Origin of the sequence: Trinickia sp. (assembly GCF_035492435.1) — a bacterium.
Classification (GTDB): Bacteria; Pseudomonadota; Gammaproteobacteria; order Burkholderiales; family Burkholderiaceae; genus Trinickia.
In genome coordinates this window covers 1-95,664 of record NZ_DATJJF010000094.1, presented here as the reverse complement: position 1 = coordinate 95,664, position 95,664 = coordinate 1, and the positions used below count along the sequence as shown (strand labels likewise).

The 95,664-nt window shown below is 62.6% G+C and carries 80 protein-coding genes; 44 read left to right on the top strand and 36 right to left on the bottom strand.

The genetic code is table 11. The features are described from left to right. The 5 genes from recG to ubiA all read left to right on the top strand — a co-directional run. Positions 1–2,031 (top strand): ATP-dependent DNA helicase RecG (recG, locus tag VL598_RS07080; RefSeq protein ID WP_325325986.1); only part of this gene is annotated, 2,031 nt, incomplete at its 5' end. Between the two features lie 211 nt (positions 2,032–2,242). Continuing rightward, a complete protein-coding gene (locus VL598_RS07075; RefSeq protein WP_325325985.1) occupies positions 2,243–3,202 on the top strand; it encodes a LysR substrate-binding domain-containing protein in 960 nt (319 codons plus the stop codon). A 424-nt stretch (positions 3,203–3,626) separates the two neighbouring features. Beyond that, positions 3,627–5,084, top strand: coding sequence for a catalase (locus VL598_RS07070; RefSeq protein WP_325325984.1), 1,458 nt, complete (start codon positions 3,627–3,629; stop codon positions 5,082–5,084). Positions 5,085–5,467: 383 nt separating this feature from the next. Next, on the top strand, positions 5,468–5,956 hold the full coding sequence (locus VL598_RS07065) for a Dps family protein (RefSeq protein WP_325325983.1): 489 nt from the start codon (positions 5,468–5,470) through the stop codon (positions 5,954–5,956). Positions 5,957–6,206: 250 nt separating this feature from the next. After that, on the top strand, positions 6,207–7,070 hold the full coding sequence (gene ubiA / locus VL598_RS07060; protein WP_325325991.1) for a 4-hydroxybenzoate octaprenyltransferase: 864 nt from the start codon (positions 6,207–6,209) through the stop codon (positions 7,068–7,070). Between the two features lie 259 nt (positions 7,071–7,329). Here ubiA and proC read toward each other — a convergent pair whose 3' ends face one another. The 5 genes from proC to VL598_RS07035 all read right to left on the bottom strand — a co-directional run bounded on the left by proC (position 7,330) and on the right by VL598_RS07035 (position 13,353). After that, on the bottom strand, positions 7,330–8,142 hold the full coding sequence (gene proC, locus VL598_RS07055) for a pyrroline-5-carboxylate reductase (RefSeq protein WP_325325982.1): 813 nt from the start codon (positions 8,140–8,142) through the stop codon (positions 7,330–7,332). 196 nt (positions 8,143–8,338) lie between these two features. Beyond that, complete coding sequence (locus VL598_RS07050; RefSeq protein ID WP_325325981.1) at positions 8,339–9,037, bottom strand: YggS family pyridoxal phosphate-dependent enzyme; 699 nt, start codon at positions 9,035–9,037, stop codon at positions 8,339–8,341. Between the two features lie 214 nt (positions 9,038–9,251). Next, positions 9,252–10,487 (bottom strand): glycolate oxidase subunit GlcF, encoded by a 1,236-nt coding sequence (glcF, locus tag VL598_RS07045; RefSeq protein ID WP_325325980.1) that lies wholly within the window; start codon positions 10,485–10,487, stop codon positions 9,252–9,254. Positions 10,488–10,510: 23 nt separating this feature from the next. Next, positions 10,511–11,599: a glycolate oxidase subunit GlcE gene (gene glcE, locus VL598_RS07040; protein WP_325325990.1), complete on the bottom strand. Its 1,089-nt coding sequence runs from the start codon at positions 11,597–11,599 to the stop codon at positions 10,511–10,513. A 236-nt stretch (positions 11,600–11,835) separates the two neighbouring features. Continuing rightward, on the bottom strand, positions 11,836–13,353 hold the full coding sequence (locus VL598_RS07035) for an FAD-linked oxidase C-terminal domain-containing protein (protein WP_325325979.1): 1,518 nt from the start codon (positions 13,351–13,353) through the stop codon (positions 11,836–11,838). Between the two features lie 522 nt (positions 13,354–13,875). Here VL598_RS07035 and VL598_RS07030 point away from each other — a divergent pair. Both VL598_RS07030 and VL598_RS07025 read left to right on the top strand, forming a co-directional pair. Then, complete coding sequence (locus VL598_RS07030) at positions 13,876–14,427, top strand: cob(I)yrinic acid a,c-diamide adenosyltransferase (protein WP_325325978.1); 552 nt, start codon at positions 13,876–13,878, stop codon at positions 14,425–14,427. A gap of 152 nt (positions 14,428–14,579) precedes the next feature. Continuing rightward, positions 14,580–14,870, top strand: a complete 291-nt coding sequence (locus tag VL598_RS07025) for a nucleotidyltransferase family protein (protein ID WP_325325977.1) — start codon at positions 14,580–14,582, stop codon at positions 14,868–14,870. A 118-nt stretch (positions 14,871–14,988) separates the two neighbouring features. Here VL598_RS07025 and aroG read toward each other — a convergent pair whose 3' ends face one another. After that, positions 14,989–16,062: a 3-deoxy-7-phosphoheptulonate synthase AroG gene (gene aroG / locus VL598_RS07020; RefSeq protein ID WP_325325976.1), complete on the bottom strand. Its 1,074-nt coding sequence runs from the start codon at positions 16,060–16,062 to the stop codon at positions 14,989–14,991. On the opposite strand from aroG, the gene VL598_RS07015 reads away from it, so the two are divergent. After that, entirely contained in the window at positions 16,061–16,507 is a 447-nt protein-coding gene (locus tag VL598_RS07015; protein ID WP_325325975.1) for a hypothetical protein, read from the top strand. The genes aroG and VL598_RS07015 overlap by 2 nt on opposite strands. Here the strand turns inward: VL598_RS07015 and tldD are convergent. The 3 genes from tldD to VL598_RS07000 form a co-directional block, all read right to left on the bottom strand. After that, positions 16,459–17,925, bottom strand: a complete 1,467-nt coding sequence (tldD, locus tag VL598_RS07010) for a metalloprotease TldD (RefSeq protein ID WP_325325974.1) — start codon at positions 17,923–17,925, stop codon at positions 16,459–16,461. The genes VL598_RS07015 and tldD overlap by 49 nt on opposite strands. Positions 17,926–18,031: 106 nt before the next feature. After that, entirely contained in the window at positions 18,032–18,883 is an 852-nt protein-coding gene (locus VL598_RS07005) for a carbon-nitrogen hydrolase family protein (RefSeq protein ID WP_325325973.1), read from the bottom strand. Between the two features lie 152 nt (positions 18,884–19,035). Next, positions 19,036–23,262 carry a YhdP family protein gene (locus tag VL598_RS07000; RefSeq protein ID WP_325325972.1) on the bottom strand — a complete coding sequence of 1,409 codons (4,227 nt, stop codon included), beginning with the start codon at positions 23,260–23,262 and terminating at the stop codon, positions 19,036–19,038. A gap of 199 nt (positions 23,263–23,461) precedes the next feature. On the opposite strand from VL598_RS07000, the gene glnE reads away from it, so the two are divergent. Then, on the top strand, positions 23,462–26,245 hold the full coding sequence (gene glnE, locus VL598_RS06995) for a bifunctional [glutamate--ammonia ligase]-adenylyl-L-tyrosine phosphorylase/[glutamate--ammonia-ligase] adenylyltransferase (RefSeq protein WP_325325971.1): 2,784 nt from the start codon (positions 23,462–23,464) through the stop codon (positions 26,243–26,245). Between the two features lie 119 nt (positions 26,246–26,364). Here glnE and VL598_RS06990 read toward each other — a convergent pair whose 3' ends face one another. The 5 genes from VL598_RS06990 to VL598_RS06970 all read right to left on the bottom strand — a co-directional run bounded on the left by VL598_RS06990 (position 26,365) and on the right by VL598_RS06970 (position 33,591). Further along, entirely contained in the window at positions 26,365–28,605 is a 2,241-nt protein-coding gene (locus tag VL598_RS06990) for a xanthine dehydrogenase family protein molybdopterin-binding subunit (RefSeq protein WP_325325970.1), read from the bottom strand. A gap of 26 nt (positions 28,606–28,631) precedes the next feature. After that, positions 28,632–29,636 (bottom strand): xanthine dehydrogenase family protein subunit M, encoded by a 1,005-nt coding sequence (locus VL598_RS06985; protein ID WP_325325969.1) that lies wholly within the window; start codon positions 29,634–29,636, stop codon positions 28,632–28,634. Between the two features lie 13 nt (positions 29,637–29,649). Next, positions 29,650–30,315 carry a 2Fe-2S iron-sulfur cluster-binding protein gene (locus VL598_RS06980; RefSeq protein WP_325325968.1) on the bottom strand — a complete coding sequence of 222 codons (666 nt, stop codon included), beginning with the start codon at positions 30,313–30,315 and terminating at the stop codon, positions 29,650–29,652. Between the two features lie 572 nt (positions 30,316–30,887). Next, positions 30,888–32,558: a DNA repair protein RecN gene (gene recN / locus VL598_RS06975; protein WP_325325967.1), complete on the bottom strand. Its 1,671-nt coding sequence runs from the start codon at positions 32,556–32,558 to the stop codon at positions 30,888–30,890. A gap of 112 nt (positions 32,559–32,670) precedes the next feature. After that, complete coding sequence (locus VL598_RS06970; RefSeq protein ID WP_325325966.1) at positions 32,671–33,591, bottom strand: NAD kinase; 921 nt, start codon at positions 33,589–33,591, stop codon at positions 32,671–32,673. Positions 33,592–33,865: 274 nt separating this feature from the next. On the opposite strand from VL598_RS06970, the gene hrcA reads away from it, so the two are divergent. From hrcA to VL598_RS06935, 7 genes are all read left to right on the top strand, one after another. Next, positions 33,866–34,885, top strand: a complete 1,020-nt coding sequence (hrcA, locus tag VL598_RS06965) for a heat-inducible transcriptional repressor HrcA (RefSeq protein ID WP_325325965.1) — start codon at positions 33,866–33,868, stop codon at positions 34,883–34,885. A 174-nt stretch (positions 34,886–35,059) separates the two neighbouring features. Continuing rightward, positions 35,060–36,127, top strand: a complete 1,068-nt coding sequence (hemH, locus tag VL598_RS06960; protein WP_325325964.1) for a ferrochelatase — start codon at positions 35,060–35,062, stop codon at positions 36,125–36,127. Between the two features lie 64 nt (positions 36,128–36,191). Continuing rightward, positions 36,192–36,602 carry an RNA-binding S4 domain-containing protein gene (locus tag VL598_RS06955; RefSeq protein WP_325325963.1) on the top strand — a complete coding sequence of 137 codons (411 nt, stop codon included), beginning with the start codon at positions 36,192–36,194 and terminating at the stop codon, positions 36,600–36,602. Positions 36,603–37,074: 472 nt separating this feature from the next. Further along, positions 37,075–37,659 (top strand): nucleotide exchange factor GrpE, encoded by a 585-nt coding sequence (grpE, locus tag VL598_RS06950; protein WP_325325962.1) that lies wholly within the window; start codon positions 37,075–37,077, stop codon positions 37,657–37,659. 601 nt (positions 37,660–38,260) lie between these two features. Beyond that, positions 38,261–40,219, top strand: a complete 1,959-nt coding sequence (gene dnaK, locus VL598_RS06945; RefSeq protein WP_325325961.1) for a molecular chaperone DnaK — start codon at positions 38,261–38,263, stop codon at positions 40,217–40,219. A 236-nt stretch (positions 40,220–40,455) separates the two neighbouring features. Further along, positions 40,456–41,586, top strand: coding sequence for a molecular chaperone DnaJ (gene dnaJ / locus VL598_RS06940; RefSeq protein ID WP_325325960.1), 1,131 nt, complete (start codon positions 40,456–40,458; stop codon positions 41,584–41,586). A gap of 171 nt (positions 41,587–41,757) precedes the next feature. Further along, entirely contained in the window at positions 41,758–43,818 is a 2,061-nt protein-coding gene (locus VL598_RS06935; RefSeq protein ID WP_325325959.1) for a bifunctional anthranilate synthase component I family protein/class IV aminotransferase, read from the top strand. A 174-nt stretch (positions 43,819–43,992) separates the two neighbouring features. On the opposite strand, the gene panB is transcribed toward VL598_RS06935, so the two are convergent. From panB to VL598_RS06900, 7 genes are all read right to left on the bottom strand, one after another. Next, positions 43,993–44,808, bottom strand: coding sequence for a 3-methyl-2-oxobutanoate hydroxymethyltransferase (gene panB, locus VL598_RS06930; protein ID WP_325325958.1), 816 nt, complete (start codon positions 44,806–44,808; stop codon positions 43,993–43,995). Positions 44,809–44,895: 87 nt separating this feature from the next. Beyond that, positions 44,896–45,528, bottom strand: coding sequence for a deoxynucleoside kinase (locus VL598_RS06925; RefSeq protein ID WP_325325957.1), 633 nt, complete (start codon positions 45,526–45,528; stop codon positions 44,896–44,898). A gap of 15 nt (positions 45,529–45,543) precedes the next feature. Beyond that, a complete protein-coding gene (gene folK / locus VL598_RS06920; RefSeq protein WP_414718668.1) occupies positions 45,544–46,200 on the bottom strand; it encodes a 2-amino-4-hydroxy-6-hydroxymethyldihydropteridine diphosphokinase in 657 nt (218 codons plus the stop codon). 62 nt (positions 46,201–46,262) lie between these two features. Then, on the bottom strand, positions 46,263–47,861 hold the full coding sequence (gene pcnB / locus VL598_RS06915) for a polynucleotide adenylyltransferase PcnB (protein ID WP_325325956.1): 1,599 nt from the start codon (positions 47,859–47,861) through the stop codon (positions 46,263–46,265). Next, on the bottom strand, positions 47,858–48,544 hold the full coding sequence (locus tag VL598_RS06910; protein ID WP_325325955.1) for an HAD family hydrolase: 687 nt from the start codon (positions 48,542–48,544) through the stop codon (positions 47,858–47,860). The genes pcnB and VL598_RS06910 overlap by 4 nt, the downstream gene beginning before the upstream one ends. 11 nt (positions 48,545–48,555) lie before the next feature. Beyond that, positions 48,556–49,299, bottom strand: coding sequence for a DnaA regulatory inactivator Hda (gene hda / locus VL598_RS06905; RefSeq protein ID WP_325325989.1), 744 nt, complete (start codon positions 49,297–49,299; stop codon positions 48,556–48,558). Between the two features lie 17 nt (positions 49,300–49,316). Continuing rightward, on the bottom strand, positions 49,317–50,390 hold the full coding sequence (locus VL598_RS06900) for an AI-2E family transporter (RefSeq protein WP_325325954.1): 1,074 nt from the start codon (positions 50,388–50,390) through the stop codon (positions 49,317–49,319). 92 nt (positions 50,391–50,482) lie between these two features. Here VL598_RS06900 and purM point away from each other — a divergent pair, with 92 nt between their 5' ends. Beyond that, positions 50,483–51,559, top strand: a complete 1,077-nt coding sequence (gene purM / locus VL598_RS06895; RefSeq protein ID WP_325325953.1) for a phosphoribosylformylglycinamidine cyclo-ligase — start codon at positions 50,483–50,485, stop codon at positions 51,557–51,559. 219 nt (positions 51,560–51,778) lie between these two features. On the opposite strand, the gene VL598_RS06890 is transcribed toward purM, so the two are convergent. From VL598_RS06890 to mutL, 4 genes are all read right to left on the bottom strand, one after another. Beyond that, entirely contained in the window at positions 51,779–52,042 is a 264-nt protein-coding gene (locus tag VL598_RS06890) for a Txe/YoeB family addiction module toxin (protein WP_325325952.1), read from the bottom strand. Continuing rightward, complete coding sequence (locus VL598_RS06885) at positions 52,039–52,299, bottom strand: type II toxin-antitoxin system prevent-host-death family antitoxin (RefSeq protein WP_325325951.1); 261 nt, start codon at positions 52,297–52,299, stop codon at positions 52,039–52,041. The genes VL598_RS06890 and VL598_RS06885 overlap by 4 nt, the downstream gene beginning before the upstream one ends. A 287-nt stretch (positions 52,300–52,586) precedes the next feature. Then, positions 52,587–53,552 carry a tRNA (adenosine(37)-N6)-dimethylallyltransferase MiaA gene (miaA, locus tag VL598_RS06880; RefSeq protein WP_325325950.1) on the bottom strand — a complete coding sequence of 322 codons (966 nt, stop codon included), beginning with the start codon at positions 53,550–53,552 and terminating at the stop codon, positions 52,587–52,589. Between the two features lie 10 nt (positions 53,553–53,562). Then, complete coding sequence (gene mutL / locus VL598_RS06875; protein ID WP_325325988.1) at positions 53,563–55,689, bottom strand: DNA mismatch repair endonuclease MutL; 2,127 nt, start codon at positions 55,687–55,689, stop codon at positions 53,563–53,565. 224 nt (positions 55,690–55,913) lie between these two features. On the opposite strand from mutL, the gene VL598_RS06870 reads away from it, so the two are divergent. The 4 genes from VL598_RS06870 to VL598_RS06855 all read left to right on the top strand — a co-directional run bounded on the left by VL598_RS06870 (position 55,914) and on the right by VL598_RS06855 (position 58,578). Further along, positions 55,914–56,600 carry a DedA family protein gene (locus tag VL598_RS06870; protein ID WP_325325949.1) on the top strand — a complete coding sequence of 229 codons (687 nt, stop codon included), beginning with the start codon at positions 55,914–55,916 and terminating at the stop codon, positions 56,598–56,600. Positions 56,601–56,682: 82 nt separating this feature from the next. Further along, a complete protein-coding gene (locus VL598_RS06865) occupies positions 56,683–57,267 on the top strand; it encodes a thiamine phosphate synthase (protein ID WP_325325948.1) in 585 nt (194 codons plus the stop codon). A gap of 168 nt (positions 57,268–57,435) precedes the next feature. Continuing rightward, positions 57,436–57,930: a ferritin-like domain-containing protein gene (locus VL598_RS06860; RefSeq protein ID WP_325325947.1), complete on the top strand. Its 495-nt coding sequence runs from the start codon at positions 57,436–57,438 to the stop codon at positions 57,928–57,930. A 222-nt stretch (positions 57,931–58,152) separates the two neighbouring features. Further along, a complete protein-coding gene (locus VL598_RS06855) occupies positions 58,153–58,578 on the top strand; it encodes a phasin family protein (protein ID WP_325325946.1) in 426 nt (141 codons plus the stop codon). A gap of 15 nt (positions 58,579–58,593) precedes the next feature. Here the strand turns inward: VL598_RS06855 and VL598_RS06850 are convergent, their stop codons facing one another. Then, positions 58,594–59,199, bottom strand: a complete 606-nt coding sequence (locus VL598_RS06850; RefSeq protein WP_325325945.1) for a GNAT family N-acetyltransferase — start codon at positions 59,197–59,199, stop codon at positions 58,594–58,596. A gap of 166 nt (positions 59,200–59,365) precedes the next feature. On the opposite strand from VL598_RS06850, the gene VL598_RS06845 reads away from it, so the two are divergent. From VL598_RS06845 to VL598_RS06835, 3 genes are all read left to right on the top strand, one after another. After that, positions 59,366–60,226, top strand: a complete 861-nt coding sequence (locus VL598_RS06845; protein ID WP_325325944.1) for an MBL fold metallo-hydrolase — start codon at positions 59,366–59,368, stop codon at positions 60,224–60,226. Positions 60,227–60,404: 178 nt separating this feature from the next. Further along, positions 60,405–61,085 carry a heavy metal response regulator transcription factor gene (locus VL598_RS06840; RefSeq protein ID WP_325325943.1) on the top strand — a complete coding sequence of 227 codons (681 nt, stop codon included), beginning with the start codon at positions 60,405–60,407 and terminating at the stop codon, positions 61,083–61,085. Next, positions 61,085–62,506, top strand: a complete 1,422-nt coding sequence (locus tag VL598_RS06835; protein ID WP_325325942.1) for a heavy metal sensor histidine kinase — start codon at positions 61,085–61,087, stop codon at positions 62,504–62,506. Before VL598_RS06840 ends, VL598_RS06835 begins: the two co-directional genes overlap by 1 nt. Before the next feature lie 34 nt (positions 62,507–62,540). Here the strand turns inward: VL598_RS06835 and VL598_RS06830 are convergent, their stop codons facing one another. The 3 genes from VL598_RS06830 to VL598_RS06820 all read right to left on the bottom strand — a co-directional run bounded on the left by VL598_RS06830 (position 62,541) and on the right by VL598_RS06820 (position 68,554). After that, positions 62,541–64,034 carry an efflux transporter outer membrane subunit gene (locus VL598_RS06830; protein WP_325325941.1) on the bottom strand — a complete coding sequence of 498 codons (1,494 nt, stop codon included), beginning with the start codon at positions 64,032–64,034 and terminating at the stop codon, positions 62,541–62,543. Between the two features lie 23 nt (positions 64,035–64,057). Then, entirely contained in the window at positions 64,058–65,215 is a 1,158-nt protein-coding gene (locus VL598_RS06825) for an efflux RND transporter periplasmic adaptor subunit (RefSeq protein ID WP_414718670.1), read from the bottom strand. 147 nt (positions 65,216–65,362) lie between these two features. Beyond that, entirely contained in the window at positions 65,363–68,554 is a 3,192-nt protein-coding gene (locus tag VL598_RS06820; RefSeq protein WP_325325939.1) for an efflux RND transporter permease subunit, read from the bottom strand. Positions 68,555–68,882: 328 nt separating this feature from the next. On the opposite strand from VL598_RS06820, the gene VL598_RS06815 reads away from it, so the two are divergent. Next, a complete protein-coding gene (locus VL598_RS06815; protein ID WP_325325938.1) occupies positions 68,883–69,248 on the top strand; it encodes a DUF4148 domain-containing protein in 366 nt (121 codons plus the stop codon). Between the two features lie 48 nt (positions 69,249–69,296). Here VL598_RS06815 and VL598_RS06810 read toward each other — a convergent pair whose 3' ends face one another. Together VL598_RS06810 and VL598_RS06805 are read right to left on the bottom strand one after the other, a co-directional pair. Continuing rightward, positions 69,297–69,899, bottom strand: coding sequence for an ANTAR domain-containing response regulator (locus VL598_RS06810; protein ID WP_325325937.1), 603 nt, complete (start codon positions 69,897–69,899; stop codon positions 69,297–69,299). Then, on the bottom strand, positions 69,896–71,083 hold the full coding sequence (locus tag VL598_RS06805) for a transporter substrate-binding domain-containing protein (RefSeq protein WP_325325936.1): 1,188 nt from the start codon (positions 71,081–71,083) through the stop codon (positions 69,896–69,898). The genes VL598_RS06810 and VL598_RS06805 overlap by 4 nt, the downstream gene beginning before the upstream one ends. A gap of 154 nt (positions 71,084–71,237) precedes the next feature. On the opposite strand from VL598_RS06805, the gene VL598_RS06800 reads away from it, so the two are divergent. The 15 genes from VL598_RS06800 (at position 71,238) to VL598_RS06730 (ending at position 86,556) form a co-directional block, all read left to right on the top strand. Further along, positions 71,238–71,498: a hypothetical protein gene (locus VL598_RS06800; RefSeq protein WP_325325935.1), complete on the top strand. Its 261-nt coding sequence runs from the start codon at positions 71,238–71,240 to the stop codon at positions 71,496–71,498. After that, complete coding sequence (locus tag VL598_RS06795) at positions 71,498–72,745, top strand: urea ABC transporter substrate-binding protein (RefSeq protein ID WP_325325934.1); 1,248 nt, start codon at positions 71,498–71,500, stop codon at positions 72,743–72,745. The genes VL598_RS06800 and VL598_RS06795 overlap by 1 nt, the downstream gene beginning before the upstream one ends. A gap of 159 nt (positions 72,746–72,904) precedes the next feature. After that, on the top strand, positions 72,905–74,596 hold the full coding sequence (gene urtB, locus VL598_RS06790) for an urea ABC transporter permease subunit UrtB (protein WP_325325933.1): 1,692 nt from the start codon (positions 72,905–72,907) through the stop codon (positions 74,594–74,596). Then, the gene (urtC, locus tag VL598_RS06785; protein ID WP_325325932.1) at positions 74,593–75,753 is read left to right on the top strand and encodes an urea ABC transporter permease subunit UrtC; all 1,161 of its coding nucleotides are present in this window, start codon (positions 74,593–74,595) and stop codon (positions 75,751–75,753) included. The genes urtB and urtC overlap by 4 nt, the downstream gene beginning before the upstream one ends. Continuing rightward, entirely contained in the window at positions 75,750–76,571 is an 822-nt protein-coding gene (urtD, locus tag VL598_RS06780; protein WP_325325931.1) for an urea ABC transporter ATP-binding protein UrtD, read from the top strand. Before urtC ends, urtD begins: the two co-directional genes overlap by 4 nt. Positions 76,572–76,576: 5 nt before the next feature. Further along, positions 76,577–77,281: an urea ABC transporter ATP-binding subunit UrtE gene (gene urtE, locus VL598_RS06775; RefSeq protein WP_325325930.1), complete on the top strand. Its 705-nt coding sequence runs from the start codon at positions 76,577–76,579 to the stop codon at positions 77,279–77,281. 57 nt (positions 77,282–77,338) lie between these two features. Further along, complete coding sequence (locus tag VL598_RS06770) at positions 77,339–78,337, top strand: acetamidase/formamidase family protein (protein ID WP_325325929.1); 999 nt, start codon at positions 77,339–77,341, stop codon at positions 78,335–78,337. A gap of 73 nt (positions 78,338–78,410) precedes the next feature. Continuing rightward, positions 78,411–79,172: an SDR family NAD(P)-dependent oxidoreductase gene (locus tag VL598_RS06765; protein ID WP_325325928.1), complete on the top strand. Its 762-nt coding sequence runs from the start codon at positions 78,411–78,413 to the stop codon at positions 79,170–79,172. A 117-nt stretch (positions 79,173–79,289) separates the two neighbouring features. Continuing rightward, a complete protein-coding gene (locus VL598_RS06760) occupies positions 79,290–80,498 on the top strand; it encodes a substrate-binding protein (protein WP_325325927.1) in 1,209 nt (402 codons plus the stop codon). 83 nt (positions 80,499–80,581) lie between these two features. Beyond that, a complete protein-coding gene (locus tag VL598_RS06755) occupies positions 80,582–81,415 on the top strand; it encodes a branched-chain amino acid ABC transporter permease (RefSeq protein WP_325325987.1) in 834 nt (277 codons plus the stop codon). A gap of 13 nt (positions 81,416–81,428) precedes the next feature. Continuing rightward, positions 81,429–83,240 carry an ABC transporter permease subunit gene (locus VL598_RS06750; protein WP_414718669.1) on the top strand — a complete coding sequence of 604 codons (1,812 nt, stop codon included), beginning with the start codon at positions 81,429–81,431 and terminating at the stop codon, positions 83,238–83,240. Further along, a complete protein-coding gene (locus VL598_RS06745) occupies positions 83,237–83,947 on the top strand; it encodes an ABC transporter ATP-binding protein (RefSeq protein ID WP_325325925.1) in 711 nt (236 codons plus the stop codon). Before VL598_RS06750 ends, VL598_RS06745 begins: the two co-directional genes overlap by 4 nt. A 46-nt stretch (positions 83,948–83,993) precedes the next feature. Beyond that, positions 83,994–84,272, top strand: a complete 279-nt coding sequence (locus VL598_RS06740; RefSeq protein WP_325325924.1) for a hypothetical protein — start codon at positions 83,994–83,996, stop codon at positions 84,270–84,272. After that, positions 84,269–85,684 (top strand): amidase, encoded by a 1,416-nt coding sequence (locus VL598_RS06735; RefSeq protein ID WP_325325923.1) that lies wholly within the window; start codon positions 84,269–84,271, stop codon positions 85,682–85,684. The genes VL598_RS06740 and VL598_RS06735 overlap by 4 nt, the downstream gene beginning before the upstream one ends. Before the next feature lie 14 nt (positions 85,685–85,698). Continuing rightward, positions 85,699–86,556, top strand: coding sequence for a nitrilase family protein (locus VL598_RS06730; protein WP_325325922.1), 858 nt, complete (start codon positions 85,699–85,701; stop codon positions 86,554–86,556). A gap of 196 nt (positions 86,557–86,752) precedes the next feature. Here the strand turns inward: VL598_RS06730 and VL598_RS06725 are convergent, their stop codons facing one another. Continuing rightward, a complete protein-coding gene (locus tag VL598_RS06725) occupies positions 86,753–86,887 on the bottom strand; it encodes a hypothetical protein (RefSeq protein ID WP_325325921.1) in 135 nt (44 codons plus the stop codon). 117 nt (positions 86,888–87,004) lie between these two features. Continuing rightward, positions 87,005–87,406, bottom strand: a complete 402-nt coding sequence (locus VL598_RS06720) for a helix-turn-helix domain-containing protein (RefSeq protein WP_325325920.1) — start codon at positions 87,404–87,406, stop codon at positions 87,005–87,007. A 152-nt stretch (positions 87,407–87,558) separates the two neighbouring features. Between VL598_RS06720 and VL598_RS06715 the strand changes: the two genes are divergently transcribed. Genes VL598_RS06715 through VL598_RS06705 form a run of 3 tightly spaced genes read left to right on the top strand, consistent with a single transcriptional unit; the run spans position 87,559 to position 91,347 of the window. Beyond that, positions 87,559–88,554 (top strand): aldo/keto reductase, encoded by a 996-nt coding sequence (locus tag VL598_RS06715; RefSeq protein ID WP_325325919.1) that lies wholly within the window; start codon positions 87,559–87,561, stop codon positions 88,552–88,554. 52 nt (positions 88,555–88,606) lie between these two features. Beyond that, positions 88,607–89,059 (top strand): (2Fe-2S)-binding protein, encoded by a 453-nt coding sequence (locus tag VL598_RS06710; protein WP_325325918.1) that lies wholly within the window; start codon positions 88,607–88,609, stop codon positions 89,057–89,059. Further along, positions 89,056–91,347, top strand: coding sequence for a xanthine dehydrogenase family protein molybdopterin-binding subunit (locus tag VL598_RS06705; protein ID WP_325325917.1), 2,292 nt, complete (start codon positions 89,056–89,058; stop codon positions 91,345–91,347). The genes VL598_RS06710 and VL598_RS06705 overlap by 4 nt, the downstream gene beginning before the upstream one ends. Positions 91,348–91,456: 109 nt before the next feature. Here VL598_RS06705 and VL598_RS06700 read toward each other — a convergent pair whose 3' ends face one another. Further along, positions 91,457–92,389, bottom strand: coding sequence for a LysR family transcriptional regulator (locus tag VL598_RS06700; protein ID WP_325325916.1), 933 nt, complete (start codon positions 92,387–92,389; stop codon positions 91,457–91,459). A 186-nt stretch (positions 92,390–92,575) separates the two neighbouring features. Here VL598_RS06700 and VL598_RS06695 point away from each other — a divergent pair, with 186 nt between their 5' ends. After that, positions 92,576–93,778 (top strand): MFS transporter, encoded by a 1,203-nt coding sequence (locus VL598_RS06695; RefSeq protein ID WP_325325915.1) that lies wholly within the window; start codon positions 92,576–92,578, stop codon positions 93,776–93,778. 132 nt (positions 93,779–93,910) lie between these two features. Here the strand turns inward: VL598_RS06695 and VL598_RS06690 are convergent, their stop codons facing one another. Further along, positions 93,911–94,963, bottom strand: a complete 1,053-nt coding sequence (locus tag VL598_RS06690; protein WP_325325914.1) for an NADP(H)-dependent aldo-keto reductase — start codon at positions 94,961–94,963, stop codon at positions 93,911–93,913. 103 nt (positions 94,964–95,066) lie between these two features. Then, positions 95,067–95,664, bottom strand: a 598-nt coding sequence (gene wrbA / locus VL598_RS06685; RefSeq protein WP_325325913.1) for an NAD(P)H:quinone oxidoreductase, incomplete at its 5' end; no start/stop codon positions are given.

The window sequence follows — 95,664 nt, the reverse complement described above, 5'->3', positions numbered from 1 at the left end:
GTCCTGCATCTGCCGATGCGCTACGAGGACGAAACCACGCTTACACCGATCGGCGAACTGCTGCCGGGCGAGACGGCGCAGACAGAGGGCGTGGTCGTCGACAACGAGATTGCCTACCGGCCGCGCCGCCAACTCGTGGTGAAGCTGCGTGACGGCACTAGTGACGAACTGGCGTTACGGTTTCTCAACTTCTACGGGTCCCAGGTGAAGCAGATGGCGCTCGGGCAGCGCCTGCGCGTACGCGGCGATGTGCGCGGCGGTTTCTTCGGCCTCGAGATGGTCCATCCGACGGTGCGTGCGGTGGACGAAGACGCCCCCTTGCCGCAGGCGCTCACGCCGGTCTACCCGAGCACGGCGGGCGTCTCGCAGGCTTACCTGCGCAAGGCGATCGACAATGCGCTCGCGCGCACCGCGCTGCCCGAGTTGCTGCCCGCGTCGATTGCCGAGCGCTATTGCCAGCCGCTCGCCTTGCCGCCGCTTGCCGAGGCGGTGCGAACGCTGCATCACCCAGGCGCTGACGCAGACGAAGCGGCGCTCATCGACGGCAGTCATCCTGCCTGGGCTCGCATCAAGTTCGACGAGTTGCTCGCGCAGCAGCTCTCGCTCAAACGTGCGCACGAGGAGCGCCGTCGCCGTACGGCGCCCGCCATGCCGCGCCGAACGGCAAGCGACGCGGAAACGCTTGCCGCGCGCCTCATGCATGCGCTGCCGTTTGCATTGACACAGGCGCAAGGGCGCGTGGTGGCCGAAATTTCGGCCGATCTGGCCGCACCGCACCCGATGCAGCGTCTGCTGCAGGGCGATGTCGGCAGTGGCAAGACCGTAGTGGCGGCACTTGCCGCCGCGCAGGCTATCGACGCCGGTTACCAGGCGGCGATGATGGCGCCGACAGAAATTCTCGCCGAGCAGCACGCCCGCAAGCTGCGCGGCTGGCTCGAGCCGCTCGGCGTGACGGTCGCCTGGCTCGCGGGCAGCCTGAAAGCGAAGGAGAAGCGCTCGGCGCTCGAGGCCGCTGCCTCGGGAGCGGCCTCGCTCGTCATCGGCACCCACGCGATCATTCAGGAGGCGGTGGAGTTCGCGCGGCTGGGGCTTGTCATCGTCGACGAGCAGCACCGCTTCGGTGTGGCGCAGCGGCTAGCATTGCGCGCCAAAGCACGCAATCCGGCACCTGCCGACGGGAGCGACCCAGCCGACGATGCGCGTGAGTTCCAGCCCCACCAACTGATGATGTCAGCCACGCCGATCCCGCGCACGCTTGCCATGAGCTACTACGCGGATCTCGACGTCTCGACGATCGACGAGCTGCCTCCCGGCCGCACGCCGATCGTGACGAAGCTCGTCTCGGATGGGCGCCGTGACGAGGTGGTCGCGCGCGTGCGCGAGGCGGCGCTCACCGGCCGACAGGTGTATTGGGTCTGTCCGCTGATCGAAGAAAGCGAGACGCTGCAACTGCAAACGGCGGTCGAAACGTATGAGACGCTTGTTGCCGCGTTGCCCGAGTTGCGCGTCGGCCTCGTGCACGGGCGGCTTGCACCCGCTGAGAAGGCCGCCGTCATGGACGCCTTCTCGCACAATGAGATTCAGCTGCTTGTGGCGACGACGGTGATCGAAGTCGGCGTTGACGTGCCCAATGCCTCGTTAATGGTGATCGAGCACGCGGAGCGCTTCGGGCTTGCACAGCTGCACCAGTTGCGTGGTCGTGTCGGTCGCGGCAGCACGGCGTCGGTGTGCGTGCTGCTGTATGGCGGCCCGCTCTCGCTGACCGCACGCGCGCGCCTGAAAACGATGCGTGAGACGACGGACGGCTTCGAGATCGCGCGGCGCGACCTCGAGATTCGCGGCCCGGGCGAATTTCTCGGCGCGCGGCAATCGGGCGCCGCGATGCTGCGTTTTGCGGATCTGAACCACGACGCGTGGCTGATCGAACCGGCGCGCGAGGTCGCCGCACATCTGATTGGGGAGCATCCGGAAGTCGTCGGGCGGTATCTTGCGCGCTGGCTGGGTGGACGCGAGCAGTTTCTGAAGGCCTAGCGCTCGCACCCCAAGAGCGCGCATGACTCGGGGTTGCCGCTCAGACGGCTAGGGGCACGGGTACCGCGCTTCACTACGCCACCGCGGCCCGTAAGCTGCAAAATAGGGTACGAGTTACCAGGCGTGCAGTGCGATGCGAGGTTGTTGGCGAAAATGTCACGTTAGGTGTATAAGATAAACCTATCGACGGTATTAATTTGATTGATCTGTAATGACGCTTACTGAACTGAAATACATCGTGGCGGTCGCGCGCGAGCGCCATTTTGGTCGCGCGGCTGAGGCTTGCTTCGTGAGCCAGCCGACGTTGTCCGTCGCGATCAAGAAGCTCGAGGACGAACTCAACGTGCAGATTTTCGAGCGCGGCACGAGCGAAGTCAGCGTGACGCCGATCGGCGACCAGATCGTCACGCAAGCGCAGCGCGTACTCGAGCAGACGCTCGCGATCAAGGAAATCGCCAAGCAGGGCAAGGATCCCCTCGTGGGACCGCTGCGCCTGGGCGTCATCTACACGATCGGGCCGTATCTGCTGCCGACGCTCGTGAAGCGCATGATCAAAATTGTGCCGCAGATGCCGTTGATGTTGCAGGAGAACTACACGCTGAAGTTGATCGAGTTGCTCAAACAGGGCGAGATCGACGTGGCCATCATGGCGCTGCCGTTTCCCGAAACGGGGCTCATGGTGCGCCCGCTCTATGACGAGCCGTTCGTTGTGGCATTGCCGGCCGGCCATGTCTGGGAATCGCGCGAAGTGATCGATCCCGACGACCTCAAGCAGGAAACGATGCTGCTGCTCGGCAACGGACATTGCTTCCGCGATCACGTCCTGGGCGTCTGCCCGGAGCTGATGCGCTTTTCGCAGACGGCCGACGGCATCCAGAAGACGTTTGAGGGCTCTTCGCTCGAGACGATCCGGCACATGGTCGCGAGCGGCGTTGGTATCACCGTACTGCCGCGCATGTCGGTGCCCGACGTCAGGCCGCACGGAGGCGGCCCGGACGCAGGCCTGCTCAGCTACGTGCCATTCGGTGAGCCCGTGCCTGACCGCCGGGTTGTGATCGCCTGGCGCAAGAGCTTCACGCGCGTGCCGGCCATCGACGCGATCTGCGAAGCGGTGGCGTCTTGCAATCTGCCCGGCGTCAAGAAGCTCGAGCTACCCGCCGCAGTGAATTGATGCGGCAGCGCCGGGGCCCGGCACTCCGGCACCCCCATCGGCTATCGAATAAATATGAACTATCAATAACACATATTCGATAGCTGAAATATACTTCCCTCCATGGTGATCGGATTGATCGCACTTGCGGAGGGAAGCCATATGGAAACATCTCCATTGCTAGATGCTTGGATTGCGCGTCCGTCCGCAAGCCGGCATGCGGATTCCCGGTGCTGCGTCGCTCGAACGCCGCCGCGTTTTTTCGGGTTGTCGAAACGCACAGTTGCACCGGCTATCGAGTTAATTGGCAAGTTCAATGCACGTATAGAGCGTTACGCTTATTCTGCATTGTCGCCGTTGGTGCACTGATCACCTTCGTTGACTTTTCGTTTTTTGGTTGTTTTCGCATCGTTAGACTGTACGTGATTCTCGTAGGAGATAAGTAATGTCAGACCGCAGTGATCGCAATCTCACCCAAGCCTCCGGCGCCCCTGTCGCCGATAATCAAAATTCAATGACTGCGGGTGCTCGCGGCCCAGTCATGCTTCAAGACGTTTGGCTCCTCGAGAAGCTTGCGCATTTCGATCGCGAAGTGATCCCCGAGCGGCGAGTGCACGCCAAAGGTTCCGGCGCATTTGGCACGCTCCGTGTGACGCATGACATCTCGCGGTACACGAAAGCGAAACTCTTCTCGCAAGTCGGCAAAGAGACACCGCTTTTCATGCGTTTTTCGACGGTGGCGGGCGAGCGCGGTGCCGCCGATGCCGAGCGCGACGTCCGCGGATTCTCCATCAAGTTTTATACGGAGGAGGGCAATTGGGATGTCGTTGGCAATAACACGCCGGTGTTCTTCATCCGCGATCCGCTGAAGTTCCCTGATTTCATTCACACGCAAAAACGCGATCCGTACACCAACCTTCGCAGCAATGTCGCCGCGTGGGATTTCTGGTCGCGTCATCCCGAATCGTTGCATCAAGTCACGATTTTGATGAGCGATCGCGGAATTCCCAAGAATTACCGCCAAATGCACGGCTTCGGCTCGCATACTTACTCGTTTATCAATGCGAACAACGAGCGTTTCTGGGTGAAGTTCCATTTCAAGTCTGCGCAGGGCATCGAGAACTACACCGACGAAGAGGCGGCACAGGTCGTCGCGGCGGATCGTGAAAGCGCGCAGCGCGATTTGATCGAGAGCATCGATGGCGGCAAGTTTCCGAAATGGCATTTCCGGATTCAGGTCATGCCCGAGGCGGACGCGGCCAAGGTGCCGTACAACCCGTTCGACATCACGAAGGTTTGGCCGCATAACGACTATCCACTCATCGATGTCGGTGTGGTCGAGTTGAACCGCAATGCGGCGAATTACTTTGCCGATGTCGAGCAGGCCGCATTTACGCCGGCTAACGTTGTGCCGGGTATCGGCTTTTCGCCTGACCGTCTGCTCCAAGGGCGGCTGTTTTCGTACGGCGATACGCAGCGTTATCGTCTCGGGGTCAATCATCACCAAATTCCGGTCAACGCACCGAAGTGCCCGTTCCATCACAGCTTCCATCGTGACGGCGCCATGCGTACGGACGGCAACCTGGGTGGCACGGTGAACTACGAGCCGAATCGCCACGGTGATTTCGCGCAGGACCGCAATGCGGCAGAGCCGCCGCTCGCAGCAGGCACGATCGACCGTTACGATCACCGCGAGGACGCCGACTACTACAGTCAGCCGGGCGCGCTGTTCCGTCTTTTCGGTGAAGGTGAGCAGCAGCGGCTCTTCGAGAACATCGCCGGACATATCGATGGCGTGCCCGCCGAGATCGTCGCGCGTCAGCTCGAGCATTTCCGTCGCGCAGACCCGGCCTATGCCGAGGGCGTCGCGGCGGCGATCGAGAAGCGCAAAGCCGCACGCTAAGCAGCGAAACGAAACACGAAGTTGTCGTCTCCCCCGCGAGAAAGGCGGGGGCCTTAGTTTGCTGAAATGTCAGTTGTAATCTGATCAACCGCTTCAGAGGGTTGCTGCTTCACAGCGCTGCTTTCGCCCCGGTGCTGACGGTGCGCAAGGGCCGCACATCGGGTCGCGGCCCATCGTGAGGTTCGTGAGGCAGTAACCTACGCGATGCGTTGACGGCGATAGGGCGTTGCAGCGCCGCGATGCGCGATAGCGCCGCAACGTCCGCCTGGGCTACACTGGCGCTCGCCCGACGCATCGCGCGCTGCCACGCGCGGATTCGTGTGGCAGCGCTTACGGTACCTCGCCGTCTGGAGCCGTTCGCATCTCACTTGCAAGGAACAGCCATGGCAAAAAAGAACGCCGCTACTCAAATCGATATCGGTATCAGCGACAAAGACCGCAAAAAGATCGCAGAAGGACTGTCGCGGTTGCTCGCCGATACCTATACGCTTTACCTCAAGACGCACAATTTCCACTGGAACGTCACCGGGCCGATGTTCAACACGCTGCATACGATGTTCGAGCAGCAATACAGCGAGCTGTCGCTTGCAGTTGATGCCATCGCCGAGCGCATTCGAGCGCTGGGCGTGCCGGCGCCGGGCAGCTACAAGGAGTTCGCCAAGCTTTCTTCGATCCCCGAAGCCGACGGCGTCCCGAGTGCCGAGGAGATGATCCGCCAGCTCGTGGAAGGGCAGGAAGCGGTCGTTCGCACGGCGCGCGCGATTTTCCCGACCACGGATGCAGCGAACGACGAGCCGACCGCCGATCTGCTGACCCAACGCATGCAGACGCACGAAAAGACGGCGTGGATGTTGCGCGCAATGCTCGCGTAAAGTCCGCTAAGGGGTCGTTCAAGGCTAGTTGCGGCTGCGGCTCGCTCGAAGCGGTCGCACATGGCGCTTCGTGCGCCGGATGGCTGCCCCAGCCCTTTTGCAAGTCAGGCGTCCAGCCTGGAAGGCCGCTTCGCCATTGCATCGTTCAAAGGCGGGCGGCCGTGCACGGAGCGCGCCACTCGGATAGCGCAGACCGTTTCGGCTCTACAATACGGCGTCCGGTTTTGCCTGCTGCCCGATGTCGACCCTCATATTCGCTCGTCTCCCGCTTTACCTGCGCTTGATCCGTATGGACAAGCCGATCGGCAGCCTTTTGCTGCTGTGGCCGACGCTCAATGCGTTGTGGATCGCATCGAGTGGCCATCCGTCGCTGTCGTTGCTCGTCATTTTTACGCTGGGCACCGTACTGATGCGCTCGGCGGGATGCGCGATCAATGATTACGCCGACCGAGATTTCGATCGCCACGTCAAGCGCACGGCTGATCGGCCGTTGACGTCGGGAAAGATTCACGCGTGGGAGGCGCTCGCGATTGCGGCGGTGCTGTCGCTCTTCGCGTTTTTGCTGATCCTGCCGCTCAATGGGCTCACCAAGGCGCTGTCGGTGGTCGCGCTTTTCGTGGCCGGCAGCTACCCGTTTTTCAAGCGTTTTTTCGCGATACCGCAAGCGTATCTCGGCATCGCCTTCGGCTTTGGCATTCCCATGGCATTTGCCGCCATAGAGGGACGCGTGCCGATGATCGCCTGGGTCATGCTTGCCTCCAACGTGTTCTGGGCGATTGCCTACGACACTGAATACGCGATGGTCGATCGCGATGACGACCTGAAGATCGGCATTCGCACGTCGGCGATCACGTTTGGTCGCTTCGACGTCGCCGCGATCATGCTCTGCTATGCGGTGACGTTCGCGGTTTATGCGTGGGTTGGCGCCGTGTTGCGCTTTGGCTGGCCGTACTGGCTCGGATGGGCCGTGGCAATCGGCTGCGCGCTTTACCACTACACGTTGATTCGCAACCGCGAGCGCATGTCGTGCTTCGCGGCCTTCCGGCACAACAATTGGCTCGGCGGTGCACTGTTCGCAGGCATTGCCGCGCATTATGTGGTTGGGGGCTTTTGATCGGCGGTGGTCACGGCCTCATCGGCGGCCCTAGGCCTAGGCCATAAGGCCGGCGAGGCGAACAACACGCGTGCCGCAGTGGCTCACTCCATCCCAAGTGACGACGCAATGGCCGCGAGGCAATAGCCGACGCGCTGGTTCCAACAGCTTGCGCGGCGTCGAGTTGCCTCGCACGCGCACGCCATTTTCACGCACGCCATTGCCCGTCTGGAAAGAGTGTCGGTAACCCTTGTATCGACGGGGCATGGCATGCGTGCGCTCACAGCTTTCCGAGTTCGTCGCCCATTTCCTTTGCCCGGGCGTCCGCGGCGAGCACGCCTGCGACAATCGCGTCCTTGATCTTCTCTTTGTCGAACGAGGCGAGCGCAGCGGCGGTCGTGCCGCCTTTCGAGGTAACGCGCTCGCGCAGCACGCTTGCCGGCTCGTCGGATTGCGTGGCCAGCTGCGCTGCGCCCGCGAAAGTTGCCAGAGCGAGCGCGCGGCCCTGATCGTCCGAAAGTCCGAGGCGGCGCGCGGCTTCCTGCAGCGCCTCGATGAAATAAAACACATACGCTGGGCCGCTGCCGGAAATGGCGGTGACTGCGTCGATCTTCGTCTCGTCGTCGAACCAAACGGTTTCGCCGACGGCTCCCAGAACACCAGTGGCCAACGCGCGGCCGGCCTCATCGACGCCCTGCAGTGCGACAAGGCCTGTCACACCCATGCCGATCAGCGCGGGGGTATTCGGCATGGCACGCACGATGCGCGTATAGCCGCCCAGCCAGCGCGCGATGTCGGTGCCGCGAATTCCTGCGGCGATGCTGACGACGAGTTGAGTCGACAGGTGCGCAGCAAGCCCGGTGGCGACTTCCTTCATCACTTGTGGCTTGACGGCGATGACGATGGCGTCATAGGCACGCAGTGTGTCGTCAACCGATGCGGCGGTTTTGATGTTGAACTGCGTTTCGAGTCGTTCGCGGGCTTGGGCGTCGACGTCGATGGCGTAAAGGTCAGCGGCAGCGGTGCCGCGCTTGACGAGGCCGCCAATCAATGCGGCGGCCATGTTGCCGCCGCCGATGAATGCGATTTTCATCAGATTTTGCTCCGGGTGACCTTGGGTGCCCCCCAATCCCCCAAGGGGACTTCCTGCGGGGCAGGGGACTTCCTTCGGGGCGTTGGCCGAGGAAACGTCAAGGTCGTGATTGAAGAAAAAGCAAAACGGATCGAGTTAAGCGAATCCGGGCGGCGCGAGCCTCATATGGCCGTGAGTTGAGCGCGCCGATCCGCGATCAGCCACTGTAGTCGCGATTGCCGAAAATTGCCGTACCGATTCGTACCATCGTGGAGCCTTCGAGCACAGCCGCTTCGAGGTCGGCAGACATGCCCATCGAAAGCGTATCGAGCGCGATGCCCTCGCCACGCAGGTCATCGAATAGGGTGCGCAGCGTGCGATGGGCGGCACGCTGCGCGTCGACGTCTTCGCTGGGTTCGGGGATCGACATCAACCCACGCAGCGCGAGCCGCGGCAATGCAGCGATCTCGCGGGCGAGCGCCGGTGCATCAGCGGCCGCAACACCGCTTTTCGAGGCCTCGCCGCTCACGTTGACTTGCAGGCAGACATTGAGCGGCGGCAAGTTTACTGGCCGTTGCTCGGACAGGCGCTGCGCAATTTTCAAGCGATCGACGGAATGTACCCAGTCGAAATGCTCTGCAACGGGACGCGTCTTGTTCGATTGCAGCGGGCCGATGAAATGCCATTCGACGCGCTCGCGCAGATCAGCAAGCGCTTCGACTTTGGCGAGCGCTTCTTGCACATAGTTCTCACCGAAGGCGGACTGGTTCGCGCCCAATGCCGCACGCACGTCTTCAGCGGGGAATGTCTTCGAGACGGCAAGCAAACGGATCGATGCGGGATCACGTCCCGCGGCCTGCGCGGCGCGGATGATGCGGTTTCGGACTGCTTCGAGGTTGTGAGCAATGTCGGACATGGAGATGCGAGATGCAAGAGGCCAGAGCGATAGAGCGATTCGGCACCATGCGCATTATAAGGACGCATCGGGGCGGCCGGGCTTGAGCCGACTACTGACGGTGGCTCAAGCGGAACAAGTGAGGCACGCCGACAGACAGCCATTGAAGCGGGCGCGATGGGTAGCGAACCATGCCATGTCGTTAGCCGGCTCTCGTTTGAAAGTCCGTGACTCGTCAATTGCAGATCATGCGCTCGACGAGCTCGACCCAATGCGCGACCGGAGTAGCCGTGCCGCTTTGCAGGTGCGTGATGCAGCCGACGTTGGCCGACACGATCATCTGCGGCTCGAGGTCTTTCAAGCTCTCGAGTTTGCGATCGCGCAGCTCATAGGCGAGCGCCGGCTGCAAGATCGAGTAGGTCCCCGCCGAGCCGCAGCACAGATGGCTGTTCACGGGCAGCCGCACGTCGATCCCAAGCTTCGTCAGCACACGCTCGACTTGCCCCCGAATCTGCTGCCCATGCTGCAGCGTGCAAGGCGAATGGAATGCGACCGTATGCACGCCACGGCGCCGCGCCAGTGCGCCCAACTCGGCTTCAAGGTCGCCGATCACCTCGACGATGTCTCGTGCAAGCTCGGAGACACGCCGCGCCTTGCCTGCATAAGCCGTATCGCCGCGCAGCAAATGACCGTATTCTTTTACCGTCGCGCCGCAGCCCGAAGCGTTCGATACGATGGCGTCGACGCCTGCTTCGATGTGCGGCCACCACGCGTCGATATTGCGGCGCGCATCGTCAAGCGATGCGTCGCGATAGCCGAGATGCAGCCGGATCGCGCCGCAACAGCCCGCCTCGCGGGCGATCACCGTCTCCACGCCCAGCGCGTCCAGCACGCGCGCGGTGGCGACGTTGATGTTCGGCAGCATCGCGGGCTGCACGCACCCGCCGAGCAGCAATACCTTGCGCGGGTGCGCAGTCACTGGCGTGCTTGGCCATGGCAGCGGTTGCTGCCGCGGCGGCACCTTGTCGCGCAGCGCACGCGGCAGAATAGGCCGCACCGTCTGACCGAAGCGCATCGCTGGCGCAAAGAGGGCGCTGTTGGGCACGATGCGCGCGAGCAGCGTGCGCATGAGCCGTTGCCTGAGCGGCCGCTGCACTGCCGTGTCGACGTGCTCGCGCCCAATCTCGACGAGGCGTCCATATTGAACACCGGACGGGCACGTCGTCTCGCAACTGCGGCAGGTCAGGCAGCGATCGAGGTGTAACTGCGTGCTGCGCGTGACGGGTGCGCCCTCGAACATCTGCTTCATCAGGTAAATGCGCCCGCGCGGGCCATCGAGTTCGTCGCCCAGCAGCTGATAGGTCGGGCAGGTGGCCGTGCAAAAGCCGCAATGCACGCATTTGCGCAAGATCGCGTCGGCTTCTTCGCCGTCCGCTGTCATGCGTATGAATTCCGCGAGATGGGTTTGCATTGCAAACGCTCGGCCTCGGTCGGTCAAAGGTCCGGGTAAAGGCGGCCGCGATTGAAGATCCGGGCCGGATCGAACGCTGCCTTCAGTCCCCGGTGAATTTTCATGAGTGGCGCCGGCAATGGTGTGAAAACGCCCGCGGTTCGCTCGAAGCTTGGTCCAGAGCGGAACATCGTCGCGTGGCCGCCCGCTTGTTTTGCGCTGATGCGTACCGTCTGAGCATCCGTGTCGGTGATCCACCAACGCTGGGCGCCGTTCCATTCCATCAGCTGTGCGCCTGGCAGCTGCAAGGGCTCGGTGATCGACGGTAGTGCGAGCCGCCAGAGCGCCGCTTTCGGGGGGATCGTCGAGAAAAACGGATCGGTCTGCTCACGCAAGCCTTCCCAGAATCGCTCGGCTTCGACCGCATCGACGACTTCGCCACCGAGCATATAGCGCGCCGTTTTCACGGCCGTATCGGCGCCCGAGAGCCGCACGGCAAGCGTGCCGTTGCGCCAGGCACTCGCCGAAATCGGCAGCGGACGGCCGCACCATTCGTTGAGCTTGCGCACGGCATCGCTGCCATGCATCGAGAACTTCAGCGTGGCCTCTGCCGCCGGACGCGGTAGCACCTTCACCGAAAGCTCGAGTATGAGCCCGAGCGTGCCGAGCGAGCCCGCCATGAGCCGTGCGACATCATAGCCCGCGACGTTTTTCACCACTTGGCCGCCGAAGTGCAGGATTTGACCACGACTATTCATCAGGGTCGCACCAAGCACGAAGTCGCGCGCAGCGCCGGCCGATGCGCGGCGCGGCCCGGCGATGCCGGCCGCGATAGAGCCGCCGAACGTCGCTCCACGGCCGAAGTGGGGCGGCTCGAAGGCGAGCATCTGATTGTGCTCGGCGAGCACCGCCTCGAGCTCGGTGAGCGGCGTGCCGCAGCGGGCGGTTACCACGAGTTCGGCGGGGTCGTAAGACACGATGCCGCTATAGGCGCGCGTATCGAATATGTCCCCCCCAAGGGTTTGGCCGTACCAGTCTTTGGTTCCGCCGCCGCGCAATTGAAGCGGGCGATTGTCGGCCGCAGCCGCACGAACGCGCTCTGCCCACTGCGCGACGATGTCGTCATCTTGCATGGCTTCCCGCTTCGTCTGTCCTTGATCCGGTCGCACCGGCGTATCGTCCAAGTTCTGCGATGTCGCCCCAGGGCCATTGTACGGGCGCATGCCGGCGCGACAACTCGCGATCGACCCGGTTCGGGTTAGCCCCATACTCTTATGGTGAACCGTCGGCAGCACCGCCAAAGACCCCACTAAAGTGCAAAAAACAGGCCGACATCGGGCCGTAGCCGTCGAACCGAGCGCCGGCTCGGCTAAAAGCGCGGCAAGTCCGCATGCGGCAACAGTCCGCCGCGCACATGCATCTTGCCGTACTCGGCGCAGCGGGCGCGTGCGGGGATGCCTTTGCCCGGATTGAGCAGTTCAGCCGGATCGAAAGCGCGCTTGACAGCAAAAAACGCGTCGCGTTCGGCCTGTGAAAACTGCACACACATCGAGTTGAGCTTTTCGATGCCGACCCCATGCTCACCCGTTACCGTGCCGCCGAACTCCACGCAGGTTTCGAGGATTTCTGCGCCAAACGCCTCGGCGCGATGGAGTTGGTCCGGATCGTTGCCGTCGAAGAGGATCAGCGGGTGCATGTTGCCGTCGCCCGCGTGAAAGACGTTGATGCAACGCAGCCCGTATTTGCTTTCCATCGACTCGACACGCGCGAGCAGCGGCCCAATGCTACGCCGTGGCACCGTGCCATCCATGCAGTAGTAGTCGGGCGCGAGCCGACCGGCGGCCGGGAACGCGTTCTTGCGCCCTGACCAGAACTTGAGGCGCTCCGTTTCTGAGCGAGAAACCTGGACGCGCGTCGCGCCGTGCTCGCGCAGCACCGCCGTCATCCGGGCGACTTCCTCGGTTACCTCTTCGGGCGTGCCGTCGGATTCACAAAGCAGGATTGCGGCGGCTTCAAGATCGTACCCCGCGCCGACGAAATCCTCAACGGCATGCGTTGCCGGCTTGTCCATCATCTCAAGGCCGGCGGGGATGATGCCGGACGCAATGATGGCGGCCACCGCGTCGCCGCCTTTGACGACATCGTCAAAGCTCGCCACGATGACTTGCGCGGCCGGAGGTTTGGGAATCAGCTTGACGGTGACCTCCGTCACGATTGCGAACATGCCTTCACTGCCGATCATGACCGCGAGCAAATCGAGCCCCGGCGCATCCGGTGCGAGCGAGCCGAACTCCACGATCTCACCGTCCATCGTCACGGCGCGCACGCGCAGCACGTTGTGTACGGTCAGGCCGTACTTCAGGCAGTGCACGCCGCCTGAGTTCTCGGAGACGTTGCCGCCGATCGTGCACGCAATCTGCGAGGACGGGTCGGGGGCATAGTAGAGCCCGTAGGGCGCGGCGGCTTCGGACACCGCCAGGTTGCGCACGCCGGGTTGGACGGTCGCTGTGCGGGCGTAGGGATCGACCTCGACGATTCGGGTGAAGCGTGCGAGCGACAGCACGATGCCGCATCCGATCGGTGTCGCGCCGCCTGACAGGCCCGTGCCCGCACCGCGCGGCACGATGGGCACGCCCAGGCGCCGGCAGATCTGTACGATCCGCTGCACTTGCGATTCCGTCTCAGGCAGCGCGACGGCGAGGGGCAGTTGCCGGTAGGCGCTCATGCCGTCGCATTCGTAGGGCGCGGTGTCTTCGTCGCGATGAAGCAGACACTGGGCGGGCAGTGTCGCCATCAGCGCCTGTACGACTTCGCGCTGGCGATCGGCGCGAAGCCGGGCGCGCGTTGCTTGGTCAGTCGCTTCGTTGTCTTGGGCAACGGCTTGCATCGCTGTCTCCTCAGGTGCCCGTCATGCGTCGATGATGCTTGCTTGGCGCAGTATAGGAAAAGATCGCGCCCGGAGTCGGGTTGCGCTACCGAGCGCAGCGTCCTACTCGCGCATTCCGTCGACGGCTTTAGCGCCAAGCGCGTGTGGGCGACGAGGACAGCGCGTGCGGATGATCGGGTTCGGTGAGCAATATGCCGGGCCGATGGCCTCATGCCATTGAGAAGCAGCTTTATTCTAGCGCTGATATCCGACGCCGCGAACGGGCGCAAAGCCCGGCGCAAAGGATCAGCGCAAAGCGTCGGCGGGCCTGCGGCTTTCGTCTATCGGTGGCTCGATCGGCGGTGGCCGCTGGCGGGCGAGGGGGCTTCTATAATTTCAGAGTGCTGCGGTGCGGTGCATTGCATTGCAGTTGAGCCGGAACGCCGATCCTTCGGCTAGCGTCGGTAAACCGGCGAGCTTTTGAGCCTTTGATCTTTCGAGCCAACTGCCGCACAGCCGGATGAACGAAATGAGGACAACACAATGGGCCACCGCTTGAGCAAAATCGCAACGCGTACCGGCGATGAGGGCACGACCGGCCTCGGTGACGGCAGCCGCGTGCGCAAGGACGATGTGCGAATCGCCGCGATAGGTGAGGTTGACGAACTGAACTCGCAGATTGGCTTACTGCTGTGCGAAAGCCTGCCCGACGATGTCAGCGAGGCCCTTACCGTCGTGCAGCACGATCTGTTCGATCTTGGCAGCGAGCTTTGCATGCCGGGCCGAACGATGATCGGCGACGCACATCTCGCGCGAATCGACGAGTGGCTCGCCCATTACAACGCCGATTTGCCCCCACTTGCGGAATTCATCCTGCCGGGCGGCACCCGTGCGGCGGCGTTGGCCCATGTCTGCCGCACCGTGTGCCGCCGCGCCGAACGGTCCATCGTGGCATTGGGGCACCAACAAGCGCTCGAGGCCACGCCGCGCCAATACGTCAACCGCCTGTCCGACTTGCTTTTTGTCCTCGCGCGCGTGCTCAATCGCGCAGGGGGCGGGGCCGACGTGCTCTGGCAGCGCGGGCGACGGCTTTGATCGGATGCCAGATACGCATGGGATCAGCGGGCGTTGCTGGGCCTCGCTCGTGCTTCGATTCGTCCGGCTGATTGAGAAAAAACGCCGTTGTAAAACGTGCTTGACATGGTGCACAGGGCGTACCGAAATAGAGCCAAATTCAGGCGAAGTCCGTGAAGCCATCCGAAGTGTTAAGTCGCCACCGCGCAGAGATTCGCAGGATCGTTGCTTCCAACAGGGCGACGAACCCGCGTGTCTTTGGCTCAGTTACGCGAGGTGAGGATCGGGATGGCAGCGACCTAGACACTCTTGTCGATCCGACCCTTGACACCTCCTTGCTCGATACCGGCATCATTCAAGCCGCCTTGGCGCGTCTTCTCGGTATTAATGTGGACGTTTTGACGCCGAAGGCGTTGCCCGTCTCTTGCCGGGCGACAGTAATTAATGAGGCGGTGTCGGTATGAGTCGGGACAAACTGCACCCGCCCGCGAAATCGCAAAGCAGTACCGCAACAACAAGAAAGGCCCGGAATAGCCATCAATACGCCAGCGCCGGGCCAACTCCAGTTCGATGCGCTACCTGTTAATTGCCACTACCCCGCGCGACACGACGCTGTTTCACGCTTTGCGCGAGACCCTCAAGCAGGCCAATACTGTCATCCCAGCCGATGCAGGCGTCGGTAATGCTTTGCCCGTAGTTCAGCGCGCAGCCTTCCTGCAAGTCCTGGCGTCCCGCGTTCAGATGCGACTCCACCATGACGCCCACGATGCGCTCGTCGCCGCCGGCGATTTGCCGCCCGATATCGGCACACACCGGAATCTGGTTCTCATGCTTCTTGGAGCTGTTCGCATGGCTCGCGTCGATCATGAGCCGCGCGGCGAGTCCTGCCTTGCCCACGGCGGAACACGCCGCATTGACGCTTTCGGCATCGTAGTTCGGCTGCGTACCGCCGCGCAGAATCACGTGGCAGTCTTCGTTGCCGGCGGTTGAGACGATCGCCGAATGTCCGCCCTTGGTCACCGAAAGGAAATGATGCGGCTGCGACGCGGCCTTGATGGCATCGACGGCGATCTTGACGTTGCCGTCCGTCCCGTTCTTGAAGCCCACCGGGCACGACAAGCCTGACGCGAGCTCGCGGTGCACTTGCGATTCGGTTGTCCGCGCGCCGATGGCGCCCCACGAGACGAGATCGGCGATGTACTGCGGGCTGATCATGTCGAGGAACTCAGTGCCGGCCGGCAGACCGAGCTCGTTGATGCCGACGAGCAGTTCGCGCGCCGCGCGCAGGCCGTCGTTGATCTTGAAGCTGTTGTCGAGATGAGGATCGTTGATGAGTCCCTTCCAGCCGACGGTCGTCCGCGGTTTTTCGAAGTAGACCCGCATCACGATCTCGAGCTCGCCCGCGAAGCGCTTTCGCTGCTCGACGAGCCGGCCCGCATACTCGAGCGCCGCCTTGGGATCGTGGATCGAGCAGGGGCCGATGATGACGATGAGCCGGTCTTCCATGCCATGCAGAATCCGGTGCAGCGACTGGCGTGCGTTGAAGATAAGGTCCGACATCGCTTCCGTGCACGGAAACTCGCGGATCAGATGGGCGGGTGGAATCAGCTCTTTCAATTCGCGGATGCGGACATCGTCCGTATTGTGCGGGGGCATGCTGCGTTTCTCCATATCGATTCAGTACGGCTTCGTGGCATGGGCCGCGTTGGCCACTGAGGGCATTGTCGACAGCCGCAGGCGAAAAAAAACCGCCGGGCTTTGCCGGCGGTTTCTTCGGAATTCGGGTTCGCTCAACGCGCTAACACCCCTCTCGATCCGCCGGCGGACTGAGATGCCAAAAGAAGTAAAAATAAAACTTCGTGGACATGGCAGTGGTGATTCGCATCAGGAAATGGTATATCGCTTTATACCTCGATCAGGCACGACTGACAAGTCGCCCATCCAAAAAATGCGAAATGGCCGCACAAAAACATCGAATGATGCGGATGTCTTGCGTGACGCGCCCTCGTCCCTCGTGCAGATTTCGGGCGCCTCCGCGCGTGCGGCCCAGCGTTACACCGTGCCGCCCACCGTCATCTTTTCGATCCTCAGCGTCGGTTGACCGACGCCGACCGGCACACTCTGGCCCTCTTTGCCGCAGACGCCGACGCCCGTATCGAGTGACATGTCATTGCCGATCATCGTCACGTATTTGAGCGACTCGGGGCCGCTGCCGATGAGCGTCGCGCCCTTGACGGGGTAGGTCACCTTGCCGTTTTCGATCATGTAGGCCTCGGAGGCCGAGAACACGAACTTGCCGTTCGGGATGTCGACCTGCCCACCGCCGAAATTGACCGCATAAAGGCCGTTCTTCACCGAGGCGATGATCTCGGCCGGATCCTTGTCACCGTTGAGCATGTAGGTGTTCGTCATGCGGGGCATCGGCAGCGCGGCATACGATTCGCGGCGGGCATTGCCCGTCACCGGCATCTTCATGAGGCGCGCGTTGAGCGAATCCTGCAGGTATCCCTTCAGCACGCCGTCCTCGATCAGCGTCGTGCATTGCGTCGGATTGCCTTCGTCGTCGATGTTGAGCGAGCCGCGCCGGTTCGGCAACGTGCCGTCGTCAACGACCGTCACGCCCTTGGCCGCGACGCGCTCGCCGATGCGTCCGGCGAATGCCGAGGATCCCTTGCGGTTGAAATCGCCTTCGAGGCCGTGGCCGATGGCTTCGTGCAGCAACACGCCGGGCCAGCCCGGCCCGAGCACGACCGTCATCGTACCGGCCGGCGCGGGCCGCGAATCGAGGTTGACGAGCGCCGCTTTCACGGCGTCGTCGACATAGCGCGCGAGCACTTCGTCGGTGAAGTAGCCATAGTCGAAGCGGCCGCCGCCGCCGCCCGAGCCGATCTCGCGCCGCCCGTTTTGCTCGGCGATGACCGTCACCGAGACGCGCACGAGCGGCCGTACATCGGCGGCAAGCGCACCGTCGCTGCGCGCGACGAGCACGATGTCGTACTCGCCGGCCAAGCCCGCCATGACCTGCGTGATGCGCGGATCGCGGCCGCGCGCCATTTGCTCGACCCGCTCGAGCAGCTTCACTTTCGCTGTTGCGTCGAGCGAAGCGAGCGGGTCAGCCGGCAGATAAAGATCGCGTCCGCCCACGCCCTTGAGCACGCTCGCCACTTTGATCTTTTGCTTGCCGCCGCCCGCCTTGGCGATCGAGCGCGTGGCCTCCGCCGCCTGGCGCAGCGCCTCGGGGGAAAGATCGTCGGAGTAGGCAAACGCCGTCCGGTCACCCGCGACGGCGCGCACCCCGACACCTTGGTCGATGCTGAAGCTGCCTGATTTGACGATGCCTTCCTCGAGGCTCCACGCTTCGCTGCGCGTTGCCTGGAAGTACAGGTCCGCGTAGTCGACGCGGTGCGTGAAGATGTCGGCGAGCGTGCGGGCAAGTAGCGCTTCGTCAAGGCCGTAGGGGGTGAGCAGTGCGTCTTTTGCCGTGACGAGATTGCGGATGCCGGGTTCGATGATGTTCATGCGGATCGATCGGTAGAAACTGAATGCGGTGAGTGAAAAGCGACGTACGCCTTCGACGTTTTCATGGAATGGGTCGTGTGGGCATGAGCGATAGCCGACGAGCTCCTCAAGACAGCACGCGATGCCGCCACGCTGGCAGGCTACGGCGCACTTCTTCGATGCGCTTGCGGTCGATGTCGCCTGTGACGACACCCGAGCCGTCAGCCGTGCGTTGCGCCACGATCTCGCCCCAGGGGTCGATCAGCATGCTGTGTCCCCAGGTGCGACGGCCGTTTTCATGCGTGCCGCCTTGCGCTGCGGCGAGCACGTAGCACTGGTTTTCGACGGCGCGGGCGCGCAGGAGCATCTCCCAATGCGCACGCCCCGTCGTGTATGTGAAGGCCGACGGCACGACGATCAGCGCAACATCGCCCATGCGTCGGTACAGCTCGGGAAAGCGAAGATCGTAGCAGACCGACAGGCCCACGCGTCCGAAAGGTGCCTCGAACGTGCGCACGTCGCCACCGGGCCGGATCGTGCGCGCTTCGTCGAACGATTCGCTGCCTTTCTCGAAGTTGAAGAGGTGAATCTTGTCGTACCTTGCCGCCTCTTGACCTTGCGGGTCGAAGACAAGCGTCGTGTTGAGGACGCGCTCGGGGTCGGGCGAGGGGCCGTCGACGGCGAGCGGCAGGGTGCCGCCGATCAACCACACGCCGTGGCGTCGCGCCGCATCGGCCAAAAAGCGCTGGATCGGGCCGTCGCCATACGGCTCGCGCACGCTGAGCTTGTCGGTCTCTTTGAACCCCATGAAGCAGAAATACTCGGGCAACAGCACGAGTTCTGCGCCATCGCTCGCGGCCTCGGCGATGAGGCGCGCGGCATCCTCGAGGTTGCGCTCGCGTGAGGGCGCGCTCACCATCTGCAGTGCGGCCACGCGAAAGGGCATTGCTGACGCGGGTGTGATGTGTCGATCGCTCATGGATATCCGTGTGCGAGCTGTGCATGGACCGGAGCGGGCATAGCGCCCACTCCGGTCGGCAAATGAACCATGTGACCGATGGACCGGTGACGACCGCCGGGAGGGACGAGCCCGGCGCGGCGGTGCCACAGGCCGGCCGACTTTCATTCGTATCAGTGGCCGGTGCCCTCGGTCGGAACACTCATCTTACCCTGATCGGCTGAGAGTCGCTCGATACGCGGACGCGACCACGACCCAGTGATCGCGTACTGCGTCGCGAACGCGTGCGAGATCGACTGAGAAAGGGCCAGGTTCGCCACGAACGCGCCGAGGCCGAGCAGGGGATTGACGATCGTCGCGGCAATCACGGCCGAGCCGGCACTGATCGTCGGCGTAATGACGACCTGCATATCCTGGGTTTCGGCCGCGAGATCGACTGTGCCAGACAGATCGGCGCGCGCTGGCGCTGTCACGATCTGGAAGTTGTCGGTGCGACCGACGCCGTCCTTGATTTGCCCTGTGCCCGTCGTCCGTTCGAACGGCAAGCCCTCGCCGATCACATCCTTGAAGTTCAGCGTGACGACGCGTGAGAGACTTTGCAGGCTCAGCACGCCGAGCAGCTTTGCGACGCCGGGGTCGACCCTGAGGAACTGCCCGTGCCGCAGATCGAGTGCCATATGGCCCCACAGCGTCGGGTAGTCAATCGCGGTGGGCTCGCCGCGCCAGCCTATGCGTCCGCTGAGGGAGCCAGCGCCGCCTTTCACGGTGCGCGGCAGGCCGAACTGTTCGAGCACCGCGCCCGCGTCCGAGATATCGAGCTTGAAGTCGATCGCCGTGCGCCGTGGCGTGTCCGCTGGCACGTCCGTTCCGAAACGGGGCGCTGTGCGCCAGTTCGCCGTCGCAAGGAGGTGCGCGGCAGGGTTGGTGACTTCGAACTTGTCGACCTGCCAGACTGGCACACCGTTCTCGTCGACATTGTGCGCGGCCACGGCCAGTCGGCCAAGGCTGCGTCCGCGCACGATGAAATCGTCGATGGCGAGATCGATGGCCGGCATATGCCGCGTCGTGGGCGAGGACAATTGGCCGACCAGCGCATGTCCGACCGTCACTGGAACCTCGGCTTTGGAGAACCGGGCTGTGAGCTGTCCTCCCGCGTTGCCCGCAGCGCCCGGCTGCCACGACAAGCTGCCCGTCAACTGGTCGGCAGCGATGTGCGCCTCCCAGTCGCCGTTTGTGCGTTGTGCGTCGATGCCGACGTGGGTCCAGTTGCGCTCGAGCAGTTTGAGCGTGTCGAAGTGCAGGCCGTAGCTGCTCGGCACGAATTGACTGAGCGTGCCGGCCGTCTCGGTGTGCTCGCCGGTGCTCACCTCCGGCGCATGGGCGGCGAGTGGGTCGCGCAGCTCGGCCACGAGGGTTCGCCACGCGTCGACGTCGAACGATTCCAGCGCACCGGTGGCGGTGACGCCTGCGGCTGGCAGCTGCGGCGCCTGGTCCACTGCGATTGCGCCCTTTACCACGTGGAAGGGGGGCGCAGACGTCGCCGCATCAGGACCTGCGACCTCGCGGCGCAGCAGATAGGAGGCGGCAATGGGGCCGAACTGCAGGTTCGCACGAGCTGTCTGCGCTCCCAGCGCTCCCTCGGCGGTCTCACCTTTGAGCGGCTCAACCGTCAGCGAGAAGGGCATCGGCGTGCCGCTCGATTTGCCGAGGGGGGCCGGCAAATCGAGCGCGAGACCTGTCAGGTCGGAGCGGGCAGCGATCTGCGGCACGCCGCTCTTGTTTCCACGAATGTCGAGCGAGAAGGGCGCCTCGCCGGACAGGTGTCCAAGCAGTCTGCCGGCGACGCTGTTCTGATCGAGCTCACGCGCACGCGCCGCCGATAATTGGCCTGAAACGCCGAGCGCATAACTGCCATTGGCCGCGAGCTTACCGTCGGCACGTACCTTGCCGCCGAGCCAGCGCCCCGCTGCGTCTTCGAGCGCGAGGGTGTGCTCGGTAAAGTTGAGGCGCCCCGTGAGGTCTTCGATGGGCGGCCACCCTGCGTGGCCCAGCGTGTTGCCTTGGAAGCCTACAGTGCCTGCCACGCCCGTGTGCGATCCCTGCCTGCGCGGCACCGTGAGCGTGAGATCGAGCGTCGCCGGCCCGCTCGCGCGGAGCTTTTCGGTAACGTGATCGGTCATGCTGCCTGCTGCGCTCTCGTTCACGTAATCGAGCAGATCGGCCAGCGGGCCGTGTGCTTGGCCAGCAATGATGAGGCTCGATGCGTGATTGCCGAGATCGGCGATGTGCCCGCTGACGTGCTTAAGCGCGACGCGCTTGTAGCGCGCCCGGTCGATGTCGAAGCGCAGGACGTTTTCCTTGAGCTTGAAAACCCCATCGATATCGACGAGTGGCGGCCAGACATCCGGCTCGCCGTTTCTGAGCTTCTTGGGCGGATAGGGCGACGGATCGTACTTGCCACCTGAAAACGGCGCGACGATGCGAAAAACGCCCGCGTGGGGATCTTGCGAGTAGGGAAATGTCTCCAGGTCGCCATGGACCTCGATGGTGGCATTACGCGTGATACCGCCCTGCAGGCCGTAGCCCAGGTAGTGGCGCAGATGCTCGTCGATGCTCGTCGGAAAGTAGCGCGTCAGCGTCGCCACCTTCGCCCGCGGTAACGTGGCATTCAAATCGAGTGTCCCGCGGCCATGGCCCGGGTTCGTGTACCGAGCGACGACGCTGCCGGCCAAATCGCCATTTTCGATATGAAGCTCGGGCACGGTGACGGCAAATGCCTTGTGTGGCTGCCCGGGTGCGGGCGTGACCGACCATTGCGCGCGTCCGGCGAGCCGGTCGAACGCCAGCCGCGGGTCGTCGAACTCGCCGGGAAACGTGAGCGCCGCGTTGGCGGTATCGATCGTTACAGCACCGCCCGTCTCGTTGGCGTCGACCGTTCCCCAAAGGTTTTCGAAGCCGGGCAGCCCGGCGCGCGGGTGGCCCAGGCGTGAAAGCCCCGGCGGCGGCTCCTGCGCGGCAAGGCTGATGCCCTCGAGGTCGCCTTTGAAGCGGTAGCGCACGATGGGCGCCGTACCCAAGACGCGCTGCTCGCGCGCTGCGGGCTCCGTCTCGGGCCGCGCACGCTCGACTTCGATCGTGTAGTCGGCCATGAGGCCGCGCGGGTCAAAGCGCACCAGCTCGTCGAGGAATTCCTCGGGCAAGGGCAGCGCGCGGCTGAACTCGGCCAGTACGCCGAGATCCACACGGTCGCCCGACACACTGATTAACTGTCCGTTTTCAACGCTCGGCGGCCGATAGCGGCCCGAAAGCGTCGAGAACGCCAGCGTCCGCGTCACGGGCGTGCCGTCGGCGAGCGGCGGCTGGCCCATCTCGGCAAGCAGGTTCGAGAGCGTGATCCGATAGTCGCGCTGCGGCTCGATCTGCGCAGCCCAGCCAAAGCGCGCGATCTTCAAGTCGAGCCTCGGCTGCGTTGTACGCACGCGCAGCGACACATCGTTTCCGTCCAGCTCGCCGTGCGCCGAGCGGATGTAGCCGTCGGAGAAGTTGACCCAGATCGCGTTATCGATGCGTCCTGCGTAAAGCTTCATCGGCACAGCGACATACCGGCCGAGCGTCGACAGATCGACGGGGCCCGTCGAGACATACGCCTCGCCGCTCCAGTTTTCCGGCTTGCCCAGCTCGGCGAGCAACGTATGCCGGAAGCGCGCGCGAAAGTCCAGCGGGCCTTTGAGCAACGTGCCCTCGGCAGGCGCTTGCAGTGCGACACGGTGCTCGAAGCCGCGATTGAAGATTGCGGCGTGGATGTTGTGCAACGTCAGCTCGGGCGCTTGGCGCAAACCGTCGCGCCAGCGCAATGTGGCCCCGCGCAGCACGATCGCCTGCTGCGAGAGCAGCCAGTCGGAAAATGTCGCGTCGCCGCCTCGGTGCACGGTCGGCACGGGCACGCCGGCGACTGTCAGCGAGCCATCCGGCGCGCGTGTTGCGAGTACCTGCGGCTCATCGACAATCAGGCTTGCCAGCACGGGCTTGCCGAGCGCGAGCGAGCGCCACGACACGGTGGCGGTTGCGTGGGGTACGGACAGCGCGAGTTGGCCATCGCGGTCACGAATCGTGAGACCGCTCACGTCGATGCCTGGCTCGAGCCTCGACCAATGCGGTGCCAGCTTTGCGATGCGAAGGTCGGCATGAATCGTCTGCGAGACGGCCGCTTCGATGCGGGGACGGAACTCGTCGATGCGGGGCAGCAGCACGTAGCGCAAGCCGAGCAACGCGGCCGCGGCCACGAAGTACGCCCCAATGGCAAACGCCAGCACGATCCTGAACGTGCGGCGAAGCAGTAGGGAGGCGTGGCGCGTGGGTCCGGCAACGGCTTCTTCGACGGATTCCTTGCTGTCGGACATGCTGCGGAGAAAGGGCGTGAACCGGTGTGCAGTGCCGGGTGTGGTAGTTTGGCGTCTTGACGACGAATGTATCACAGGCGCGGGGCCTCGACGGCGATCCGCCGACATTTCCGCGGCGCTTGCACCTGTGCTCGCGCATCCCGCGTGGTGAGACGATTTTTGCCCGCCTTCGGGCGATCATGCCGAACACGATCTGTTCATGACTGCACCGCTCCTGCTGAGTTCCGATTACTCCTCTTATGTCGCGCGCGCAATCGCCGCACGGCCTGGTCTGGCCGAACGCATCGCCGAATGGGCTGAGGTGCCCGTCACGCGCGAGGGCATAGGTGCGCGCTTCGATGTGCTTGCAAATGAAGCGCGTGCGGCGGACGGGCTGCCCCCCGCAGCCATGCTTGGCGAAACGTCACTGCGCCGTGTGCTACGGCATTTGCGCACGGAAGTGTTTTGCACGGTCATGGAGCGCGATCTAGCCGGGCACGCCGATCTGACCGAAGTGACGTCGGCGATGACCGATCTTGCAGAAGTCGCCATCCAGCAGGCACTCGCGGTGCTTTCGGCGGAGCTCGAAGCGGCTTTCGGCGAGCCGCGCGGCCCGGGTGGCGAGCGGCTGACGCTTGGCGTGGTCGGCATGGGCAAGCTGGGTGGGCGCGAGCTCAACGTCTCGTCCGACATCGACTTGATTTTCGTGTACGAGGACGACGGCGAAACGGCGGGCGGCACCCGTTCGCCGATTGCTACGCAGGAGTTCTTCGCACGTCTCGGGCGCAGGCTCATCGGCGCGCTCGCGGAGCCGACCGCCGACGGGTATGTCTTTCGCGTCGACATGCGTTTGCGGCCCAACGGCGACGCAGGCCCGCTTGCTTGCAGCCTAGGCATGCTCGAAGAGTATTTTTATGTGCAGGGGCGTGAATGGGAGCGCTATGCCTGGATCAAGGGCCGGCTCGTCTCCGAGGGTGAAAGCCCGGCGGCCGTGCGCTTGGCCGATCAGCTCGAAGCGCTCGTGAAGCCGTTCGTGTACCGGCGCTATCTCGATTTCGGCGTGATCGGCGCGATTCGATCGCTGCATCGGCAGATCGGCGAGGAGGGGCGGCGGCGCGCTACGATGCGCCCGGAGAAGGCCGACGACATCAAGCTCGGCCGCGGAGGCATCCGGGAGATCGAGTTCTCCGCGCAAGTGTTCCAGCTGATTCGCGGCGGTCAGGACGCCGACTTTCGCATCCGGCCGACGCTTAGCGTGCTGCGGCATGCGGCGACGCGCGGCCTCATCGCGCCCTCCCTGTGCGACCAGCTCGGAGAAGCCTACCGCTTTTTGCGCGTGCTGGAGCACCGCCTTCAATATCGGCAAGATGCGCAAACGCATGCCGTGCCCGTCGATGCCGATGAGCGTGCACGGCTAGCCGCGTCGCTCGGGTTTGTCGACTACGCCGCGCTTGCTGCCAGGCTCGATGCCCATCGCGATTTTGTCCAGGCGCAGTTCGACGAAATCTTTGCCGACAAGGCGCGGGAGGACGGCTCGGCGGCCGAGGTTTGGAGCCCCGAGCTGGAGGACGAAACGGCGAGCGCCTCGCTGGCCGCCCGGCTTACCGGGCACGGCTTCGGCGAGGAGGCGCGTGAAGTCGTCGAACGCCTGGTCGCCGTGCGTCGCTCGACGCGCTATCAGGGCTTGCCCGAACGCAGCCGCGAGCGGTTCGACACAATCGCGCGGCGCGCGCTCGATGCCGCAGCAACGCTTGAGCCGCCGACCAAGCGCGCTCCGACGCTCGCCCGGCTGTTCGATCTGCTCGAGGCGGTAAGCCGGCGCAGCGCTTATCTGGCGTTGCTCGACGAGTTCCCGGCGGCGCTCGAGCGCGTGATGGGGGTGCTGGCTGCGTCGCGCTGGGCGGCCGGCTACTTGACGCGTCACCCGCAACTGCTCGACGAGTTGCTTGACGACGATGCAATCGCTACCCCGTTCGACTGGCCCGGGTTCAAGACGGCGTTGCGCACGCGGCTTGCGGCCGCGGATGGGGTGGAACAGCAGATGGACCTGCTGCGGCACGCGCACCACGCCGAGGTGTTCCGTATCCTGCTGCTCGACCTCGCCGGCAAGCTGAAGGTCGAGCAGGTGAGCGACCGCCTCTCCGAGCTCGCCGACTCGGTGCTCGAGGTGACGATGGAAGCCGTCTGGCAGCAAGTGGCGAAGCGCCATCGGGATAGGCCGAGCTTTGCCATCATCGCGTACGGCAAACTCGGCGGCAAGGAGCTCGGCTACGCGTCGGATCTCGATCTGATTTTCCTTTACGACGATCCCGACCCGATGGCGGCCGAAGTGTATGCGACGTTCGCGCGGCGCCTCGTCACCTGGCTCACGACGGCGACGGCCGCCGGTACGCTTTTCGATGTCGACCTGCGTTTGCGGCCGAACGGGGAGTCGGGGTTGCTCATCACCGATCTCGACGCCTTTCGCCGCTACCAGTTGCGCAAAGGCGACGCCGCCAATACGGCGTGGGTCTGGGAGCATCAGGCACTGACGCGTGCACGCTTTTGCGCAGGCGATGCCGCGATCGGCACTCAGTTCGAGTCGATCCGCAATGAGGTGCTGACCACGCAGCGCGAGGCGGCAACGCTCGCCGCCGAGATCGTGGCGATGCGCGAGCGCGCTGCCTCGGGGCATCGCAATCCCACGCAGCTGTTCGATCTCAAGCACGACCGCGGCGGTATGGTCGACATCGAGTTCCTCGTTCAGTATTGGGTTTTGCTGCATGCGGCCCGGCATCCGGAGCTCATCCGCAATACGGGCAACATTGCGTTGTTGCGGGAGGTGTCGCGCTTCGGGCTCATGAGCGCGGACGAGGCGGAGACTGTGGGCGGCGCCTATCGGACTTTCCGCAAGCTGCAGCATCGACTGCGGCTCGACGGTGTGGAGACGGCGCGCGTGCTGCCCGAAAACATCGCCGCAGAACGCGAGGTTGTCACGACGCTGTGGCGGCGTATTTTCGGCTGACGCGATGGGGCGAAGGGGAGGCGGCCGAAATTCGGCCGCAGTAAGAACTCGGCGTCGGCGCCGAAGCGCACGACTGGACACCTCCCAGCCGTGCTCTCTTCAACAAGTCGCCGGGGATACTAAGCAGACACCTGAGACGTCAGAAGGTCTTCAAGCCGAACGGGTAGATTGCGTACGCGCACGCCCGTCGCGTGATACACGGCGTTTGTAATGGCAGGCGCAACACCGGCCATCCCAATCTCGCCAACCCCGCGCGCGCCGAGCGGATTCAACGCGTAATCCGGATAGTCGAGGAACGTCACGTCGATCTTTGGCGAATCGGCATGCGTCGTCATCACATAGTCCGCGAGACTGCGGTTGATCGGTGCACCGGAACGGCTGTCGTAGTGCGTTTCCTCGAACAGCGCCATACCGAGGCCCATCACAACGGCACCTTCGATCTGGTTCTGAGCCGTGCGCGCATTGATGATCTGACCGCCATCGATCACGCTAACCACGCGGCTGACTCTCAACCGTGCTGTCTCCGGCTGCCACGTGACCTCGACGAAATGGGCACCGTATGAGTGAATCGACACCTGCTTGGCGTCAGGATCGTCCTGACTCGCACCGGACCGCCCCCTTCCGACCACCATGTTGATGTCTGCCGGTCCGAGGATCCGCTGGAACGGCACGCCCGCGCCGGGCGACGTGCTCTTTCGATAGACCATCCCATTATCGAAGCCAAGCGCATCCATCGCTTGCCCGTTAAAGGGCGAAGCACCCGCCTGAGACGCTATCGCCAATAGCTCCTGCACCGCCGCCTGTGCTGCCTGCCTCACGGCCGGAACCAACGATGCGGTAGCCATCGAGCCGCCGGACATCGGCCCCGGCGGCAAGCGCGTATCGCCGATCACCACCGAGATCTTGTCGAGTGCGATGCCGGTCACATCGGCCACCAATTGCGCCAATACCGTGTACGTACCCGTTCCAATGTCCTGGGTCGCCGTCAATACGCGTGCGGTCCCGTTACTGTGCAATTCGACGATTGCCTCTGTCGCCAATCGCCGCGCGGCCCATGAGCCGGCTGCGACACCCCAGCCAATCACCAGACCGTCGCGACGCATGGAGCCAACCGCTTTCGTGCGTTTCTCCCAGCCGAATTTCTCCGCACCGATCGTGAGGCACTCCTTCAAATGCCGCGAAGAAAACGGCACGTTCAGGCTTTCGTCGATCTTGGGCTCATTGATCAAGCGCAATTGGACGGGGTCGACGTTCAGCTTGATGGCGAGTTCGTCGACGGCCGACTCGATGGCAAACAAGCCAGGAACGGCACCGGGGCCACGCATCGAAGTACTGGGCGCGATGTCCCGGCGGGCATACGCCGAAGTCGAGCGCAGGTTAGGGGTGCTGTAGAGATAGCCCGTTGTCTCGCTGCAGTTTTCCTTGCGCGTTTCCTGGCTGGACGTCTGGTACACGTAGTCGTGCTGGAGCGACGTCAGACGCCCCTCGGCCGTTGCCGACAAGCGCATGCGCTGCTGCGTGTTGGTACGGTGACCGACGTTGTGGAACATCATCTCGCGGGTGAGTACCAGCTTGATGGGGCGCCGGAGATTGCGGGCCGCAGCGGCGGCGAGCAACGAGTGTGACCACGGAAACAGCTTGCCGCCGAACCCGGAGCCCAGGTATTTCATAATGACGCGCACCCGGTCTTCCGACACGCCGAGCATCAGCGCAATGACGTGGCGATGGTTGATGACCGCCTGCGACGTTTCGTACAACGTATAGTTCATGCCATCGAATGCGGCCAACGTCGCATGCAATTCGATCGGGTTGTGCGTTTCGATCGGCGTCGTGTAGGTCTGGTCCACCGTCAACGCCTCGGGCGAAGCCGCGAATGCGGCAGCCGCGTCGCCGCGCTGGGTTTCGACCGACGGCGTCACCTCAGCCGACATGGCCGTGCGTACGTCCGGTCGGCTCGACGTATACGTCACATTCACGGCTTGAGACGCTGCAGTTGCCTCTTCGAACGTATCGGCAACCACTAACCCGATATATTGGCCGTAGTAGTAAATGTTGTCGTCTTCGAACGGTGGACGTTTTTCGTCGATTCGCGCGTCCATCGAAAAGCCGGCGCGATAGAACTTTCCAAAGTTCTCGCGCGTGAAGACTGCCCGGACACCGGGCATTTTCAACGCGGCGGCGGTATCCAAACGCGTGATGCGCCCCTTGGCGACCGTCGCGCAAACCGGCACGGCGTAAAGCTGACCGGGCAAGTTGAAATCCGAGGTGTACTTCGCTGTGCCACTGACTTTGAACGGCCCGTCAATTCGGGTGAATTCGCCGCCGATGAACTGTTGTGTTTTCTTCGTAGCTGATTGCATATTTCCTCCGCGTCACGACCGCTGCGTCACGCGTTCTGTGTGGCAAGCTTGAGTGCGTGCTGGATGCAGCGTTTCGCGAGTTCGACCTTGTAGCCGTTCTGGCTTTGCGGACGCGCTGACTGGAGCGCCGCCTCGGCCGCTGCTTGGAACGCTGCGGCGTCAGGCGTGCGGCCTTGCAACACGGCTTCTGCCTCTTTCGCGCGCCACGGTTTGACACCGACGCCGCCCATCGCGATGCGGATGTAATCGATCCTGCCCGCGCTCACCGCCACGACAACCGCGGCTGAAGCCAACGCAAATTCGTACGACGCGCGGTCGCGGAGTTTCAGATAGGTGCTACGAGCGCGGGGGACAGGCGCGGGGAGCGTCACGTGAGTGATCAATTCACCAGGGTTGAGCGTGGTTTCACGTTCAGGCGTGCTTCCCGGCAAAAGGAAAAAGTCATCGATTGCAATGCTTCGCGTTCCCTGCTCACCGACGGTATGAATCGTGGCCTCGAGCGCAGTCATCGCAACGCTCATGTCGGAAGGATTGGTGGCGATGCAGTGGTCGCTGGTTCCGAGAATGGCGAGGTTTCGATTGAACCCGTCGATCGCTGAACAACCGCTGCCGGGCTCACGCTTGTTGCATGGCGTTTCGGGATCGCGAAAGTACACGCAGCGGGTACGCTGCAAGAGGTTGCCGCCTGTCGTCGCCATGTTTCGCAACTGGGCCGATGCGCCGGAAAGCAATGCCTCGCTCAGAACGGGGTAGTGCGTCTTGATCAGCGGATGATTCGCCAGGTCCGAATTCCGTACGGTAGCGCCGATCTTGACACCGCCCGTGGCGATTTTCTCGACCTCGGCGAGCGGCAGGCGATGGATGTCGATCACCTGCGCCGGCTGCTCTACGCCAAGCTTCATTAAGTCGAGCAGCGTCGTGCCGCCCGCCAGGAAACGTACCGACGAGCCATTTTGCCCGCCGGCGGCAGTCTTCGCGAGATCGAGAGCCTGATTGACGTCAGAGGCGCGCTTGAGTTGAAAGGTTTCCATTCGTACGCTCCGCTTAGTCTTTCCGACGAACTTGCTGGATCGCGGAGACGATGTTCGAGTACGCACCGCAACGGCAGATATTGCCGCTCATGGCTTCCTTGACTTCCTCGTCGCTATGACCGTAGGGCTCGTTGAGCAGTGCAACGGCAGACATGATTTGGCCCGACGTGCAGTATCCGCACTGAAAACCGTCATGTTCGAGGAAGGCTGCCTGCATCGGATGCAGGGCGCCCGGTTGCCCGATGCCTTCGATTGTCGTGATCGCTTCGCCCTCATGGGTGGCGGCAAGACTCAGGCACGAATTCACGCGTTTTCCGTCGACATGAACGGTACAAGCGCCGCACTGACCGTGGTCGCAGCCTTTCTTCGTGCCCGTCAGCTGCAAATGCTCGCGCAGGCAATCGAGCAACGTCGTGCGAGGATCGATATCCAGCTCGTAATTCGTCTTGTTGACGTTCAATCGGACGTGCACCTTGGCACCATCCGTAGCGACGTCGGTAGGCGTATCGCCTTGGTTCGTGTTGTCGGACTCTGCGTGCGCGAGAGAAGGAAGTTGTCCTGCTCCGATCGCGACACCTGTCGCACCGACGCGCGACAGGAACGATCGACGTGTCAGCCCTTCGAGCGCCGGCACAGCGTCATCTTCGCTTCTGTCCGACTTCTGGTGCTTGTTGTTCATGAATCAAGTTCTCCACAGAAGAGGTGCCACCATGGGCGTGCCACGCTAAAACAAGTTGGTCTATTCAATTAATTTTTTTTTAACCTTTCAAGAGTCCTATAGATTTTTTTCATGATTGGTTTCGCCGTCAACAACCTCGCGGTCGCAGAGAGTTGTTCGGTCCCGAATGCTGTCCAGGTTAAGCGGATGCCCAAGCGCTAATGAAATTGAAGAAATGCCCGGTGACCGGTCGCGTCAAGGCGGCTTGGGAACTGTGCCGAAACGCGCGCGACGTTGTGCGTGGTGAAGGGGCGAGTGCTGCGAGATAGGGCAGGCCATAGCGGCGCTCGAGCGCCCTATCTGGCTTGCTCATGGAGGTGTGCGAAAGGAGTCACCGGCCGGTGCCGCCGGTGAGCACGAAGATGTGCTGTCGGATTGCCAGCCGGGTTGATGGCAACCGGAAGCGTACCCTTTTGCGTTTCGCGGAAAGAGGCCTTGATCGTTCTTGCGAGCTTAGCCGGGAACGCTAGTGTTTATGGGCCGGATTTTGGGCTGATCCGGGCTCCGCTAGGACTGATCAGTCCTAGCGTCCGCTATGCGGCCAGCATCTCCTTCGCATGGCGGCGCGTGGTGGCCGTAATCTCGAGCCCGCCGAGCATGCGCGCCACCTCCTCCACGCGGTTCACTTGATTGAGCGCGGTGACAGCGGACAGCGTGCTGCCGTCGGCTGCGCTCGTCTTCGCCACCTGGAAGTGGTGATCGCCGCGCGCGGCAACCTGGGGCAGGTGCGTGACGCAGAGCACCTGCCGGTCGCGCCCGAGCTGATGCAACAGCCGGCCGACGACCTCGGCGACGCCCCCGCCAATCCCCGTGTCGACCTCGTCGAAGATCAGTGTCGGGGTCAGGCTGGCTGTGCTCGCGATAACGGCGAGCGCCAAGCTGATTCGCGCGAGCTCACCCCCCGAGGCTACTTTGGCGAGCGGCTTTGTCGGTACGCCGGCGTGCCCGGCGACGCGGAACTCGACCTGTTCGAGCCCGTGCGCACCGCCTTCGGCAAGCGGCACGAGCGCCACCTCGAAGCTGCCGCCCGCCATCGACAACTCTTGCATGCCGGCCGTGACGGCGGTGCCGAGCGCCTTGGCCGCCTTCGCGCGTCCTTTTGAGAGCTGTTTCGCCTCGAGTAGATAGGCTTCGTGGGCGGCACTGACTGTGGCGGCCAGCTTGTCGAGGTCGGCCGCGGCGTCGAGCGCAGCGAGCTGCGTGCGCCGCGCTTCGTGCTCAGCCGGCAGCGTTTCGGGTTGCAGCCGGAACTTGCGGGCCAGCGAATGCAGGGCGTCCAGGCGCGTTTCGACTTCGCTCAAGCGATCCGGGTCGAGTTCAAGCCGTTGCGCATAATGCGTCAGCGAGTAGGCCGCCTCGCGCAACTGGATTTCGGCCGGTTCGATCGAAGCCAGCGCGTCGCCGAGCGCCGGGTCGATCTCTGCGAGGTCGCGAACCTTGGATGCGATCGCGCCCAACTGGCCGAGGATCGCATCGTCGGCTTCGGCGAGCGCGTCGAGCGCACCGCGTACGCCTTCGATCAGATTGGCTGAATGCGCGAGCCGACGGTGCTCGGTGCTGACTTCTTCCCATTCGCCAGGCTGCGGCGCAAGCTTGTCCAGCTCGGCGAGCTGCCAGACAAGGCGTTCCCGTTCGAGCTGGATTTCGCGATCGCGCGCTTTGGCAAGCTCGAGCGCCTGGGTGGCATCACGCCAAGTGCGGTGCGCACGCGCGACGTTGGCCGCAGCGGCCACGAGGCCCGCGTGGGCGTCAAAGAGCGCACGTTGGGCATCGGGTCGCATCAGCAACTGGTGCGCGTGCTGGCCGTGAATGTCGACGAGCATTTCGCCGACTTCGCGCAGCTGAGCGAGCGTCGCCGCGGTCCCGTTGATGAACGCGCGCGAGCGGCCGCCTGCATCGACGACGCGGCGAAGCAGCACGGTACTCGCTTCGCCGCCGTCTGGCTCGCCGGTTGTCAGCGCTTGCTCGTCGAGCCAGCGCGCGAGCTCAGCGCTCACCGAAAATTCGGCCGTAATGTCGGCGCGGCTCGCGCCCGTGCGCACGACGTCGGCATCGGCGCGTGCACCGAGCGTGAGCGCCAGGGCGTCGATCAGGATCGACTTGCCGGCGCCGGTTTCACCCGAGAAAACCGTGAAGCCGCGATCGAATTCGAGGTCGAGCGCGGCGACGATGACGAAGTCGCGTATCGAAAGGTGGCGGAGCATGGGAGCGTTTTAACGTCAGGTTCTAGGGGCGGCCATGCAAGGCCGGCTGACTGGACAGAAGCGGTTTTGCGCGGGCAAGCCGCACGCCCGAGCCGGGCGGCAGCTCGTCAGGCTACAGCGATTCGTCATCGCCATCTTCATCTTGGCCGACGTTTGCCGGGTGCTCGTTCCAATGAAGCTTTTGCCGCAGGGTGGCGTAATAGCTATAGCCGATCGGATGCAGAAACGGCACGGTATGGCGTGAGCGGCGCACCTCGATCGTATCGTTGAGCTGAAGCGCGGTGAACGACTGCATGTCGAAGTTCACGTTGATCATGCGCCCGCCGATGATCTGAATGCTGACGTTGCGATCATCCGGCAGCACGATGGGACGGTTCGAGAGCGCATGCGGCGCGATCGGCACGAGCACAATGCCCTGCAATTGCGGATGCAGGATGGGGCCCTGGGAGGACAGCGCGTAGGCCGTCGAGCCCGTCGGCGTGGCAACGATGAGACCGTCGGAGCGCTGGTTGTACATGAAGCGCCCGTCAACGCAGACGCGCAGCTCGGCCATTCCCGAATAGCCGCTGCGATTCACGACGACATCGTTGAACGCAAGTGCGTGGTAAATCGGCTCGCCATCGCGGACGATGCGCGACTCGAGCAGCATGCGCTCCTCGCGCTCATAGCTGCCCGCCAGCATTTCGGGTATCCGCTGCTGCATCTCCGCGATCGGAATGTCGGTGATGAAGCCAAGCCGCCCCTGGTTCACGCCGATGAGCGGCGTACGGTACGGTGCGAGCTGCCGGCCGATGCCGAGCATCGTGCCGTCGCCGCCGAGCACGACCGCGACATCGGCGCGTGCGCCGATGTCGGAGGGCGTCATCGCAGGATAGTCCGTGACGCCGATCTCGCGCGCCGTTTGCGCCTCGAAGATAACCTCGAAGCCGCGCTTGGCAATGCACGAGGCGAGCGCCGTCAGCGGCTCACCGATGCCGGGGGTGTTGTTGCGCCCGATGAGCGCAACCGTCTTGAATTGGCTGCCAATTTCCATGCCGGCATTACACCATAGGTGCGGTTCGAAAAGAACCGTGACTCGACGCCTACCCGGGCTCCCACGCGAGCCGCCCACGAGCGGCTCTTTACAAGCTGGCCCGCCCGGGCTGATTTGTCGCTAGAATGACGACGTGCCGATGACGAGTCGTCCTCCGGCGTAGAGCCGCGGTGCACGACGCCGATCGCGGCGGCTCACCGCCGGAACGGATGCAGCCGGTGCGCGCGGGAGTGCTGCCGCGGGGCTATCGGCGTTCGGCTAAAATTTCTGCGTCATGTTAGAACAACGCGCACAGACTCTTCTGAAAACTCTGATCGAGCGATACATCGCGGAAGGTCAGCCGGTCGGCTCGCGCACGCTGTCGCGGTATTCGGGCCTCGAGCTGAGCCCGGCCACGATTCGCAACGTGATGTCGGACCTCGAAGAGCTCGGACTGGTGGCGAGCCCGCATACTTCGGCGGGCAGGGTGCCGACGCCGCGCGGCTACCGCCTTTTCGTGGATACGTTGCTGAGTGTCGAATCCGTCGCCGACGAAGAGGCCGTCACCCGTGCCGTGGAGCGGACGCTTCAGCCCGGTGAGCCACAAAAGCTGGTTGCCGCGGCGGCAGGCGTGCTTTCGAGCCTGTCCCAGTTCGCGGGCGTGGTGCTGACGCCGCGCCGCAGCCACATCTTCAAGCAGATCGAGTTCATGCGCTTGTCCGCCAAGCGCATTTTGCTCATCATCGTGACGCCCGAAGGCGACGTGCAAAATCGCATCATGGCGACGCAGCGCGACTACACTCCGTCGCAGCTCATCGAGGCGTCTAACTACATCAATGCGCATTTCGGTGGACTTTCCTTCGACGATGTTCGCCGTCGGTTGCGCGACGAAATCGACCAGCTGCGCGGCGACATGACCGCGCTGATGCAGGCGGCGGTGGCGGCGAGCACTGACGAAACCGAAATGGGCGAGACGGTGCTGATTTCGGGCGAGCGCAACTTGCTTGAGGTGGCGGATCTGTCGTCCGATATGGCCCGGCTGCGCAGGCTTTTCGACGTATTCGACCAAAAGACTAGCCTCCTGCAATTGCTGGATGTCTCAAGCCACGCTCAAGGCGTGCAAATCTTCATTGGCGGCGAATCGCATCTGGTGCCGATCGAGCAGATGAGCGTGGTCACGGCCCCCTATGAAGTCAACGGCACGATCGTCGGCACACTCGGGGTGATCGGTCCCACACGCATGGCCTATAGCCGCGTCATTCCGATCGTCGATATCACCGCGCGTCTCTTGTCCACCGCGCTCAGTCAGCAATAACCAGGCGTGCTGCCGCAACGTTCGTGCAAGGCGCGATGCAGCCGTTCGCATGATGCCTGCCGCTGCGAGGCATTGCCATTGGCTGAATGGCCAACGCCCCGATTCGGCCGCGTCGCTATAATGGCTTTCACTTGAACTGAGGCCGATCGGCACTTCCGGCCCTAATCATCGCTCATGCGTTTTGATCTCGAACCGCCGTCGCAGCCTGCCGTCTCGCACCGCATCGCAGTGCTGTTGATCAACCTAGGCACACCCGATTCACCCACGCCGCGTGCGGTGCGCCGTTATCTCGCGGAATTCCTGTCCGATCCGCGTGTCGTCGAAATTCCGGCGCTCGTCTGGCAGCCCATTTTGCAGGGGCTGATTCTTCCGACGCGCAGCCGCGAATCGGCGAAAAAGTACGCGTCCATCTGGATGCCGGAAGGCTCGCCGCTGCGCGTTCACACAGAGAAACAGACGGAAGCCCTGCGTGCCATGCTGCATGAGAACGGTTATCCGCTCATTGTCGAGTACGCGATGCGCTATGGCACGCCGAGCATCGGCGCGATGTTGAGCCAGTTGAAGCTTGCGGGCGCCGAGCGCATCTTGCTGATGCCGATGTACCCGCAATACTCTTCCTCGACGACGGCCACGGCCTTCGATGCTGCGTTTGTCGCCCTTGGCCGGATGCGAAACCAGCCGGAAGTCCGCACTGTGCGGCACTACGCAGACCATCCGTTGTATATCCGCGCACTGGCCGAGCAGGTACGGCAGCATTGGGCGGCGCACGGCCGCCCCGATTTCGGCGGCGGCGACAAGCTCGTCTTGAGCTTCCACGGCGTACCGAAGCGCACGCTGGATCTCGGTGATCCTTACCACGATCAGTGCCGGCAGACCGCCGCGCTGCTGATGGCCGAGCTCGCGCTTGGCCCGGCGCAGTGCCTGGTGACATTTCAGTCGCGGTTCGGGCGGGCTGAGTGGCTGCAGCCGTACACGGCGCCGACCTTGCGCGAGCTCGGTGCGGCTGGCGTGCGTCGCGCGGATGTATTCTGTCCGGGCTTCACAGCCGATTGCATCGAGACGATTGAAGAGATCGGCCTCGAAGTACGCGATGAGTTTCTGCATGCGGGCGGTAAGGAGTTTCAACGCATTGCGTGTTTGAACGCATCGCCGGCATGGATCGCCGCCTTGGCTGAAATTGTCATGCAGCATTTGCAGGGATGGCCCGCACACAAGCATACAGCGCCCGGTGTGGCGGTATGAGCGTCGGAGGCTGGGGGCGGCCCGAAGGAAGTCCCCGGGGTTTTGAACCGGAATCCGTTTTACGATGAACTACAAGATTTCGACCGAACCCGGTGCGCGCTTGCGCATCGACAAATGGCTCTGGGCTGCTCGTTTTTTCAAGACTCGCTCGCTTGCCGCTGATGCGGTGGAAAAAGGCCGCGTGCGAATCGACAAAGCAACCGTCAAGCCAGCGAAGGAGGTGCGCGTGGGCGATCTCGTCGAAATTGAGATCGACCGCATGTACTGGGAAGTCAGGGTGTTGGGCACGTGCGACGTGCGCGGCCCGGCCGCCGTTGCGCAGACGCTTTACGCCGAGACGCCCGAAAGCCAAGCTAGGCGGGCCGTCGAAGCAGAGCGGCGCAAGACGTTCCGGGAGCCTGCGGCTACGCTGCAGGGCAGGCCGACCAAGCGCGACAGGCGCGTCATTGACAAATTTTCAGGCGGTGGGGAGTAGACAACTGCAACTGCTCGAATGTGGCGCGCACGACGCCATATTCGGTAGTCGTATCACTCACAGCGCCAGATAGGCAGATGGTCGTGGTCCCCGCGACGAGTACCAGCGCGACCACCGCGATTGCAAAGGTGAGTTTCACTGTACTCCCCTACGGAGGACGGCGATACGGACAAGCACGACGCGAAAACGGCGGTTGCCGCGTTCTTGGCTACTGTCAACGTATCGGGCCGAATGTTGCTGAGCCGGTGAGCCCAGTTTAGGGCAAGCGATAATAGCGCTCAATGCCAATCGGGTACCTTCACCGTAACCCGTGTTACCGTTCGTTTCCCATGCCCGCAGTCGGTGCAAAAAACGCGGGATAGGCCCCCTTGAAACCGTCATGGGTGACCCCATTTGGCCGTGACGTGCGACGGCAAGTTGCGTTGATGCAACACTCGCCGTGGCGATTTCACTTTTTGGACGATTCAGCGACATGGAACATACGCAAGACAACCCGGCCAGCCAGACCCCACCGTCTGCCGGAGACACCGCGCAACCCATTGCCGAGAACGTCGCGGAGCAGGTCGCGGCTGCTGCCACTGAGCCCCAATCGCAGCAGGAACCGTCGGCGCAAGCGGAGCTCGCCGAAGCTCAGGCGAAAGTAGTCGAGCTCAGCGAAAGCTTTTTGCGCGCCAAGGCGGAAACCGAAAACGTGCGTCGGCGTGCGCAAGAGGATGTACTCAAGGCGCGCAAATTCGCCATCGAAAGCTTCGCCGAGCATCTGCTGCCAGTGATCGACAGCCTCGAGGCGGCGCTAGCCGATTCGTCGGGCGACGTTGCGAAGCTGCGTGAAGGTGTCGAGCTGACGCTGCGTCAGCTATCGAATGCGCTCGACAAAGGCAAAGTCGTGGCGATCAACCCGGTCGGCCAAAAGTTCGACCCGCATCAGCACCAAGCGATCTCGATGGTGCCGGCTGATCAGGAGCCCAATACCGTAGTGTCAGTGCTGCAAAAGGGCTATGTGATTGCCGAGCGCGTATTGCGGCCCGCGCTCGTCACCGTTGCGCAGCCGAAGTAAGTTGGCCATTGCGCTCGCCCGTGGCCCGCGTGGCCGGTGCGAGCCAAGCGTGAACACGCATAGGTCGACGCCACCCTCTCTTTTTTTGAGATGAAGAAGAGACGAGCGTGAAGCCGTGAGCTTTGATGCGGCGCTTGCGTCCACCGGCGATGAGCTCGCCTTGCTCCTTCTGGGGAGCGTGCGCTGCTTCAAATGCGAGGTCGCGAAGACGGCGATGTGTGTGCTGGCCCGGTGATTCGCTCGTTGGGGGCTGGCTGTTCCACGCAAACGTCTGCGAGTGCCGGTAAGGAGCGTGCCGCTTTTTACCTCATAGGCGCTGGCCGCGTGCCTTCTGGGGCAAGCGGCTCGGACGCGCAACGGGTGGCGCGGCATGGCTTCCCCCAGCTGTAGTCGACGTCGCCTGCGTGAAGGCTCGGGCGGCCGGTGACGGCGAGCGGGGTGCCGATTGGGCCCATTAAAGAAAATTGGCGAGCGCATCGGCCCGAGGGCTTGAAAACGGCGCGAAGGCACTCATGTTGGGTGCAGGTTTGAATTGATGGGCGGTCAGCGCTGGACCAGCGCCGGCGCCCAGACGGGATCAAAAGTCAGGAGATTAGGAAAAATGGGCAAAATCATCGGCATTGACCTCGGCACCACGAATTCGTGCGTGGCGCTGATGGAAGGCAACCAAGTCAAAGTGATCGAGAACTCGGAAGGCGCCCGTACGACGCCTTCGATCATCGCCTACATGGACGACAACGAGATTCTCGTCGGCGCGCCGGCCAAGCGTCAGTCGGTGACGAACCCGACCAACACGCTGTTCGCGGTCAAGCGTCTCATCGGTCGCCGCTTCGAAGAAAAGGAAGTGCAAAAAGATATCGGTCTCATGCCTTACAAGATTGTAAAGGCCGATAATGGCGACGCCTGGGTCGAAGCACGCGACAAGAAGCTCGCTCCGCCGCAGGTTTCGGCGGAAGTGCTGCGCAAGATGAAGAAGACGGCCGAGGACTATCTCGGCGAGCCCGTCACGGAAGCCGTGATTACGGTGCCCGCCTACTTCAACGACAGCCAGCGCCAGGCAACGAAGGATGCCGGCCGCATTGCGGGCCTCGAAGTCAAGCGGATCATCAACGAGCCGACGGCGGCCGCGCTTGCGTTCGGCCTCGACAAGGCTGAAAAGGGCGACCGCAAGATTGCCGTCTATGACTTGGGCGGCGGCACGTTCGACGTCTCGATCATCGAAATCGCCGACGTTGACGGCGAGATGCAGTTCGAAGTGCTGTCGACGAACGGCGACACGTTCCTTGGCGGTGAGGATTTCGACCAGCGCATCATCGATTACATCATCGGCGAGTTCAAGAAGGAGCAGGGCGTCGACCTCTCGAAGGACGTGCTCGCGCTGCAGCGCCTGAAGGAAGCGGCCGAGAAGGCGAAGATCGAGCTTTCGTCGAGCCAGCAGACCGAGATCAACCTGCCGTACATCACGGCCGACGCGACAGGTCCCAAGCACCTGAACTTGAAGCTCACGCGCGCAAAGCTCGAAGCGCTCGTTGAAGATCTGATCCAACGCACCGTTGAGCCGTGCCGCATCGCGATGAAGGATGCGGGCGTGAAGGGCACCGACATCGACGACGTGATCCTCGTCGGCGGCATGACGCGCATGCCGAAGGTGCAGGACACGGTGAAGGAGTTCTTCGGCAAGGAGCCGCGGCGCGATGTGAACCCGGACGAAGCGGTTGCCGTGGGCGCCGCGATCCAGGGCCAGGTGCTCTCGGGCGACCGCAAGGACGTGCTGCTGCTCGACGTGACGCCGCTCTCGCTCGGCATCGAGACGCTCGGCGGCGTGATGACGAAGATGATCAACAAGAACACCACGATCCCGACGAAGCACGCCCAGACGTTCTCGACGGCAGACGACAATCAAGGCGCCGTGACGATCAAGGTGTATCAGGGCGAGCGCGAAATGGCGACGGGCAACAAGCTGCTCGGCGAGTTCAACCTCGAGGGCATCCCGCCCGCACCGCGCGGTGTTCCGCAGATCGAAGTGGCGTTCGACATCGACGCGAACGGTATCCTGCACGTGCACGCGAAGGACAAGGGAACGGGCAAGGAAAACAAGATCGTGATCAAGGCGAACTCGGGCTTGTCCGAAGCCGAGATCGAGAAGATGGTCAAGGACGCGGAGCTGAATGCGGCTGAGGACCATCGCCTGCGTGAGCTCGCTGATGCGCGCAATCAGGGCGATGCGCTCGTGCACAGCACGAAGAAGGCGCTCACCGAATATGGTGATAAGGTTGATGCAAGCGAAAAAGAGACGATCGAATCGGCGCTGAAGGCGCTCGAGGAGACGCTCAAGAGCGGCGCGAGCGACAAGGCGGAAATTGAGGCCAAGATCGAAGCAGTCGCGACGGCTTCGCAAAAGCTCGGTGAAAAGATGTACGCCGACATGCAGGCCCAGAATGCGGCTGGTGCGGCCGGCGGTGCGGGTGCAACGGCTGGCGGCGCAAGCGCGGGTGCAAGCGCGAGCAAGCCTGAGGACGACGTCGTCGATGCCGATTTCAAGGAAGTGAAGAGGGACTGAGCTTCGCGAAAGCGGGGCTTCGGCTCGAGCGCAATGATGGTCGGCCCTCCCTCATGGGCGGCCGGCCGGTACTACGCCTGGCGGACTTTCGGGTTCTCCGGGCACATTTGCTTTTTGGGCGGCATGCCCGTTCGGGTCATTTTTGAAGACTGGGACGGGGCATGCCGAACGAGTCGCGAGACTTTACAGCATGCGAAAGGAGCGGCGGCGCATGAGGCGCGGCCGGCGGTGAACCGATGGCAAAACGGGATTACTACGAGGTTCTGGGCGTCGCGAAAAACGCGGGCGATGACGAGATAAAGAAGGCGTATCGCAAGCTCGCGATGAAGTACCACCCCGACCGCAATCCGGACAATAAGAACGCGGAAGAGCATTTCAAGGAGGCCAAAGAGGCCTATGAGATGCTGTCGGAACCGCAAAAGCGCGCGGCCTACGACCAATACGGGCACGCGGGTGTGGACCCGAGCATGGCAGGCGCGGGGGCGCAAGGCTTCGGTGGATTTGCCGATGCATTCGGCGACATCTTCGGCGATATTTTCGGCCAGGCGGCGGGCGGCGGTGGCCGCCGTGCGGGACCGCAGGTTTTCCGCGGTGCCGATTTGCGCTACAGCATGGAAATTACGCTGGAGCAGGCGGCACACGGTTGCGAGACGCAGATCCGGGTGCCGAGCTGGGTCTCGTGCGACATCTGTCACGGCTCAGGCGCCAAGCCTGGCACGAAGGCCGAGAGCTGCCCGACCTGCCACGGCTCCGGTGCCGTGCGCATGTCGCAGGGATTTTTCAGCATTCAGCAAACCTGCCCGAAGTGCCATGGTAGCGGCACGTATATTCCTGATCCGTGTTTGCACTGCCACGGCGCAGGCAAGGTCAAGGAAACCAAGACGCTCGAAGTGAAGATTCCCGCGGGCATCGACGACGGCATGCGCATCCGTTCGTCGGGCAACGGCGAGCCGGGTGTCAACGGCGGGCCGCCGGGCGATCTGTACGTCGAAATCCATATCAAGCCGCACACGGTCTTCGAGCGCGACGGTGACGATCTGCATTGCCAGATGCCGATTCCGTTTACGACGGCGGCGCTCGGTGGTGAGATCGAAGTGCCGACACTGGCGGGCCGCGCGAGCTTCACGGTGCCGGAGGGTACGCAGTCGGGCAAGACGTTCCGTTTGCGCAGCAAGGGCATCAAGGGCCTGCGCTCGAGCGTTGCTGGCGATCTCTACGTGCATGTGCAAGTCGAGACGCCCGTGAAGCTGACCGATACGCAACGCGATTTGCTCAAGCAATTCGAAAAGTCGTTGGTGGAGGGGGGGCCGCGTCATAGCCCCCAGAGCAAAAGCTGGTTCGACAGGGTGAAGAGCTTTTTCGATTAAGGCAACGGACGCGCGGACCCATCCGAGCTCGCTTGCAAGGAACAAGGGGCAATGAGCAAAGGGGGGCGCGCGTGTCATGCGCAGCCGGCAGCGTTCGAAGTCCACACCGGCAAGTTCGAAGTGAACGAGCGGGTCAGCGGTCGATCTGGTCAATCCGCGGGCATAGAGTGAATGAAGCCTGATGTTTCCAATGCGGTGTTTGCGTTGCTCGACGATTGCGACGCAAACACCGCACACCGCACGAGCCGCTTGTATACCGAGTTGGTACGCGCCTACGCGGCAACCGAAGGCACGCAACTCGACGAGGTCTGCGAAGCGGCCGCTGCCGACGTTGCGGCGGGGCTCCACGCCGTGGTGCTCGGCGACTATGAGTTTGGCCGCAATCTCCATTTAAAAGGCGTTGGCGCAAAAGAGCGCGGGCAGCATGGCGCCGGCTCGTTGCGCTTTTTGTTGTTTGCGCGCTGCGAAAAGCTCACCCGTCAGGAGGTCGACGCGTGGCTCTCCGATCGGGAGGGCGGCGCAAACTTACCGTCAGTTGCCGGTGCGGCGAACATCGTCGAGAGCGTAACGCCGGACGAGTTCGATGCAGCCATTTCAGCCGTGCACGAAGCGCTCGTCGCAGGCGAGTCATATCAGATCAACTACACCTACCGGCTGGCGTTCGAGGCGTTCGGCTCGCCCATCGGCCTCTATCGGAGGCTTCGCGCACGACAACCGGTGCAGTACGGCGCATTGATCGCGTTGTCGCACGACGAGTGGATCGTGTCGTGCTCGCCCGAGCTTTTCGTCGAAAAGAGCGGAGAACACCTGCGCACGCGGCCGATGAAGGGCACGACAGCCCGCGGTCGTACCCCAGAGGAAGATGCGTGCGCCGAGGCTTTCCTGCGCAACGATCCGAAAAATCGCGCAGAGAATCTGATGATCGTCGATCTGCTGCGCAACGACGTCGCGCGGGTCGCCAAGACGGGCTCTGTGCGCGTGCCGGCGTTGTTCTCGGTGGAGGCTTATCCGTCCATCTGGGCCATGACGTCGACGATCGAGGCCGAGGCGGTGCCAGGTGTCTCGTTCGCAGACTTGTTGCGGGCGCTTTTCCCCTGCGGCTCGATTACGGGCGCACCGAAGCATCGCACGATGCAGCTCATCGACGATATCGAGACGACACCACGCGGGCTCTACACGGGCACGATCGGCTGGTATGACGCTGCGCCGGGAGGCAATCGGCTCGAAGCCGGGCAGGGCGATCATGCGAACCGAGCGCCCTGCGGCGACTTTTGTCTCTCCGTCGCCATCCGCACGCTGACGCTCTCGGCACGCGATTCGGCAACCGGGCTGCGACGCGGCATGATGGGCGTCGGTGGCGGGATCGTGCTCGACAGCATCGCCGCTGACGAGTATGCGGAATGCCGCTTGAAGGCGAAGTTCTTGACGGGAGCTGATCCCGGCTTCCAGCTTTTCGAGACGATGCGGGCGTGCCGCGCAGCGGGGGGGGCTCACGTGGAGCGACACCTCACGCGTCTCCAACGCAGCGCCGCACAGCTGGGGTTCCTCTTTGACGAAGCAGCAGTGCGTGCGCGCATCGCTGAGCAGTGCGCGCAGTTGCCGGAAACGGGCGATCATCGGGTCCGGCTCGCGCTCGCGAAAGACGGCGCGCTCGAGATTTCGACGGGGCCGCTAGGACCGGTCAAGACGCTCATCGATGCGGCAGCGCAAGTGGATCGAGCGAGCGCCGGGGGCCATTTCGCCCATGCCGCTAAAGCCGCAACCGGCACATTCACATGGCTCGACAACGGGACGGAGGTTGGCGTTTTGCTTGCGCCCGAACATGGTTTCGCACCGACGCGCTCGGGAGATTTCCTGCTGAACCATAAGACGACGCATCGGGCCGACTATGACCGCGGCTGGCGCGAGGCAGAAGCGCGGGGCGGCTTTGACATGCTGTTTTTCAACGACCGCGGCGAACTCACAGAAGGGGGGCGCTCAAACGTGTTTGTTCGCCTCGACGGCCAGTGGTGGACGCCACCGCTCGAATCCGGATTGCTGCCGGGCGTCATGCGCCAGGTGCTGCTCGAGGACACTATGTTCGCTGCGCGCGAACGCGTGCTGACGCTCGCCGACGTGCGGTGCGCCGAGGCACTCGTCGTTTGCAACGCGCTGCGCGGCGCATTGCCTGCGCGGATTATTTCGATTTCGCCGGCGGAAAAAAGCGTTGCCCCCGGCGCTGGCACCGCTTGAACCTTTCGCCTTCAGGGCGGCGCTGTCGCTGCTGCCCTTGCACCGGATGTCGGGGGAAATCGCATGGAGCGCCCCGTCACGTGAGGGGGGCGGACGGCGCGCCGGGCGCCCAGCACCACGACGCCTTTCCAGGTGCAGCGAGCTCCGGCCTGAAGGCCGGTTCCGGACGGTTGCTTAAAACTCGTGCTCAGGCCTGGGAAAGCTGCCTTCCCTGACTTCCTTGACGAAATTCTCGACCGCCGCCTGGATGCTCGGCGCACCGTTCATGTAATTTTTCACGAAGCGAGCGGGCTTGCCGGGGAAGATGCCCAGCATGTCGTGCAACACCAGTACCTGGCCCGAACAATCGAGGCCTGCACCGATGCCGATGGTCGGAATCCGCAACTCGCTCGTGACACCTGCCGCTACCGCCGACGGAATCGCCTCGAGCACGATCAGCTGCGCGCCCGCGTCTTGCACCGCACGCGAGTCGCGCATGAGTTGTGCGGCCGCGGCTTCAGTTCTGCCCTGTACTTTGAAGCCGCCAAACGCGTGGACCGATTGCGGGGTCAGCCCGACGTGTGCACACACGGGCACGGAGCGTTCGACAAGAAAGCGGATCGTATCTGCAAGCCATTCGCCGCCTTCGAGCTTGACCATCTGCGCCCCCGCGCGCATGACCTTGACCGCGCTGGCAAAGGCGTCCTCGGGCGTGCCGTAGGTGCCGAACGGAAGATCGGTCAAGATTAGCCCGCGCGGCTGCGCGCGTGCGACGCAAGCCGTGTGATAGGCGACATCGTCGAGCGTGACGGGCAGCGTCGTCGCATGGCCTTGCAAAACATTGCCGAGCGAATCGCCGATCAGCAGCACGTCGACGCCAGAGCGGTCGAGCAGCGCCGAGAAGCTCGCGTCGTAACAGGTCAGCATCACAATTTTTTCGCCGGCTTCACGCATTGCCTGAAGCTTCGGCACGGTCACTTTCGGCCGGCTGGATTCCTGCAGATAAGTCATCGGAAGTTCCGTTTTTTTGGAAAAGAATCGACGCGGCGCAGCAATGCCGGCCGCGTCGAATATTACTGCGCTTTGACGAAGCTTGCGCTATGGCCGCGTCATTTCGACGCGTTCGGCAATGAGTGCGAGATCCGCGACGGAATCGAGCGGATTGAGAGGGTCCGTGTTGACCGTCAGCACCGGGCTCTCGTCATAGTGGCAGAAGAATTCGTCGTATGCGTCGCTGAGCTTGCGCAGATAGGTGTCAGTGATGCGTTGTTCCGCCGGGCGGGCGCGTCCTTGAATGCGTGCCATGAGCGTCGGCGGGCTCGCTCGCAGATAGATGACGAATTCGGGCGCCGTCACGGGTGCCGCCGTAAATACCTGTGCGGCAAGCGCCTGATAGAGCTGCAATTCGTCGTCGGGCAGGGTGAGACGCGCGAAGAGATCGTTTTTCTGCGTGATGAAGTCGGCGACAAGCATCGCCCCGCTTGCGAGCGCCTTGGCGGCCTCACGCTGCTGCTCCGCTCGTTGCAGCGCGAAATGGAGCTGTGTGGGCAGCGCGTAACGCGGCATGTCGCTATAAAAGCGTTCGAGAAACGGATTGTCCAGCGGCCGCTCGAGCAGCGTGCGCATCGACCACCATTCACCGAGCCGCTCAGCGAGCGATGTCTTTCCTACGCCGATCGGACCTTCAATGGCGAGGTAACGGTAAGGCGCGTGCCGATTGGCGGCGATCATAGTAAAAGGCTGCGGTCATCGGCAGTCGGTCTTGACCGGACTATGCGGCGACGGCGAGGTGCCGCAGATGGCGGAATCGGCTGCGTCGACCGACTGCTCTTCGGGGGCTTTCGGGTCAGCCTCGCCTGCGTGAGCGCGCTCCTCGGCGCGCTGCGCACGCTGTTCGCGCAGCACGTCGAGCAACGCGCAGCGGCAAGTCTGCACTTTCTCGATCCGCTGGTGCGCAACGCCTGCGATGAGGAGGGCGGCGCGGCCCACGCTGGGAATTTCAACGTCGGCGTCGATTTCGACGAGGGGGACCAGGACGAATGCGCGCTCCGCGGCGCGCGGATGCGGGATGATAAGGTCGGGTTCGGCGATCTGCGCGTCGCCGAACAGCACGATGTCGATGTCGAGCGTACGGGGCGCATTGCGGAACGGCCGCTCGCGACCGAACTGTTGCTCGATGCGATGACAGAGCGCAAGGAGCGACCTTGCCGATAGCGCGGTTTCAACCTTGACGACGAGATTGTAGTAGTCGTCGCCCTGCGAATCGATCGGTTCCGTGCGATAAAGGCCCGACTTCGCGAGCACGGTGACGCAGTGCTGCTGCGCGAGGCAGACGACCGCATCCTTCAGGGATTGGCGGGCGTCCCCGAGATTCGCGCCAAGGCCGAGATAAGCAACCGTCATGACATGGCTTCCTGCGACTTCACGACTTTGACCCACTAGGTTTGGCGACGAACGCCGCCGCGTCAATCCTCGCGCACGTCGGGCGTGGCAGCGGCTCCGTCGACGGAATTTGCAGCCGACGCCTCACCATCGCCCGTCTTGCGGCCGCGGCCACCGCCACCGCCGCGCCGACGGCGCTTGCGCGGCGTGCGCTCGTTGCCCCCGACCGCGAGCAGCGCTTCACGCGCCCCCGCATCGCCTTCGATAAAGGCCGTCCACCATTGCCCCACTGACGATTCGAGCTCACCCGATTCGCAGCGCAGCAGGAGGAAATCATAACCTGCTCTAAATCTTTGGTGTTCGATGAGCTTTAGCGCGCCGCGGCCAGACCGCTTCTCGAGGCGCGATTGCAGCCCCCAGATCTCGCGCATGTCGGCCGAATAGCGCTTGTGAATGGCGAGCTTCTCGGTTTGCGTGTCGATGACGTCGTCCATCGCACGATGCAGGGCAGGCACGGGGTACTCGCCATCGCGCTCGTAGCCCTGCGTGCGCTGCTGCACGTCGTGCCAGAGCAGCGTTGCGAAAAGAAACCCGGGCGAGACGGGCTTGCCGGCCCGCACGCGCGCGTCGGTATTGTTGAGCGCGAGCGTGATAAACGATTCGCCGTGCGGCTGCTCGAGCACGACGTCAAGCAGCGGCAGCAGCCCGTGATGCAGGCCTTCCTTGCGCAGTTGTTGAAGGCATGCGAGCGCCTGGCCCGAGAGCAGCAGCTTCAGTATTTCATCGAAGAGCCGCGCGGCCGGCACGTTGTGAATCAGATCGGCAAGCGGCTGGATCGGCGCACGGCTCGTTTCCTCGATCTCGAAGCCGAGCTTTGCCGCGAAGCGCACGACACGCAGCATGCGCACCGGGTCTTCCCGGTAGCGCGTGGCCGGGTCTCCGATCATGCGCAGCGTGCGCGCGCGCATGTCGGCCATGCCGTCGTGGTAATCGAGCACGGTTTGCGTCGCCGGGTCGTAGTACATCGCATTGACCGTGAAGTCGCGCCGCGTTGCATCCTCGTGCTGTTCGCCCCACACGTTGTCGCGCAACACGCGACCGCTTGCGTCGACTGCGTGCGTGCGGCGATCGAGTTCGTCGCGGCGCAGGCGCCGGGGGGGCGCGGCCTCTGCGGGCGGCGGATCCACGAGCGCACGGAACGTCGAGACTTCGATGATCTCTTGTCCGAACTGGACGTGAACGATCTGAAAGCGCCGGCCAATTATCCGCGCACGCCGAAAGAGCCGCTGGACCTGGTCGGGCGTCGCATCGGTGGCGACATCGAAGTCTTTCGGCGCAATACCGAGCACCAGATCGCGCACGGCGCCGCCGACGATGAAGGCCCTGAAGCCCGCCTGCTGCAGCGTGTCGGTGACGCGCACCGCGTTGCGGGAAATAAGGTTGGGATCGATCCCGTGCACATCGGACGCCAGAATGACAGGCGCATCCGGCCCGGACACCGCGGCGGCCTTCGGGGGGCGCATGATCTTGCGGCGCGGCTTGGCAACGCCCGTTTCGGTGCTCGCGGCATGCGTGTCAGGCTCGGCCGCTTGCCGCGTTTCGGCGGCGAGCGGGGCGTCGGGTGCATCGGGGGCGGCCGTGCTACGGCCGCCTAATAGCTTGCGAATGAGTTTCGTGATCACGACGGTTCAAAAAGATCGAGGATGCGCCAGCCTTTCGCCTTGGCGTGGGCACGCAGCGTGGCATCGGGGTTGGTCGCGATCGGATCGGTGACTTTCTCGAGCAGCGGAATGTCGTTGTGCGAATCGCTATAAAACAAGGTCTTCGGGAAGTCGTCGAGGGACTTGCCGAGTGAGGCGAGCCAAGCCTCCACCCGCACGATCTTACCTTCGCGGTAGCTCGGGATGCCCGTGCCCCGACCCGTGAAAGGCGAGTGCGGCGCTCCGTCGATCGTTTCGACTTCGCAGGCGATCAGCATCTCGACTTCAAAAGCCTTGGCAATCGGCCGTGTGACGAACTCGTTCGTTGCCGTGACGATGCAGCAAAGGTCGCCCTTTTCCTGATGGCTGCGCACGAGCTCGAGCGCGGCCGGTGCGAGGGTCGGCCGGATCACCTCGTGCATGAACTGGTCATGCCAAGCCGCAAGCTCCGTGCGCGAGTATTTCGCGAGCGGAGCCAGCACCGTTTCGAGATACGCATGGATGTCGAGCTGGCCGGCCTTGTAGTCGGCATAGAAACGTTCGACATCGCGCAGGAAGGTGTCACCGTCGACAATGCCGAGCTTGACCATGAAGCGACCCCATTCGTGGTCGCTGTCAGTGGGGATGAGCGTGTGATCGAGATCGAAGAGAGCGAGATTCGTCATGAGGGCGCATTTTACTTGAAGCGGCCGACGGCAGCCGGCGGGCCGTCCGAAGGCGTGTCGCCCGCCGGCAGGGCGAGCATCGTGCGCAAAAGCGGAAGCGTGATTGCGCGCTTTTGCTCGAGGGAAAAACGGTCCAACGCGTCGAGCAGCGCCATGAGGCTCGGCATGTCGCGTCGGAAGTGCGTGAGCAGGTAGGCGGGCACATCCTCGGCGAGCGCGATGCCGCGCTCCTTCGCCGCGTGCTTGAGGACGGCGGCCTTGCGCTCGTCGGGTAAGGGGGCGAGATGGAAGACAAGCCCCCAGCCGAGGCGCGTGCGCAAGTCCTCGCGCACGGCGAGCGCGATCGGTGCGGCATTGCCCGTCGCGACAAGCGCCGCGCACGGGTGCGCGCGCACTTCGTTGAAAAGGTTGAACAGCGCAAGCTGCTGGGCGCTCGATAGCTTGTCGCAGTTGTCGACTGCGTAGATCGGCACTTCGGCGTCGAACGCGAAGGCGGCAAGCCCGCTTTGCGGGTTCAGATAGCGCGCCCGGCCAGGCCCCGCGCTATGCGCGAGCGCCGCGAGCAGGTGGCTGCGGCCGCTGCCGGGCTCACCCCAGACATAGAAGGTGCGGTCAGCGAGCGGGCCTGCGGCGAGGGCGCTTTCAAGCGCGACGAGCCGCGCGACGAGCTCCGAGTTGTCACCGACGAAAAAATTGTCGAACGTCGAAGGCGGCGGCGTGCCGAGATCGAGCGTCAATTGGCGTTGCACGGACACGGGTGGGTGTAGGGTTGTCAATTCTTATAAAGCCCGCTGGCGAGATAGCTACGGCGCACTTCCCGCAAGGCGGTCGAAAGTATCGCGCTGACGGGCAGCGCGAGCAGCACGCCGAAGAAGCCAAAGAGCTGTCCGAAGGCGAGCAGCGCGAAGATCACGGTGAGGGGATGAAGGCCGATCCGTTCGCCGACAAGCCGCGGCGTGAGGATGAAGCTTTCGAGAATCTGACCGGCACCGTAGATGATGGTAACCGCAATGAAGCCGTAGAAACTGCCGAACTGCAGCAGCGCTGCAAGCAAGGCCAGGATGAGGCCTGTGGCGAAGCCGATATAGGGCACGAAAACGGCGAGGCCCGTGAAGATGCCGACGGGCAGTGCGATCTCGAAGCCGGCGATGGTGAGCGAGATGCCGTAGTAGCCTGCGAGCAAGCACATCACGAGCAACTGCCCGCGCAAATACTGCGAAAGCGAGTAATCCATTTCGCTGGCGAGCTTGGTTGTCTTCGGGAGCCACCGTCGCGGCACGAAGGACACGACGCGCGCGAGCATCGCGTTCCAGTCGTAAAGCAGATAAAAGACGACGAGCGGCACCATGATGAGAGTGCCGACCAGCGTAATCACGACGTTGCTGCTCGTTTGCAGCGATTTCCAGGCCGCCACGACCACCTCCTGCGCGCTGCTTTGGGCTTGGCTCGTCAGCATGTCGCGCACGCTCGAGAAATCGAAGTCGCTCAAGCCCAAATAGGCCAGTTTCGGGTGTGCCCAGTTGTGCAGGCGCGAGATCAGCTCGGGAACCTGTTGTTGCAGTAGCGGGGCCTCCCGCTGCACGACGACGATGAGGAGCAATGCCAGCAACGAGACGACGATGATGAAGACGAGCATCATGACGAGTGCGGCCAAACCGCGTGGCACGCGACGCTGCACGAACCAAGCGACCCCGGGCTGCAGGATGTAGGCGATGATCGCGCCGAGTAGAAACGGCGTGAGTACATCCCGCAAGAGCCAAAGCAAAATGCCGAGCCCGAGCGCAACCATGCTCCAGAAGAGAGCCTGGCGCTGGTAGGGCGTGAGGAGCGGAGACGGTTGCGACAAAGGCGCTTCCCCTGGTTGATCGGAGAACCGATTTCGAGCCTGCGGCCGGCATCGGGTAAAATCGCATTTTACCGACCTTCACGCACTCCCCCATGAACGACCCGAAATCCGCTGCGGATGGCCAGCATCCAGAACACTCGGCTCAAGGCCTGTCGTATCGCGACGCGGGCGTCGATATTGACGCGGGCGACGCGCTCGTCGACGCAATTAAGCCCTTCGCTAAAAAGACGCTGCGCGACGGCGTGCTTGGCGGCATCGGCGGATTCGGCGCGCTTTTCGAAGTGCCGAAGAAATACCGAGAGCCCGTGCTCGTATCCGGCACCGACGGCGTCGGCACGAAGCTCAAGCTCGCGTTTCATCTGAACAAGCACGACACGGTAGGCCAGGATCTCGTGGCGATGAGCGTCAACGACATCCTCGTACAGGGTGCCGAGCCACTGTTCTTCCTCGACTATTTTGCTTGCGGCAAGCTCGACGTCGGCACGGCCGCCACCGTCGTTAAGGGCATCGCCCAGGGCTGCGAGTTTGCCGGGTGCGCGCTCATCGGCGGCGAGACGGCCGAGATGCCGGGCATGTATCCCGACGGCGAGTACGATCTGGCGGGCTTCGCGGTTGGCGCTGTCGAAAAGAGCAAGATCATCGACGGCAGCACGATCGCGGCTGGCGACGTCGTGCTCGGGCTGGCATCGAGCGGCATTCACTCGAACGGCTTCTCGCTCGTACGCAAGATCATCGAGCGCGCGAATCCCGACCTCACGGCCGACTTCCATGGCCGGACGCTGGCCGATGCCTTGATGGCACCGACGCGGATCTATGTGAAGCCGCTGCTCGCGCTCATGCAGAAAATCTCGGTCAAGGGCATGGCGCATATCACGGGCGGCGGGCTCGTCGAAAACATTCCGCGCGTGCTGCGTGACGGCCTCACGGCCGAACTCGACCACGCCGCGTGGCCGATGCCGCCGCTTTTCACCTGGTTGCAGCAGCACGGTGGCGTAGCCGACGCGGAGATGCACCGCGTGTTCAACTGCGGCATCGGCATGGCGGTGATTGTGGCCGCAGCCGATGCTGACGTCGCGGTCCAGGAGCTCGAGGCAGCCGGCGAGCAAGTCTGGAAGATCGGTCAGGTGCGCGAGCGGCGCGAAGGCGAGGCGCAGACGATCGTGGTTTGAGTAAAGGGCGGGCGCTTTTATCGGCGCCTTAGCTAAAAAAGAAACCGCTTGGGTTTGGGCTCAAGCGGTTTTTTTGTGCTTCACGGATTACCGGGGATAAAGGCAGCCTTGATCTTGAGGAGGAAGAAGTAAGCGCTGTCACTGTCGCCTAACGCCCTGTGCCCATGTTCTGATATCAGAACATGGGCTTTTCACCGTTTTCCGTGGCGTCATCGGTGCTCAGTAGTGGTAACGGCACGAGACGATATTTATCTGCGTACCGGTGATCTCATAGACCAGTCGATTCGTATCATCAATGCGGCGCGACCACAGACCTGTCAGGTTCGCCTTTAGGGGCTCGGGTTTACCGATGCCCTCGAATGGCGCGCGCTGAACGTCTTTAACGAGTTGGTTGATGCGTCTGAGCGTCTTCTTGTCCTGCCCCTGCCAGTAGACATAATCGTCCCACGCCTCAGCGGTCCACATGATGTTCAGGGCGCTCATTCGCCGTCTTCGACCAGCTTGCGGGGCTTGACCTTGCCTGCACGCAACTGCGCGATCGATCGCTCTAGATGGGCAACGTTAGCCGGAGAGCGCAGCAGATGTACCGTTTCCATCAAGCTGTCGTAATGCTCTTGGGACATGACAATCGCATTGGGTGCGTCGCGCCGGGTGATGAGCGTAACGTCCACGTCATCGACGACCTGATCGATAACGCGCTTAAGATTGGCTCGTGCGTCGCTAAACGGGATTGTGCGCATATGCCCTCCTCGAAAGGAAACTTGTACTAAAACAAGTACAAGTGTATCACATGCGCCCCTACCTGTACGATTACTTGTACGGGTAGGGGTGAGGCGCTTTTCCTTGGCGTAGGGCTGCTCAAATAAAACCGAGATGCTCAACGAGCGCGTTTTTGCGTGTTATCGGGCCACAGTCTCCGGGCTATCCATCCTATGCAATGGATACAAGGCGGTGACCAAGGCGAGTAACCCGCTCGAAACGATTTCGTCGAAGTTGCGCGCCGGGGCCTGCTGTACGACAAGCTCCGTCAATCGGTATGGGTCGCCATCGCATCCTCGATGGCCTGCACCGCTTGCTGCGTAGCGTTTTCCGAGCAGCAGTCGATCACGACGCGCTCCGGCATCGATCGCAGCCACGTCAGCTGCCTTTTGCAGAGCTGGCGTGTTGCGAAGATGCCCGTGTCGCGCATCGTCGGGTAGTCGATCTCTCCATCGAGGTAGTTCCAGGCCTGCCGGTAGCCGACGCAGCGCATCGACGGCAAGCCGGGATGGAGATCGCCACGCGCGCGCAGACGCGTCACCTCGTCGATGAAGCCCGCCGCCAGCATGGCGTCGAAGCGCTGTGCAATGCGCTCGTGCAGCACGGCACGATCAGAGGGTTCGAGCGCGATGGGATGGAAGCGGTACGGCATGGCCGCGTCGTGAGCCGCATCCTGCACCTCGCGGGTATCGGCAAGCAGCGCCGACATCGGCCGGCCGGTCAGCATGAAAATTTCGAGCGCACGCTGAATCCGCTGTGCGTCGTTCGGCGCAAGCCGGGCGGCAGTGGCTGGGTCCACTTGGGCGAGGCGAGCGTGCAGCGCCGGCCATCCTTCGCGGGCCGCGTCGGCTTCGAGTTGCGCGCGTACGGTGGCATCGGCCGAAGGCAGATCGTGCAGGCCTTGCGTAAGTGCCTTGTAGTAGAGCATCGTGCCGCCGACAAAAAGTGGCACCCGCCCGCGCCCGAGAATCTCGCCGACGAGCCGCAGCGCGTCGGCGCGGAACTCCGCGGCGGAATAGTTTTGCGTCGGCTCGACGATGTCGATCAAATGATGCGGCACGGCCGCGCGTTCGCTGTGCGTGGGCTTGGCCGTGCCGATGTCCATGCCGCGATAGACGAGTGCGGAGTCGACGCTCACGATCTCCACGGGGTGCCGCGCGGCGAACGCGAGCGCGGCAGCGGTCTTGCCCGAAGCGGTGGGGCCGAGCAGGCAGGCGATGGCGGTGCGGGTCATGCTGTTACGCTCACTGCCCACGCATGAACAGCCGATCGAGATCGGCGATGCTCAGTTGATACCACGTCGGCCGCCCGTGATTGCATTGGTCCGCACGCTCGGTTGCCTCCATCTGACGCAGCAGGGCATTCATTTCATCGATCGTCAGACGCCGGTTCGCCCGAACCGCGTGATGGCAGGCCAGCGTGCCGAGCAGCTCGTGCTGACGCTCGGTCAGGATGCGCGAGCCGCCGTATGCGTGGAGATCGGCGAGCACGGCTCGCGCGAGCGCCAGCAGGTCCGCGTCTTTGAGCAGCGCCGGCACGGCGCGAATGGCGAGTGAAGTCGGCGAGAGCACGGCAAGATCGAACCCCAGCGCGGCGAGGGTGTCCCGCTCCTCCTCGGCCGTGCCGATCTCCACGGCATTGGCCGGCATCGATATCGGCAGCAGCAGCGGCTGAACGGCCACGGATCGCTGCGCAAGCGCTCGCTTGAACTGTTCGTAGAGGATGCGCTCATGGGCTGCGTGCATGTCGACGACGACCAGACCGCGCGCATTTTGCGCGAGCACGTAGATGCCGTGAATCTGGCCGACTGCGAAGCCGAGCGGGTGCTCATCATCCGGGCCGTTCGCGTGCAGGGCGGCCGACGTCGTTTCTGCCGATCTCGGCAGCAGGCCGTCGCGGGTTTGCAGCCCGGTATCGCTGTTGGTGCGAGCGACGTCGCCCGTCATCGCATCCGCGGCGTCTCGAGCGAAGTACATCGTCGCATTCGAAGAACGCCCCACGCTCTCCGAATCGGTCGCGCTATACGTGCCATCGAGGGACGGCGCTGCGCCCAGGCTTTGCCCCTCGGCGCGAAGCGATTCCTGGCCTCCGTTCACGTCCTTGCGGCCGAAGAGGGCGTCGTAAAGTGCGAGAGGTTCCGCGATGGGCAGACGCCCCTGCGTCATCCGCGCGTCGCGCATCCATGTCGTCCCTGAGCGAGGCGCAATCGGCTGGCCTGGCGCGCCCCGCTCGGTGGCGCCCAGCGACGTCACACCGGTTGCCGCAGCGGCCCCCGGCGTGAGGGGGGCCTCGAGATGCGCCGCGTGAGCGCCTGCCGTCGTTGCCGGCGACGCGCCCGCATGACGGGCGAGTGCGCGTTGCAGCGCATGGAACACGAACTGGTGCACTGCACGCGAGTCGCGGAAGCGGACTTCGATTTTGGACGGGTGCACGTTCACGTCGACTGCCTCGGGCGGCAAGTCGAGGAAGAGCACGTAGGACGGATAGCGGTCGCCGTGCAGCACGTCTTCATAGGCAGCCCGTACGGCGTGCGTGAGCAGCTTGTCGCGCACAAAGCGGCCGTTGACGAAAAAGTATTGCTGGTCGGCGCGGCCGCGGCTTGCCGTCGGCAGGCCGGCGCAGCCGTAGACCGCGAGCGGCCCAGCCGCTTCGTCGAGCGGCAAATGCCCCTGCGCGAAAGCTTCGCCGAGAATTTTCGTCACGCGTTGAACCGGCTCGCTCGCGTTCCAATGCTCGAGCGCGCGTCCGTTGTGGAGGACCGAGATCGCCACGTCGGGGCGCGCGAGCGCGACGCGACGAATCATTTCGATGCAGTGGCCAAGCTCGGTCTGCTCGCTCTTCAGGAACTTGCGGCGAGCGGGCGTGCTGAAGTAAAGCTCGCGAACTTCGATCGTCGTGCCGACGCCGCCGGCCGCGGGCGTCAGCGCGCCGGTCTGCGCATCGATGCGCGTGGCGTGCGCGGCATCGGCCGTGCGGCTTGTGATGTGCATCTCGGCGACTGAAGCGATCGATGCGATTGCCTCCCCGCGAAACCCAAGCGTGGCGACGGACTCGAGCTCAGCAAGCGAGCGGATTTTGCTCGTCGCATGGCGCAGCAACGCGAGCGGCAGCTCGGCGGCCGGGATGCCGCACCCGTCGTCGGTAATGGAGATGCGCTTGACGCCACCGGCATCGAGCAAGATGCGCAGTGTTGTCGCGCCGGCGTCAATTGCGTTTTCCAGCAGCTCCTTCACAACCGAGGCCGGACGTTCGACAACTTCGCCGGCAGCGATTTGACTGATCAGCTGGTCGGGCAGCGGCTGGATGGCACGCGGGGCCGAACGGGCTCGCGGGGCCATGGCGGAGGGCGAGCGCAGCTCAGCAGCCCCCATTGGCTCAGGCGAACTTCCTTCCGGTTGGGAGACTCCCTGTTGGGCGTCTGCGGCGTTAGCCGACGATTCGGGAAACTCAGACATGGCGCGATTATAGCGAGTGGATGCAGCGCCAATCCAAGCCGTCATTTCGCGAATTGGGTCGAACACTTTCGGTATCATGGCGCGACTATTCGATCGTCCCGCCGCTTCGATGGAAGGGCACTCTACTAAAAAGGTACGCCTTGGACACGCTACTTCATTTCGCCGGACTGGTTCTTCACATCGACACATTTCTCGGTGACTTCGTCAAACAATACGGCGAATGGGTGTATGCGGTTCTTTTTCTGATCGTCTTTTGCGAGACGGGACTCGTCATCCTGCCGTTCCTGCCGGGTGACTCGCTGCTCTTCATCGGTGGCGCTTTTTGTGCGGCGGGGCAAATGAATTTGCCGGGGCTCATCGTCCTGCTGCTGGCCGCGGCGATTGGCGGCAACAGTCTCAATTACGTGATCGGGCGAGCAATCGGGCCGAAGGTTTTCAATACGCATGTTCCTCTCCTCGAGCGCTTTCTTGATCGCGCCGCATTGCAAAAGACGCACGACTTCTATGAGCGGCACGGCGGCAAGACTCTCGTCCTCGCCCGGTTTATTCCGGTCGTGCGTACGTTTGCACCGTTCGTGGCAGGTGTCTCGGGAATGAGCTTGAGCCGTTTTCAGTTCTTCAACATAGTGGGCGCGGCGCTGTGGGTGCTGTTGCTCGTGCTGGCCGGCTACTTCTTCGGCAACATTCCGTTCGTGCGGCAGTACTTGAACCTGATCGTGCTCGTGGGTATTGGGGCTGCCATCGTGCCCGTTACTTTGGCGGCGATCTGGAAACTGTGGCGGAAAAAGGGGCCTGCGCCGATGGTGCGCAAGCCCGACAGCCATTGAGATCGACGCTGTCATGAGATGGAGCGGCAAGTCGAAACGCGCGCTCGTTGTTGTCCTTCGGTAGTTTCGGTAGTCTCGGCGAATGCGCACCGATAAACACCTTCCCGAACTCCTGTTGATCACGCCCGAACCCGTCGCGGATGTCGATGGCGGGTTCGACACCTTCGTCATGCGGCTCGATCACGCATTGGTGCGCGGCATTGCGTTAGTGCAACTGCGCGCGAAGCAGCTTGATGCGGGCCGATTCGACTTGCTTGCAGCGCGAGTGCTCAATCAGTGTCACGCGCGCGGCGCCCGGCTGATTCTCAACGGACCTACCTCCGACGCGCCGGACGTGTACGCAGACGGTCTGCACTTGAGCAGCGAGCGGCTCATGCAGTGCTCGAGAAGAATGGTGCCGGAGTCCAAGCTGCTTTCAGCGGCTTGCCATAGCGAGGATCAGTTGGCGCAGGCAGCACGGGTCGGGGCCGATTTCGTCACGCTCTCGCCTGTACTGCCGACGGCGAGTCATCCTGGTGCCCCGACGCTGGGATGGCAACGCTTCGGCGAGCTCTTGGCACACGCACAGGTGCCCGTCTATGCGCTTGGGGGGATGTCGCCATCGCATTCTGAAGCAGCTCGAGCGATGGGCGCTCAAGGTATCGCGGCAATTTCCGCGCTCTGGTAGATCGTGGCTCTTACCTGCCCGGCGTCAAGCTTGACGCCTCTTGCTAGCCCTCCTTTAGTCGAGAGCCGGCCTCGTTGACGGCGTTTCGAGGCACGCACGTTGCGGATTTCAATGCGAGCCTCGCGCTCGACGAGAAACCTCATCGAATTGACAGAGAAGGAGATCACCATGGCACGCAAGTCGCTGGGAGACTTATTCCTGCACGATCTTTCGGACATTTACAGCGCTGAAAAGCAGTTGACGCGCGCACTCGCCAGACTATCGCGAGCGGCCAGCAACGAAGAATTGTCGAAGGCATTCGAGACACACTTGCATGAAACGGAGGGCCAGATAGAACGGATCGACAAGGTCGTCGAAGTTTGCGGACTCCGTTTGAAGAGGATGAAGTGTGCAGCGATGGAAGGACTCATCGAGGAAGGGCAGGAGATGATCGATGAGATGGGAAAGGGGCCGGTGCTCGACGCAGGCCTCGTCGGCGCGGCTCAGAAAGTGGAGCACTACGAAATCGCCGCGTACGGGACGCTCTGCGCGATCGGCAAGCTACTTGGCCGCGATGAGGCCGTGAGATTGCTAAGCGAGACTTTGGAAGAGGAAAAGGCGACCGATCTGAAGTTGTCGAAATTTGCTCAGACGGTCGGCAATCCACAAGCGCAGGAAGCGTGAGGACATGGCCGCGTAAAGGCTGGACAGCAGTTTCGAGGAGCTTCGAGAGAGCACTCAGGGGGGCGTTAGGCGCCGCTAATCCGAAACCCGTCGCGCGCGCTAGCCCGCATCGGCGATACATCCCTGGGTCAGCTCCCCGTGTTTCTGCGGCCAGTGGGTACAACGGATAAGGCCGTGCCCGGCGGGGTCACCCAGTTCCCAAGCATTGAACGGAGGAGGACGATGAGTTCACTCGCAATCGAACGCGCCGGCCATATCGGCAGGACAGTGGTGGTACCCGCGGGCGACATCGCCCGGAGGACGTACGAAGGGTTCGCGCAGTTGACTGAGCTCAATCTCGAGACGGTGAAGACCACGTTCGCCGAGCAACGGGCGATTGCTGAGGAGACGGTGTGCACACCCTCGTTCGAGAGGCTCGTGAATCTGTCGGGCGCACAGACGCAAGCGAGCTTGAAGCAAGCGCTCGCGTACTGGCGCCATGCCAGCGACATCGCCATCGACACGGTGGCCGATAACGTGGGACTGGGGTGGCAAAGCATGGACGAGTACATGCAGTGGACGGTGTCATGGCTTAGCGATGCGGCAAGGCCTCCCCAAGCTGGATCAGCGATGGCTAATCATTACGGTCTACGCGCCGTTTCCGCGTAGCACGGGCGCGAATCTCTATTCGTTCGCGTTGCCCGAAAGCCCCGCAACGGGTGTGACTTCCTCATTGGCGAACGGCGCGGCTGCCCGGCGCAGCTGTTCGTAAACGCCGTTGTCGCCGATTCGCTCGAACCCGAGCCGGCGGTAAAGTGCGCGCGCGGGGTTGTTGAATTCGGTCTGAATCCTCACAGCCATCTCCCGCCGCGCCGCTTCGGCCACGACCGCTTTCATGAGCCGGGTGCCGATGCCTGCGCCGCGATAGGCCGACAAGAGCGAGATATCGATGATTAACGCTTCGCCGCTATTGGAATTCCATTCGTGGTACAGGCGGCCAATGGCCCTTTCTCCGTTCAGCACGACATCGAAACGAGCGTTCGGATAATGACGCCGGTAGTACGTGTCCTGCATTGAAAACTGGTGCGCGAGCAAATCCCGGATCGTTTGCTCATCGAGGCCTGAGGCGCGAAATTCGTCGATTCGCGTGCTCTCGAAAACGCCCATCAGGAAGTCCCGGTCAGCAAGCGTCGACGCGCGAAGCGAGATACCAGTCTGTGATGCCTCGACGCGAGAAGGAAGCGTTGTGGGAGAAGACGCTTCAAATGATTCGACCGTGGACTTTTCCATTTTTAATCGGGTACTTCCGGTTCCGCTGTGAGGGAAGTTGTTTGCGCTGCGATCTTAGTTCAGACGATATGCCGTTTGCAATCGCATCTCGCTGGAAGAGGGCGTGCGCAACGGTATGCGGGGTATATAGTGAGTGACGCCGTTCCATCGATTGAATGGAGTTCCCATGCAGCCTCTGGTAGAACCCTTTTTCGATTCGGTCACCTCCACATTGACTTACGTGGTGCATGCGGGAGCCGGCTCGGTCTGCGCAATTATCGATTCCGTGCTTGATTTCGACCCAAAGTCGGCGCGCACGGCAACGTGCTCGGCCGATCGCGTGATCGCGTTCGTACGTGAGCAACACCTCACCGTCGAATGGCTGCTCGAGACGCATGCGCATGCTGACCATTTATCCGCTGCGCAGTATTTGAAGCGGACGTTTGGGGGCCGCATCGCGATTGGCGAGCAGATCCGAACGGTGCAGCGCACATTTCAAGGCGTATTCAATGTCGAGGTGGATGCGGCGGCAGACGGCGCGCAGTTCGATCACCTCTTTGCTCCCGACGAGACATTTACTGTCGGCGCGCTCGCGGCACGCGCCATCCACGTGCCAGGGCATACGCCGGCCGACATGGCGTATGTGATCGGCAATGCCACCTTCGTGGGCGACACGTTGTTCATGCCCGACGTGGGTTCTGCGCGCTGCGATTTTCCGGGCGGCGATGCACACGCCCTTTATCATTCGGTGCGAAAGCTGCTCTCGTTGCCGCAAGAAACGCGGCTTTTCATGTGTCACGACTATCCGCCGCCATCGCGCAACGTGTGCTGGGAGACGACGGTCGCAGAGCAACGTCGCACGAACATCCACTTGCACGATGGTGTGTCCGAGTCCGATTTCGTGGAGATGCGTACACGTCGGGACGCAACGCTTTCGATGCCGACGCTGATCCTGCCGTCGATCCAGGTCAACATTCGAGCCGGTGCGTTGCCTCGTCCCGAGTCGAACGGTATCCGCTACCTCAAGATTCCTCTCGATTTGCTTTGACGATCTGCTGGCGGCCCGAGCGCCTCTCGTGTTGAGTAGCTTAGTTCGGACTACTTCGGACTACTTCGGACTACTAATCAAGGACGATTCGATTGTCGGAGAGCGGACCGCACAATTTTCGCCAAGGAGCCCGTTCGGCTTAGAATCGGGGTTGATTCAATGCGTTGCGAGCGCATCCATGCGGATACTGGTGATAGAAGACGAGCCCAAAACGGGCGCGTATTTGAAAAAGGGACTGCAGGAATCGGGGTATTCCGTCGATATCGCGGCGGATGGGGCCGAGGGCCTGATGCTGGCGCAGGAAGAGCACTATGACGTGATCGTGCTGGATGTCATGCTGCCGACGATGGACGGATGGTCCGTACTGAAAGCATTGCGTGACAAACGTTCGACCACGCCCGTTCTGTTTCTGACGGCACGCGACGATGTGCACGATCGGGTGCATGGGCTCGAGCTCGGTGCCGACGATTACCTCGTCAAGCCGTTCGCATTCGTCGAGCTGCTTGCACGCGTGCGCACGCTGGCGCGCCGCGGGCCGCCGCGTGAAACCGAGGTGCTTCGGGTAGCCGATCTCGAAATCGACGTCAGCCGCCGGCGCGTGCGCCGCGGCTCGAGGCGCATCGATCTCACGCCGCGGGAGTTTTCGCTGCTGCAGCTGCTAGTGGACCATCAGGGCGAGGTCATGAGCCGCACACAGATCGCCTCGTATGTGTGGGACATGAACTTCGATAGCGATACGAACGTTGTCGAGGTGGCGATACGCCGCTTGCGTGTGAAGATCGACGAAGGCAGCCCCATCAAGCTGATTCAGACGGTGCGTGGCGTCGGCTACGTGATCGAGCCGAAAGAGGAGCTCTGATGAGGGGGCGTTCGCTCTCTGCCACGCTTGCGATCGCTTTCGGCGCAATCACGTTTGTGGTCTTCGCGCTAGTCGGAAGCATGCTGTATTACGCGCTCGAGCGGCAGGTGATGCAGGAGGACGATAACGACATCGTGCTGATTTCGCGGCACGTGCGGCGTCTTGCGGATGAACTCTCCTCCGTGCCGGATCTGCGCGAGCATGCCGCGCGTCTTGTCAGTCAAGTGCTCGGTCACCGCGAAATGGCGTTGCGTATTCTTGACGCCGATCGGCACCTCCTCATCCAGCACAATGCCGAGCGCCTCGGAGATGGAGCATCGCTGCCGGTGTGGATGCAACGCGTGCCCTATGGCGAGCGCATCACGGCGAATGCGCTCGCCCGGTGGCAGGACGCCAGCGGCGGGCCCATGCACGGCATCGCGTCGGAGCTGAGATTGCGCGACGGTACGACGGTGACGGCAATCGTCTCGCGCGACATGACCTACCGGCGGCTTTTGCTCGTTCATTACCGCGATCGTCTTTACGCGTTCGGGCTCGTCGGCATGTTGCTCGCGTTCGTGCTCGGTTGGATGCTCTCGAGCGTGGCGCTGCGCCCGCTGCGCGAGATCGCGGCCAGCGCGGCAACGATCACAGTCGATCGACTCGATACGCGCATCGAAGTGCAGAAGGTACCTTCCGAGCTGCGCGCATTGATCGAATCGTTGAATGCCATGCTCGATCGGCTCCATCGCGGCTTCGAGCGGCTTTCACAGCACACGGCCGATCTCGCGCATGACATGCGCACGCCGCTCGGCAATCTGCGCGGGGCGACGGAAGTCGCGCTCGCGCGCGAGCGCACGGTCGACGAATATCAAACGCTGCTTGCGTCGAATCTTGAGGAGTGCGAACGACTGTCGCGCATGATCGAAAGCGTGCTCTTTCTTGCACGTGCCGAGCATCCGCAGTTCGTGACGCGCTTGCGTGTGCTTGACGCGAATGCCGAGCTCACCCGGATTGCCCAATACTTCGAAGGCGTAGCCGAGGAGGCGAATATCCGCCTGCATGTCGAGGTCGACGGCACAGCCAAGCTGCAAGCCGACGTCGAGCTTTTCCGGCGTGCCGTCAACAATCTGCTCGCGAATGCGATGCGCTACACGCCGCCGGGAAAGGCCATCGTCTTGCGGGCAACACAAATGGCAAAGGCGACTCGCATCACAGTGGCCAATGAAGGCACCGCGATCGATGCGGCGTTGCTCGAGCGCATCTTCGACCGCTTTTATCGTGCAGACCCGGCACGCAAGAGCGATTCGAAATCGGCCGGCTCGGCCGGTCTCGGGCTTGCGATCGTGCGCACGATCATGGAGCTGCACGGCGGCACCGTCCATGCCGAAAGCGATGCCGTGAGCACGCGCTTCATCCTCACCTTTCCGTGCAGGCTGTAAAGCATCGACGGATGCATTGGGGGCGCCTTCGCGCTTAGCGGCTCGTCATCTGCTCCTTGGATGCCGGTGTCTCCGTCTCCTTGAGCGACGCACTGCTCCAGCCGCCCCCCAGTGCCTTGATGAGCGAGACCGCAGCATCGACACGCCGAGCCTGGATCTGATCCTCGTTGCGCTCGTTCATCAACGCGATGCTCTGGGCTGTTACTACATCGAGGTAGCTCACCGCGCCGGCTTGGAATCGGTTCGTCGTGAGCTTTAGCGATAGTTGGGCCGCCTCGGTGGCGCGCCGCTGCGTCTGCGCCTCGTCGGCCAATGTATGCAAGGCCGAGAGATTGTCTTCCACCTGTTGGAATGCGACCAGGACCGTCTGCCGGTAATCGGCAACCGTTCCCTCGTACTGCGCATTCGCGTTGTTGACCATGGCGTTGCGCTGCCCCCCGTCGAAGATCGTCCCGGCAAGCTGTGCGCCAAGCCCCCAGAACAGGCTGCCTGCTGTGAACCAGGGCCCGTAGTACGAGCTCTCCAGGCCGGCCGTTGGCGACAACCTGAGGTTCGGGTAGTAGGCGGCATGGGCCAGGCCGATTTGCGCGTTGGCCGCTGCAACACGGCGCTCGGCTGCCGCGATATCAGGCCGGCGTTCGAGCAATTGCGAGGGAACGCCAACAGGGATATCGGGTACGGCGACCGGCGTTACGCTGGGCGTCAGCGAGAAAGAGGAGGCCGGCACACCGATCAACGTGGCGATGGCATGCTCGAACTGTGCGCGAAAAACGTCGATGTCCGTGTCTTGCGTGCGCGCGGTTTCGAGTTGCGTTTGCGCCGCCGCAACCACCGATCCGTCGACTGCACCGTCCTTGAATTCCTGCTCGACGATATTGAACGCGTCAGTGTAAGCCTTGACCGTATCGTCGAGCAGCTTCTTCTGGATATCGAGCGCGCGCAAGTTGAAGTAGTCGAGGGCCAGGTCGCTGGCCATCGATAGCCGCACCGATTCAAGATCGCCCTGAGAAGCCTGAGCCGTATCGCGTGCGTTGACGACAGCGTCCTTGACTCGGCCAAACAAATCGGGCTCCCAACTCGCCGTCACCCCCACCGAAAAGTCGGGATAGGTTTTGCCGGCCGTGGCGTGGCCCGCTACGTTTTGCGAGTAAAGGCGCGCGCGCGAAACGGCGGAGCCTGCCGTGATGGTCGGCAAGAATCCCGCGCGCTGATATTGAACCATCGCACGCGCTTGCTCCACCATCGACACGGCTTTCTGGACCGATTGGTTCGAAACGTCGATACGCGCTTCGAGACTATTGAGTTCGGGATCGTCGAATATCGTCCACCACTGTCCGCGCGAGAGGGCATCGCCTGGTGTGGCGGTGCTCCACTTCGAATCCGTCGCCGCGGCGTTCGCATAGTGCTGCGGCATGTCGAGCGTCGGCTTTTTGTAGTCGGGGAGCGTCGAACACGCCGCGCACGCGCAGGCGACACAGGCGGCCACAGTTTTGCGCAGAAATGGCACGTCAAAATGAGGATGGCTCATGGTCAGTCTCCGTCGGTCGCGCTTCATGCGTGAGCGTCGGGCGTGATCACCTGAACCGACTCGCCTTCGCTGATGGAGTCGCCCGGGTTGTCGATCACGCGATCCGTCGGGGTGAGGCCGGTCGCAACTTCCACGAACGTGCCGAAATCGCGGCCGATGGTCACGGTCTTGATATGTGCCTTGCCATCCTCGCCGGCAACGGCGACAACCACGCCGTTCGGGCGGAAGAGCAGGGCGCTCACCGGTAGCTCGATCTGCGGGTGCGACGAGACGAGCGCAAGGTGTGCCTGGGCATAGGCACCGGGCATGAGCGTACTGTCCTGGTTGTCGACATCGACTTCCACGCGCAGCGTCCGGCTCGACGGGTCGATCGCGTCGGTCGTGCGGGCAAGCTTCGCGGCGAAACGCCGGCCCGGGTACTGTTGCGTCGTCAGATAGACCGGCGTATCCGGGGTGATCATGCCGGCGTCGTCCTGCGGGACATCGGCGAAAACGCGCAACGTCGAAGTCTGCTGGATATGGAAAAGCTCGCTGCCGTTCGTCGGTGTGTTGACGCCGGGCGCGCCGCCTGCCGTCACCAAGGAGCCGATGTCGATATTGCGCTTCGTGATGAGGCCGTCGAACGGTGCGACGACCTTCTCGTATGAGACGAGCTCGGTGAGGCGGGCAACGTTGGCCCGTGCCGAGTCCAGCATCGCCTTTTTCGCTTGCATGTCGCTCAATTTCGTATCGGCGTCCTGCTGCGCGACCGATTGCGTTTGCAGCATCTGCTGCCAGCGATCCGACGTGGTCTTGGCGTATTGGAAGTTTGCCTGCGCCGTCGCCTCGTCCGCGCGCGCCTGAGTCAGCTGGGCATCGAGTTCAGGCGTCTGGATGACGGCAAGGGTCTGGCCGGCCTTCACTCTGGTGCCGATGTCGGCATACCAGTGCACGAGGTAGCCGCTTGTACGCGCATAGATGGACGCATCGATGTACGGCATCACCGCGCCTGGCAACAAGAGATCTTGTGAAGCGGGAGCTTTCTTCGCTTGCACGATCTGTACATCAAGGGCGCTTTGCGCCTCAACCTGCTGCGTGACTTCAGTGCTCGCGTGCAAACGCGGAATGATGCCGACCACGAGCAGCGCGGCGGCCATGCAGGCGAGCGCGATCGGCAGCGCACCGCGCCGGGTGCGCTTCATCGCTGGGGGTGCGGCGGCAGCAGAGTGGTCATGGCCACTGTGGCGAGCCTCATGCGCCTCGGAGGCGGTGTCGGCATCGATGACATTGTCGCGATTGGACTGGGTATTGTTAGGCGTATTCATAACTGGTCTTCCTGCAGACGGAGTTCAGTTGGCGCCGGCCGGCCGCGACTGAGCGGCGGCATGACGCGATTGACGCTTCGCGAGCCATGTGTGCACCGTGCCGAAAACCACGGGCACGAACATGAGCGTGGACATCGTGCCGAACGAAAGCCCACCGATCACGGCGCGCCCGAGCGGTGCGTTTTGCTCGCCGCCGTCGCCGAGGCCGAGTGCCATCGGCAACATGCCGATCAGCATCGCAAGCGCGGTCATCATCACTGGCCGGAACCGACTGAAGCCGGCCTCAAGTGCCGCAACCAGCGGTGCGTTGCCGTTGGCAAGCAGGTCCCGGCCTGCGTTGACGACGAGAATGCTGTTCGCTGTCGCGATACCCATACAGAGAATGGTGCCGGTGAGCGCGGGCACGGACAGCGTCGTGTGTGTGGCAAACAGCATCCACGCAATGCCCGCGAACGAGGCCGACAGGCCACTCACGATAATCAGCGGATCGATCCACGACTGGAAGTTGATGACCATCAGGAAATAGATGAGCAAGACGGCGAAGACAAGGCCGCCGCCCAAGCCGACGAACGAATCGTGCATCGACTGCGCTTGCCCGCGCAGGATGATCGACGAGCCCGGTGGCAGTTGAGCCCGCGCCTGATCCACGAGCCGCTGGACATCGGAGGCAACACCGCCGAGATCACGGCTTTGCGCGGACGCGTAGATATCGAGCACGGTCTGCACGTTGTAGTGCGAGACGGCCGCCTGCTGCGACGAGCGCGACATCGTACCGAGCGTGCCGATCTGATTTTGCGGGACCGAGGTGCCATACGTCGTCAAAGGAATATTGGCGAGGGTTTGCAGCGAGTGAATGTCGTACTGCGGCACCTCCGCCATCAACGGGTACGTCACGCCGTTTTGCGGGTTGAGCCAGAAGTTTGGCGTCGTTTGCGAGCTGCCCGACAGCGCGATCAGCAGGTTCTGCGCGACGTCATGCTGCGTGAGGCCAGCCAGCATCGCCTTCGTGCGATCGATGTCGATGTTGATTGTCGGCTCATCACCCGGCTGCTGGATGCGGGCATCGACAAGGCCTCGCACGCTACGCATTTGCGCGAGCAAGCGATTCGCCACCACGCGGTTCTGGTCGAGCTTGTTGCCGACGATCTGTACGTCGATCGGTGATGGCAGGCCGAAGTTGAGGATCTGGCTCACGATATCGGCCGGCAGGAACGAGAACGTGACGCCGGGGAACGAGGCCGTCAACACGTTGCGCAGCTTCGCGACGTATTGCGCGGTGGGCTTGTGATTCTCCTTCAGCGAGATCATGACGTCCGCGTCCCATGTACCGATCGGCTGCGAGGAGTCATACGTGAGGTTGATGCCGGAAACGGGCAGGCCGATGTTGTCGAGGACCAAACCGAGTTCGTTAGCGGGAATCACGCTGCGGATCTTGTTCTCGACTTCGTCGGTGATGCGGGCCGTCTGCTCGACGCGTGTGCCCGTCGGCGCGCGCAGGTGCAAGCGAATTTCACCGGCGTCCGTGGCCGGGAAAAAGTCGCGACCGAGGAATGGCACCAATGCGAGCGATCCCAAGCACAGCAAGAGAAAGATCGGAATGAAGCGGCCTCGATTCGTGATCGCGCCTTCGAGCACACCACGATAGCCGTTACGCAAGACGGTGAAGCGTCGTTCGAACGCGTGCTGAAAGCGGATAACGGCGGCAAAACGTCCCGTCGGGGCACCTTCATGCGGCGTCTTCTCGCGCAGCAAGTACATCGCGAGCGTTGGAATCAGCGTACGCGAGAAGAAATACGATGCGCACATCGCGAAGACGACCGCTTCGGCCATCGGCACGAACAGATAGCGCGCCACGCCCGAGAGCATGAACATCGGGACGAACACGATACAGATCGACATCGTCGAGACGAAGGTCGGTGTTGCGATTTCCCCCGCGCCGACGAGAATGGCCTCATGCAGCGGCTCGCCGTTCTCGAGGTGGTGCGATATGTTCTCGATGGCCACCGTCGCATCGTCGACGAGCACACCGACCGCGAGCGCGAGACCGCCAAGCGTCATGATGTTGATCGTCTGCCCGAGCGCCGAGAGCAAGATCATCGACGTGAGCACCGCAAGCGGGATCGACACGGCAATGATGAGTGTCGCACGCCAGCTGCCGAGGAAGAGCAGGATCATCGACGCTGTCAGGCACGCGGCGATCAGCGCTTCACGCACCACGCCCATGATCGCCGATTTCACGAACACGGATTGGTCGCCCATCTGAGTGATCTTCAGTGACGAAGGCAGGCCCGCGGCGACATGCGGCAGGATGTCCTTGATCTGCTGAATGATCGTGAGCGTCGAAGCGCTTCCGGATTTTTCCACCGTCAAGAGCGCGGCACGCTTGCCGTCAGCGCGCACGATATTCTGCTGCGGTTCATAGCCATCGATGACGTGAGCGACGTCACGCACGTACACGACCGTACCGTTGACGACCTTGATCGGCAGATCGTTGAGCTCCTCGAGCTTTTGCGTACTGCCGTTCATTTCGACGTTGTATTCGCGCGTACCGATCTTCGCGGTACCGCCCGGCAACGTCAGGTTCTGCACATTGACGGCGTTGACCACGTCGATCGGAGCCAAGCCCTTCGCCTGCATCTTGCGCGGATCGAGCTGGACCATGACCTGGCGCACCTTGCCGCCGAACGGCAAAGGCACGGCCGCGCCTTGCACAGTCGCGAGCTGTGTGCGAATGAAGCTGTTGCCGAGGTCGTACAGCTGTTGTTCCGACAACGTCTTGCTCGATAAGCCGAGCTGCAGAATCGGCACCGTGGAGGCGCTATAGACGATGATGTTCGGCGGCAGCGTACCCGGCGGCAGGTTTTTCAGCATCGAAGCGGAGTTCGATGCGGCCTGTGCGACGGCACGATTGATGTCGGCGCCCGGATGGAAGAAGACTTTGATGACCGAGACGCCCGCCAACGATTGCGACTCGATGTGCTCGATGTCGTCCACGTCGGTTGTGAGCGAGCGCTCATAAGGCGTCGTGATCCGTTGCGCCATGTCCTGGGCGGAGAACCCGTTGTACGACCAGACGATACTGACGACCGGAATGTCGATGTTCGGGAAGATATCGGTGGGCGTCCGCATGATGGCGAGCGGCCCGAGAATGAACAGGAGCAGGGCTACGACGATGAACGTGTAGGGTCTGCTCAGCGCGAGTCTGACGATCCACATGACGGGTCCTTGCGGCTGAGTTCTGCAGGCGCGCGTCGAGGGCGGGAGCCCCCAATGCGCGATTGACCCCGGAAGTCTGCGGGCAAGGCGCTTACCGAGCCGTTACCTCACCATTACAAAGCTGTTATCCCAGAGTGCCGGCGTGCGATGTGCTGGACGTCATAGGGCGCGAGAGCTCGAGCCCGCTGCGCAAATTACGAAGATGTAATCTAGATGACAGCTTGAAGTCAGCGCCCGAATCGCAGACTGTCGTTACGCTCAGTTGATGTTTGGCGAGCGAAGGAGCCGGCTCGCTATGGCGTCCGGCGTCACGTTCTGAGAGGGAGAAATGATGAAATCGTTGATCAAGACTGTTGCTCTGTCATGTGCGCTGGCTACGCCTCTTTTCGCCGTCGCGCAAACTTCGAATCAAGCGTCGGCACAAACGTTGACACAAACGAACAACGGCCCCCTGACTCGCGCAGAAGTTCGTGCTGATCTGATTCGCCTCGAACAGGCGGGCTATCGCCCCAGCACGAAGGATATCCATTATCCGGCCGACATCCAGGCAGCTGAAGCGAAGGTCGCCGCATCAGGTGAAACGCTCGCGAGCACCTCGGTGGGTGGTGTGGCTGAGCAAAGCGCCGCAGCGGGCGGTGCGGTGTCGGGTGGCTCGGAACCGCCTGTCGTCAAGTCCATCTACACCGGCCATTGATAAACGATGATTCGGCTGCCGCTGCAGCCGACATGGGACGTGGCAGGCTCAGAAGCTCAAGGTCTCGTGTGCTTTGACGATCTGCCCGGCCACCGTCTCGATCTGTTCGCGCTTGACCATCGCCTGAGAGCGCAGCAACTGATACGCCTCGTCCTCGGAAACGCCGCGCGAGGTCATCACGATCTGCTTGGCCTGCTGGATTACGCGCACCTTGGCCTGCTTTTGCTCGAGCCGTTCGATGTAACGCTCGCGGGCACGACTCGTTTTGGACTGCGACAGTGCGACGGCGATGGCCGTTAGGAGTCCGAACGAACGGACTGGCGAGGGGATCGTCGCAAACGCGTTGAGTTGCAACACCGCTTCGATTGTGACTGGGTTTTCGTAGGTAACGACCGGAATGACGGGCGGTGCCGATGGGGTGTCGAGCCAAGGGTAGTGCGTCGACAGCGTTTCGGGCCGTACCGCCATGAGGACGAGCCCGGTATCGGCGGGCAGCGCATCAACACGTGGCCAGAACACATCGACCGCGCACCCGATTCGCTGCAGCTGTGCGAGCAGCTCATCGCCATCCTGATCGCGTGGATGAATAACGACGACTTTGAGTGAGCGCAGATCGCGCAGAATCGCGGGCGTTGCCGCGGAGCGCTTCATCGTTGCACTCCGTACGGCACGGAGTGCGCGACGGCCTGCGCAGTCCAGCGCGGCGTCGTATGCGAGACGACGTACGGATCGGCTTTTACGCGCTCGGGCGCACGGCCGATGATGTCGAATTGGCCCGCGCCGTTCACACGGCCAATCAGCGGATGCAGGTAGGTGTGGTTGTTGTGCTCGTCGATTCGCACGCGGCCCTGCGGTGCATCGAACTCGAGGCCTGGCAGGACGCGCTGTAGGAGTGTCGGATCATCCGTGCGCACGCGCCGTATGGCATCGGCGAGCAGGTGCATCTGAAAGTAAGCCGCTTCCCAGCACATGTTCGCCGGCGAGTCGTCGCCGAAGCGTGCCTGATAGCGCGCAAGCGCGGCGCGGTTCGCCTCCGTTTCAATACTTTGGAAATACGCGGCCGAGGTGATGTGGCCTTCGGCGACGTCGCTGCCCATGAGGGCGACCTCCGCCTCGCTCGTGGTATGGCTCGCGATCGGTGTCCGATAGGGATCGAGGCCGACGTATTGGAATGCGCGATAAAGAAGCGAAATCCCCTCGCCGACGACGGTCGAAAAGATGAAGTCCGGTGAGAGCTGGCGAATGCGCTTCGCAACGTCAAGGTAGTTTTCCCACCGCGCGTCGAGCGGCAAATACGTTTCGTCGACCTTCTCTCCGCCGCGCTCGAGAATGAGATCGCTCATCACCCGATTGGACTCGTAGGGGCAGACGTAGTCCGAGCCGACCATGCACACGCGCGAGCCATAGTGCGTCAGCATGAAGCCTGCGAGTGGCAACGTGTTCTGATTCGGTGCCGCGCCGGTGTAGATGACATTGCGGCTGTATTCGAACCCTTCGTAAGGCGTGGCGTAAAAGAGCAACGCGTTGTGCCGCTCGATCGTTGGTATGACGGCCTTGCGCGTGCTCGACATGTAGCAGCCCACGACGATTCGCACTCGGTGCTCGAGAATCAGTTGCTCGGCAAGATCGGCATAACGACGCGGCTCGCACTGCGGATCGAGGCAAACCAGTTCGATCTCGCGCCCCAGTACGCCACCCGCGCGGTTGATTTCTTCCGCTGCCAGCAGGGTCGCTTGCAGTTGTGTCCGCTCGGCCGCTGCCGTGGCGCCGCTGGAAGAATAGAGCACGCCGATCTTGATGGGACCGCTTGTGCAGTCTGTGTCCTGTCGAATCATGGGATGGTCTGAGTTGGTGCGGTGATGCACTTGAAGTGTGCCGCATGCATCGTTTGAAGCCCGAGCGATGTGCCGTCCAAGCCGCTTATTCATAATGCCTTGCGGATCGTCCGCGTGGCAAGCGGTTGCATGGGGCGAGACGCTCTCTTGCCGTGTGCGAAAGAGCTTCAAAGGGAGCTTCCAACGCGCTCCGATCTTCGCTATCACCATCGATGTGGCAGGCTCGATTCACGCTGGCACGCTCATTGCGTATCAAGCCGTGCTGCGCGCCGACGATCGAGTCGCCCCGGCATCTCTTCTCGTCGTTGAGGACAAAGGCGTTCTTGATGACACCGGCCAAAAAAGCCCGAAACCAGCTCGTCTGGTTTCGGGCTTTTTTTGTTTCGCGGTTTTGTTCATTGCGGAGTCAATTTAATGAAAAGGCGTACCTTTTTGTCGGCGCTCGGTTCGGGGGTGATCACGGCTGCCGGCTCGACACTGCCCAAGGCGGCGTTCGCGGCCGGCGGCGCGGATCCGATCAAGCTGGGCCTTTTGTTCTCGCAGTCGGGCACGATGGCCAACGGCGAATCGTTGCTCAAGGACATGGCGCTGATGACGTTCGACCAGATCAATGCGAAGGGCGGCGTCATGGGGCGGCCGGTGCAAGGTGTGGTGGTCGACCCCGCCTCGGATTGGCCGATGTACGCCCAGCTCTCGAAACAACTGATTCTGCGCGATCACGTTTCGGCCATCTTCGGCGGCTGGACCTCGGTGTCGCGCAAGTCGATCCTGCCTGTGGTCGAGGCGCAAGACAATCTTCTTTTCTATCCGCTTCACTTCGAAGGCGAAGAGGAGTCGAAGAATGTCGTTTATCTGAACTCGCCCCCGAGCAGCTCCGTGCTGCCCGCCATCGATTACCTGATGAGCGAGCAAGGCGGCGAGGCGAAACGCTTCTACATGATCGGCAGCGACTATGTGTGGCCGCGCACGATCAACAAGATGCTCAAGGGCTACCTTAAGACGAAGGGCATTCCGGAGTCGGCCTGGCGCGAGCATTACGTGCCCTTCGGCTACTCGAACTTCCAAACGATTGTGCGCGACATCAAGGACTTCGCTGCTCAGCCGGGCGGACAAGCGATCGTCGTCATGACCGTCGTCGGCGATTCCATTCCGGCGCTGTTCAAGGAGGCGGTCAACCAAGGCATCCGCGCGACCGATATCCCCATCCTCGGGCTCGATGTTGTCGACAGCGACCTGGAAGGCCTCGACACGCGGCCGCTCGTCGGCCATCTGAGTTGCTGGTGCTACTTCCAGAATGTGGATACGCCGCAAAACCGGCAGATCAAGCTCGACTGGAAGAACTATGTCACGGCGCACAACTTGAAGCACCGACCCGACATGATCATTGATCCGATGGTGTCCACCTACCTCGGCATCCATATGTGGGCGCAGGCAGCCGAGAAAGCCAAATCGACAAAACCGGACGCGGTGCGCGCGGCGCTTGCGGGACAGTCGATGGTCGATCCGGCCGGCTATACCGTGAAGATGGACGCATCCAATCAGTACCTCTGGCGCGGCGACATGATCGGCTCGATCAACGCCAATCAGGGCTTTGACATCCTGTGGAAGTCGAAAGATATCGAAAAGCCGGTGCCGTTCAGCCCATTCATCAGCAAGGCATGACGTGCGGGGCACACGCATGGTGAGCCTATCTGGCGAATCGAACGAGTCGCACGAATCGAGCGACGCGAACGGCTCGCAGCATTCTCGCCATGCGTTGGCTCGCCGATCGCTACCGCTTCGCGGCGCGGTTTTCAGCAACAAGTCAGTTACGGAAAGCTAATGGTTAGGACTCCTTGTCGGACGATCGTCAGGGCATGGCGCTTTGCGTTGTCGTGTCTCGCATGCTTCGTCGGTTTGGCCTCTATCGGATCGGGTGTCGCCAACGCGGATGAGAGTGGCGGTGCGATAGCGGCACGCAGCGCCGCCATCGCCATGTTTTGCGCCGATGGCGACAGCCCGGTAGCGGGCAACCCGTTGGCGGGCGTGACGGCGATCGAATCGATCGGCGCGTCGGGGAATAGAGACGCCCAACACTGGGCGCGGCGCGTTGTCGACGCGCTGCGCGGTGGCAGCCTCGCGTGCACGACGGGTGGTGCGGCCATGCTGCAAGGCGCCACACCCGTCGATGCGGCAACGCTTGCCCCCGTTGCTGCCTCGGCGGGGCAGGGCAGCGCTGCACCGTCCGCATACGTGCCCGGCATTGCCATGATGCGCAAGCTTGCCGTGGCCGCCGCCGAAATCGACTTGTCGAGCGATGACCATGACACGCGCGTGGCCGCAGCGGCTCAGATCGACAAATTTTTTGCGCTGCTCGATCCGCGACTCGTGGATGCGGCGGTGAAGCGCGAGCACGATGCCGGAATTGCGGCAACGCTGCGTCTTGCGCTCGCCAAGCGAGGCCTCAGCAGCAGCGTGAAATCGGAACAGCTCGCAGCGATCCACGCCGTCGCCGAGGTGCCCAGCGAGACGGCACTCACGGCGCTGCAAAACTTCGTCCAGCAGGACGCAGCGCATGATCCGCAAGTGCAAGAGGCCGCGCAATCGGCAATCCGCAGCATCGACACGTGGCTTTCATTCGGGCGCGGCGTTTCCGTGCTCTTCAGTGGCGTGAGCTATGCGGGTGTGCTGCTGATCACGGCGCTGGGGCTCTCGATCGTCTTCGGGCTCATGGGCGTGATTAATCTGGCCCATGGCGAGTTCATCATGTTCGGCGCGTATGCGACGTACCTCGTCGAGCGCTTCTTGCAGGCACATTGTCCCGCGCTCTTCGACGCCTATGTATTCATCGCGATTCCGGTTGCGTTCGTGATCTGCGCCGTCTGCGGCATGGTGCTCGAATACTGCGTGATCCGCTTCCTCTATCGGCGGCCGCTCGAGACATTGCTCGCGACCTGGGCCGTCAGCATTGCACTGATCAAGCTCGTGCAAGTGCTCTTTGGCTCGCAGAACGTCGAATTCGTGACGCCCGCGTTCCTCAACGGCGGTATGCAAGTCTTGCCGGGCTTCTTCGTCACCTACAACCGGGTGTTTGCGATTGCCTTTGCTGCAGTGATTTTTGGCGGCACGTTCGCGCTGATTCGATATACCAAGCTGGGCTTGCTCATGCGCGCGACGACACAGTTGCGCGACATGGCACGCGCGCTCGGCGTGCCCGCCGAACGCGTCGACCGCCTCGCGTTTGGCCTCGGCGCAGGACTGGCCGGACTCGCGGGCGTCGTGCTGACGCAAATCACGAGCGTCAATCCCTCGATGGGCACCGGCTTCGTCGTCGATTCCTTCATGGTGGTTGTGCTTGGCGGCGCAGGCAGCCTCGCGGGCACGCTCGTTTCCTCGCTCGCGCTCGGAGAGATCAATCAATTCATCGAACCGTTTTACGGCGCAGTCGCGGCGAAGGTGGCGGTGCTTCTCATCATCGTCGCGATCATCCAGCGCCGCCCGCAAGGCCTTTTCGCATTGAAGACCCGCACATGACGACGTTACCTGACTCATCCCAACGGCCGGCCGGCGCATCGGCCATCGGCGCCGTGCCTGCTTTCGGTAGCGCACTTGCGCGCGTGAGCCGCCTCGTCGATGGCGCGATCGTTCCGGCAATGCTTGCGCTTGCCTGCTATCTGCCGCTCGCGCATTACGCGATTGCGCCGTCCAACGCGCTGCATCTTTCGTTGTTTGGCATCAACCTCATCGGGCAGATCCTCTGCTTCGCATTGCTCGCACTCGCGCTCGATCTCGTATGGGGTTATGCGGGCATCCTGAGTCTCGGGCACGGCATCTTCTTCGGCATAGGCGGCTATCTGATGGGCATCTATCTGCTCAACGGTGCCTACGATCAAACGCACGTGCTGCCCGATTTTTTGCAGTTCATGGGCGCGAGCGATTTTCCGCACGCCTGGCGCATGTTTTCCCGCCTCGACGTGACCGTCGTCATCACGATCGTCGTCGCAGCAGTGGTGGCGGCTGTGTTCGGTTTCGTGACGTTCCGCTCACGGATCAACGGCGTCTATCTGTCGATCATCACGCAAGCGCTTACCTACGCGCTGATGCTGCTGCTTTTCATCAACGATGTCGGGCTTGGCGGCAATAACGGCATGACAGGCTTCACCAGCATCGCCGGCTTCAGGCTTGCCGACGTCTCGACACAGGTTGGCCTTGCTGTCGCCTCGTGCCTGGTGCTCGCGTTGGCCTACCTCGTCGTGCGCTTCATCGTGAAATCGAGTTTTGGCCGCGCGCTCGTCGCGGTGCGCGACGACGAAGCGCGCATGCGCTTTCTCGGCTACCGGACGCCCGTCATCAAGCTCGTCGCGTGGTGCTTGTCGGCCGTGCTTGCCGCGTTGGCCGGGATGCTCTACGTCCCGCAGGTCGGCATCGTCAACCCGACGATCGTCTCGCCGCAACTATCGGTCGAAATCGCCGTATGGGTTGCGATCGGCGGCCGAGGCACGCTGGTAGGTGCGATCCTCGGCGCCATCGTCGTGAACGGTCTCAAGTTCTGGCTGACGGCTCAATGGCCCGAAGTTTGGCCGTTCATTCTCGCAGGCGTGACGCTGGTCATCGTCGTGCGCTTCGGCAATGGGCTTTGGGGCGCCATGAAATCGGCCGGCGATTCGGCGAAAGGAGCGGGGCGATCATGAGTACTCCGAATCAAATGGCGCAGATGCCGACAACCGGGGGATCGACCGCGGCGCCTGCGCGTGCCGCCGTGGCACGACATGGCACCGCGGTGTACATCAGCGGACTGCACGTCACGTTCTCGGGGTTCGCCGCCATCACGAATCTGTCGATGGAGTTTCGTTATGGTGAAGTACGCGCCATCATCGGACCCAACGGCGCGGGCAAGACGACGTTGATGGACGTCATCACGGGCAAGACCAAGCCGACAAGCGGTGAAGTCTTTCTCGACAAGACCATTGATCTGGCCTCGCGCGACGAGACGGCCATTGCACGCCTCGGTATCGGCCGAAAATTTCAGAAGCCGAGCGTGTTTGAGGCGCTCGTTGTGCGGGAGAACCTGGAGCTTGCCGCGCGAAACGGCCGAGGATATGGCGAGATGCTGCGCTCGCGCTTGAATCCGAGGCATCGGGCGAGAATCGATGAAGTCCTCGAGACGATCAATCTCACTGAGCATGCCGACCGACTCGCCGGAACGCTCTCGCACGGCCAGAAGCAATGGCTCGAGATCGGCATGCTGCTCGTTGCCGATCCGCGCGTGATTCTGCTCGACGAGCCCGTGGCCGGCATGACCGATCACGAAACGGCACGCACGGCCGAGCTTATTGCGCGATTGAAGTCGCCCGAGCGTGCCGTCGTCGTCATCGAGCATGACATGGAGTTCGTCGACGAGATTGCCGATCTCGTCAGTGTGCTGCACGAAGGCAAGCTGCTCGGCGAAGGTTCGATGGATACCGTGCGCAACGATCCGCGCGTGATTCAAGTCTATTTGGGGCGGTGACCGTCATGCTGCGCGTTCAGGGAATCAATCAGTATTACGGCAGCAGTCATACGCTGCGCGACGTGTCGCTCAGCATCGCCGACGGCGCGTGCACGGTCGTGCTCGGCCGCAATGGCGTGGGCAAGACGACGCTGCTCAAATGCCTCATCGGTCTCTTGCCGATCCGCAATGGCGAGATTTCGCTGGGCGGCGCGGACATCACGCGAGCGCCCGCGCATCGGCGCGCGCTCGCGGGGCTTGGCTACGTACCGCAGGGGCGTGACATCTTCTCGCACCTCAGCGTCGAAGAAAACCTCGAAGTGGGCGCGTACGCAGGCGAGCGCAGCGTACGCCGCGATGGCCGGCAATTTTCATTCGACGAGGTCTACAAGATCTTTCCCGTTTTGAAGACGATGCGCGCGCGTATCGCGGGCAACCTGTCAGGAGGGCAGCAACAGCAGTTGGCGATCGGCCGCGCGCTCTTGACCAACCCGAGCGTGCTGATTCTCGACGAGCCGACGGAAGGCATTCAGCCGTCGATCGTCAAGGAGATCGAAGCGGTGATTCAGTCGCTCAAAGGATCGCTGTCTATCCTGCTCGTCGAGCAATTTTTTGATTTCGCGCAGGCCGTTGCGGACGACTATGTGGTGCTCGTGCGCGGGCAGGTGGTCTCCGCCGGCCGTGGCGACGAGATGGAGCGCAACAACGTCCGTGCGCTCATCTCAGTTTGATGCAAGGCGAGAAAGCGTGCGCCGTCCTCTCATTCCTCAATTAACCGGAACCCAACAATGAACTGGCTGAAAGAATCGATTATGCACACCCGTGGCGTCGCTCGCGGTCAAGTGGGCAAGACCCACGAACTCTCCGAGGCGCGGCAGGGCAAGTTTCATTACACGATCGGACCGTACTCCGATCCGGTGATGTCGATTGCGCCGGGTGACCGCGTTATCGTCGAAACGCGCGATGCGTTCGAAGGCAAGATTCGCACCGAGCAAGACCTGCCGAGCAAGAACCTCGTCGTGCCATTCCTCAATCCGCAGAACGGCCCCATCATGATCGAGGGTGCTGAGAAGGGCGACGTCGTGGCGGTCTACATTGAATCGATGCTGCCGCGCGGCGACAATCCGCGCGGCACGTGCTGCCTCATTCCGCGTTTCGGTGCGCTTACGGGCACGGAATACACGGCAATGCTGAACGAGCCGCTGCCGGAAATCACGCGCAAGATCGACGTTGACGAAGAGGGCGTGTACTGGAGCAAGCGCGTCACGCTGCCGTACAAGCCGCATATCGGCACGCTGTCTCTCTCGCCCGAGATCGATTCGATCAATGCGCTCACGCCCGACAACCACGGCGGCAACATGGACGTGCCCGACATGGGCCCGGGCAGCATTACGTACCTGCCGGTGCGCTCAGCGGGTGCACGGCTCTTCATCGGCGATGCACACGCTTGCCAAGGCGATGGCGAAGTCTGCGGCACGGCCGTCGAGTACGCGAGCACGACGACGATTCACGTCGACCTCATCAAAGGCTGGCAGATCGAGTGGCCGCGACTGGAGACCGACCAGCTCCTGATGGCGATCGGTAGCGCACGTCCGCTCGAAGATGCCACGCGCATCGCCTATAGCGAGCTCGTGCTCTGGCTCGAGAAAGAGTACGGCTTTGATCGTTGGGACATCTACATGATGCTGAGCCAGTGCGGCAAGGTTCGTCTCGGCAACTTCGTCGATCCCAAGTACTCCGTGGGTGCTGCCATCGAGAAGAAATATTTGGCGCCGGAAGTGGCATGACGGGCCTACAGGCATCGAGCAAAACGCATAGGAACGCATCAGCGAAGCACTAACGGAAGAAGGAGCAAACCGCGTGGATCTTCAACTGAAAGGACTCAACGTCGTCGTGACGGGCGGCACCAAGGGCATCGGTCTTGCGATCGCGCGGACCTTTGCTGCCGAAGGCGCGAACGTAGCGCTCTGTGCACGTGATGAGCGTGCTGTCACGCAGACCGTCGAAGAACTGAAAGCGAGTGGCGTACGGGCGACGGGCGCGGCCATCGACGTGGCGAATGGCGACGCGCTCGGCAGCTGGGTCAAGGAGGTCGGTCAGATGTGGGGCGGGCTCGACATCGTCGTGGCTAACGTCAGTGCGCTTGCGATCGGCAACGACGTTGCATCGTGGCGCAGCGAATTCGAGACCGACATGATGGGTACCGTGCATCTCGTCGATGCGGCGCTGCCCTTTCTTCACGGCAGCAAGGCAGCCTCGATCGTCGCCATCTCCAGCGTGTCGGCCCGCGAAATCGACTTCGCAGCAGGGCCCTATGGCGCATTCAAAGCTGCGTTGGTCCATTACGTACAAGGACTCGCCTATCAACTCGCGCCGCGCGGTATCCGCGCCAATGCAGTTTCACCCGGCAACGTGTACTTCGAGGGTGGGGTTTGGGAGCACATCGAGCGCAATGACCCGAAGCTTTTCTCAGAGTCGCTTGCGTTGAACCCGACGGGGCGCATGGCGCGTCCTCAAGAGATTGCGAATGCCGTCGCCTTCGTGGCGAGCCCCGCCGCGAGCTTCATGAGCGGGGCGAACATCGTCGTCGACGGTGCGCTCACGCGCGGTGTGCAGCTCTAAAAGCGTTGAAAACGTTCAAGGTCCAACCCGCCTTGTGCGGGTGGGCCTTGTTACGGATGTGAGCAAGACGACTTGAGAAGAACCTGAATAAACATCAACAACACAGAGGAAGAGACCATGATGAAAAGCCCTCGCTCCACGCGGCATGAAGATCGTCAATCACATAAGCCGCGTACGTCGTATGCATCCGCGCTGGCCTTGTCGCTGTGCGCCTTTGCCGTGCAGGCCACGTATGCCGCGGAGTCCGTCAAGATCGGCGTGCCGGTGGGATTGAGCGGTGCGAACAGCGTCGTGGCGCCGTCGATCGTTCAGTCAGCACAGCTGGCTGTCGACGAGATCAACGCAAAGGGCGGCATCCTCGGCCGGCAGGTGACGCTCGAAGTGGCCGACGACGGCAGCGGCGCGGCCGGCGCGCAAAAAGCCTTCGACTCGCTGATCTTCGACAAAAAGGTCGATGCGCTGATCTCCGCCGAGACGAGCGCTGCGCGCAATGCGGGGCTGCCCATCGTGTCGCGCGGCAAAGTGCCCTTCGTCTATACGTCGTTTTATGAGGGGCGATCCTGCAATCGCAACATGTATGTCGATGGCTGGGTGCCCGACCAGCAAGTCGCACCGGTCGTCGATTACTTCATGAATCACGATCACGCGAAAACGTTCTTCCTCATCGGTAGCGATTACGCGTTCGGGCGCGGCATGCTCGACTTCACGAAGGCATACATCGAGAAGAAGGGCGGCAAGGTGATCGGCAACGAGTATCTGCCGATGGATGGTTCCGACTGGACGTCGATCATCAGCAAGCTGCAGGCGGCCAAACCTGACGCCATCATCACGTCGACGGCGGGCGGTGCGCCCAACGTGACGCTCACTAAGCAGTTGCGCGCCGCTGGTGTGAAAGTGCCCTACGGTAACCTTGCCGTCGATGAAGGCACGGCAAAAAGCATGGGGGCTGACGCAGCCGGCATCTTCATGTCGGGTTCTTACGTGACGAGCATCGATTCCCCTGCGAACCAAGCGTTCCTTGCCGCGATGAAAAAGCGCTTCGGTAATGACCTGAAGACGCCGAACGACCTGTCCGTGCCCGAGTACGAAGCGGTGTATCTGTACAAGGCTGCGGTGGAAAAAGCGGGCTCGTTCGCTTCGGCCAAGGTGATCCCGGCGCTCGCGCAAGTGTCGTTCATGGGGCCGCGCGGAACGATTCAGATGGACAAACAACGCCATGCACCGCTCACGATGTATCTGAGCCAAGTGCAGCCGGATGGCTCGGTCAAAGTCATTCAGTCATTCAGCCATCTCGATCCCGGCGCGCAGTGTCCGAATTTGAAGTAATTCGGGAAGCGAACACGACGGCGCGCCATCGCGCGCCGTGATTGTCATTGCAGTCGTCGATGTCAGGGTGGTTATTCTCTATGCTGAACGTTCTGCTCGATGTCGTCACCACCGCCGCGATGCTCTTCATCGTTTCGGCGGGTTTGTTGATCGTCTTCGGGGTCATGAAGATCGTCAATTTTTCGCATGGTGCGTTTCTGACCGTAGGCGGCTATGCGAGCGTCGTGGCCACGCAGCTCGGGCTCGGGTGGTGGTGGGGCTTGCCGCTGTCGCTCGTCTGCGGCTTCGTGTTGGGCGGTGCCGTCGAATGGTTCATCGTGCGTCCGCTCTATGCGCGCCCACTTGACGCAATCCTTGCCACGTGGGGTCTCGGCATCATCCTCGGCCAGCTGATCACGTTGGCATTCGGACGCGGCGTGCAGATGGTGGCGAGCCCCATCGAGGGGGCCGTGCCGGTGCTCGGCACGCATTACTCGGCGTATCGGCTCTTGCTCGTCGTGGCAGCGCTCGCTGTCGCGCTCGCACTCGGGTGGCTGCTCAACGGCACGCGGCTCGGGCTGCAGACGCGGGCCGTCATCATGAACGAAGGGCTTGCACGCGGCCTCGGCATCAGCAGCGCACGTGTGCGCTTTCTGACCTTCTGCACCGGTGCCGCGCTCGCGGCAGCCGCGGGCTGCCTGATTACGCCGCTTTCCAGCGTAGATCCGAATATGGGCGTGCCGTGGATCGTGGGCGCCTTCATGCTCGTGCTCGTCTCGGGTGCCTCGCTCGTGAGCCTCGCGGTGGCGAGCATTGTGCTGGGCGGTGCGCAAGTACTCGTCAGCACGTTTGTCGACCCCGTGCTGGGCGGCCTCATGATCGCCGTGCTCGCGGCACTGTTGCTGCGCTTTAGACCGGAGGGCTTTGCTCGTGGCTGATTCTGTGACGACGATGCCGTTGCGACGCGGTGCAGCGCCTGCGTGGCGCACGCCGATGGCAGTGGGCGTGATCGCGTTGATCGTGCTCGCGCTTTTTAGCGTCTTGCTGCCGACCTTTCTTGTCAACAATCTGATCCGTGCGTTTCTTTATGCCGCTGTCGCGGTTACTGTCGATTTGCTCTGGGGCTACACCGGCATTCTGACGTTTGGACAATCCGCCTTCTTTGGCATCGGTGCCTACGCGGCCGGGCTCGTCTTTACGCATGCGGGCTTTTCGCCGCTCAATGCGGTGCTCGCGCTGGCCGCGGGTGTTGGCAGCGCGTGGATCGTCGCACGCCTCATCGGCTGGCTCGCTTTCTATCACGGTGCTTCGCCGCTTTACGCGTCCGTCGTCACGCTCGTGCTGCCGATCGTGCTCGTGCAAGGCATTTATTCGGGCGGGGAGTTCACGGGTTCGAGCAGCGGGCTTTCGGGCTTCGATAGTTTCGATATGCCGCTCGCCGCATGGTTCTTCATCGCGGGCGCGCTGCTAGTCGTGGTGGCCGCGTCAGCCTGGGTGTTCGTGCGCAGCGATGCCGGTCGTCTACTCATCGCGATTCGCGAAAACGAGGTGCGCTGCGAATACCTCGGCATCAACGTGTCGCGCAGCAAGGCGGGGCTCATGGATATTGCCGCGGTGGTCGCTGCGTTTGCCGGGTTCCTTTTTGCCTGCGTGCAGATGGTGGTCGCTCCCGAGTACGCCGGCTTCGTATTCGGAACCGAATTGGTGATCTGGGTCGCGTTGGGCGGACGAGGCTCGCTCGTCGGTCCGATCGTCGGCACTTTGCTGATCGACGTCGGCAGCGGCTATTTGAGCGGTAATCTGCCCTACGTGTGGACTTTGCTCGTCGGCGTTGCGTTTGTTGTCGTCATCGTTGCCATGCCGACGGGGCTTGCGCCGCTTGTCGGTAAAGTGCTTACGCGCGCCATGCCGGTACGCCGCCGCAGCGCGAGTGTGCCGGTGACGTTCGTTGCGGTGCCACCGCGTGCGGGCGGCGACCTGCATTCGACGCATCCGGCGCTCTCGCTGCGCGAGGTGCGCAAGCACTTCGGCAGCTTGAGCGTGCTCGATGGCATCACGTTCGACGCTCATGCCGGCGAATTATTGAGCTTGATCGGCCCTAACGGTGCCGGAAAAAGCACACTGATGCGTTGCATTGCCGATGGCGCAGAACGATCGGGTGGCACCGTCGAGATTGGCGGCAAGTCGATCAAAGCACTTGCGCCCTACGATTGCGTGGCGCTCGGCGTGGGCCGCAAATTCCAGACGGCAACGGTCTTCGATTCGCTGAGCGTCGCCGAGGCACTGCGCATCGCACGCTATCGAATCGAGCGTCCATCGAAGACCCAATGCGAGAGCACGCTCGCATTACCGCAGCCTGCGATCGACGTGCTGCGTCTGACCGGCCTCGACAAGATGAGCGAGCGCGAATGCCGCTATCTGTCGCACGGGCAGAAGCAGGCACTCGAACTGGCGATGGTGCTTGCGCTTGAGCCGCGTACGATTTTGCTCGATGAGCCGACGGCTGGCCTTACAAAGCAAGAGCGCACGCAGATCGGCGAGATCTTTGTCGCGCTCGCGAAGCGCTATCAGCTTTGTCTTTTGCTTGTCGAGCACGATCTCGAATTTGTGCAGCAGATCAGCTCGCGCATCGTCGTGCTTCATCAGGGACGCATCGTCATGGACGGCGACGTGGCGCAAGTCGTGGAATCGGAGCTCGTGCGCGCCGTGTATGCGGGCGCAGCTCATGGCGGCGCCGAAGCCGGGCAGGGAGAAGCATCATGACGGCGCAATCGGTGATCGATGTTAGCGGCCTCTACAGTGGCTATGGCGAAGCTATGGTCGTAAAGGGTATCGACTTGACGCTTCATCGCGGCGAAGCGGTGGCCCTCCTCGGCAAAAACGGTATGGGGAAGTCGACGCTGCTCAAGACGCTGATGGGCTATATCCGTCCCGCGCAGGGTGATATTCGTCTCTTCGGCGAGCCTGTGGGGGGCGTCGCGCCCAATCGCATCGCACGCAAGGATGTGGCCTATATTCCGCAGGAAAAGGCGCTCTTTCAAGACTTGACCGTCAAGGAGAATCTCAAGCTTGCCCTTATGCGCGATCGCGATTTCGCGCCGGGCTTCGCGCAGATCGAAGGGCTCTTTCCTTTTCTCGCACAGCGGCTCGAGCAAAAGGCCGGAACACTGTCGGGTGGCGAGCAGAAGATGTTGCTGGTTGCGCGCGCGCTGATTCGCCGGCCGAAGCTGATTTTGATCGATGAGATCACGGAGGGCATGCAGCCTTCGGTCGTTGAGCGGCTCTGCACGATTCTCACGCACGAGCGCGAAGCGCATGGCACCAGCATGTTGATCGTCGAACAGCACCTCGATTTCGCGCTTGCGGTAGCGAACCGCTACGCCGTGCTAGAGCTCGGCGAGATCGCTACATCGGGCGAGACGACGCAGACGGGGGCGAGCGCAAACGTCGCGCGCTATCTGTCGCTATGATGCCGCTCGGCGCGAGCATTCGTCGCGACTCAACAAGGAAACCACTATGAGCTTGTCCACCCCGGCGCGCTTGGCGACGGCAATCGACCCCGGCGTGACATTCGAGCCCGATCGCAGTGAGCACAACCTCGCGGTCTACCGCACGATTGCCGAGGAGATCGCGCGGTTGCGAGAACTCGATCTCTCGGCACGGCATCCGGCTGTGATCTTCGATGTGCGCCGTGCCTATCCGTCATGGCCTACGGCGCCGGCAACGGCAACGGATACATCGGCCGCAGTCTGCGAAACAGACAGTGAAATCGACATCGGGAGTGAAAGCGTATGACCGTCGATGCTGCTGCCCCGGGATGGATTGCCGACGATCTGACCGCACTTGCGGCACGCATCGCGGCGTGTGAGGTGTCACCTGTCGATGTCGTCGATCGGATGCTCACACGTATCGCTGCATTCGACGGTGATTTGAAGGCTTACGTTCATGTCAACGAGCACGCACGCGCCGAGGCCGAGGCGTGCGCCGAGGAGCTGTCGCGAGGCGTCATTCGCGGGCCGCTGCATGGCGTGCCGATCGCGGTCAAGGACAACTATCTCACGGCCGAGATGCCGACGACCGTTGGCACGCGTGCACCCGGCTACGCATTCGCGCGTGAGGACTCGGCCGCGGTGGCGCGCCTGCGTGCGGCAGGTGCGGTGCTGATCGGCAAGACCCGTACGCATGAGTTCGCATGGGGCACCGAAACGCCGCCAACGAGCAATCCGTGGGACAGTTCACGCATTCCGGGCGGCTCGAGCGGAGGCTCGGGCGCGGCGCTCGCGGCGCGCCTCGCCTTCGGCGCACTGGGCTCGGATACGGGCGGCTCCATCCGCATTCCAGCGAGCTTGTGCGGCGTTGTCGGCCTCAAGCCAACCTTCGGCCGCGTGAGCCGAACGGGCATTGTGCCGCATAGCTGGTCGCTCGATCATGCGGGGCCGCTCACGCTGTCGGTGCGCGACGCCGCGTTAATGCTCCACGTGCTGGCCGGCCATGACGCAAGCGATCCAGGCAGCGTCGACGTACCGGTGCCCGACTATCGGGCATCGTGCAAAAGCGGCTTGGCTGGTTTCACGATCGGCGTATGCCGCAATCATTTCTTCGGTCGTAACGAGGCCGATGTCGAGCGTTGCGTCGAGCGCGCCATCGACGACTTGCGGATGCTTGGCGCGAAGGTCGTCGATTTCGAGGTGCCGAATCTGCAATACGGGCTTGGCGCGATCTTTGCGATCGAGCTTGCGTCGTCGGCCGCCTACCACGATGCCGCATTGAAAAGCGGCGCGACGGCCGCGATGACCGATGACGTGCGCACGCTCGTCGAAATCGGCCGACTGGTGTCGGCGGCCGATTACTTGAAGGCCGAGCAGTTGCGTGTGCAACTGATTGAAGACTTTGCGCGGGTGCTGACACGCGTGGACGCCATCGTGACCCCGGCTTCGCCCGTCACCGCGTGGCATCACGGGCAGACGAGCGTCGTCACGGGCGGCGTTGAGGAAAGCCCGCTGGCTGCGTCATGGCGGCTGACTTATCCGTTCAATCTGACGGGCATGCCGGCGCTTTCGGTGCCTTGCGGATTCGATTCGCGTGGCTTGCCCGTTGGCTTGCAGATTGCGGGCCGGCCGTTCGACGAAGCGACGCTGTTGCGGATCGGCCATACGTATGAAACTTTGCATCGCTGGAACGCCATGATTGCACCACGGTTCATGTGAAAGGAGGTGTCGAAATGACGGCAGTGGGACGCGAAAGTATCGTCACGGTCGCAAGCATTCAAATGGCGCCGCGCATCGGCGATAAAACACGCAACGTCGCGCGCTCGATCGAGCTCATCGAACACGCAGCGGCCGGCGGCGCGCACGTGGCCGTGTTGCCGGAATTGTGCAATTCGGGATACGTGTTCGAATCACGCGAGGAAGCGTTTGCACTTGCCGAGACCCTTGGCGAGGGCGAGACGATTCGCGCCTGGAGCACGGTGGCCGCGCGCCTTCAAATGACGCTCATTGCCGGGTTCGCCGAACGTGAGGGCGATAGACTTTACAACTCGGCGGCCATCATTGGACCGAATGGCGTGCTCGGCCAATACCGGAAATTGCATCTATGGTGCGACGAGCAGCTTTTCTTTGAGCGTGGAAATCTTGGTGTGCCGGTGTTTCACACGCCGTTCGGACGCATCGCTTGCGCCATTTGCTACGACATCTGGTTTCCGGAAGTATTCAGAATGGCCGCAGCGCAAGGTGCCGATCTGCTTTGCGTGCCGACCAACTGGGTGCCGATGCCGGCGCAGCCCGAAGGCTTGCCCGTCATGGCGAACATGCTGGCGATGGGCGGCGCGCATGCGAATGGGCTCGTCGTCGCGGCAGCCGATCGGGTCGGGGCCGAGCGAGGTCAGCCGTTTCTCGGCCGCAGCATTATCGTGGACAGCCAAGGTTGGCCTGCGGCGGGGCCGGCGAGCGCGACCGAGGAAGAGGTGCTGATTGCCACGGTGAACCTTGCCGATGCACGCCGCAACCGACAGCTCAATGCGTTCAATCATGTGCTGCGAGACCGGCGCAGCGATGTCTATGGCAGGAACGGGGAGATTTAAGCGAACTCACCCGCAGACGGGAGAGCCGCTGACGCGTTTTTCCGATGCTGCCGCCACCATTGCGGCACAACATGAGGGGAATGGGTGGGGTGGGGCTATTTCAGCGAGTTGCGGGCTGGCCTAAACCGCCCGCAACTCGTGACGCTAATCGCCGCTGATTGATCGGGCGGCGGATAGCATCGTTGTGTCGACCGCTTTAATGGCAGCGCGTCACCAAATGGTGATGCACGCGCTCCTTATGGCAAACACGATGGTGATCGTAGGCGAAAGCCTGCGACATCGTGCCAAAGGTGACGGTAAGTGCTGCCAACGCGATCATGACTTGTTTCATTGTGCGGTCCTCCCAAAAAAACGAACACAAGAGGCGGCATCCTAGCAAACCATGGCTACGCTTGCTTTACCTTTCAACAAATAATTTCAGCGGCAGCATTGAGTTTGCATTGCGTGACTATCCGGCTTGCTCGGTATGATCGAATTGGTGCCGTGCGGCTTCCATTTCGGTCATATGCGATTCCACCCAATCCCAAATCCCGCAAACCTTGTCGAGCAGACTGCGACCGAGCGGGGTTAGCTGATAGTCGACGCGTGGCGGAATGACGGGATGCACATAGCGCGACACGAGGCCGTCGCGCTCGAGCTGGCGTAAGGTTTTTGTCAGCATTTTTTGGCTCACGCCGCCCACTTCTTCACGCAATCGCGAAAAACGCAATTCGCCATGTGTGCCAAGCGTATCGATCACGAGGATCGTCCATTTGTCGGCGATCTTTTCGATGATTTCGCGCGCAAGGTCGTCAGTTTTCTTTTGCGGGTCGGTGGCGGCTCCGAGGCCGTGGTTGCAATTAGTTTCCATGCGGAAAGTATGACACCGTCAAGTGCCTTCTGGCGCCAAGTGGGCATGGCTGAAATAATCGGTCGATATGGCCTTCTGAGGGCATTTCCACTCCGTTGTTCAAAAAGAGCCGCGTTTTACACAGGCGCGGCCGCTTAGCAAGTGAGCATGTCATGACTATCGAAACGATCTCAATCGAAGGACTCTCCACGCCCGTCGGCCGAATCGGCCTTGGTACCTGGGCCATCGGCGGATGGATGTGGGGCGGTACGGACGAGAAAGAATCCATTGCGGTAATTCGCCGCGCGATCGACAGCGGTATCAATCTGATCGACACCGCCCCGGTCTACGGCTTCGGCGCCTCGGAGGAACTCGTCGGCAAGGCGCTCGCCGACGGTTACCGCGAGAAGGCTGTTATCGCAACCAAGGTTGCGCTCGACTGGCGCGACGAAAAAGTATTCCGCAACGCAACGCCTGCGCGAATTCGGCAAGAGATAGAGGATACGCTCCGCCGCTTGCGGACGGATTACGTCGATCTGTATCAAGTGCACTGGCCCGATGCGCTGGTGCCCATCGAGGAAACGGCGGCTGTCCTCGCCGAGTTGCAGAAGGAAGGCAAGGTCCGTGCGCTCGGCGTCAGTAACTTCTCCGTCGAGCAGATGGATGAGTTCCGGCGTGCGGCACCGCTCGCAACGACGCAGCCGCCGTACAACCTGTTCGAACGCGCAATCGACGACGACGTGCTTCCGTACGTCAGGCAAAACAAGCTTGTTGCCCTGGCGTACGGCGCGTTGTGCCGTGGGCTGTTGTCGGGACGCATCGATCAATCGACGCGCTTCGATGGCGACGATCTGCGTCAACACGATCCGAAGTTCCGTGCGCCGCGCCGTGACCAGTATGTCGCAGCCGTGCGCGAGCTCGACGAGTTTGCCCGCACGCGCTTCGGTAAGCCGGTGCTTGCGCTCGCCGTGCGCTGGGTGCTCGACCAGGGCCCCATCGTCGCGCTTTGGGGCGCGCGGCGCCCGTCGCAGCTCGATGGCATCGAAGAAGTGTTCGGCTGGCACATCGATGAAGCATCGATGGCCGAGATCGACGCGATCATCGCGCGCCACGTGAAGGACCCGGTGGGCCCTGAGTTCATGGCACCGCCCCAACGCGTAGCAATCTGAAACGTATGAGCCTCGCGCGCCCTGAGGGGCGCGCATTCGAAGGAGTCAGCACATGGAATTGACCGTAAACGGTGTTCGACACAACGTCGAAGCTGTACCCGACATGCCGCTGCTATGGGCCGTGCGCGATCTGCTCGGCCTGCATGGCACGAAGTTCGGATGCGGCGTCGGTGCGTGCGGTGCGTGCACTGTCCATCTTGACGGCGTGGCGGTGCGTTCTTGTGTCACCACCGTGGGCGACGCGCAGGGCAAGGCGATCACCACCATCGAGGGACTCGCGCAAAACGGCGAGCATCCCGTTCAGCGCGCATGGAAAGAGGCCAACGTGCCGCAATGCGGGTACTGCCAGGCAGGGCAGATCATGCAGGCGGCGTCATTGCTCAAGCAAAATCCGAAGCCCACTGACGAAGACATCGTCGAGGCCATGGCGGGCAACATCTGCCGCTGCGGGACGTATCAGCGCATCAAAGCCGCCATCAAGGCAGCAGCATCGGAGAAGGCATGATGAAGCGCGACGCGGGGGACAGCATGAATGGCATCGTCAATCTGAGCCGACGCAGGCTCTTGAAGGGCACGCTTGCGGGCGGTGTCGTGCTCGGTTTGCACGTCGGCGGCGTAACGAGCGCGTTTGCGGCAGAGCCGGCATGGAATGGCAAGGCGCCAAGCGGCGCTTTTAGCCCTAACGTCTATATCTCCGTTGCGCCGACGGGTGACATCTACATCGTGGCGCACCGTTCGGAAATGGGCACGGGCATTCGCACGAGTCTCGCGATGATCCTTGCCGACGAGCTCGATGCAGACTGGCGCACGGTCAATGTGTTGCAGGCGCAAGGCGATAAAAAGTACGGCGACCAGAATACCGACGGCTCGCGCAGCATACGCCAGTTCTTCCAGCCGCTGCGTGTGGCGGGCGCCACGGCAAGGCACATGCTGATCTCCGCCGCAGCACAGAAATGGCAGGTCGATCCGGCGAGCTGTACCACCAAGCTGGGCTACGTCGTGCATGAGCCCAGCAAGCGGCGCCTCGGATATGGCGAGCTCGCGGCCGCAGCAGCAGAGCAGCCGACGCCGAACGCGGGCGATGTCACGCTCAAGGACCAGCACTCCTGGCGCTACATCGGTAAATCGATGCAGATCGTCGATATGGACGACATTTTGCACGGCCGCGCGACCTACGGCATCGACGTCGTGCTGCCCGACATGGCATACGCCTCCATCGAACATCCGCCTGTTTATGGCGCGACGCTCAAGCACGTCGACGACAGCGAGGCGAGAAAGGTTCCGGGCGTCCTCGATGTCGTGCAAATCCCCACCCCGCCGATCTCGAGTGGATTTGTTCCGCTGGGCGGCGTGGCCGTGCTGGCGACCAACTCATGGACGGCTTTGCAAGCGCGCCGGAAGCTCAAGCTCGAATGGGACTTGGGTCCGAACGCTTCATACGATAGCGATACGTATCGCAAGCAGCTTGAGGACACCGCGCGCCAGCCCGGCAAGGTTGTGCGCAATAACGGCGATACGGCAGGGGCGCTCGCAAGCGCGAGCAAGCACATCTCGGCCGATTACTACGTGCCGCATCTCGCGCATGCGACTATGGAGCCCGTGTGTGCCACGGCATCCTACGAGAACGGCGCAGTGACTGTGTGGGCCACGACGCAGAATCCGCAGCAGGCGCGAACCACCGTCGCGCAAGTGCTGGGACTCGGCGAAGAAGCGGTGACGATCAACATCACCTTGCTCGGCGGCGGATTCGGGCGGAAGTCGAAGCCGGATTACGTGGCTGAGGCGGCGTTTCTGTCGCGTGCGGCAGGCAAGCCTGTGAAAGTGACGTGGACGCGTGAAGACGACATGCGCAACGACTACTATCACGCAGTCTGCGCGCAGCATATGGAAGGCGGCCTCGACGCGAATGGCAAGACGGTCGCGTGGCTGCATCGCACGGTGTTCCCGTCAATCCAGTCGACGTTCAAGCCGAACGTAACCTATGGCGGTGCGGGCGAATTGGGGCAAGGCGTCACGGACGTGCCCTACGCGATCGCCAACATCCGTTGCGAAAACGGGCCTGCGCCGGCGCATACGCGCATCGGCTGGTACCGCTCGGTCTACAACATCCCGCACGGGTTCGCGGTGGGTTCGTTCGCTGACGAGCTCGCACACGCGGCAGGCAAGGATCCAGTGGAGAATTTGCTGGAGATGCTGGGTGAGCCGCGACACATCGATCTGCCTGCAATGGGTGTCGACTATCCGAACTACGGCGCCTCGCTCGAAGAGTATCCGATCGATACGGCACGCCATGCGGCCGTGCTACGGGAAGTCGCGGCGCGCTCCGGTTGGGGCAAGCCACTGCCTGCGGGACATGCACAAGGTGTTGCGGTTCACCGCAGCTTCTTGAGCTACGTTGCGGCCGTGGCGCAAGTGCACGTGGACGATGATGGTTCGGTGCACGTCACGCGCGTCGATATCGCCGTCGATTGCGGGCGTGTGATCAATCCTGATCGCGTCGTGTCGCAGTTCGAGGGGGCCGTTGTCATGGCGCTTGGCAACACGTTCTTCAGCGAGATCTCGTTCAAGAACGGTGCGTCAGAGCAATCGAACTACACCGACTACAACGTCGCGCGTATCGACTCGGTGCCGGAAACACACGTCTACATCATCCCGAGCAGCGCGCCGCCGGGCGGTGTCGGCGAACCCGGCGTGCCGCCGACGTCCGCCGCGATCTGCAACGCCATCTTCGCTGCAACAGGCAAGCGGATCCGCTCCTTGCCGGTCGATACGTCGTTGCTCAAGCGCGCCTGAAAGCGCACTGGGTGACGAGCGGCTTTCCCGATAATTAAAACAACAACGGGAAAGCCGCGCATGCTCAAAGCGCGCACACCTCCAATCTGCTGCACGCGTTATACCGTCGTCATCCCTTGTATGAGTCGCTTTGCGGTATCGCCGCACTCGTAGCCCCGGCTGTGCCCGCCAGCGGCGCTGCTCGCATCGATTCGAGCAAGTAGTCGAGGAACGCGCGAACCGATGGTGACGTACGTCTCGTGCGTTCGAACAGTGCATGCACGGGCGCGGGTGTTGGTTCGTACTCCTGAAGAATTCGCCGAAGGCGGCCGCGCTCGATATCATCGGCCACTTGCCACGACGGCGCGCGTACGATGCCCGCGCCGTCGATGGCCGCACCGACGAGCACGTCGAGCGCATTGGCCCAAAGGCGACCTTTGACGCGTACCGAATGACGCGTACCGGCTGACTTGAAGCGCCAATCCACTGAACCGGGGCGATCAGAGAACACGAGGCAATCGTGATCGCGCAGCGCGTCGGGTACTAAGGGCTGCCCGTGGCGCTCCAGATAGGCGGGTGCGGCGCAGACGATCATGCGCACATCCCCGATCTTGCGTGCAATGAGCGTGGAGTCGGGCAGCCGGCCCACGCGAATCGCCAGCTGAATATCCTCTTCGACGAGATTGACGGTGCGATCGATAAGCAGCAATTCGATCGACATCTCAGCATACGTTGCAAGAAAGCGCGGCAAAAGCGGCGCGATGACGGTTCCGCCGAGCAGCGTCGGCGCGGCGATACGCAAGCGGCCCGTCGGTTCGCTACGGCTCGCGCTGAGCAGCGCGCCTACCTCGTCGACGTCCGCGAGGATCGCCTTCGCTCGCTCGAAAAAAAGCCGTCCCTCGTCGGTGAGTGCGATGGCCCGCGTCGTGCGGCGCAATAGTTGCATACCGAACTGTCTTTCGAGCGCGGAAAGATGACGGCTCACGGAAGTCAGCGACATGGGAATGGCGCGGGCGGCGGCAGACAGGCTGCCGGCTTCCACCACCCGCACAAATACGTTCATGGCCTCGAATCGATCCATCGTCGCCCCAGCTTTCCTCAAATCGCAACACTCATTGCCGTTTGAAGCGAGCCCTCCGCTTTGCGAAATAGTCTACATTCGAACCTGTCGCATGATCCTGAAAACGGGCGATGATTCGACGGCGTGAGCGGCAATCCGAAGATTTATTCCGACAAACGAGGGGCGAGGATGAAGCAGCAGTCGATTTACTGGGTCATGGCCCTTGCGGCCGGGCTCGTTGTTGCCAACAACTATTACAACCAGCCACTGCTGGTCGATTTCGCGCATACGTTCGGGACTCCCGAACATGAGGCGGGTACGGTCTCCATTGCCGCCCAGGCCGGTTATGCGCTCGGTCTGCTGCTCTTCATACCGCTCGGCGACATGGTCTCGCGCCGGAAACTCTTCGTGCTTACGCTGTCAGCCACGATTGTGGCGCTCGCCGCGATGGCGGCTGCGCCATCGTTGACCTGGCTCGTGGGTGCCAGCTTCGTCGCGAGCATGATGAGCGTCGCACCGCAATTGCTGACGCCCTATGCGGCCCAGCTTGCCGGACCGCAAAACCGCGGCAAGGCAGTCGGCATCGTCATGCTCGGTCTGCTCTGCGGGATTCTCGTATCTCGCACCGTTTCAGGCACGATTGCGGCGTTTTGGGGGTGGCGTGTCGTCTATGTGATGGCCGCAGCGGCGATGGTAATCGTGGCCATCATGCTCGTGCGGCTGCTGCCGCCGATCGCGCCGACGTTCACAGGCAGCTACCGCAGTTTGATGCGCTCGCTTGTCGAGTTGCTGCTCGAGGAGCCTGTTGTGCGGCAGACGTCCTTCGTCGCCGCATTGCAGTTCGCGGCATTCAGCGGGTTTTGGACGACGCTCGCTTTTCACTTGCACAGCCTCAACCCGCATTACGGCAGCGAGACCGCGGGGCTTTTTGGGTTAGTCGGCGTGGCGGGCGCGAGCGCGTCTTACGCTGCTGGAAAGCTGACCGATACCCGTGATCCGAGGCATGTCGTTTTCGTCGCGACAATCGTGTTCATCGCATCGTATGGGCTGCTCGCGTGGAAAGGAGACAGCATCGTTGGCCTCGTCATCGGCGTGATCTTGCTCGATCTCGGCCTGCAAAGCGCACACGTGTCGAACATGGCGCGCAATCTCGGTGTGCGAGCGAGTGCAATGAGTCGCTCCAACACCCTTTACATGACGATCCGTTTTGCGGGTGGGGCGGTGGGCTCGACGCTCGCCAACTACGCCTGGAGCATCTGGCGTTGGCCGGGCGTGTGCGCGGTCGGGCTTGTCTTTGCCGTTGCGTCGATGGTGCTGCAGGTGTGGCCTATCTCGGCTCGCAGGAAAGGGCATGCGTCGACAGGCGACGCGGCAGTACGTGAAACCCGGTAGCGCGTCGAAGTCCGTCGTCCATCAACGCGTTTCGCGCGGATTGCAGATCACACCGCGTTGGCTGCTCAATGCGGTTTAGCCACGGCCCGCCGCACTCGAGGCGTGCGGGCCGTGGCAGCCGCGGCGCGGCTGTTAAGGCGCGGGGTTCGGCTGTGCTGCGTGCAGCGCATCGATGTCGGCGAGCGCTTCTGCCGACAGTTTGACGTCGATGCTTGCGATGTTTTCGCGTAGTTGCTCGAGCGTCGTTGCACCAATCAGCGTGCTCGTCGTGAAGGGGCGCGTATTGACGAAGGCGAGCGAGAACTGTGCCGGCGATAGGCCATAGCGCTTCGCCAATTCCACGTAGCCGGTCGTCGCTTTGAGTGCTTCCGGCTTGCTGTAGCGCTGAAAACGCTCGAAGAGCGTGATACGGGCGCCGTCCGGGCGTGCACCGCCTTCGTACTTGCCCGATAGCCAGCCGAAGCCCATCGGCGAATAGGCGAGCAGGCCGATCCCGTCGCGATGGCTGTATTCGGACAAGCCCAGCTCAAACGTACGATTGAGCAGGCTGTAAGGGTTCTGAATACTGACGATGCGCGGCAGGCCGAGCCGCTCGGCTGCGCGCAGGAATTGCGCCACACCCCACGGCGTTTCGTTCGACACACCGATGTGGCGGATCTTGCCGGCTTTGACAAACTCTGCGAGCACCGACAGCGTTTCCTCGATGGGCACCGTGTACGCATCGTCGACCCAGGGGTACGACGGCCGGCCAAACGTCATCGTGCTGCGATCGGGCCAGTGCAACTGGTAAAGATCGACATAGTCCGTTTGCAGTCGCGCGAGGCTGCCCTCGAGCGCTTCCGTCAGGTTCTTGCGATCAAACTGGTTGGTATCCCCGCGAAGATGCTTGGGATTGTGCGCCTGGCGCGCGGGTCCGGCGATTTTCGTTGCGAGCACGATCTTCTCGCGCGCGGCGGGATTGCGTGCGAGCCACGTCCCGATGTAGCGCTCGGTCAGGCCTTGCGTTTCGGGCCGCGGCGGCACGGGGTACATCTCTGCGGCATCGATGAGATTGACGCCATGATCGAGCGCGTAGTCGATCTGAGCGTGGGCCTCGCTTTCGCTGTTCTGCTCGCCCCAAGTCATCGTACCGAGACCGATGACGCTCACTTGCACATCCGAGTCGCCGAGTTTGCGGTATTCCATTCGATTGTCCAACTGGTGGGAAAAGCGAGGAAGCTACCACGAGCGGACGGATTGTGCAGCGAGCGGGTAAACCGTAGGAAGAAATGCCGGACTGGCTAAGACATCACTTGAACAGTTTGGCGGCCAGCTCGGCAACGTGCTTTCCCTGATAACGGGCAATGTCGAGTTCGTTCTGCGACGGTTGTCGGCTTCCATCGGCTTTGGCAAGCGTCGTGGCGCCATACGGTGTGCCGCCCGTGATCTCGTTCATGTTCATGAGCCCGGCGCACGCGTAGGGCACGCCGACGATCACCATACCCTGATGGAGCAGGGTGGAGTGAAATGACGTGATGGTGGTTTCCTGGCCGCCATGCTGCGTGGCGGTTGACGCGAATACGCTGCCGATCTTGCCGACGAGGGAGCCTTTCATCCACAGCTCGCCTGTCTGGTCGAGGAACGTGCGCATCTGCCCGGCCATGTTGCCGAAGCGGGTGGGGGTGCCGAAGATGATTGCGTCGTAGTTGGCCAGTTCGGCGGGCGTCGCGACAGGCGCAACCTGGTTCAGCTTGACGCCAATTCCCTTCGCCTGCTCTTCGGGAATCGTTTCAGGCACGCGCTTGAGCGTCACCTCGGTACCGGGCACCGAGCGGGCACCCTCGACCACTGCATTGGCCATCGTTTCGATGTGTCCGTACATCGAGTAATAGAGAACCAGTACCTTC

What these genes read in the sequence shown, in the direction of transcription:
- VL598_RS06760 (WP_325325927.1), top strand. Translation starts at nt 79,290, where the DNA reads ATGATGAAAAGCCCTCGCTCCACGCGGCATGAAGATCGTCAATCACAT.
- VL598_RS06710 (WP_325325918.1), top strand. Translation starts at nt 88,607, where the DNA reads ATGGAATTGACCGTAAACGGTGTTCGACACAACGTCGAAGCTGTACCC.
- hrcA (WP_325325965.1), top strand. Translation starts at nt 33,866, where the DNA reads ATGTTAGAACAACGCGCACAGACTCTTCTGAAAACTCTGATCGAGCGA.
- glcF (WP_325325980.1), bottom strand. Translation starts at nt 10,487, where the DNA reads ATGCAAACCCATCTCGCGGAATTCATACGCATGACAGCGGACGGCGAA.
- VL598_RS06695 (WP_325325915.1), top strand. Translation starts at nt 92,576, where the DNA reads ATGAAGCAGCAGTCGATTTACTGGGTCATGGCCCTTGCGGCCGGGCTC.
- aroG (WP_325325976.1), bottom strand. Translation starts at nt 16,062, where the DNA reads ATGCCCCCGCACAATACGGACGATGTCCGCATCCGCGAATTGAAAGAG.
- VL598_RS06970 (WP_325325966.1), bottom strand. Translation starts at nt 33,591, where the DNA reads ATGGAAATTGGCAGCCAATTCAAGACGGTTGCGCTCATCGGGCGCAAC.
- dnaK (WP_325325961.1), top strand. Translation starts at nt 38,261, where the DNA reads ATGGGCAAAATCATCGGCATTGACCTCGGCACCACGAATTCGTGCGTG.
- VL598_RS06735 (WP_325325923.1), top strand. Translation starts at nt 84,269, where the DNA reads ATGACCGTCGATGCTGCTGCCCCGGGATGGATTGCCGACGATCTGACC.
- glcE (WP_325325990.1), bottom strand. Translation starts at nt 11,599, where the DNA reads ATGCAAGATGACGACATCGTCGCGCAGTGGGCAGAGCGCGTTCGTGCG.
- VL598_RS06985 (WP_325325969.1), bottom strand. Translation starts at nt 29,636, where the DNA reads ATGGAAACCTTTCAACTCAAGCGCGCCTCTGACGTCAATCAGGCTCTC.
- VL598_RS06720 (WP_325325920.1), bottom strand. Translation starts at nt 87,406, where the DNA reads ATGGAAACTAATTGCAACCACGGCCTCGGAGCCGCCACCGACCCGCAA.
- proC (WP_325325982.1), bottom strand. Translation starts at nt 8,142, where the DNA reads ATGAAAATCGCATTCATCGGCGGCGGCAACATGGCCGCCGCATTGATT.
- miaA (WP_325325950.1), bottom strand. Translation starts at nt 53,552, where the DNA reads ATGACCCGCACCGCCATCGCCTGCCTGCTCGGCCCCACCGCTTCGGGC.
- VL598_RS07005 (WP_325325973.1), bottom strand. Translation starts at nt 18,883, where the DNA reads ATGAGCGATCGACACATCACACCCGCGTCAGCAATGCCCTTTCGCGTG.
- recN (WP_325325967.1), bottom strand. Translation starts at nt 32,558, where the DNA reads ATGCTCCGCCACCTTTCGATACGCGACTTCGTCATCGTCGCCGCGCTC.
- VL598_RS06700 (WP_325325916.1), bottom strand. Translation starts at nt 92,389, where the DNA reads ATGAACGTATTTGTGCGGGTGGTGGAAGCCGGCAGCCTGTCTGCCGCC.
- VL598_RS07000 (WP_325325972.1), bottom strand. Translation starts at nt 23,262, where the DNA reads ATGTCCGACAGCAAGGAATCCGTCGAAGAAGCCGTTGCCGGACCCACG.
- VL598_RS06750 (WP_414718669.1), top strand. Translation starts at nt 81,429, where the DNA reads ATGCCGTTGCGACGCGGTGCAGCGCCTGCGTGGCGCACGCCGATGGCA.
- VL598_RS07050 (WP_325325981.1), bottom strand. Translation starts at nt 9,037, where the DNA reads ATGTCCGACATTGCTCACAACCTCGAAGCAGTCCGAAACCGCATCATC.
- VL598_RS06860 (WP_325325947.1), top strand. Translation starts at nt 57,436, where the DNA reads ATGGCACGCAAGTCGCTGGGAGACTTATTCCTGCACGATCTTTCGGAC.
- folK (WP_414718668.1), bottom strand. Translation starts at nt 46,200, where the DNA reads ATGACGGTTGCTTATCTCGGCCTTGGCGCGAATCTCGGGGACGCCCGC.
- tldD (WP_325325974.1), bottom strand. Translation starts at nt 17,925, where the DNA reads ATGAACATCATCGAACCCGGCATCCGCAATCTCGTCACGGCAAAAGAC.
- VL598_RS06925 (WP_325325957.1), bottom strand. Translation starts at nt 45,528, where the DNA reads ATGATCGCCGCCAATCGGCACGCGCCTTACCGTTACCTCGCCATTGAA.
- VL598_RS06850 (WP_325325945.1), bottom strand. Translation starts at nt 59,199, where the DNA reads ATGGAAAAGTCCACGGTCGAATCATTTGAAGCGTCTTCTCCCACAACG.
- VL598_RS07070 (WP_325325984.1), top strand. Translation starts at nt 3,627, where the DNA reads ATGTCAGACCGCAGTGATCGCAATCTCACCCAAGCCTCCGGCGCCCCT.
- urtD (WP_325325931.1), top strand. Translation starts at nt 75,750, where the DNA reads ATGAGTACTCCGAATCAAATGGCGCAGATGCCGACAACCGGGGGATCG.
- VL598_RS06980 (WP_325325968.1), bottom strand. Translation starts at nt 30,315, where the DNA reads ATGAACAACAAGCACCAGAAGTCGGACAGAAGCGAAGATGACGCTGTG.
- urtE (WP_325325930.1), top strand. Translation starts at nt 76,577, where the DNA reads ATGCTGCGCGTTCAGGGAATCAATCAGTATTACGGCAGCAGTCATACG.
- VL598_RS06725 (WP_325325921.1), bottom strand. Translation starts at nt 86,887, where the DNA reads ATGAAACAAGTCATGATCGCGTTGGCAGCACTTACCGTCACCTTTGGC.
- VL598_RS07075 (WP_325325985.1), top strand. Translation starts at nt 2,243, where the DNA reads ATGACGCTTACTGAACTGAAATACATCGTGGCGGTCGCGCGCGAGCGC.
- hemH (WP_325325964.1), top strand. Translation starts at nt 35,060, where the DNA reads ATGCGTTTTGATCTCGAACCGCCGTCGCAGCCTGCCGTCTCGCACCGC.
- VL598_RS06820 (WP_325325939.1), bottom strand. Translation starts at nt 68,554, where the DNA reads ATGTGGATCGTCAGACTCGCGCTGAGCAGACCCTACACGTTCATCGTC.
- VL598_RS06690 (WP_325325914.1), bottom strand. Translation starts at nt 94,963, where the DNA reads ATGGAATACCGCAAACTCGGCGACTCGGATGTGCAAGTGAGCGTCATC.
- VL598_RS06885 (WP_325325951.1), bottom strand. Translation starts at nt 52,299, where the DNA reads ATGCGCACAATCCCGTTTAGCGACGCACGAGCCAATCTTAAGCGCGTT.
- VL598_RS06745 (WP_325325925.1), top strand. Translation starts at nt 83,237, where the DNA reads ATGACGGCGCAATCGGTGATCGATGTTAGCGGCCTCTACAGTGGCTAT.
- purM (WP_325325953.1), top strand. Translation starts at nt 50,483, where the DNA reads ATGAACGACCCGAAATCCGCTGCGGATGGCCAGCATCCAGAACACTCG.
- VL598_RS06890 (WP_325325952.1), bottom strand. Translation starts at nt 52,042, where the DNA reads ATGAGCGCCCTGAACATCATGTGGACCGCTGAGGCGTGGGACGATTAT.
- panB (WP_325325958.1), bottom strand. Translation starts at nt 44,808, where the DNA reads ATGACTTATCTGCAGGAATCCAGCCGGCCGAAAGTGACCGTGCCGAAG.
- VL598_RS06805 (WP_325325936.1), bottom strand. Translation starts at nt 71,083, where the DNA reads ATGATTCGACAGGACACAGACTGCACAAGCGGTCCCATCAAGATCGGC.
- VL598_RS06815 (WP_325325938.1), top strand. Translation starts at nt 68,883, where the DNA reads ATGATGAAATCGTTGATCAAGACTGTTGCTCTGTCATGTGCGCTGGCT.
- VL598_RS06810 (WP_325325937.1), bottom strand. Translation starts at nt 69,899, where the DNA reads ATGAAGCGCTCCGCGGCAACGCCCGCGATTCTGCGCGATCTGCGCTCA.
- VL598_RS06715 (WP_325325919.1), top strand. Translation starts at nt 87,559, where the DNA reads ATGACTATCGAAACGATCTCAATCGAAGGACTCTCCACGCCCGTCGGC.
- VL598_RS06955 (WP_325325963.1), top strand. Translation starts at nt 36,192, where the DNA reads ATGAACTACAAGATTTCGACCGAACCCGGTGCGCGCTTGCGCATCGAC.
- VL598_RS06770 (WP_325325929.1), top strand. Translation starts at nt 77,339, where the DNA reads ATGAACTGGCTGAAAGAATCGATTATGCACACCCGTGGCGTCGCTCGC.
- VL598_RS06730 (WP_325325922.1), top strand. Translation starts at nt 85,699, where the DNA reads ATGACGGCAGTGGGACGCGAAAGTATCGTCACGGTCGCAAGCATTCAA.
- VL598_RS06705 (WP_325325917.1), top strand. Translation starts at nt 89,056, where the DNA reads ATGATGAAGCGCGACGCGGGGGACAGCATGAATGGCATCGTCAATCTG.
- VL598_RS06840 (WP_325325943.1), top strand. Translation starts at nt 60,405, where the DNA reads ATGCGGATACTGGTGATAGAAGACGAGCCCAAAACGGGCGCGTATTTG.
- mutL (WP_325325988.1), bottom strand. Translation starts at nt 55,689, where the DNA reads ATGGGGGCTGCTGAGCTGCGCTCGCCCTCCGCCATGGCCCCGCGAGCC.
- VL598_RS06835 (WP_325325942.1), top strand. Translation starts at nt 61,085, where the DNA reads ATGAGGGGGCGTTCGCTCTCTGCCACGCTTGCGATCGCTTTCGGCGCA.
- VL598_RS07035 (WP_325325979.1), bottom strand. Translation starts at nt 13,353, where the DNA reads ATGCAAGCCGTTGCCCAAGACAACGAAGCGACTGACCAAGCAACGCGC.
- VL598_RS06990 (WP_325325970.1), bottom strand. Translation starts at nt 28,605, where the DNA reads ATGCAATCAGCTACGAAGAAAACACAACAGTTCATCGGCGGCGAATTC.
- VL598_RS07030 (WP_325325978.1), top strand. Translation starts at nt 13,876, where the DNA reads ATGGGCCACCGCTTGAGCAAAATCGCAACGCGTACCGGCGATGAGGGC.
- VL598_RS06830 (WP_325325941.1), bottom strand. Translation starts at nt 64,034, where the DNA reads ATGAGCCATCCTCATTTTGACGTGCCATTTCTGCGCAAAACTGTGGCC.
- glnE (WP_325325971.1), top strand. Translation starts at nt 23,462, where the DNA reads ATGACTGCACCGCTCCTGCTGAGTTCCGATTACTCCTCTTATGTCGCG.
- VL598_RS06740 (WP_325325924.1), top strand. Translation starts at nt 83,994, where the DNA reads ATGAGCTTGTCCACCCCGGCGCGCTTGGCGACGGCAATCGACCCCGGC.
- dnaJ (WP_325325960.1), top strand. Translation starts at nt 40,456, where the DNA reads ATGGCAAAACGGGATTACTACGAGGTTCTGGGCGTCGCGAAAAACGCG.
- VL598_RS06795 (WP_325325934.1), top strand. Translation starts at nt 71,498, where the DNA reads ATGAAAAGGCGTACCTTTTTGTCGGCGCTCGGTTCGGGGGTGATCACG.
- VL598_RS06845 (WP_325325944.1), top strand. Translation starts at nt 59,366, where the DNA reads ATGCAGCCTCTGGTAGAACCCTTTTTCGATTCGGTCACCTCCACATTG.
- VL598_RS06865 (WP_325325948.1), top strand. Translation starts at nt 56,683, where the DNA reads ATGCGCACCGATAAACACCTTCCCGAACTCCTGTTGATCACGCCCGAA.
- VL598_RS06910 (WP_325325955.1), bottom strand. Translation starts at nt 48,544, where the DNA reads ATGACGAATCTCGCTCTCTTCGATCTCGATCACACGCTCATCCCCACT.
- VL598_RS06935 (WP_325325959.1), top strand. Translation starts at nt 41,758, where the DNA reads ATGAAGCCTGATGTTTCCAATGCGGTGTTTGCGTTGCTCGACGATTGC.
- VL598_RS06825 (WP_414718670.1), bottom strand. Translation starts at nt 65,215, where the DNA reads ATGAAGCGCACCCGGCGCGGTGCGCTGCCGATCGCGCTCGCCTGCATG.
- VL598_RS07015 (WP_325325975.1), top strand. Translation starts at nt 16,061, where the DNA reads ATGCTGCGTTTCTCCATATCGATTCAGTACGGCTTCGTGGCATGGGCC.
- urtB (WP_325325933.1), top strand. Translation starts at nt 72,905, where the DNA reads ATGGTTAGGACTCCTTGTCGGACGATCGTCAGGGCATGGCGCTTTGCG.
- VL598_RS06855 (WP_325325946.1), top strand. Translation starts at nt 58,153, where the DNA reads ATGAGTTCACTCGCAATCGAACGCGCCGGCCATATCGGCAGGACAGTG.
- VL598_RS07065 (WP_325325983.1), top strand. Translation starts at nt 5,468, where the DNA reads ATGGCAAAAAAGAACGCCGCTACTCAAATCGATATCGGTATCAGCGAC.
- urtC (WP_325325932.1), top strand. Translation starts at nt 74,593, where the DNA reads ATGACGACGTTACCTGACTCATCCCAACGGCCGGCCGGCGCATCGGCC.
- grpE (WP_325325962.1), top strand. Translation starts at nt 37,075, where the DNA reads ATGGAACATACGCAAGACAACCCGGCCAGCCAGACCCCACCGTCTGCC.